The organism is Methylobacterium organophilum (assembly GCF_022179465.1).
Classification (GTDB): domain Bacteria; phylum Pseudomonadota; class Alphaproteobacteria; order Rhizobiales; family Beijerinckiaceae; genus Methylobacterium; species Methylobacterium organophilum.
In genome coordinates this window covers 1-110,948 of record NZ_BPQV01000012.1, presented here as the reverse complement: position 1 = coordinate 110,948, position 110,948 = coordinate 1, and the positions used below count along the sequence as shown (strand labels likewise).

Genomic DNA, 110,948 nt, shown 5'->3' with positions numbered 1-110,948 from the left:
CCTGGGCCCGGCGCCTCGGCCGCGACGATTGCGCGGGCGTGCTCCAGCAGAACCTCGACGAGGAGAAGGCCGCCGACCAGACGCTCACCGCGCTGGCCGAACGGCAGGTCAACCAGCACGCCGCCTGAGACGAGCCGATCAACGGGAGCAGAAGGGACCGGGCGATCGAGGTGCGGCCCTGCGGCATCGTCTCGGTACCCGGCCTCGATGGCGGCCCGATCCGGTCAACATGGACCTGATCGTCCAGAAAGACCCGACCTCGACAAGACCGCACGCGCCAAGAAGGACGGTTGCGTGAAGGTGGTGTCCCGTCCCGGCTGACCGGGGACGCCGCCGCAGCCCGGGCCGGCGCGGGCCGCTCAGGCGGCGGCGAAGATCATCCTGGCCTGGCGGTCCGGATCGAAGGGCTTCTCCCAGCGCGGCACCCCCCGATAGGCCCGCGGGATCGCCGCCGTGCCGTAGCCGGTCGCGAAGATGAGGCGCACGCCGCGACGGCGCAGAATGTCGGCGACGGGATAGATCTCCTGCCCGTGCAGATTGATGTCGAGGATCGCCGCATCGACGGCTTCGGTGCGGGCGAGGAGAAGGGCCTCGGGGACCTCGGCCACCGGTCCGACCACATCGATCGCCAGGGCCCTGAGGGCGCGGACGAGATCCCGGGCGATGAAATATTCGTCTTCCGCAACGAGTACGCGGTGCGGTTTCCGGACCTCAAGCATCGCCGATGATGTTCCATGATCAAGGGGCATCGCCTGAAAGCAGATTGATGAGCGTAGACAGGGCGAACAACAACATGGGTAAGTTCGCGAATTTTACCTTGGGTTAGGGTGCCGAACGTGGTCGGAGAGGCGCCGTGACCAATCCTTTTATCCGCAAGCTGGAGAATTTCTGCGCGCTGAACGATGAGGAACGTTACCTCATCGAGGTTCTCTGCCGCCATGTCCGGCGCGTGGAGGCCCGCACCGACATCGTCCAGCAGGGCGACGAGCCCCGTTGCGTCAACCTCGTCCTGGCCGGCTGGGCCTGCCGCTACAAGCAGTTCGCGGATGGGCGACGGCAGATCATCTCCCTGTTCGTGCCGGGCGACCTCTGCGACCCGCACATCTTCGTGATGCGCTCGATGGACCATTCGCTGGCGACGATCACCCCGATCTCCATCGTGCGCCTGTCCGAGGAAGCGATCGACACGATCACGCGGAGCCCACGGCTCCAGGCGGCCCTGTGGTGGGACAGCCTCGTCACCAGCGCGATCCACCGGGAAGGCATCGTCAGCCTCGGCCAGCGCTCGGCAGCGGAGCGGCTGGCGCATTTCTTCTGCGAGCTGTCCCTGCGCCTGCAAGCGGTCGGGCTCGGGACGGAAGCCGGATACGAGCTGCCGCTGACGCAGCAGGACATCGCGGAGATGCTCGGCATCACGAATGTCCACGTCAACCGGACCTTGCGGGACATGCGCGATTCCGGGCTTGTCACCCTCCGGGGCCGGCAATTGACCATTCACGATTTCACAGCCTTGAAAAGGCTGGCCATCTTCGATCCTTCCTACCTTCACCAGGGTCGCGAAAGCGTGCAACTGGACTCGAACGTGTTGATGCGCGCGAATTGAGCTTCGGCAGCGGCGAGGGCGTGGCGGCATGACAGAGCGGTTCCAGCGCTCGCGCTTGGTCGAGCTTGAGGCGGAGAACGCAACGCTGCGCGGCCGGCTCGCCGCGGTGGAGGCGGATCTCGCCGCCTCGGAGGGGGAGGCGGTGTCGGTCGCCGAGTCGGAACGGGCGTTCCGCAACACGCTGGCGGTGATCCGCGCCATCATCCGGCACTCCCTCGTCACGAGCCGCTCAGCGGACGACTTCGCGACGCATCTCATCGGCCGGGTCGATGCCGTGGCCCGCGTCCATCAGCTGGCCTCCAATGCCGGCAGCGACCAGCACGACCTCCACAGCCTGATCGCCGACGAGCTGCTCGTGCATCTGGTGCGCGAGGGCGAGCGGCTGCATCTCTCGGGGCCGCGTATCCTGCTCCAGCCGAAATCTGCGGAGCTTCTGGCGCTCGCGATCCACGAACTGGCGGCGAATGCCGTCGAGCACGGCGCCTTGGGATCGCCCGAAGGCGAGGCGCGGGTGACCTGGTCCGTCTCGCCCCCCGACGGGCAGGGCGTGCCCACGCTCGCGATCCAATGGCGGGAGCGGGGGCCGGGCGGCCTGCCGCGGCCGTGCCATCACGGCTTCGGCACGGAGGTCCTGAAGCAGACGCTGGCCTATGCCCTGCAGGCGCGTGCCCAGCTCGAATGGGAGGAGACCGGCCTGAGCTGCCTGATCCAGATCCCCCTGACGAGCCGCATCGGGCGGCTCACCCCCTGAGGGAGAGCCCGCCGGTGCCCGCTCACAGGAACGGCCGGCCGCCCGTGACCGGAACGGTGGCGCCGGTGACGTAGCTCGCCTCGTCGGAGGCGAGCATGACATAGACCGGGGCGAGTTCCCGCGGCTGGCCGGGCCGCCCCATCGGCGTGTTGCCGCCGAAGCTCTTCACCTTCTCCGGGGGCATGGTCGCGGGGATCAGCGGCGTCCAGATCGGCCCCGGCGCGACGGCGTTCACGCGGATGCCCTTGTCCGCCAGGATCTGGGCGAGCCCGGCGGTGTAGGTGTGGATCGCCCCCTTCGTGGTCGCGTAGGCCAGGAGCTGCGGGCTCGGCTGATCGGCGTTGATCGAGGTGGTGTTGATGATCGCGCTCCCCGCCCGCAGATGCAGGAGCGCCGCTTTCGTCAGGTAGAACATCGCGTGGATGTTGGTCGCGAAGGTGACCTCCCACTCCTCGTCGCTGATCTCCTCCGGGCCGGCGAAGGTCGCCTGATGGGCCGCGTTGTTGACGAGGATGTCGAGGCGCCCGAACGCCTCGACCGCCTGGGTGACGACGGCGCGGCAATGCTTGGGATCCTTGAGGTCGCCCGGTGCCAGCACGGCCTTGCGCCCGGCCTTCTCGACCCAGTCGGCGGTGTCCTGGGCGTCCCCGTGCTCGTCGAGATAGGAAATCAGCACGTCGGCGCCCTCCCGGGCGAAGGCGATGGCGACCGCCCGCCCGATGCCGCTGTCGCCGCCGGTGATGACCGCCGCCTTGCCCGCGAGCCGGCCGGAGCCGCGATAGCTCTCCTCCCCGTGGTCCGGTCTCGGCTGCATGGCCGCGGTGGAGCCCGGCATGGGCTGCTGCTGCTCGCGGAAGGGCGGCTTCGGATCGTCCCGCATCGCGGTCTCCTGCTCGGCCGCGCCGCGCGGCTCGATGCCCGGGAAACCTGCGAGCCGGGGGAAGGTCACCGCGCCACGCCGCGAAACGCCCGGCCCGGGCCTCCAGCCGGGAGGGCTTTGCATCGAGGCGCAGGTGATTGAGCAATCGTAGAACGATTCCATCCGAGAGACGAAGAAAAGCAGCGCCCCGGCCTTCAGGGGCAGCCCCGAGCATTCCGAAGGTCATGCCTCATCGTCTCGATCACGGCATTATGAGGAGCTTCTTTGAATACGGCGTGACCTGCTATCATTCCTGTCGGGTTTTGATACATTCCGATCGAAGCGTGCTGTGCGATGCGATCAACCATCGCTGATCGTAGCAGCTCTAGGTCATGAGCCGGCACGTCACTTCAACACTTCGTAGGGGCTTCTCGGATAGGACGGGAGCGCCTCATATCCGAGGCCGACTATCCAGGCTCGTTCGCCATGCGCCTTATCCGAAGCGTCGGGCCACAGCTCGAAAGGCTGATCCGGCGCGACCAGCTCGAAGCCGTGCGCATGAGCGTGCAGCATGCGATCCCGGTCAACATGCTGCTCGGACTGACGGGCGCCCTGGTGGCGCTGCATGCCAGCCATGGCCTGGCGGGGGGCCTCTGGTTCGGGGCCTCCACCCTGGTCAATCTCGTCCGGATCGGGCTCTGCCGCGCCCCGAATCCCGGCCTGGGCCTCACCCCGGAGACCCCGGCGGAGCAGGCGGACGAAGCCGCCCAGGCCATCGACCGGCATCTGCGGCTCGCCTGCCTCGCGGCGCTCGCCTCCGGGCTGGTCTGGGCCTGCGTGCCGGTCCTGTGCGAAGCCTATACCTCCGCCCAGACGCTGTTCTACCTCACCGTGGTGTGCGGCATCACCGCGGGCGCCGTGACCCACGGCATCGCCTATGCCCGGATCCCGATCAGCTTCATCACGCCGCCGCTCCTCTCCGTGGCGGCCTGCCTGTTCTATGCCGGCGGCTTCGACCGGGACTGCTTGGCCGCGACGGTCCTCCTCTACCTCGTCGCCCTGATCCGCAGCACCCTCGCGACCGAGCAGGGATTTCGCGAGACGAGCCGCCTCAAGAACGAGGCGACCACGCTGGCGGACGCCCATGCGGCGGCCCATACCAAGGCGAGCGCCCTCGCCGAGGAGATGCGCGGCCGGGCCACGCACGACGCCCTGACCGGCCTGCTCAACCGGGCCGGCCTCACCCAGAAGGCCGAGGAGTTGCTCGCCGCGCGCGCCAAGCTCTGCCTGATGCTGCTCGACCTCGACGGCTTCAAGTCGGTCAACGACGTCTACGGCCACACGACGGGGGACCGCGTCCTCGTCGAGGTGGCGCGGCGCCTGGGGGCGAGCCTGCCGCCGGCCTGCCACCTGGCCCGCCTGGGGGGCGACGAATTCGCCGTCGTGTTCGACCGCGCTCCTGTGCCGGAGGCGCCGGAGGCGCTGGCGGCGCGCCTGATCGGGACCATCGCCCACCCCTTCGAGGGCTTCGACGCGGGCCGGCTCGGCATGTGCGTGGGCATCTGCGACGCCCCGGCGCAGGAGAGCCTGACGCATCTGCTGAGCTGCGCCGACGAGGCGCTCTACGCGGCCAAGCATGCCGGCCGCAACCATGTCCGCCTGTTCGACGAGGGGCTGAGCACGCGCCTCGAGATCCGGCGCGACTGCGAGCGCGACCTCTCCCACGCCCTGGCCGAGGGCGACATCGAGGTCTGGTTCCAGCCGATCCTCGGCCAGGGCGGCCGGGTGGTGACGAGCCTGGAGGCGCTGGTGCGCTGGCGCCACCCCAGCCATGGCTGGATCCCGCCGAACGAACTGGTCGCGACCGCGGCGATGGCCGGCCTGACCGAATCCCTGCTCCGCTTCATCCTGGAGGCGGTCTGCCGCATGCTGGCCACGCTGCGGGCCCAGGGCCTGGAACGGCTCTCCGTCGCCCTGAACGTCTCGCCGCGGGAGATGGCGCAGGTGGCCGTCGACGAGATCGTCCTGGAGCGGCTTCGCATCCTCCAGCTGCCGGCGGATAGGCTGGAGATCGAGATCACCGAGGAGACCGCCCTCGACATCGAGGCCGTCCACGACAAGCCGCTCGCCCTGTCCCGGGCCGGCATCAAGGTGGCGCTCGACGATTTCGGGATCGGCTATTCCTCGCTCGCCTCCCTGCGCCAGCTGCGCGCGAACCGGCTCAAGATCGACCGGAGCCTCGTGACCGGCCTGTCGACCGACGAGGACAAGCGGGGGCTCGTCCAGGCGGTGCTGGGCCTCGGCCGGGCCCTCGGGCTGGAGGTGGTCGCCGAGGGGGTCGAGACCGCCGACGACCTGGTCACGCTCCAGGCCCTCGGCTGCCTGTTCATGCAGGGCTATCACCTCGTCCGCCCGGCGCCCGCGGGCGAGATCCTCGCCTATCTGAGCGCGGGCAGCCCGCGGACCTCCCGCGCCTCGTGCCAGTGACGCGTCAGGGCGTGGGCAGCGGCGGCGCGATCTCCGGCGGCGTCTCGCGCACGCAGCGCAGCTCGTACCAGAGGGCGTTGAGCACGCCCACGGCGGCGGCGAGGCCGAGGCCGAGGACCCAAGCGAAGTACCACATCGTCATCTCCTCAAAGCTTGGGGGGAGGGAGCCCCGTCGGGCGGGGCTCCGGGAAGGCCTCAATAGGCGGGGGAGCCGGGGGCGGTGACGTCCTGGGCGGTGATGCGGCCCCGCAGCACCCGGTAGACCCAGGCGGTGTAGGCCAGCACCAGCGGCAGGAAGATCACCGTCGCCACCAGCATGTTGCGCAGGGTGGCCCGGCTGGAGGAGGCGTCGAACACGGTGAGCGCGTGGCCCGGATGCGTGCTCGAGGGCAGGATGATCGGGAACATCGACAGGCCCACCGTCGCGATGATGCCGGCGAGGCCGAGGCTCGAGGCGAGCAGCGTCGCGCCTTCCCGGCGGGCCCGGAAGCCCGCGGCGGCGAGCAGCGGCCCGGCGATGCCGAGGAGCGGCACCAGGAGCAGCGCCGGGCGGGCCCGGAAATTCGCGAGCCAGGCGCCGGAGGCGGCGACCACCTCCTTGGCCAGCGGGTTCGAGGGGCCGTCCCCGGCGAGCGGGCTCACGACCTGATAGCCGCCGAAGGCGCCCGCCGCGACCAGGATGCCCCCCAGGGCGAACAGGCCCGCGGTGGCGAGCGCGCTCTTGGCGCCGATGGCGTTGGCGCGCGCGGCGACGGGGCCTTCCGCCTTGACGGCGAGCCAGGCGGCACCGTGCATGACGAGCATCGCCACCGAGACGAGGCCGCAGAACAGGGCGAGCGGATTGAGGAGGCCGAACAGCGTGCCCTCGTAGATCGGGCGCAGATCCCCCGTGAAGTGGAAGGGCACGCCCTGGAGGACGTTGCCGACCGCGACGCCGAAGATCAGGCTCGGCACGGCACCGCCGACGAAGAGCGCCGCGTCCCAGCGCGCCCGCCAGGCCGCCCCCTCGCGCTTGGAGCGGTACTTGAACGCCACCGGCCGCAGGATCAGGGCGAACAGAACCAGGAACATGGCGAGGTAGAAGCCGGAGAAGCTGAGGGCGTAGAGCGCCGGCCAGGCGGCGAAGATCGCGCCGCCGCCCAGCACCAGCCAGACCTGGTTGCCTTCCCAGGTCGCCGCGATCGTGTTGATCGCGATCCGCCGCTCGACATCGGTGCGGGCGACGAAGGGCAGGAGGGCACCGACGCCGAGATCGAAGCCGTCCGTGAGCGCGAAGCCGATCAGCAGCACGCCGAGGAGCACCCACCAGATCAGGCGGAGCGTCTCGTAATCCGAAAGCAAGGTGAGCATCGAGGGAGATCCTTGGCTGCGGCGGCCCTCAGCGAGCGGGGCCGCCGGACGGAGGGGGTGGCGGAGGCGTTCACGCGGCCGGGACGAGGCGTGGGCCGCCGTGGCCGGCGCCCTGGTCGGTGCCGAGGCCGGGGACGAGGGCGGCCGGATCCTCGACGAGGGTGACGGGCCCCTTGGCGATGGCCCGCAGCATCAGCTGCACCTCGATCACCGCCAGCACGCCGTAGACGAGGGTGAAGCCGGCGAGGGTGAGGAGCAGGGAGGTCACGCCGAGTTCGGAGGTGGCGAGGGCCGTCGGCAGCACGCCCTCGATGATCCAGGGCTGGCGGCCGAATTCGGCGACGAACCAGCCGAACTCGATGGCGATCCAGGGGAGCGGCAGGGCCAGCAGCGCGGCCCGGAACAGCCAGCGGGGCGCCTCGACCTCCCGCGCCGTGTACCAGAGCGCGGCGCCGAACAGGGCGATCAGCAGGAAGCCGCAGGCCACCATCGCCCGGAAGGTGAAGAAGATCGAGGGCACGTGCGGCACCGTCGACCAGGCCGCCCGGTCGATCTCCGCATCGCTCGCCATGAGCGGGTCGCCGACGATCGGCTTCAGGAGCTGCGCGTAGCCGAGATCGGCCTGCGTCCGGGCGAAGGTGGCGCGGGCCTCCTCGTCCTTGCGGTTCGCCTTGATCCGCTCCAGCGCCGCGTAGGCCACCAGCCCGTTGCGGATGCGCGCCTTGGCGTGGGCGACCAGCTCCGTGATGCCGGGGATCTCCTTGTCGAAGGAGCGCGTGCCGATGAGCCCCATCGCCCACGGGATGTGGAGGGCGTGGCGGGTGGTGCGGGTCTCGAGGTCGGGGATGCCGAACGCCGTGAAGGCGGCGGGGGCCTCCTCGGTGTGCCACATCGCCTCCATGGCGGCGAGCTTCATCTTCTGGTGGTCGGTGACGGCGTAGCCGCTCTCGTCGCCGAGCACGACGACGCTGAGCGCCGAGGCGAGGCCGAAGGCCGCCGCGATGGCGAAGGAGCGCTTGGCCAGTTCCAGGTGCCGCCGGCGCAGGATGTAGAAGGCCGAGACGCCGAGCACGAAGACGGCGCCGCAGACATAGCCGGCCGAGACCGTGTGGACGAACTTCGCCTGGGCGACGGGATTGAAGATCACCGCGGCGAAATCCGTCACCTCCATGCGCATCGTGTCGGGGTTGAAGACGGCGCCCACCGGGTTCTGCATCCAGCCATTGGCGATCAGGATCCAGAGCGCGGAGAAGTTGGTGCCCAGCGCCATCAGCCAGGTGACGACGCAGTGGGCGAGCGGCTTCAGCCTGTCCCAGCCGAAGAAGAACAGCCCGACGAAGGTCGCCTCCAGGAAGAAGGCCATCAGGCCCTCGATGGCGAGCGGGGCCCCGAACACGTCGCCGACGTAGTGGGAGTAGTAGGCCCAGTTCATGCCGAACTGGAATTCCATCGTCAGGCCGGTGGCGACGCCCAGCGCGAAGTTGATCCCGAACAGGAGACCCCAGAACTTCGTCATGTCGCGCCAGACCTTGCGGCGCGTCATGACGTAGACGGTCTCCATCATGGCGACGAGGATCGAGAGCCCCAATGTCAGGGGCACGAACAGGAAGTGGTACATCGCCGTCAGCGCGAATTGCAGGCGCGACAGATCGACGAGCAGCGGGTCAGTCATCGAGGGCCTCCTGGAGCGCTCCGCACCACGGCGGCTGCCGGTCCGGCGAGAGAGCGCGTCAAAGCAAAGGCTGAGAGGCGCCCCCGGCCGGGCAGGCCGGGTACGACGCTCTCGTCCCGGCTCGTGTTTCGTCCCGCCGGCCCCGGGGGGCCTTGACGCAAATCAAGGCTCGTCCGGCCCCGCACCCGCACAAAGGGGCATGATCCGCCGCAGAACGAAGCCCGGCTCCGCCAAGTCCGCCCCCGCGCCGGAAGCCCTGGCCGTCGCCCGCGGCGCGGCCGGGCCCGGCCTGCGGCCCCTCCTCGCGCTCCAGGTGCTGCGCCACGCGGCGGGCCTCGCCGGCGCCGTGGCGCTCGCCCAGCTGGCGGGCCCGCTCATCGAGGAGGGCCGCCTCGATCCCCTGGCCCTCGGCCTCGCCGCGGCCTCGGCGCTGGCCGTCGCCGGGCTCGGCGGCCTGGTCGAGACGCGGAGCGCCGCCCTGGAGGCGAAGGTGGCGACAGACCTGCTGGAGGCGGCCGAGGCGCGGCTCGCCGCCATGCCGGCCCGCGCCGCCGCCGAGTTGCCGCAGGGGGCGGTGATCTGCGGGCTGCAGCGCCATCCGGGGGCGCTCGCCCGGCTCGTCGTCGGCCATGCCGCGGCGCGGCGGATGATGGCGCTCGGGCCGTTCCTGACCGCCGGCGCGGTCGCCCTGGTCTCCTGGCAGGCGGCGCTCGCCCTGCTGCTCGCCACCCCGGCGATGATCCTGTTCTTCGCCCTGGTCGGCGGCCTGATCCGCGACCGGGCCGCCGCGCAGGAGGCGGCGCTCGGGTGCCTCGCCACCCAGTTCGCGGACCGGGTGCGGACGCTGCCGACCATCCTCGCCGGGCACGGGCTCGCCCGGGAGCGCGAGAAGCTCGACCGCCGGCTCGCGGCCTATGCCGAGGGCACCATGGGCGTGCTGTCGGTCGCCTTCCTCAATGCGGGGGTGCTCGACTTCTTCTCCTCCCTCGCCATCGCGATCCTGGCGGTGTTCCTCGGGCTCGGCCATCTCGGCCTCGTCGCGCTGCCGGGCTTCGCGCAGCTCGCGCTCTGGCAGAGCCTGCTGATCCTGCTGCTCGCCCCGGACTATTTCGCGCCGTTCCGCCGCTACGCCGAGCTCTACCACGCCAAGGCGGAGGGAGAGGCGGCGGCGGTCGCGCTCGCCTGGGCGTTTTCGGGCGGGACGGGGGCGAAGGCCGTCCCCGCGCGGGCCATCCCGGCGCAGCCCGGCGCCCGCGGCCTCGTCCTGCCCCATGTCGGCGCCATCCCCGATTTCGACCTGCCGGAGACCGGGCTCGTCGCCATCACCGGGCCGAGCGGCATCGGCAAGTCGACCCTGCTGCGGGTGCTCGCCGGGGTCGAGGCGCCGCTGGCGGGCGGCGTGCGGCTGCCGGACGAGGCCGGGCGCAGCTGGGTCTCCCTCGACGCGCCCATCCCCGCCGGCACCCTGGGCCGGGCGATCACGGAGGGCACGGACGGCGCGACGCCCGAGAGGGTCCAGCAGGCCGCCGCGCTCCTCGGCCTGCTGGACGATCCGCACTGGCCCGGCGGCCTCGAGGCGCCCGTGCGGGCCGGGGCCGAGAACCTGTCCGGCGGCCAGCGCGTGCGGATCGCCCTGGCGCGGCTGCTCGTGCGGCCGGGCATCGGCTTCTGCGACGAGCCGACGGCGAAGCTCGATCCCGTCAACGCCGCCTGGGTGTGCGGCACCCTGCAGGTGGCGGCCCGCCGCCGGCTGATCCTCGTGGCGACGCACGATCCGGCGCTGGTGGCCCTCGCCGACCGGCACATCGCCCTCGGGCTTCCCCCCTCCGAAAGGCAGGCCGCATGATGCGCGCGCGATCGATCGGCCTAGCCCTCCCGCTTCCGCGCGGCGGGGGAAAGGGCGAGGGGATGGGCAACAGAGCGTGGCGCCTCGCCTTCCTCCTCGCCGCCCTGGCGCTCGCGGCGAACCTGCTCCTCGCCGGCACCGCCGTGAGCTTCCTCGCGGGTGTGGCCCTCGCCGGAGCCGGGCCGGCGGCACTCGCGTTCAACTTCCATCACCCGGCCGCCCTGGTGCGGCTCTTCGCGCTGCTGCGCACGGGCGCGCGCTACGGCGAGCGCATGGCCGGCCACCGCGCCGCCCTGGCCGATCAGGTTCGCCGGCGGGCCGGCCTGTTCGCCGCCCTCGCGCGGGCGCCGGAGAGCCGGGGCGCCGGCTGGCAGCTCGGCCGCCCGGAGCGGCTGGCCGACTACATCGACGACGTCGCGGATGTGGACTACGCCCGGCTGCGCGCGAACTTCCCGCTGGCGACGGCCGGCGCGGCGCTGCTCGCCCTGCTGGCCCTGACCGCATTCCTCACGCCCCTCGCGCTGCCCGCCCTCGCCGCCCTGGCGCTCGCCTCCGTGCCGCTCGCCCGGCGCGTGGCGGCGCGCCTCGCCGCCACCGAGACGCGGATGCGGGCCCTGCGCCGCGCCGGGGCGGCGGAGCTCGGGGCTGCGCTCGCCGGCCTCGTCCCCCTGGCGGCGGAGGGCCGGCGCCGCCCGGCGCTGCGGGCCGCCCTCGACTCACTGCGGGAGGCGGAGCAGGCGGCCGCCGCCGGGCGGCGGGCCCTGGCCGGGCTCGAAGCCCTGCCGGCGCTGGCCGGCCCCCTGGCCGCCCTCGCGGTGCTCCTTTCGGCCTGGAGCGCGGGGGCGCGGGGCACGGCGCTCCTGCCCGCCGCCTTCCTGGCCTTCGCCTGGATCGCTCTGGCCGAGCCGATGCTGGGCCTCGCCCGCGCGCTCCTCGGCGCGACCCGGGCCCGGCTCGCCCGCGACAACCTCGCCGCCGCGGCGGGGGGCGGGGAGGAGGCTGACCCGGAGGCGCGCAGCCTGCGTGCCGCGGGGCCCCTCGCCCTGCAGAACCTGCGGCTGCGGGCCCCGGACGGGCGCGATCTCGGCGCCCTGCCGGATCTCGTCGTGACGCCGGGCACGCCCCTGATGCTGGTCGGCGCCAGCGGCTGCGGCAAGACCTCCCTGCTCAAGACCCTCGCGGGCTGGGGCGAGGACCGGCCCGGCGAGGTGATCCGCCTCGACGGCCTCGGCGTCCCGGCGGCGGAGCGGCAGGCCTGCACCCATCTCGGCCTGCACGACGCCGCCATCCTCGCCGACACCGTGCGCGAGAACCTGTTCGCCCCCGGCGCCTCCGACCGGGAGATCTGGGCCGCGCTGGCGCGGGTCGAGCTCGACGACCGCATCCGCGCCGCCGGCGGCCTCGAGGCCTGGATCACGGAGGGCGTCCTGTCGCTCGGGGAGGCGCAACGCCTCGCCCTGGCCCGCGCCGCCCTGAGCCCCGCCCCGGTGATCCTCCTCGACGAGCCGGCCGAGCATCTCGGCGCGGATCAGGCCGTGCGCATCCTCGGCCGCCTGCTGGCGCAATGGCAGACCCGCGTGGTCGTGCTGACGAGCCACCGCCCGGACCTCGCCATCCCGGCCCGCCGGATGCCGATGGACCGGCTCCGGGCCTGAGCGGCCTTGCGCTGAATCAAGGCGTCGCCGCGGGGCGGGGCGCACCCTGCGGCCCATGAACGACGAGCTTCTCGCCCGCTACGACGGGCTGCGCCTGCCCCGCTACACCAGCTACCCCACCGCCCCGCATTTCACGGAGGCCGTGGACGGCGCCACGCGGATCGCCTGGCTCGCCGCGCTGCCGGAGGAGACGGACCTCTCCCTCTACCTTCACGTCCCCTTCTGCGCGGCGCTGTGCCTCTATTGCGGCTGCCACACCACCGTGGTGCGCCGCTACGACCCCGTGGCCGCCTATGCCGATCTCCTCGTGCGGGAGATCGCGATGACCGCGGCGGCGGGCGCGCCGCGCGGCCCGGTCACCCACCTGCACTGGGGGGGCGGCACCCCGACCCTGCTGAGCGGCGACGACCTGCGGCGCGTCATGCGGGCGATCGGCCGCCATTTCAGGCTGGCCGACGCCGCGGAGATCGCCGTGGAGATCGATCCGCGCAGCCCCGGCGACGTGGACGCGCTCGCGGCGATCGGCGTCAACCGGGCGAGCCTCGGGGTGCAGAGCTTCGATCCGAAGGTCCAGGCCGCGATCGGCCGGGAGCAGTCCTTCGCGCAGACGCGTGCGGCGGCGGAGCGCCTGCGGGCGGCGGCCATCGCCCGCCTCAACCTCGACCTGATGTACGGCCTGCCCCACCAGAGCGCGGAGAGCCTGGCCGAGACCACGACCCGGGCGCTCGCCCTCGATCCCGACCGGGTCTCGCTGTTCGGCTACGCCCATGTCCCGGCGATGAAGCGGCATCAGGCCCTGCTGCCGGCCGAGGCCCTGCCGGACGGGCCGGCCCGGCTCGCGCAGTTCGAGGCCGCCGCGGCCTGCCTGTCCGCGGCCGGCTACGTCCGGGTCGGGCTCGACCATTTCGCCAAGGCCGCCGACCCGCTCGCGGCGGCGCTGGAGGCCGGCGCGCTCCGGCGCAATTTCCAGGGCTACACCACCGATGCGGCCCCGGCCCTGCTCGGCTTCGGGGCCTCCGCGATCTCGGCCCTGCCGCAGGGCTACGCGCAGAACGCCGCCACGGTGCCGGCCTATGCCCGCCTGATCGAGGCCGGACGGGTGCCGACCGTGCGCGGCCTCGCCCTCACCGCGGAGGACCGCCTGCGCCGCGCCGTGATCGAGCGGCTGATGTGCGATTTCGCGGTCGATCTCGACGCTGTCTGCGCGGAGCATGGCGTCGCCACCGACCTGTTCGCAACGGAGCTCGCCCGGCTCGACGCCCTCTGCGGCGACGGGCTGGCGCACCGCGACCGAAAGCGGATCGCCGTGACGGAGGCGGGGCGCCCCCTGGTGCGGGTCGTCGCCGCCGTGTTCGACGCGCGCCTCGCCCGGGCCCCCGCGACGCATGCGCCCGCCCTCTGACGGCGGACCGTCACGATCCTTGCGCTGGATCAAGGTACCCGCACCCCGCGGCGGCGAGGATGCCGCATCGTTCGACAGGCACGGCTGCGGGAGGCAATCATGAGCTACGCCAACATCCTGGTCTCGGTCGATCTCGACGGGGCGACGGCCGACCGGATCCGGCTCGCCGCGGGGCTCGCGCGGCGCTTCGCGGCGACGCTGACCGGCGCCGCCGCCGAGAAGGTGCCGGCCCCGACCCTGGTGCGGGACGTCCAGGACGCGGAACGGCAGGAGCGCGAGAACGAGGACGAGGTGCGGGCGGTGCTGGAACAGGCCCAGGCCCTGTTCGCCCGCTGCGTCGAGGAGGGGACCCGGACCGACTGGCGGCCGGCCTTCGCGGGGCCGATCACGCATCTCGTCGAGCAGGCGCGGGCGGCCGACCTCGTCGTGGTGGGCCGCCGGGGGCCCATGGACGAACCGCCCGGCGCGCTCGGGGTGCCCCCCGGCCCGATCCTGATGGAGGCCGGCCGCCCGGTGCTGGTGGTGCCGCCCTGCATCGAGCATCTCAGGGGCGCGCGCATCGTCGTGGCCTGGAAGGACGGCCTCGAGGCGCGCCGGGCCGTCTCCGCGGCGCTGCCCTTCATCCGCGAGGCGGATCAGGTCTTCGTCGCCAGCACGGGCGAGGGCGCCCGCTACGAGGGCGCGGAGGACGTGGCCGCCCATCTCGCCCGGCACGGCGCGCCCGTCACGACCCATCTCCTGCGCACGATCGTGAGCGACGGCGACGAATTGCTGCGCTTCGCCCAGAAGCAGGACGCCGACCTCATCGTGATGGGCGCCTACGGCCATGCGCGCCTGCGCGAATGGCTGTTCGGGGGCGTCACCCGCGACATCCTCCAGCGCAGCCCGATCCCCTGCCTGATGTGCCACTGAGGGGGGCGGCCCCCTCGGCACGGGGGCGTCAGGCGGCGGCGAGGCTTTCCAGCCGGCCGCCGTCGAGCAGGCGCACGCCGCCGGGCACGATGAGGATCGCCTTCTCCCGGTCGAGGCGGGTCAGCATGCGGCTGACCGTTTCGATGGTGAGGCCCAGATGGTCGGCGATGTCCTGGCGCCCCATCGGCAGTTCCAGGGTCACGGATGTCTGGCCGATACGGCCGTAGCGCTCGCGCAGGCTCAGAAGGAAGCTCGCCACCTTCTCCTCGGCGGTGCGGCGGCCGAGCAGCATCATGTGATCCTGCGCGAGGGTGAGTTCGTAGCCCGCCCGCTCGTGCAGGCGCTGCAGCAGATGCGGCTTGTCCGCGACCAGGGCCGCGAAGGCGCGCTTCTCGAACCGGCAGAGGCGCACCGGGCCGAGGGCTTCCGCGGTGACGGTGAAGCGCGCGGGGAGGGCGAGGCCGAGAAAGTCTCCGACCATCGCGAAGCCCATGACGTGCCGTCGCCCGTCCGGCAGCAGCCGCGACAGGCGCAGCATGCCCTCGGTCACGTTGTAGACCGCGTTCGCGTCGTCGCCCTGGCGGAACAGCGCGTGCCGCGGATCGAGGTGGATCTGCTGGCTCAGCGCTTCCAGCAGGCCGAGCTCCTCGCCGGTGAGGGCGGCGCAGACGCTCACCAGGCGGACCTGACACTCGGCACAGCTCGCCTCCGAGCGGTGATGCGTGCAGACATGCCCGGCACCGGGCGGCTCGCCTGTCGTCTGCATCGGAAGGATCCTGCCCGCGCGGGCCCGGTCGGCCACGAGAACCGATAGCTGATCGGCTGTGGCGCAGATCGCAAGCGAAAACTCGCGACGGGATCGGCGCGGGACATCGAAGAACGCCCGACAGGCCGGATCGCGCGGGACGATGGGCGATCGGAGAACCGCTCCAAGCCGGCGCTCGCCACGCTCCTGCACCGCGGGGAGACGAAAGATCGGTAGTGGGTCAGTTTGAAATTCCATCCGCTTGACCCGCCCTTGGTCCCGGCGGGTGCACGTGGCATGGTAAAAGGATGACTGAACACGATCTCAAGCCGGGCGACCGCATCACCTGTACGCACTGCGGTGCAATTCACGAAGCTTTTGCGGAGGGGATGATCGAGACTCGCGAAGACGCTCGCTGTCGGGTCTGCCGCACCAATCTTACGAAATGGCGGCAGTACATCGGCCTTCGGCTTGTCGAGACGACGGACGAGGCTTCGACGTGACCCGCACTCTCAAGCGCCCCCGCGGTCCCAATCAGCTCGCCAAGTTCATCGTGGATGCGGCAACTGGTGTAACTGATCCCGATAGACAACCTAAGCTTGATCGGACAAGCTCGCCCGCAAGGGAATTTGCACGAAGAGGCGGCTTGAAGGGAGGGCGGGCGCGGGCCGACAAGCTGTCGGCTGAGTAGCGTTCCGCGATTGCCCCCGCTGCCGCCGCAAAACGGTGGTCACGCGATGACAGCAGAGATAACGATAATTAATCGCAACGGTGTTGCTCTTGCTGCCGACAGCGCTGTCACAATAGGACGGCAACGTGTTTGGAAAACAGCGAATAAATTATTTTCTCTTTCGCCGTTCAACGATATTGCAATCATGGCCTATGGAGCCGGAGACTTTGCCGGCGTTCCATGGGAAATTGTTATCAAGACGTTTCGAGCAAACATTGGAAGCAAAAGATATGATACGGTTGAGGAATGCGCCAACGACCTTGTGCAATATTTGAAATCTCTTGAGATTACACAGGAATCTGAGGAGCGAGCAAGTATTTTACTTTTATTCATAAAGATATTTGAACGAATGAAGAAGAGAATTGGCGAGTGTGCTACCGCAGCTGAATTCAAGCAGAAAATTGCAAAGCAAATCTCAGCGGAACAAGCTGTCGCAGATCGTCAAGCCCCCATTGATCTGCAAATAAATCTCAAAGATTTTACGGATAAGTATGGCGACACGATATTTGAGCTAGAGAAAGATGTATTCAAAACGCATATCACGAAAAAAATTCATAATGAATTAATGAAGTTGTGCCATAATTGTTTTGGCAGAGCCTCGTCCTCTACATATGAGACGGGACTGGTAGTGGCGGGATTTGGAAAAAACCAAATATTTCCTTGCCAAATTGCATATATAATCGATGGAAAACATAAAGACATACTACGTTATTGGTCCATCGAGGAAAAGAACGCCGATCTCAATAAGGCCGGGACTAGCAATTCGATCATTACGCCATTCGGACAAGGCGACATAGCAATTTTGTTTTTGGAGGGCATAGCGCGACAGCACCTCGACTATATAAGAAAATCACTCAAGATACTTCTGGACGAAAAGTCCGATAGTCTTGTGAAAGCGTATGTTCAAGATGAAGACGAAAAAAAGGTCGAAAGCGCACTACAAAAGAGAGAAAATGATAAAACTATTAGCAAACTAGGTAAAGAATTTTTAGATTACAGAGATAAAGGGTTGGTGCAGCCAATAATGCGGGTTATTGCCACTCTACCAAAAGAAGAAATGGCAGCGATGGCCGAGGCGCTGGTTGAGATCACGTCCCTTCGTCGTCGCGTTGACTCTCCGCTTGAGTCTGTTGGCGGCCCCACAGACGTAGCTGTGATTTCCAAAGGCGATGGACTTGTATGGATGAAGCGAAAGCACTATTTTGATCCGATTTTGAACGGCGACTTCGCTCGACGCAAGCAGCTGCAGTTTGAGGAGAGGCGCGATGAAACAAGACAAAAATGAATATCTGATGGATGTCCAGGCGTTGAGGCGCAAAGATACCTTGGATCATCTGCGCGCAGAGCCTGAGCTTGGTTCTCCTGAAGAAGAAGGCGAAGCTGCTGCTCACCGCATCATAGCAAGTCTTCGGGAAGATCGAGAGAAAACGCGATTGAAACAAAACCATCATGCTTGACTGACAAGCAAAAGGTTCATATCTTCGGATGATCATTAAGCCTCTCCGAGGCTAACCGCGCTCACATCCTTCACCTGCTGTGCGAGAGTAGTTCAATCCGCGGTGTGGTACATCTAAAGGGGCCAGCAAAAACACCATTGCCAAGTTGCTCGCGGACGCTGGCCGGGCGTGCGCCGACTACCACGATCGCCATGTTCGCGGCGTCGAGGCCAAGCGCGTGCAGGTGAATGAGATCTGGTCCTTCACACACTGCAAGCATAAGAACGTCGCCACTGCCAAGGCCGCGCTAGACTGCGCGGGCGGCGTGGGGATCTGGACCGCGATTGACACCGACACCAAGCTCATACTGGCCTACCTCGTAGGCGAGTGGGACGCAGAGTACACCAACGCCTTCATGCTCGACGTGGCTGAACGGCCAAGTGCAGCTCACTTCGGACAGGCACAAGCCATACCTTGAAGCCGTCGAAGGCGCGTTCGGCGCGGACATGGAATACGCCATCCTACAGAAATGTACGGCACGGCTCCCGAGGCCGCCAAGAGCCGCTACAGCCTGCCCATGCGCACCGGGGCGCACAAGCACAGCAGATCGAGGGCAAACCTGACGACGCGCATGTCTCCACGTCCTACTTCGAGCGCCAGAACCTCACGATGCGGATTCACATGCGCCGGTTCACACGGCTCACGAACACGTTTTCTAAGAAGGTCGAGAACCACGCCTACGCGGTGGCACTGCACTTCATGTATCATAAATTTATCCGATTGCACGGGAAGCTGTGGGTCACGCCCGCAATGACAGCCGGCGTGACAGATCGGCTATGGGAGATTGCAGATATTGTGGCTTTGGTGGAAGCATGCCGACATGCAACCCACGAAGCGCGGACCACATCGGAAGCACATCAGTGACAGCCCTACCGCCGATTGGTCCAGGTTCTCAACTTTCTGCTGAATACTTTGACCCGCATCTTAAAAATACACCGATCTTCGTGATGTCCTCCGCGAAGGAGTGGCCGAGACTGCTTGGCGATTGAAACAGAATTTTAATAAAGACACTTATCTAGCACAGATCGCAGCGCACTTTCATTCTAAAATGCTCATCTTATATCTGGCATGTGAATAAATATTAGAATCGAAGCTATCGTCGCAGCGAATTACAAATGCATATACTGCTGCAAGCATACTCGGAAAGTTTATCACTGAGACTATCGACCTCGGGCACTCCGGGGCGAGGATCGAAGCGCCCTCGTTGTGATTTGCCGCGACTGCCACGGTGCGGTCCACGCGTTTTGTGAGTATGCGTCGCGCCCGAGTGGGGATGAAACCGAACGGCGACTGGCAGAGATGACCTCTCGAAAGCGTCGACGGCGGAAAAGAAATTCAAACCGACCCGCTACCGGAAAATCTCGCGGGAAGCGCGCTGTTACCCCATTGGGTAAGCAGGCCGCTCCCCTTTGAGGACGGCCTCCGACCCGCCACCCCGCTTGAACTCTCCCCGACCCGGCGGTATCGCCACCCGCCCCTCGCATCGCAACCGTCAGGCGTGACATCCCGAGGGACGCGCCATCCAGGGCGCCGCCCGGCGGCCCCGGCGCCCGACACGCCGCCCAGGGCCGGAACGCCGCCATGACCACCTACAAGCTCCTGCTCCTCCCCGGCGACGGCATCGGCCCCGAGGTGATGGCCGAGGTCGAGAAGGTCCTTGGCTGGCTGTCCCGGCGCGGGCTCGCCACCTTCGAGACCGAGACCGACCTCGTCGGCGGCAGCGCCATCGACGTGCACGGCAAGCCGCTGGCCGACGCGACCCTGGCCAAGGCCGATGCGGCCGACGCGATCCTGCTCGGCGCCGTCGGCGGCCCGAAATGGAACGGCGTCGCCTACGACATCCGCCCGGAGGCGGGCCTGCTGCGCCTGCGCAAGGATCTCGGCCTGTTCGCCAATCTCCGCCCGGCGATCTGCTACCCGGCGCTGGCCGAGGCCTCCGCGCTCAAGCGCGACCTCGTCGAGGGCCTCGACATCATGATCGTGCGCGAGCTCACCGGCGGCGTCTATTTCGGCGAGCCGAAGGAGATCACCACGCTGCCGGACGGCTCGAAGCGCGCCGTCGACACCCAGGTCTACACCACCGCCGAGATCGAGCGCATCGCGCATGTCGCCTTCGACCTCGCCAAGAAGCGCTCCGGCCGCGTCGCCTCCGCGGAGAAGCACAACGTGATGAAGTCCGGCGTCCTCTGGAAGGAGGTCGTCACCAAGGTCCATGCCGACCATTACCCGGAGGTCGCGCTGGAGCACGTGCTCGCCGACAACTGCGCCATGCAGCTCGTGCGCCGGCCCAAACAGTTCGACGTGCTGGTGACCGACAACCTGTTCGGCGACGTGCTCTCGGACGTCGCGGCCATGCTTACCGGCTCCCTGGGCATGCTGCCCTCCGCCTCCCTGGGCGCGGTCGACGCCAAGGGCACCCGCAAGGCGCTCTACGAGCCCGTGCACGGCTCCGCCCCGGACATCGCCGGCAAGGGCTTCGCCAACCCGATCGCGATGATCGGCTCGCTGGCCATGTGCCTGCGCTATTCCTTCGGCCTCGGCGAGGCCGCCGATCTCGTGGAGCGGGCCATCACCCGCACCCTGGCCGCGGGCGTCCGCACCCGCGACATCGCGGGGGAGGGAGCGACTCCGGTGAGCACCGGGCAGATGGGCGACGCCATCCTGCGCGAGCTGGAGACGGCCGCGGGCTGAACGGAGCGGGCGGAGGACGCGGCAGGGAGGCGGCGGGCGCCGGGGCGCCCGCTTGACTTCCCGCGCCCCCGCCGTCACGCCATCGGCACCACGACCGGTCGCCGCCTCCCCCTCGGAAGCACGGCAGGGTCCGGCGGCCCGGCGCGCGGCAACGAACGAATGTCCAACGTCCTCGTCATCGACAACTACGATTCCTTCACCTGGAATCTCGTCCATCTGATCGGGCCCCTCGCCGGCGCGATCACGGTGGAGCGCAACGACGCGATCACGATCGACGGCATCCGGGAGCGGGCGCCGGACGCCATCGTGCTCTCGCCCGGCCCCTGCACGCCGACGGAAGCCGGGATCTGCCTCGACGTGGTGAAGGAGCTCGGATCCGAGATCCCGATCTTCGGCGTCTGCCTCGGCCTCCAGACCATCGGCCAGGCCTTCGGCGGCGACGTGGTGCGCGCCCCCGCGCCCATGCACGGCAAGATCTCGACGATCGCGCACGAGGCCAAGGGCATCTTCCGCGGCATCAACGGCGGCTTCGAGGCGACGCGCTACCATTCCCTCGTGGTGGACCGCGCCACCTGCCCGGAGGTGCTGCAGGTCACCGCGGAAGCCGACGGGCTGATCATGGGGCTGCAGCACGCCACGCTGCCGGTGCACGGGGTCCAGTTCCACCCCGAGAGCATCCTGTCGCGCCACGGCGGCCAGATTCTGAAGAACTTCCTCGACATCGCCGCCGCCTGGCGGGCCACCCGTGACAAGGGCGCCCCCGGCGTGCATTGAGGACGCCTCCGTCTCCTCCCCCGCGGGAGGGGAACACGCGGTTGATCCTGATCCGATGGATTCCTTCAAGCCCCATCTCGCCAAGGTCGCGACCGGCGCCGCCCTCAGCCGCGCGGAAGCCCGGGCCGCCTTCGACGACCTGCTCTCCGGCGAGGTCACCCCGGTCCAGGCCGGCGCCTTCCTCACGGCCTTGAAGGTGCGCGGCGAGGGCGTGGAGGAGATCGTCGGCGCGGTCTCGGCCATGCGGGCGCGGATGCTGCCGGTCGCGGCGCCGGAGGAGGCCATCGACATCGTCGGCACCGGCGGGGACCATTCGGGCAGCTACAACGTCTCGACGCTCGCCGCGATCGTCACCGCTGCCTGCGGCGTGCCGGTGGCCAAGCACGGCAACCGCGCCGCCACCTCCCGCTCCGGCGCGGCGGACGTGCTCGCCGCCCTGGGCGTGAAGATCGGCCTGCCGCCGCCGGCGCTCGCGCGCTGCCTCGCCCAGGCGGGCCTGTGCTTCATGTTCGCGCAGACGCATCACGGCGCCATGCGCCATGTCCAGCCGGTGCGGCTGGAACTGCCCTTCCGCACGATCTTCAACATGCTGGGCCCGCTCTCGAACCCGGCCGGCGTGCGGGCGCAGGTCTTCGGCGTGTCGCTGGCCGCCTGGGCCGAGCCGCTGACGCAGGTCCTGTCCGAGCTCGGCAGCCGGCGGGTCTGGACCGTGCACGGCTCGGACGGGCTCGACGAGATCACCACCACCGGCCCCACCGCCGTGGTCGCCCTGGAGGACGGGCGCCTCTCCCGCTTCAGCATCGACCCGCGGGAGGTCGGCCTGCGCCTCGCCACCCTCGACGACCTGCGCGGGGGCGATCCCGCGCACAACGCCGCCGCCCTCGGCCAGGTGCTGGAAGGCGCGCGCAACGCCTATCGCGACATCGCCGTTCTCAATGCGGGCGCGGGCCTCGTGGTGGCGGGCGCCGCCGGCACCCTCGCCGAGGGCGTGGCGCGGGCGGAAGCCGCCCTCGATTCCGGCGCCGCCCGGGCCACGCTGGCGCGGCTCGTCGAAGTCTCCAACGACGCCTCGGACGCCTGAAGGGAATCCCATGGACGATATCGTCGCCGACGTGACCGCCCAGGCCCCGGAGCGGGCGAGCGTGCTGGCCCGCATCGAGGCCTACAAGCGCCGCGAGATCGCCGAGGCGAAGCTGCGCGTGCCGCTGGCCAAGCTCGAGAAGAAGGTCGCGGAGGCCGATCCGCCCCGCGGCTTCGCCGATGCCATCGCCCGCACCATCGCGGGCGACCGCCCGGCCCTGATCGCCGAGGTGAAGAAGGCCTCGCCCTCCAAGGGGCTGATCCGCGCGGATTTCGACCCCGCCGCACTGGCGAGGGCCTACGAGAAGGGGGGCGCCACCTGCCTCTCGGTGCTCACCGACGCCCCGTCCTTCCAGGGGGCGCCGGAATACCTGATGGCGGCGCGCGCCGCCTGTGCCCTGCCGGTCCTGCGCAAGGACTTCATGTTCGAGCCCTACCAAGTGTTCGAGGCCCGGGCCTGGGGCGCCGACTGCATCCTCGTCATCATGGCCTGCCTCGACGACGACGAGGCCGCGGCCCTGGTCGAGACCGCCCACGACCTCGGCATGGACGTGCTGGCCGAGGTGCACGACGCGGAGGAGCTGGAGCGGGCCATTCCCCTCGAGACCCGGCTCGTCGGCGTGAACAACCGCAACCTCAAGACCTTCGAGGTCTCCTTCGAGACCGCGATCCGCCTGAAGCCCGGCATCCCCTCCGACCGCATCGCGGTGGCCGAGAGCGGCATCGGCTCGCATGCGGAGGTCAAGCGCCTGCGCGCGGCCGGGCTCGACACCATCCTCGTCGGCGAGAGCCTGATGCGGCAGGCCAACGTCACCGCCGCCACCCGGACCCTGCTCTTCGGGGACGAGGCGCGCTGATGGGCGAGCTGACCCATCTCGACGCGGCCGGCGCCGCCAACATGGTCGACGTCTCGGAGAAGGCGGCGACCACCCGCACCGCCCGGGCCGAGGGCCTTGTGCTGATGCGGCCGGAGACCCTGCGGCTGATCCGCGAGGGCGACGCCAAGAAGGGCGACGTGATCGGCACGGCCCGGCTCGCCGGCATCATGGCCGCCAAGCGCACCCACGAGCTGATCCCACTCTGCCACCCCCTGCTCCTCACCAAGGTCCGGGTCGAGTGCGAGCCGGACGAGGCACTCCCCGGCCTGCGCGTGGCGGCGGAGGTGAAGGTGACCGGCCAGACCGGCGTCGAGATGGAGGCGCTCACCGCGGTCTCGGTGGCCTGCCTGACCATCTACGACATGGTGAAGGCCGCCGACCGGGGCATGCGCATCGAGGGCATCCACCTCGTCTCCAAGGAGGGCGGCAAATCCGGCACCTGGCGGGTCGGAGAGGCGGAGTGACGCCCCTGCGCCTGCGGTCCGGCACCGCTCCGGGAGCCCATCCATGAGCCTGCTCCCCGTCGCGGAGGCCCTGGCCCGCATCCTCGCCGCCGTCCCCGGCCCGGTGGAGGCGGAGACGGTGAAGCTCGCGGACGCCGCCGGCCGCACGCTGGCCGCGGACGTCCCGGCGCTCCGCACGCAGCCGCCCTTCCTCACCTCCGCCATGGACGGCTACGCCGTGCGCGCGGCGGATGCGGGGCAGGTTCCGGCCCGGCTGAGGCTGATCGGCACCAGCGCCGCCGGCCACGGCTTCGCGGGCAGGCTCGGCCCGGGCGAAGCCGTGCGCATCTTCACCGGCGCGCCGGTGCCGGAAGGCGCGGACGCGATCCTGATCCAGGAGAACGCCACCGCCGCGGGCGAGCATGTCGTGGCCGACGAGCCGGTGGCGGCGGGCCGTTTCCTGCGCCCGGCCGGCCTCGATTTCCGCGAGGGCGACACGCTCCTGACCGCGGGCGACGCCCTGAGCGCCCGCAAGCTGGCGCTCGCCGCCGCGGGCGGCCATCCGACCCTGTCCCTGCGCCGCCGCCCCCGGGTCGCGGTGCTCGCCACCGGCGACGAGCTGGTGCGGCCGGGCGAGCCCGCACGCTGGGACCAGATCGTCGCCTCGAACAGCCTCGCGGTCGCCGCGCTCGCCCGCGAGGCGGGGGCGGAGATCATCGACCTCGACATCGCCGGCGACTCGATGGAGGCCCTCGACGGCGCCATCGGCCGGGCGGTCGCGGCGCAGGCCGACCTGCTGGTGACCCTGGGGGGCGCCTCGGTCGGCGACCACGACCTCGTCCAGGCGGCCCTGCGCAAGGCGGGGATGGAGCTCGGCTTCTGGAAAGTGGCCCTGCGCCCTGGCAAGCCGCTCATGCATGGCCGCCTCGGCCGCATGCTGGTGGTCGGCCTGCCCGGCAATCCCGTCTCCGCCATCGTCTGCGGCCTGCTCTTCGTGGTGCCAGCGATCCGCGCCCTGCTCGGCGACCCGCGCGCCGGAGCCGACCGCTCCGAGCCGGCGCTGCTCGGCCGCGACATGCCGGCGAACGACCAGCGGCAGGACTACCTGCGCGCCCGCCTCGACACGGCGCCGGACCGGCTGCCCGTGGCCACGGCGGAGAACCGGCAGGATTCGTCCATGCTCGCGGTGCTCGGCCAGTCCGAGGCCCTGCTGATCCGCCCGCCCCACGCGCCGGCCGCCCAGACGGGCGAGCCCTGCCGCATCATCCGCCTCGACCGCCGGCTGCTCTGAGCGGCCGGGTCCTCCCCCGGGAGGGGCAGCCCGGCGCGGGCTCGCCTTCCGCTCGCGCCGCCCATGCCGTAAGGCCCCGGTCCAGACCTCCCGGGACAATGCGGACGCATGATACGCCTCGAAAAGATCGGCAAGCAGAACGGCCGGCAGCTCGTCTTCGTCGAGGCCACCGCGTCCCTGCAGAAGGGCGAGAAGGCCGGGCTCGTCGGCCCCAACGGCGCCGGCAAGACCACCCTGTTCCGGATGATGACGGGCCAGGAGCAGCCCGACGAGGGCCAGGTCGCCAGCGATCGCGGCATCACCATCGGCTATTTCAGCCAGGATGTCGGCGAGATGTCCGGCCGCTCCGTGGTCGCGGAGGTGATGGACGGCGCCGGCCCCGTCAGCGTGGTCGCGGCCGAGCTCAAGGAGATCGAGCAGGCGCTCGCCGATCCCGACCGGGCCGACGAGATGGAGGCGCTGATCGAGCGCTACGGCGAGGTCCAGGCCCGCTTCGAGGAGCTCGGCGGCTACGCCCTCGAAGGCCGCGCCTACGAGGTGCTCGCCGGCCTCGGCTTCTCCCAGGAGATGATGGACGGCGATGTCGGCCGCCTCTCGGGCGGCTGGAAGATGCGCGTGGCGCTCGCCCGCATCCTGCTGATGCGCCCCGACGTGATGCTGCTCGACGAGCCGTCGAACCATCTCGACCTCGAGAGCCTGATCTGGCTGGAAGACTTCCTCAAGGGCTATGACGGCGCGTTGATGATGACCTCGCACGACCGCGAGTTCATGAACCGCATCGTCACCAAGATCATCGAGATCGATAGCGGCCAGCTCACCACCTATTCGGGCGACTACGCCTTCTACGAGCAGCAGCGGGCGCTCGCGGACACGCAGCAGCAGGCGCAGTTCGAGCGCCAGCAGGCGATGCTGGCCAAGGAGATCAAGTTCATCGAGCGCTTCAAGGCGCGCGCCTCCCACGCGGCGCAGGTTCAGAGCCGGGTGAAGAAGCTCGACAAGATCGAGCGGGTCGAGCCGCCCCGCCGCCGGCAGACGGTCGCCTTCGAGTTCCAGCCCGCGCCGCGCTCCGGCGACGACGTCGCCATGCTGAAGGGCGTGCACAAACGCTACGGCAGCCGCGTGATCTACGAGGGGCTCGATTTCTCGATCCGGCGCAAGGAGCGCTGGTGCGTGATGGGCGTGAACGGCGCCGGCAAGTCGACCCTGCTCAAGCTCGTCACCGGCACGGCCGAACCCGATACCGGCAGCGTGACGATCGGGGGCAGCGTGAAGCTCGGCTATTTCGCCCAGCACGCCATGGACCTGCTCGACGGCGACCTGACCATCTTCGAGGACCTGGAATCGAGCTTCCCCCAGGCCGGGCAGGGCTCGCTGCGGGCGCTCGCCGGCTGCTTCGGCTTCTCCGGCGACGACGTGGAGAAACGCTGCCGCGTGCTCTCCGGCGGCGAGAAGGCGCGCCTGGTGATGGCCAAGATGCTGTTCGACCCGCCGAACTTTCTCGTGCTCGACGAGCCGACCAACCACCTCGACATCGTCACGAAGCAGATGCTGATCGGGGCGCTGGCGCAGTTCGAGGGGACGATGCTGTTCGTCTCCCACGACCGGCACTTCCTGGCCGCGCTCTCGAACCGCCTGCTGGAGCTGACGCCCGACGGCATCCACCAGTATGGCGGCGGCTACACCGAATACGTCGCCCGCACCGGCCAGGAGGCCCCGGGGCTCAGGAGCTGAGGCCCGAGGCCGGCGTCGCGCGGAAGCGGAGGGCGCCTATTCCTCGTCCTGCGGGTCAGCGGCGTCGTGATCCGGCGCCTCCTCCTCTTCATCGCCCGGCGCGTCGGGGGCGATCGGCCCCTTGCGGGCGGTGTAGAAGTCGCCGTTGCGAACGGCCTCGCCGCCGGACACCATCATGCTGAGATAGGTGTTGAGCGTGGCCGGCGCGACGTCGTGAAGCCGCCGCTGGATGTCGGCCTGCGAATATCCCTGCGGGCCGGCCTCCTCGAGCAGGACCTTGAGGCGGCCCTTCGCGGAATTGGCCCGCGGGCCGCGGCTGCCGCGGCCGGAGGAGGCCCGGGCAGCCGGCGCCCGGCCGGGCGCGGGCGCGCCGTCGAAGCCTCCGGCGAAGCTCACATCACCCTCGGCAACGCCCTCGACCAGAGCAGCCAGGGACTTTTCCGCCTGACGCAGCTTGCCGAGTTCGGTCGCGACGCGGTCATACTCGCTCTGCAACTCGTTCAGGCGCTGCCGGACATCGGCGAGAGCGCGCGCGAGCGTATCGTCTTGCATCATTCCTCAGCGAAACCGTGGCAGCGACGGGAAGAGGCTTGAGCCACAACAAGTCTGGCCCGTCAACGGCGATCGCCTGGTCCTGTTTCGTGTCGAGGCGGCCCGCGGCTCACTCTGGTTTTTCCGGCTTTCTCTCGTCGTCAGCGTCACGAGGTCATCCGAGCACGAGGCCGTTTTCAGTCTTCTGCGGGCCGATGAGGCGGGCCACGTGACCCAGCTTGTCCGGATTGCGGGTGATCAGCACGAGGCGGATCACGCCGTCCTCGACCACGAGGGCCGTGGTCTGGAGCACGCCGTCGCGCTCCTCCGAGATGTAGCCCGGCCATCCGTCGATACGGGCGGGCCGCAGGAAGCGGCCGGGCGTCTTCAATTTGCGGTGCAGCCCCGCATAGAGCCGGAGGGTGCGCTCGCGCCCCACGATCGGGTTGAGGAAGGCCAGGACCTTGCCGCCGCCATCCGCGCGCAGGACGACGTCCTTCGCCAGCATCGCCCGCAGGGTCGCGACGTCGCCGCTGCTCGTCGCCGCGAAGAAGGCCCGGGCGAGCCGCTCGCCCTCCTCGGGGGCCAGGGCGTAGCGGGGACGACCGGCCCGGACATGCTTGCGCGCCCGCGCAGCGAGCTGGCGGACCGCCACCCCGTCGCGCTCCAGGGTGACGGCCACCTCAGCGAGCGGCACACCGAACACGTCGTGCAACAGGAAGGCCGCCCGCTCCAGCGGCGAGAGCCGCTCGAGCGCCAGCATCAGGGGCAAGGTCAGGTCCTCCGCCGGATCCTCGGGCGACTCCTCGATCAACGGCTCCGGCAACCAGGCGCCGACATAGGTCTCCCGCCGCGCTCGGGCGGACTTCATCACGTCGAGGCAGAGCCGGGTGACGATGCGCGTCAGGTAGGCCATGGGCGCGGCGACGGCGTCGCGGTCGGCCTGCCGCCAGCGCAGCCAGGCATTCTGGACCACGTCCTCGGCCTCGGCGAGGGAGCCGAGCATGCGATAGGCGAGGCGGATCAGCCGCGGCCGCTCCGCCTCGAAGATCGCCGTTCCGGCGTCAGGCGGCATGGCGCGAGAGGTCGTGGGCGTGTTCCGCCCGCAGGCCGACCTGCAACCGGTTCCACAGATTGATCGCCCCGATCTGCAGGGTGAGCTGCACCAGCTCCGCCTCCGTGAACTGGGCCTTCGCCAGGGCGAAATCCGCGTCCGGCGCACCGGTCTCGGTGAGACGCGTGAGCGCCTCCGTCCAGGCGAGGGCGGCGCGCTCCCGCTCCGAATAGAGCGTGGAGTCCCGCCAGGCGTCGAGGAGATAGAGGCGGAGCTCGCTCTCGCCGTGCTTGCGGGCATCGGTGGCGTGCATGGCGATGCAGAAGGCACAGCCGTTGATCTGCGAGGCGCGCAGCTTGACGAGCTCGAGCAGGGCCGTCTCCAGGCCGCCCGCGCGGATGGCGGCCTCCACTTGCATCATGGCCTTCAGGGGATCGGGGGCGAGGGCGAACGGGTCGGCGATGCGGGCAGTGGTCATGGTGTCTCTCCGGGTTGTCCTGTCGGATCCGCCGGAAAGACGAGGGGGAGCGGCCGGATGTGACATGGGCGGAGAAAAAACGTCGTCCTGCCGCCGGTGGCGGCGCAGGACGACGCCTCGGCGCTAGGCGCCGGCCCGCGGCCCGACCACGGCGAAGTTCGCGCCCTGCGGGTCGGCGGCCTGGACGATCCACATGCCCCCGGGCACCTCCATCGGGCCGTTGAGGATGGCGCCGCCATGCGCGCGGATCCGCCCGGCCGCGGCCTCGATCTCCTCGGCGACGATGTAATAGAGCCAGAACGGCGCGGGCGGGCTCGACAGGCTCATCATGCCGCCGGTGGCCATGCCCTCGGCGGGCGCGTCCGGCGCATGGAAGAGCTGGTAGATGCCCATCGGGCCGATCGCGATGGCCTGCCCCTTGGTCCAGCCGAACAGGGCCTCGTAGAAGGCGAAGGCCGCCGGCCAATCCGTCGCGTAGAGCTCGTGCCAGCCGAACAGGCCCGGCGTGCCGGGCACGGGCCTGGGCGGCGGGGCGCCGTTCCCGCGAAAGAGCACCAGCGTGGCGCCCTGCGGATCGGCGATCACCGCGAAGCGGCCGATCTCGGGGATGTCGTCGGGCGCGCGCACCACCTGCCCGCCGAGGCGCTCGGCCTCCGCGGCCTTGGCATCGACATCGGCCACGGCGACGTAGCCGATCCAGCCGGGGCGGCAACCTTCCGCCTGCATCGCCTCGGGCATCGCCATGATCCCGGCGAGGCGGTGCTCGCCGAGGCAGGCGAGGGTGTAGCGCATGGCCGGATGGCCGGCATCGACCAGGCTCCAGCCCGCGACCTTGCCGTAGAAGACCTCCGCCGCCTTCGGGTCGGGGGTCATCAGCTCGTACCAGACGAAGCTGCCTTCACGGTTCGCCATCGCATCCTCCCCGCGCCGTGGCCATCCGGGGAGGCAGTCTAGCCGAGGACGGAGCGCGCTACTGCCCCCGCTTCGCCCGGCTCGCGAACTGCACCGCATCCTCGGCCGCGCGGAACAGGGCCTTGGCCTTGTTCACGCATTCCTGCTGCTCGGAATGCGGATCGGAATCGTAGACGATGCCGGCACCCGCCTGCACATGCATGCGGCCATCCTTCACCAGGGCCGTGCGCAGCACGATGCAGGTGTCCATCTCACCCCGGGCGCCGAAATAGCCGATGCAGCCGCCATAGGGGCCGCGCTTCTCGCGCTCCAGCTCGTCGATGATCTCCATGGCCCGCACCTTCGGCGCGCCGGAGACGGTGCCTGCGGGAAAGCCGGCGGCAAGCGCCGAAAGGTTGTCCTGGGCCGGATCCAGATCGCCCTCGACGTTCGAGACGATGTGCATGACCTGGGAATAGTATTCGAGGAAGAAGGAATCCGTGACGCGCACGCTGCCGATCCGCGAGACGCGGCCGACATCGTTGCGGCCGAGATCGAGCAGCATCAGGTGCTCGGAGCGCTCCTTCGGATCGGCGAGCAGCTCGTCGGCCAGCGCCCGGTCCTCGGCCGGCGTGGCGCCGCGGCGGCGCGTCCCGGCGATCGGACGGATCGTGACCTTGCCGTCGCGGACGCGGACGAGGATTTCGGGGGAGGAGCAGACGAGCTGGAAGGCTTCGAAGTCGAGGTAGCAGAGGAAGGGGGCCGGATTGGTCCGCCGGAGGGAGCGGTAGAGCGCGAGGGCGGGCAGCGGGAAGGGCGCCTCGAAGCGCTGGGACAGCACGACCTGGAAGATATCCCCCGCGACGATATACTCTTTTGCCCGCGCGACCATGTCGAGGAAGGCGGCCGGATCGGTGTTCGAGACCGGCGCCGGCATGGTCAGGCCGCTGGCCTCGATCCGCGCCTCGATGGGCAACGGCCCCTCCAGCGCCTCGGAGGCTTTCTCCAGGCGCTCCGAAGCCGCCTCGTAGGCGGCTCTGGCGGAGACGCCCTCCATCGGGCGGACCGGCGTGACCACGGTGAGCACATCCGCCACCGCGTCGAACACCACCATCACCCGAGGACGCACCAGGATCGCGTCCGGCACGCCGAGGGGATCCGGGTTCGGCGCCCCCAGGCGCTCCATGGCCCGGACCATGTCGTAGCCGAGATAACCGAACAGGCCCGCGGCCATGGGCGGCAGGTCGGCGGCGGCCCCCTCCGCGCCGACCGCGCTCTCGGCGATCAGCGCCCGCAGGGACTCGAGCGGCGCCCGCGCGTCGGGCACGAAATCGGACAGGCCGGGATCGCGGGCGATCTCCGGCTGGCCGTCCCGACAGCGCCAGACGAGGTCGGGATCGAGGCCGATCATCGAGTAGCGGCCGCGCACGGCCCCGCCCTCGACGGATTCGAGCAGGAAGGCCGGCCCGGCATGGCCCGCCTTCAGCTTGAGGAAGGCGGCGACCGGCGTCTCCAGGTCCGCGACCAGGGTGAGGCTGAGGAGGCTCGCCCGGCCATCCGCGTAGGCGCCGGCGAAGGCGTCGAAATCCGGCTCGCGCATCGGTCCCGGGTCAGTATTCGCCGCCGAGCGCGCGGCGCAGGGCGGTCTGGTTCACGTTGACGCCGGCGCTCTTCTGAACGGCGGCGATGTACTCGTTGAGCACGTCGTCCTGCAGGGCGGTGCGGAAGTTCTTGGTGACCTGCCCGTCGGAGGGCGAGCCCGCCGTGAAGGCCGGCACCGTCGCCGCGCTCACCTTGAACACGGCGCGGTTGTCGCCGGAGGGGGCGGAGGCGGCCTTGCCCACGGGGGTGGCGAAGATGCGCTCGATCACGTCGTTGCCGAGCTCGTCCCGCGGCTGGTTGCGGGCGAGGTCGGAGACGGTCTTGGGCTGCGCGCCGGTGCCCTCGGCCACGGCCTCGATGGTCTCGCCCTTGTCGAGCCGCTCGGTCAGCTCCCGGCCCTTGGCCGCGAGGCGCTTGGTCACCTCCGCCGCCTTCCAGGCCGCGACCACCTCGTCGCGCACCGCGTCGAGGGGCTTGTCGTGGGCTGGCTCGATCTTGGCGACGTCGTACCAGACGTAGCCGCCGTTCTTGGTGCGCAGGGCCTCGCTGTCGCTGCCCATCTCGGAGCGGAAGGCCGCCTGCAGGGTGGTGTCCCTGTCCGGGATGCCCTCGACCGCCTTGCCGGACGGATCCTTGCCCGTGGCGTCGACCGCGGGGATCTCGACGAGGGGGAGGGTCTGCTCCTTGGCGATGTCGGCGAGCGACTTGGCGCCGGCCCGGGCATCCTCGATCGCGTCGTGCACGGTCTCGACGCTGTCGCGGGCGCGCTGCAGGGCGAGGGTCTTGCGGATCTCGTCCTTCGTCTCCTCGAAGGGCTTCACCGTCTCGGGCTGGATCGCGGTGACGCGCAGCAGCACGGTGCCGAAGCGGCCCTTCACCGGCTGGCTCACCGCGTTCTCCGGCAGCGCGAAGGCGGCCTCGGCGACGGCCGGGTCGAACAGCTCGGCCTTGGTCATGGTGCCGAGCGTCAGCTCCTTCGGGTCGATGCCGCGGGCGCCGGCCACCGCCTCGAAGGGCTGCTCGCCGCTCTCGATCTTGCGCCGCGCCTCCTGGGCGGCGGCCTCGTCCGGGAAGGTGATCTGCTGGATCGTGCGGCGCTCCGGGCTGCCGTAGCGGGTGCGGTTCGCGTCGTAGGCCTTGCGCAGCTCCTCGTCGGTAATCGCCTCCGCCTTGGTCTTGGCCAGGGCATCGGGATCGAGCACGAGCAGGGTCAGCGCCCGGGTCTCGGGGGCGCGGTAATCGGCCTTGGCGCCCTCGTAGTAGCTCTTGACCTCGTCCTCGGAGGGGGCGGGGATCTCGCCGGCGGCGGAGGGCGGCAGCACCAGCACGGCGGCGGCGCGGCGCTCGGTCGCGTAGCGGTGCACCGCCTCGCGCAGGGCCTGGGGCACGGGCATCTCCGCCACCACCGCGTCGGCGAGCTGGAGGCGGGCGCCGACCGCGCGCTGCTCGCGCACGAACATCGCCTCGTTGATGCCGGCCCGCTGCAGCGCCTGGTAGAAGGTCAGGGCGTCGAACTCGCCGTTGGCGCCCTTGAAGGCCTGCTCCTCCTTGATCGCCCGCAGCACCGCCGCATCCGACACGGCAAGGCCGAGATCGGAGGTCTTCTGGTCGAGGGCGGCCTCCGTGATGAGCTGGGTGAGCACCTGCCGCTCGATGCCGAGCGCCCGGGCCTGGTCGGGGGTCAGCGCGCGCTTGAGCTGCTGCTGGTAGCGGTTGACCTGCTGCTGATAGGCGGTGCGCACGGCCTCGGCCGAGATCGGCGTCTTGCCGACGGTGGCCACCGCCGTGCTGGAGCCGCCGCGGAAGAACTCCTCCACGCCGAAGATCGCCACGCCCGCGATGAGGAACGTGAAGATCACGGTGAGCACGATCTTGCCGAGCCAGTGCTGGCTGGCGGTGCGCATGGATTGGAGCATCGGGGGCCCGGTTCGTTGCCTCTTGCGAGCCCCCGCGCACCATGGGCGCGCCGAGGGCGTCGTCTTTTGCGACCCGCGATAGACCATCCGGCCTGCCGCGGAAAGCCTGCCGCCCCGCTCCGCCCCGGCGACTGACGATTAGGGCCCAAGTGTCTGCACGGGCTGGCCCTCCGGCCAGGGGGGCGTTTGCGCGCCCAAGCTCGCTCTGTTACCTCGGCCGGGCAAAAACAGCAGGTCCGGGAGACGGAAACACGATGGCGAGCGAGGGACGGCGTCCGCTGGTAGCCGGCAACTGGAAGATGAACGGCCTGCGTTCCTCGGTCGCGACGGTGGAAGCCCTGCGCGCGGGCCTGTCCCCGGCGCTGCTCGACCGGATCGACGTGCTGATCTGCCCGCCCTCGACCCTGATCGCCTCCTGCGTCGCCGCCGCCTACGGCTCGCCCATCGCCATCGGCGGCCAGAACCTGCATGCCAAGCCGAGCGGCGCCTTCACCGGCTCGATCTCGGCGGAGATGCTGGCCGATCTTGGGGCGCGCTACGTCATCGTCGGCCATTCCGAGCGGCGCGCCTATCATTACGAGACCGATGACGGCGTGCATGCCAAGGCGCTCGCCGCCCGCCGGGCCGGCCTGTGCGGCATCATCTGCGTCGGCGAGACCATGGAGGAGCGCCAGCAGGGCCGGGCGCTCGACATCGTGCGGGCACAGCTCGCCATCGGCATCCCGAAGGGCGCCACCGCCGCGGATACGGTGATCGCCTACGAGCCGGTCTGGGCGATCGGCTCCGGCCGCACCCCGACCCCGAGCGAGATCGCCGAGGTCCACGCCTCGTTGCGTGAGATGCTCGACAAGATGGTGGGAGCCGAGGCGCACAAGATGCGCATCCTCTACGGCGGCTCGGTGAAGCCCTCCAACGCCCGCGAGCTGATGGCGGTGGCCAATGTCGACGGCGCCCTGGTGGGCGGCGCGAGCCTCGTCGCCGAGGATTTCCTGGGGATCTGCAACGCCTACGCGTGAGGGCTGAGGGTTTCCGAGGCGGAGCGGGTCGTTCGCCGCCTTTCCTCCCCACCGGGGGAGGGGGCCCGCGAAGCGGACGGAAGGGGCGGCGCCGGGATCCCCGACCCAAGTGCCGTGCCGCCCCCGCCACCGCGCGACCCGCGGCCCCCTCGCCCCGAGGCGAGGAGAGCCCGACTCGAACCGCAACGATCGTCCCGACGCCGCGCCGGGCCTCGCGAAAGAATCAGACCACGGCGGTGAAGCCCGCGCCGTTCGTGCCGGGGCCGAGGGCGCTGGGTTCGGGCTCGTCGGCGGTGAAGCCGGCCAGCCAGTCCGCGCTGTCCTGCGACCCGGCGCGGTAGGGGTCGTCCTGATAGGTCAGGCCCGCCGCCTTGGCGGCGCGGCCCTCCTCGAACTTTTCCTGTGAGATCACGGCACTCATGGGCGTTGCCTCCGGTTGCCCCGCGCCGAACCAACGCCGCGAGGCGGCGTTGCGTGCCCGGCACGCAGGCACGAGACGCGATCACGGCTGCGTGCCCGGGACGGGACCCGCGATCGGCAGGCCCCGGGAACCGGCGGCGCGGCGCGCGCGCCGGCCGCGCACTGGCGCCGGTTGGCGTAGGCCCCCATTTGCTGTAGGAGCCCGCCCATCGTGCGGTGGATGTTCGCGAGCATCTGCCGCCTCACGCGTTTCTCGAAGGCCAAGGCCGCGCCCCCGCGGAGCGGCCGCCCGGATCACCGATGCAGACCGTCCTGATCGTCGTCCACCTGATCATCGTGCTGGCGCTGATCGCCGTCGTGCTGCTTCAGCGCTCCGAGGGCGGCCTCGGCCTCGGCGGTGGCGGTGGCGGCGTCTCGGGCTTCATGACCGGCCGCGGCCAGGCCAACGCGCTCACCCGCGCCACGGCCATCCTCGCCGCCCTGTTCTTCGCCACCAGCATCACGCTGGCGATCCTGGCCCATCGCAGCGGCCAGCCGCGCTCGATCCTCGACGGCGCCGGCACGACGCAGCCCGCCCCGCAGCAGCCCCAAGACGCCAATTCGCTCCTCGACACCCTGCGCAAGCAGGGCGGCGGCGAGGGCGCCCCGGCGAGCCCGGCCCCGCAGGCGCCCGCAGCCCCGCCGCAGAGCGCGCCGGCCCCGGCGACCCCGGCCGTGCCCGACGCGCCGCAGTCGCGCTGATCCCGCACGCCGATCCCGGCGACCGGCTTTCCGGCCGCCGGTCCCTTCGGGGGCCCTCTGCGCCCGGCGCATGCCGGTGCGGACCGGCCCCGAAACCTTGAGACAGCCCCGCGGCTTGGCCCCGCATCGCCGCTCGCGACGCGGGGGCCTTCGCGGTTTGTCGAATCGCTCAACCCCCTTTATGGACGAAGGCCCATGACGCGGTACGTCTTCATCACCGGCGGCGTGGTTTCCTCGCTGGGCAAGGGCCTGGCTGCGGCGGCGCTGGCCGCCCTCCTGCAGGCCCGGGGCTACAAGGTCCGCCTGCGCAAGCTCGACCCCTATCTGAACGTCGATCCGGGCACGATGAGCCCGACCCAGCACGGCGAGGTCTTCGTCACCGACGACGGCGCCGAGACCGACCTCGACCTCGGCCATTACGAGCGCTTCACCGGCGTGCCGGCGAGCAAGTCCGACAACATCACCACCGGCCGGATCTACCAGGACATCATCACCAAGGAGCGGCGCGGCGACTATCTCGGCGCCACCATCCAGGTGATCCCGCACGTCACCAACGCCATCAAGGCCTTCGTGCTCGACGGCAACGAGGGCTTCGACTTCGTGCTGGTCGAGATCGGCGGCACGGTGGGCGATATCGAGGGCCTGCCCTTCTTCGAGGCGATCCGCCAGATCGGCCAGGAGAGCCCGCGGGGCACCTGCGCCTACCTGCACCTGACGCTGCTGCCCTACATCCCCTCCGCGGGCGAACTGAAGACCAAGCCGACCCAGCATTCCGTGAAGGAGCTGCGCTCCATCGGCATCCAGCCCGACCTCCTGCTCTGCCGCTGCGACCGGCCGATCCCGGCCGACGAGCGGCGCAAGCTCGGCCTGTTCTGCAACGTGCGGGAGAGCGCGGTGATCGAGGCCCTGGACGTCGCCTCGATCTACGACGTGCCGCTCTCCTACCGGGAGGCGGGGCTCGACCGCGAGGTGCTCGACCATTTCGGCCTGGCCCCCAACGCGGAGCCGGAGCTCGGCCGCTGGCGGACCATCTCCGAGCGGGTGAAGAACCCCGAGGGCGAGGTCACCATCGCCATCGTCGGCAAGTACACGGGGCTGAAGGACGCCTACAAGTCGCTCACCGAGGCGCTGACCCATGGCGGCATCGCCAACAACGTGCGCGTCAAGCTCGAATGGATCGAGTCCGAGGTGTTCGAGCGCGAGGACCCGGCCCCGTTCCTCGAGGGCCTGCACGGCATCCTCGTGCCCGGCGGCTTCGGCCAGCGCGGCGCCGAGGGCAAGATCCGGGCGGCTCGCTACGCCCGCGAGCGCAACATCCCCTATTTCGGCATCTGCTTCGGCATGCAGATGGCGGTGATCGAGGCGGCGCGCTCGCTGGCCGGGATCGAGGCGGCCAATTCCACCGAATTCGGCGACACGCCCGAGCCGGTGGTCGGCCTGCTCACCGAGTGGATGAAGGGCAACGAGCTGGAGCGGCGCGCGGCGGAGGGCGATCTCGGCGGCACCATGCGGCTCGGCGCCTACCGCGCGAGCCTCAAGGAGGGCACGAAGATCGCCCAGATCTACGGCGGCACCGAGATCTCCGAGCGGCACCGCCACCGCTACGAGGTCAACATGGCCTATCGCGAATGCCTGGAGGCCAAGGGCCTGCGCTTCTCCGGCACCTCGCCGGACGGGCTCCTGCCGGAGACGGTGGAGCACGAGAACCATCCCTGGTTCATCGGCGTGCAGTTCCATCCGGAGCTGAAGTCGCGCCCCTTCGAGCCGCACCCGCTCTTCAAGAGCTTCATCGCCGCGGCGGTGGTCCAGAGCCGGCTGGTCTGAGGGGGATCACGCCCCGACGCGCGGGATCCCGGGCCGGCCGGGCCTCCGACCGCGCCGGAGGTCTCAGGCCCGGTACTTGCCGTTGCGCTTGATCAACACGCGGGTGCCCACGGGGACGCGCTCGTAGAGGTCGACGATGTCCTCGTTGAGCATGCGCACGCAGCCCGAGGACATCTGCTCGCCGATGCTCCAGGGCTCGTTGGTGCCGTGGATGCGGAACAGGATGTCCCGGTTGCCCTGGTAGAGGTAGAGCGCGCGGGCGCCGAGGGGGTTGTCGATGCCGCCCTTGCGGGCGCGGTCGATGCCCGGGTTCAGGGAAACCATGGTGGTGGTCGGGTGCCAGTCGGGCCAGACGCCCTTGCGGCCGACCCGGGCCTCGCCCTTCCAGGAGAAGCCGAGCTTGCCCACGCCGACGCCGTACTGCACCGCCGTGCCGTCCTCCTGCACCAGGGCGAGCTGGCGGGCATCGATGTCGACCACGATGGTGCCGGGCTTCTCCGGCCCCGTGTAGCGCACGACCTGGCGGCGGTATTTCGGGTCGAGGCGCGACGTGTCGACGAGGGGCACGTCGTAGGGCTTGTCGGGCATGCTGCCGACATACCAGGCGGCCTCGTCATCCGCGGCGACGTTCACGGGCCCGCGCGACTGGCAGGCCGCGAGCGGTGCCAGGGCAGCGAGAACGAGAAGGGTCCGGCGGGCGAGCATGCGGTTCTCCGCGAGTGGCACGCGCCGATTCGGAGACCGGCGCCGCCCCTGAGTAGCCTCGGGCGACGCCCGGTTGTGTGTCCTCCAGGACGCAACGGCCGAGGAAGCGCCGCCTCGCCGCCCGGGCGCGGCGACCTATCTCGGGCAGGCCACACCGGCCCAACCCCGCAGGGAGCCTTGCCGAAGCGCGATGCCGGAGACCGAAACCCTGCCGGAGGATGCGGGCGGCGCCGAGACGCTCCACCTCAGCCCGGCGATCCATCTCGACCATTGCGTGATCCACGTCTCCGACTGGGCGCGCGCGACCGCCTTCTACCGCGACGTCATGGGCGCCGAGGTGATCCCGTTCCGGAAGGGCGTGGTGTTCCGCTTCGGCGGCGTGCAGCTCAACGTCCACGGGCCGGGCCAGATCGGGGATCCCCTGGCGGCGAAACCCGTCGCGCCGGGGGGCAGCGACCTCTGCTTCCGCTGGTCGGGCACCGTGGAGGAGGCCATGGACCATCTCGCCCGCCACGGCGTCCCGGTGGAGCTCGGGCCGGTGGAGCGCAACGGCGCCGCGGGAAAGGGGATCAGCGTCTATTTCCGCGATCCGGACGGCTCGCTGATGGAGTTCATCACCTATCCGACGGCGTGAGCGCCCGGCCGCTGCAACCGGGCGCGCGGCGTCCGTGTTGTCGGGGCAAGACTGTCGGAGAGCTTTCCATGGGACGGACGATCCTGAGCGCGGCGACCGGCGCCGCGCTCCTCACCCTGGCCGGCACGGGCGCGGCCCTGGCCTTCGGCAGCGCCGGCGGCAGCTCGGGGGAGGGCGACGGCGCCCTGCGCCAGGAACTGCAGAACCCGAGCTATATCGAGCCGAGCCCCTACGCCTATCGCAACGGCTATCGCCGCCACGATCCGGGCGCGGAGTACGAGGCCTATCGCCGGGGCTACCCGATCTACGGGCCGTGGGGCTGGAAATACCGCTGAGCGCGTCGGCGGGTCAGTCCCGCGGGCTCAGGCGCGCGAGCTGGCGATTGGTGTGCTCGAGGCGCTGGGCGAGGTCGCGCATCACGGCGATGGCGATCTGCGGGAATTGCGCGAGCAGCTCCAGGAAGACCGCCCGGTCGATGCGCAGCGCCGTCATCGGCTCCTCCGCCGTCACCCCCGCCGAGCGCGGCTGCTCGGCCAGGATGCCCATCTCGCCGACCAGGGCATTGGCCGAGAGCAGGGCGAGGCGCACGGGCCCCTGCGGCCCGTCGATCGAGACCGAGGCCGAGCCCTCCAGGATGACATAGGCGCAATCCGAGGCGTCGCCCTGTGCGAAGACCGGCTGGGCCGCCTCGAAATGCACGCGCTCGCTCGTGAAGGCGAGGAGTTTGAGGCGGGCGGGCTCGACCTCGCGGAAGAGCGGCACCTGTCTGAGGGAGGCGACCTCGGTGTCGAGGGTCATGGAACGGCTCCGCGGGGCCAAACCGGCCCGGATCGGGTGCCGCCCGTAGACGCGTCGGCGCCCCCTGTCAAAAACAGGCGACGCCCGGACGCGAAAAGCCGCCCCCGTTGGGCGGGGACGGCTCCGGCGGAATGAGTCCGCCTCAGTACCAGTGGCGGCGGTGGTGGCCCCAGCCATGGTGATGGTGGTGGCGATGGCCCCAATGGCGGTGGCCCCAGCCGTGGTGGTGGCCCCAATGGCGGCGGTGATGGCCCCAGCCGTGATGATGGTGATGATGGTGGCGGTGCCAGCCGTACTGGACGGTCGAGACGCCCGGATTCTCGGCGATCGCCCCGGCCGGGGCGGGGGCGAGGGGCGCGGCCATGGCGGGGGCCGCGAAGAGCCCGCCCGTCGCGATCGCCGCCGCAAGGACAGCACCGCGCCACAGCGTGATCGGCTTGGTCGTCATCGTAAGTGACCTCCCTTTCATCGATCTCTGGGACAACCAGAAGATGTCCGAAGGTAGGTCGCGCCGGATGAACGTCGACTGAGACCGACGTTCAGAAGATCCCTGTCAGGGGCGGCGATAAACCCAGACCCGGGCCGGGGGCAGATTCAGCCAGACCTTGTTGGAGCGGCTCGCCGTGTAGCTGCCCGCCTCGCATTTGGCCGGGATCGGCGGCGCCAGGGCGTAGGTGAACTGCACGAAGGGCGCGTTCGGGTGCATCACATCATGCGCCGTCTGGAGCAGGTCGAGGCGCTGCTCCAGGGGCTTGGTGAAGAGCGGCAGGCTGGAGATCGTCGCCGCGCAGGGCTCGGCGAGCAGGCTGCCGAGGGAATCGCGGATGCGGTAGGCGTCGCCCCGCACCACCGTGACACCGGGAAAGCGGCGGCGCAGCAGCTCGCAGAAATCGGGATTGAACTCGACGAGGATGAGCCGCTCGGGCTCGACGCCCCGGCGGATCAGCGCCTCCGTCACCGGGCCGGTGCCGGGCCCGAGCTCGATCACCGGACCGGGCACCCGCGGATCGACATAGGAGGCCATGGTGCGCGCGAGCATGCGGCCCGACGGCGTCACCGCGCCGGTGACGAGCGGGCGCTCGAACCAGGAGCGCAGGAAGCGGGCCTCATCCTCCAGCGGATCCCGCCGGACACGGAGATCTTGCGTGGCGGCGACGACTTTGGCGCTGGATCGGCGTAACGGCGGCAAGACCGAAGACCCTCGGATCACAGTGGAACGGTAAGGCTAGACGACGAAAGCCTTGCAACAGTCAAGCTTGGCCGATGCAGATCGCCTGCGCCGACAGCACAACCGCGCGAGCGGCGCCGCGGATCCCCGCACCGCTCAGGCGCGCGAGGCCCCGCTGACGAAGAAGTCGCGCACCTTCGAGAAGAAGCCCGCGCTTTCCGGGTGGTTCTCCTCCGAGGCCTCCCGCTCGAATTCCTGCAGCAATTCGCGCTGGCGCTTGGTCAGGTTCTGCGGCGTCTCCACCGAGACCTGGATGTAGAGGTCACCCACGTCGCGGGAGCGGAGCACGGGCATGCCCTTGCCCTTGATGCGGAACTGCTTGGCCGTCTGCGTGCCGGCGGGGATGCGCACCTGCGTCTGCGAGCCGTCGATCACCGGCACGGTGATCTCGCCCGAGAGCGCCGCCGTCACCATGGAGATCGGCACGCGGCAGAACAGGTCCGCCCCGTCCCGCTGGAAGAAGGGATGCGGCTTGATCGAGAGGAAGACGTAGAGATCGCCCGCCGGGCCGCCGCGCAGGCCGCTCTCGCCCTCGCCCGCGAGCCGGATGCGCAGGCCGTCATCGACGCCCGCCGGCACGTTGATCGAGAGGGTGCGCTCGCGCTCGACCCGGCCGGCACCGGCGCAGGAGGGGCAGGGATCGTCGATCACCTCGCCGCGGCCGTGGCAGTTCGGGCAGGTCCGCTCGATGGCGAAGAAGCCCTGCGCCGCCCGCACGCGGCCGTAGCCGCCGCAGGTGGGGCAGGCGCGCGGCTTCGAGCCGGGCTTGGCGCCGGAGCCGGCGCAGGCCTCGCAGGCGATGGAGGTCGGGATGCGGATCGTCTCGGTCTTGCCGGTGAAGGCTTCCTCCAGGCTGATCTCGAGATTGTAGCGCAGGTCCGCCCCGCGCTCCCGGCCCGGCGCGCCGCCGCGGCCCCGCGCCCCGCCGCCGCGACCGTCGCCGAAGAAGTTCTCGAAAATGTCCGACATGAAGTCGCCGAACTCGTTGCCGAATCCGGGGCCGCCCCCGCCCTGGCTGAAGGCGGCGTGGCCGAAGCGGTCATAGGCCGCCCGCTTCTCGCCGTCGGAGAGGCACTGATAGGCCTCGTTGATCTCCTTGAACTTGATCTCGGCTTCCTTGTCGCCAGGATTGCGGTCCGGGTGGTGGAGCATGGCGAGCTTGCGGAAGGCGACCTTCAGTTCGCTTTCCGACGCCGTCTTGGCGACGCCCAGGATCTCGTAATAGTCCCGCTTCGACATTCACGGCCTCTGGGCATTCCGGCACGGGTGGGCGAGCCGCCGGCCGTGCACGGGATGCGGATCGAGCATCGTTCCCGTCAGGACGGCGGCCCCGCTCGTGGGCGCCCTCCTGAGATCTGTCATGCTTGATCCCCGAGGCAGCCCCGGGGATCAAGGGTCGTTACGCGATTCCGATTGCGCGAAAGCGATCGGGGACCGGATTTTCCGGTCCCCGAGGCTTCCGCGCGACGGATCAGGCGCGCTTCTTCTGGTCGTTGTCGTCGACTTCCTGGAAGTCGGCGTCGATGACGTCGTCCTTCTTCTCCGAGCCCGCGCCCTGGGCGGCGCCGGCCCCCGGAGCCCCCTCGGCCTGCGAGGCGGCATACATTGCCTCGCCGAGCTTCATCGAAGCCTGCATCAGGTCGTTGGTCTTGGCCTTGATCGCCTCGACATCCGTGGCCTCGAGGGCCGTCCGCAGGGCGGCGATGGCCGATTCGATCGCGCCCTTCTCCGCCGCGCCGACCTTGTCGCCGTGCTCGGCCAGCGACTTCTCGGTGGTGTGGATCAGGCTCTCGCCCTGGTTCTTGGCCTCGACCAGCTCGCGGCGCTTCTTGTCGGCCTCGGCATTGGCCTCGGCCTCCTTGACCATGCGGTCGATATCGGCGTCCGAGAGACCGCCCGAGGCCTGGATGCGGATCTGGTGCTCCTTGTTCGTCGCCTTGTCCTTGGCCGTCACGTTGACGATGCCGTTGGCGTCGATGTCGAAGGTCACCTCGATCTGCGGCATGCCGCGGGGCGCCGGCGGGATGCCGACGAGGTCGAACTGGCCGAGCAGCTTGTTGTCGGCCGCCATCTCGCGCTCGCCCTGGAAGACCCGGATCGTGACCGCGTTCTGGTTGTCCTCGGCGGTCGAGAAGGTCTGGGACTTTTTGGTCGGGATCGTGGTGTTGCGGTCGATGAGCCGGGTGAACACGCCGCCCAGCGTCTCGATGCCCAGCGACAGCGGGGTCACGTCGAGGAGCAGCACGTCCTTCACGTCGCCCTGGAGCACGCCGGCCTGGACCGCGGCGCCGATGGCGACGACCTCGTCCGGGTTGACGCCCTTGTGGGGCTCCTTGCCGAAGAAGGACTTCACCACCTCCTGCACCTTGGGCATGCGGGTCTGACCGCCGACGAGGACGACCTCGTCGATCTCGGAGGCCGAGACGCCGGCATCCTTGAGCGCCTTGCGGCAGGGCTCGATCGTGCGCTGCACCAAGTCGTCGACGAGCGACTCGAACTTGGCGCGGCTGAGCTTCAGCGCGAGGTGCTTCGGGCCCGTGGCATCGGCGGTGATGTAGGGCAGGTTGATCTCGGTCTGGGTCGCCGAGGATAGCTCGATCTTGGCCTTCTCGGCGGCCTCCTTGAGGCGCTGGAGGGCGAGCTTGTCCTTGGTCAGGTCGATGCCCTGCTCCTTCTTGAACTCGGCCGTCAGGTACTCGACGACGCGGTTGTCGAAGTCCTCGCCGCCGAGGAAGGTGTCGCCGTTGGTCGACTTCACCTCGAACACGCCGTCGCCGATCTCCAGGATCGACACGTCGAAGGTGCCGCCGCCGAGGTCGTAGACCGCGATGGTGCCGGACTTCTTCTTGTCGAGGCCGTAGGCCAGCGCCGCCGCGGTCGGCTCGTTGATGATGCGCAGCACCTCGAGACCGGCGATCTTGCCGGCATCCTTGGTGGCCTGACGCTGGGCGTCGTTGAAGTAGGCGGGGACCGTGATGACGGCCTGCGTCACCGGCTGGCCGAGATGCGACTCGGCGGTCTCCTTCATCTTCTGCAGGGTGAAGGCGGAGATCTGGGAGGGCGAGTAGCGCTTGCCGTCGGCCTCGACCCAGGCGTCGCCGTTGTCGCCCTTGACGATCTTGTAGGGCACGAGGCCCTTGTCCTTCTGCGTCATCGGATCGTCGTAGGTGCGGCCGATGAGACGCTTGATGGCGAAGAAGGTGCGCTCTGGATTCGTCACGGCCTGCCGCTTGGCGGGCTGGCCGACGAGCCGCTCGCCGTCGTCGGTGAAGGCGACGATGGACGGGGTGGTGCGGGCGCCTTCCGCATTCTCGATGACCTTCGGCTGCGTGCCTTCCATCACGGCCACGCAGGAATTGGTGGTGCCGAGGTCGATACCGATCACTTTACCCATGGTGGGATCCCTCTGTTGTTCTGTTCAAGCAGACCGCCGAGCCCCGAAGCAGCTCGGCCCATGGCTAGGCTTTACTGGCGGTGCAATCAGAAAAATTGCGGGAACGGGTCGGGCTTGGAGCCGGGGCCGGAACGGCCCGCCCCAGGTCTTCATCCCGTGCCTTCGCGCATATAAGAAGGTCACCGCAGACCCGCAAGGCGAACGGCCGCGCATCCGGGCGGTCAACCTATCCCGTTCCCTGGGCTTGCGGTTTTCCCACGGATGCGGAGGCGCTTCCGCGGGCCCTGCCCGGGAAATGTTGCGCCTCTGCCACGTCCCTGCCACGGGTGGCATGCTAGATCCTGCTGATCCCGTCCCCGAAGGCTCTTCCGCCAAGGTGCCGCCGTCCTGATGCCGTCGCCGAACCCGCCCCGGCCGAGCGCCGTCCGCCCCGGCTCTTTCCGAGATGCGGGAAGCACGCTTCGGGCCCATGCCTTCGCCCGCGCCCTTCTGCTGCTGCCGGCGCTCCTGCTGCCCGCCGGGCCGGCCGCCGCGCAGAACTTCTTCGAGGAGCTGTTCGGGATCGGCCGGGCGGCCAGGCCCCCGGTGCCGCGCCAGAACGTGCCGCCGCCCGCGCCCCCCGCGCCGCTTCCGGGCGAACCGCTCCCGCCCGGCGACGCCCCGCAGGGCGAGGCGCGGCCGGCCACCCCCGCGCCGCCCCGGCAGCCCGTGGTGCTGAAGGCGCCGTCCGAGGACAACGTGTTCGGCCAGGAGCTGCTGGAGAACGGGCTCGCCGGCTCCCTGAAGCTCGACCGCGCCGGCGCCGGGGTCGCCGCCCTCGTCACGCTCGCCGGCACCAAGGTCTCGCAGCCGACCGAGAGCTGCAGCGTGAAGCTCAACGGCGGCAAGCCCCTCGCCCTGGCCACCGCCGGCAAGCCGGAGGGCGTGGCCCGCTACGAGCTCGCCGCGCCGGAATGCCCCCTGCGCCTCGACGTGCTGGAAGGCGGCGTGCTCGTCACGCCGACGGCGGGCAATCTCTGCACCTTCACCGCCGCCGATTGCGCGGTGACGCCCAAGGGCCTGTGGGGGCCGGGCGCCGCGACCCTGATGCCGCGGGCGCAGGAATTCGACACGGCCCGCGGCGTCGCCGACAAGGCGGTGCGCGACAATTACAAGGTCATGAGCCAGCGCCTGCGCGGCCCGGACCTGCGGCCGGTGGTGCAGGAGCAGGCCGCCTTCTCCTCCGACCGCGAGGAGGTCTGCCGCACCTATGCCCGCGAGGGCGCGCACGGCTTCTGCCACCTGCGCTTCACGGAGGCCCGCGCCCTGGCGCTGGCGGTGCGGCTCGGCGCCAACACCGCGACCCCGACGGCGAGCGCGACGCCGCGTCCCCGCCGCAAGCCGGCGGTGGACGGCCTGAACCCGGATGCCCAGGATGCCGGGGCGCCCGCCTTCGCCGACCAGTAGGACGTCCGCACCGCGCGCGGCGCCCCCTCAGGCGCGGCCCGCCTCGGCCGAGAGCATCACGGGGTCGATGCCGATGCGGCGCAGGGCCTCGTCGTAGCGGGCCTCGAGCCGGGCGTTGAAGATCAGGTCCGCATCGGCCGGGCAGTTGAGCCAGCCATTGGCCATGATCTCCCGCTCCAGCTGCCCCGCCTGCCAGCCGGCATAGCCCAGGGCCAGCACGGCGCTGGCCGGCCCGTCGCCCCCGGCGATGGCCCGCAGGATCTCGACGGTCGCGGTCAGGCAGATGCCGTCGTCGATCACGAGGGTCGATTGCTCGATGTGGAAGTCGGCGCTGTGCAGCACGAAGCCGCGCTTGGCGTCGACCGGGCCGCCCATCAGCACCGGCATGTGGCCGACCTGTTCGCGCAGGCGGATGGCGTCGGTCTCGGGGGCGATGTCGAGCTGGATCAGCAGATCGGGCATGCTCAGATCCGCCACCGGCTTGTTGACGATGATGCCCATCGCCCCGTCGGCGGAATGCGCGCAGAGATAGATCACCGTGCGCGCGAAGCGCTCGTCGCCCATCCCCGGCATCGCCACCAGGAACTGGCCGTCGAGGTAACCCGGTTCGGTGAGAAGACCCGCCTGCATGCCATCATGCTAATCCAGGCGCGGAGGTTGTCCAGAAGCGGATGGCCGCTTTCACGCGCAAAGGCACCGATCCGGCCCCCAGCCGAAGCAGGCCCCGACCTCGACAGGCGCGGGAGGCACAGCTAGACCGGCGCGGAACCCGGACTGCCGCTTTCGCACGGCCCGAGGGAGGAGAAGTTCCATGACGATCCAGGTTGGCGATCACCTGCCGCAGGCGACCTTCCGCGTCACCGGCCCCGAAGGCCCGCAGGCCAAGACCACGGACGACATCTTCAAGGGCCGCCGCGTGGTGCTCGTCGGCGTGCCCGGCGCCTTCACCCCGGCCTGCCACCGCAACCACCTGCCGGGCTTCGTCGCCAAGCGCGACGAGATCCTAGCCCGCGGCATCGACGCGATCGCGGTGACCGCCGTGAACGACATCTTCGTGCTCAATGCCTGGCAGCAGCAGAGCGGGGCCGACGGCATCGAGTTCCTGGCCGACGGCAACGGCGAGTTCGTGAAGGCGATCGGCCTGGAGATGGACGGCACGGGCTTCGGCCTCGGCGTGCGTTCGCAGCGCTACGCCATGCTCGTCGAGGACGGCGTGGTGCGCATCCTCAACATCGAGGACACCCCCTCCAAGGCCGAGGCCTCCGGCGCCGAGGCGATGCTGCGGGTGCTGTGAGCGCCGCTCACGGAGTTTGAAACGGGAAAGGCCGGCGCAACGCCGGCCTTTTTCGTTCTGCGCGGGGACCGCACGCCTTCGCCTTAGGGGAGGGCGGCGGAACGGACCGTCGCCCCCCGATCCCGGTCGTCCCGTCAGCCGACCTTCACGTTCCAGATCTCCTCGGCATATTCGCGCATGGAGCGGTCGGAGGAGAACCAGGCCATCCGGGCGGTGTTGAGGATGGCCGAGCGCCACCAGGCGGCCGGGCGCTTCCAGGCGGCGTCGATCTCCCGCTGCACCCGCCAGTAATCATCGAAATCGACCGTGGTCAGGTAGTGGTCGCGGTGGCGCAGCTCGTCGGTGAGGGGCCGGAAGCGCCCCGGATCGTCGGGGGAGAACAGGCCCGATTCGATCGCCGCCAGCGCCGCGGCGAGGCGGGGGGAGCCCTCGATCGCCCGGGTCATGTAGCCCGGCTCGGCCGCGCGGGCCTGCACGCCGGCCGCGTCGAGGCCGAAGATGAAGATGTTCTCCGCCCCGACATGGTCCTTGATCTCGATATTGGCGCCGTCGAGCGTGCCCACGGTGAGCGCGCCGTTGAGGGCGAGCTTCATGTTACCGGTGCCGGAGGCCTCCATGCCGGCCGTCGAGATCTGCTCGGACAGGTCCGCCGCCGGGATGATCTTCTCCGCCAGGCTCACCGAGTAATTGGGCAGGAACACCACCTTGAGCCGGCCGGCCACGTCCGGATCGTCGTTGACGACCTTGGCCACGTCGCTCGCGAGCTTGATGATCAGCTTGGCCTGGACGTAGCTCGGCGCGGCCTTGCCGGCGAAGATCTTGACCCGCGGGGTCCAGTCCTTCAGCGGCGCCATCTTGATCGCCTGGTAGAGCGCCACCGTCTCGATGATGTTCAGGAGCTGGCGCTTGTATTCGTGGATGCGCTTGATCTGCACGTCGAACAGGGCGGCCGGATCGACCGCGATGCCCGTGCGCTCGGCGATGACGCGGGCGAGCTCCTTCTTGCGGGCCTTGCGCATGGCCGCGTAGCGCGTGCGGAACTCGGGATCCTCGGCCACCGCCTCCAGCCCCCGCAGGGCGGACGGATCGTCGAGCACGCGCTCGCCCACCGTCTCGACGGCGAGCGCCGTCAGCTCCGGATTGGCGTTGTGCAGCCAACGGCGGAAGGTGATGCCGTTGGTCTTGTTGACGATGCGCTCCGGATCGAGCGCATGCAGGTCCTTGAACACCGTCGTCTTCAGGAGCGCGCTGTGCAGCGCCGAGACGCCGTTGACCCGGTGCGAGCCGTGGAAGGCCAGGGGTCCCATGCGCACCCGGCGGCCGTGGGACTCGTCGATCAGAGAGACCGCGGCGACATGCTCCGCCTCGTTGCGGCCGAGCTTGGCCTGCTCCTCGAGGTGGATCCAGTTGATCAGGTAGATGATCTGCATGTGGCGCGGCAGCAGCCGCTCCATCAGCTCGACGGGCCAGGTCTCCAGCGCCTCGGGCAGCAGGGTGTGGTTGGTGTAGTTCAGGGTGCTCGTGGTGATGTGCCAGGCATCCTCCCAGGAGAAGTCGTGCTCCTCCATCAGGAGCCGCATCAGCTCGGGCACCGCGATGGCGGGATGGGTGTCGTTGAGCTGGATCGCGGCATGGTCCGGCAGGGAGCGGAGCGACCCGCGCTCTGCGACGTGCCGGCGCAGCAGGTCCTGCAGCGAGGCCGAGGTGAAGAAGTATTCCTGGCGCAGGCGCAGCTCCTGGCCCTCGGCCGAGGAATCGCTCGGATAGAGCACGCGGGAGATCGCCTCCGCCCGGGCGCGGCCGGCCACGGCGCCGATATGGTCACCGGCATTGAAGCGGGCGAGCTCGACGGGGGCGTCGGATTCCGCCTTCCACAGGCGCAGGGTGTTCACGTGGCGGCCCCGCCAGCCGACCACGGGCAGGTCGTAGGCGACCGCGTTCACGGTCTCGGCCGGGTGCCAGTGGCGCCGGATATGGTGCTCGCCATGGGCCGACATGGTGACGTGGCCGCCGAAGCCGATCGTGTAGGTCGCCTCGGGACGGGCGAATTCCCAGGGATTGCCCTCGGCGAGCCAGGTCTCCGGCGCCTCGCGCTGCCAGCCGTCTTCCAGCGACTGCCGGAAGATGCCGTGATCGTAGCGGATGCCGTAGCCCATGGCCGGGATCGAGAGGCTCGCCATGCTCTCCATGAAGCAGGCAGCGAGCCGCCCGAGGCCCCCATTGCCGAGCGCGGCGTCCGGCTCCGCCTCCTCGACCTCGCCGAGATCAACGCCGAGGTCGCGCAGGGCGGCGCGGGTGGCCTCGACCAGACCGAGATTGTTCAGGGCGTCGGAGAGCAGGCGGCCGATGAGGAATTCGAGGGAGAGGTAATAGACCCGCTTCTCCGGAACCTGGGCGCCGGTGCCGCCGCGGGCGGCATCCACGATCCGGTCGCGCAGGGCCAGCGCCGTGGCGGCGAACCAGTCGCGCTCGCGGGCGGCCTCGACGCTCTTGCCGAGGGCGTAGATCAGCTTGGCGCGGATGTCCTCGCGCAAGGCCACCACGAGCTCGGGGGAGGGGGCGGCCTTCGGCACGGCGCTTGCCTGAGGCTTGGGAGCCGGCGTGGCCTTCTCGGGGGCAGGCTTCGCTGGAGCCTGGGCGGGCGTGGCGGATGCATCCGCCTCTCCGGTCCGCCGAGACGCGGACAGAGTCTCGTTCAGCATCGTCGGGTCCCCCTTCAAGGCAGCCGACCTTCGGTCGGTTGTCGGCCGGGACCCCGCGCGCTTCTCCTGGCGATCATCGGTTCCGGCTCTCGGCTTCGGCATCGTGTGTTCCGGACTTCTGGTTGTCGAGACACAGGGACGGAGCGGCGGCGCCGGGGAGCGCCTTCCCCGTCCCAGTGTATCCCGACCGACACAGGCCCATCTAGGCGCGTCCGGCAACGGATCGACCCTGCCGGGGCATGCTTGAAACTTTCCTGAACGCCCTATCTTGCCGCCGCCGGGCCGGGATGACGGACCCGCATCCTGTCGTGTCGCGCGCTCCGCGAAGCGGCGCCTCGCTCGCCTTGGGGGGCGCGCGGGGCTAGCATCGCGCGGGTCCGATCCCCCGGTTCCGGCGGGCGCGGGCGGCAGGCCACTGGAGGGCACCGCATGGCCGAAACGATCTGGTGGAAGAGCGGCACGGTCTACCAGGTCTATCCGCGCTCGTTCCAGGATTCGAACGGCGACGGGGTCGGCGATCTCAAGGGCATCACGGACAGGCTCGACTATCTCGCCTGGCTCGGCGTCGACGCGGTCTGGATCTCGCCCTTCTACCCGTCCCCGATGGCGGATTTCGGTTACGACGTCTCCGACTATTGCGGGGTCGACCCGCTCTTCGGCAGCCTCGCGGATTTCGACCTGCTCGTCGCGGAGGCCCACCGGCGCAAGCTCAAGGTCATCCTCGACTTCGTGCCCAACCACTCCTCGATCGAACATCCCTGGTTCGCGCAGAGCCGGGCGAGCCGGGAGAATCCGAAACGCGACTGGTACATCTGGCGCGAGCCCGGCCCCGATGGCGGCCCGCCCAACAACTGGCTCTCGAATTTCGGCGGCCCCGCCTGGACTCGGGACCCGGCCACCGGCCAGTACTATTATCACGCCTTCCTGCCCGAGCAGCCGGACCTGAACTGGCGCAACCCGGCGGTGCGGGAGGCCATGCACGAGGCCTTGCGCTTCTGGCTGGAGCGGGGCGTCGACGGCTTCCGCGTCGACGTGATCTGGCACCTGATCAAGGACGAGGGCCTGCGCGACAACCCGCCGAATCCCGGTTTTCTGCCAGACCAGGCCGGGGTCAACCGCTTCGAGCAGGTCTATTCCTGCGACCGGCCGGAGGTGCTCGACGTCATCGCCGGCATCCGCGGCGTGCTCAAGGGATACGGCGAGCGCGTGCTGATCGGCGAGATCTACCTGCCGATCGAGCGGCTCGTGGCCTATTACGGGCCGGAGCTGAACGGCGCGGACCTGCCCTTCAATTTCCAGCTGATCCAGACGCCCTGGAAGGCCGACGCCGTCGCGACCCTCGTGGACGAGTACGAGGCGGCCCTGCCGGAGGGCGGCTGGCCGAACTGGGTGCTCGGCAACCACGACCAGCCCCGCATCGCCGACCGCGTCGGGGAGGCCCAGGCCCGCATCGCGGCGATGCTACTGCTGACGCTCCGCGGCACGCCGACCCTCTATTACGGCGACGAGATCGGCCTCGCCCATGTGCCGATCTCGCCGGACCGGGTGCGGGACCCCTGGGAGCGCAACGAGCCGGGCCATGGCCGCGACCCCGAGCGCACCCCGATGCAATGGAGCGACGCGCCCCAGGCCGGCTTCTCCACCGCCGATCCCTGGCTGCCGCTGAGCGCGGATTGGGTGCGGCGCAACGTCGACGAGATGCGGGACGATCCCGGCTCCATCCTCACGCTCTACCGCCGCCTGCTCGGCCTGCGCCGCGACCACGCCGCCCTGTCGATCGGGGGCTACCGGCGGCTCGACCTGCCCGAGGGGCTGGCCGGCTCCGTCTTCGCCTATGAGCGCGTCGAGGGCGACGATACCGTGCGCATCCTGCTCAATTTCGAGGCTGAAGCCCGCGCCGTCCCCCTGGAGCCGGGCCGGCTCTGGTCCGTCGCGCTCTCGACCCATGCCGGACGCACCGGCGCCCGGGAGAAGGGCACCCTCCGGCTGGCCCCGAATGAGGGCGTCCTGCTGCTGCCGATCTCGGCCTGAGGCGGCGCACATTCTTTTTTGACCCTAGGGCCGATTTTTCTGCCTCGGGAGGCTTCTGAACGTGGCCTGAATTGTGCGATGCAACGGAACATCGGGCACGCAGGAGCGTTGTCATGCCAACGTCGGGTGTGGGCGAGGTCGTCCGCAGCAAAGCGCAAAGAGCGCGGCGTGGGGATGGATTGATGGCTTATGCGGCTCTGGCGGGGTCTGCCCCGAGTGGCCTTTCGAGCCGGGCGGACTTTCCCTTCCCAGCAGAGCCGACACCCTCCCCCCAAGGGGGCATGCTGCCGCGGATTCTCTACGCGACCCCGGAAATGGCGGATTTCGTGAAGACCGGCGGTCTCGGCGAGGTGGCTGGCGCGCTGCCGCGGGCCCTGCGCCGGCACTATGACGTCCGCGTCCTCATCCCGGGCTATCCCCGCGTCCTCGACCGCCTGCGCGACATCACCTATGTCGCCCGCCTGCCCGCCTTCGCGGGCGTCCCGGCCTGCGATCTCGGCTATGCGGAGACCGCGGACGGGCTCGGCCTCTACGTGCTCTTGAACCGCGAGCTCTACGAGCGCGGCGGCTCGCCCTACGGCGATGCCAACGGCGATTTCGGGGACAACGACCTGCGCTTCGCCCGGCTGAGCAGCGCCGCCGCGGAGATCGCCCGCGGGGTCGACGCGGGCTGGAGCGCCGACCTCCTGCATCTCAACGACTGGCAGACGGCGCTGGCCCCGGCCTACATGGCCTGGCGCGGCATCCGGCTGCCGAGCGTGCTCACCATTCACAACCTCGCCTATCAGGGCCTATTCCCCCGCGAGGAGATGGGCCGCATCGGCGTGCCCGAGCACGCCTTCCAGATGGACGGCGTGGAGTTCTACGGTCAGCTCTCCTTCCTGAAGGCGGGGCTCTACTACGCCTCTCAGGTCACGACGGTGAGCGAGACCTATGCCCGCGAGATCACCACGCCGGAGCATGGCTGCGGCCTCGACGGGCTTCTGCGCACCCGCGCCGCGCAGGGGCGGCTCTCGGGCATCCTCAACGGCATCGACGAGAGCTGGGACCCGCGCACCTGCCAGCACCTCGCCATCCGCTTCGAGCCGGAGGACTGGAAGGGCAAGACCGCCAATGCCGACGAGGTGCGCAAGCAGTTCGGCCTCGCCGTCTCCCGCGGCCCGCTCTTCGCCATCGTCTCCCGCCTCGTCCACCAGAAGGGCATCGACCTGAGCATCGGCGCGGCCGAGACCATCGTCGCCGAGGGCGGCCAGCTCGTGGTGATCGGCCAGGGCGAGAGCCGGTTCGAGGGCGCGCTCAAGGAGCTTGCCGGGCGCCATCCCGAGCATGTCGGCGTGCATGTCGGCTTCTGCGAGACGGAAGCGCGGCGCATGTTCGCGGGCAGCGACTTCCTGCTGATGCCCTCGCGCTTCGAGCCCTGCGGCCTCGCCCAGATGTACGCGCAGCGCTTCGGCTCCCTGCCGATCGTGCGCCGCACCGGCGGCCTCAACGACACCGTGGAGGACGGGGTCACGGGCTTCACCTTCGCCGACCCCTCGCCCCGGGGCTTCCTCGGCGCGGTCCGCCGGGCGCTCGACACCTTCGGCCAGAAGAAGCGCCTGAACACGATGCGGCGCAGCGCTATGGCGCGCTCCTTCAGCTGGGAAGGCGCGGCCCAGAACTACTGCAACCTCTACGCCCGCGCCTTCGGCAACAACGCCGCCCGGCGCTGGCAATCGGCCTGAGCGGCGCTCCGGACTCGAGGCGCCCGGGCCGGCGCGGGGCTTGATCGCCCCGCGGGGCTCGCTCATCTCAGCGCATGCTGTTCGGCCGGATTCGCCCCCTCTCTCCCGCCGCCCGCACGGGGGAGGCCGCGCCGGGGCCCACCGCGGCCGGCCGCTTCGTCTCGGGCTCGATCCTGCGCCACGTCGTCGTGATGAGCGGCACGGGCTCGATCGGCCTGATGGCGATCTTCCTCGTCGACCTGCTCTCCCTCCTCTACGTGTCGAAGCTCGGCGACCCGCACCTCACCGCGGGGGTGGGCTTCGCCGCCGTCGTCCAGTTCTTCGCGATCTCGATCAATATCGGCCTGATGATCGCCGCCGGCGCCCTGGTCTCCCGGGCGATCGGGGCCAGCGACGAGGTCGGGGCGCGGCGCATCGCGACCTCCGTCAGCATCCTCGGCCTCATCGCCTCCGGGCTGCTCGTCCTCCTCCTGCTCGCCGTGCTCGATCCGCTGCTGCGCATGATCGGCGCGGACGAGGCGACCCTGCCCGTCGCCCGGCGCTTCCTCTGGATCGCCCTGCCCTCGAACCTGCTGATGGGGCCGGGGATGCTGTTCTCCGGCCTGCTGCGGGCCATCGGCGCGGCGCGAGAGGCCATGGCGGTCACCCTCGGCGGCGCCATCGTCACCGCCGCGGTCGATCCGCTCCTGATCTTCGGCCTGGGCCTCGGGGTCGACGGGGCGGCGATCACCACCTGCCTCGCCCGGGCGACCTTCCTCGCCGTGGGCTGGCGCGGCGTCGCCCGCTACCGCATGCTCGGACCGGCGCGCCTCCACGCGGTCCTCGACGATGCCGGCCTGATCGCCCGCATCGCCGCCCCCGCCATCCTGACGAACCTGGCGCCCGCCGTGGCGGGCGCCTTCGTGGCCCATGCGGTCTCCCGCTTCGGCACGGCGGCGGTGGCGGCCAACGTGGTGATCGACCGGCTCGCCCCGGTCGCCTTCTGCGGCCTCTTCGCCATGTCGGGGGCGATCGGGCCGATCCTCGGCCAGAACTGGGGCGCCCGGCGCTTCGACCGGATGCGCGGCGTGCTGCGGGCCGGCATCGGCGTCACCGGCCTCTACGTCCTCGTCGTGTGGCTGGCGCTGGTGCTCGGCCGGGGACCCCTGGCCCAGCTGTTCGAGCTGCAGGGGGTCGCCGCCGACCTGTTCCGCTTCTTCTGCCTCGTCAGCGGGGCGATCTGGCTGTTCAACGGTCTCCTGTTCCTGGGCAATGCCTCGTTCAACAATCTCGGATTCCCCCTGACCTCGACCGGCCTCAACTGGGGGCGGGCGACGATCGGGACCATGCCGCCCGCCCTGATCGGGGCCGCCTGGTTCGGGCCGGAGGGCGTGATCGCGGGCACCGGCTTCGGCTCCCTGGCCTTCGGGCTGACGGCCCTCGTCCTCGCCTTCCGGACCGTCGCCCGGCTGGAGGCCAGCAGCCTCGGGCCGGCGCCCGCGGTTGCCCCGGCCGGCGGCGTGACCGCCGGCGTGGCGTCGGGAGAGGCGGCCTGAGAGACGCCGGAGAAGGATGTCCCGGGCAAAATCGCCCGGCGCGATCACCACCGCTGGTCACGGGCGACCCGATGGGACAGACTTGGCACAGTGTCAGGAGCCGCGTTCCGGGCTTCCGGACCGTTCTCGGAGAGGCGGGCCGCCCATGTTCAATCCGTTCGAGTTGATGCAGGCCCAGAGCCCCGCCGCGATTCAAGCGTTCGGCCAGCAATTCGGTCTCTCACCGGACCAGACCCGGCGGGCGATGGAAGCCCTGCTGCCCGCCCTGACCATGGGCCTCCAGGCCACCCCGGGAAACGACCCGACCGGCATGGCCCGGATGTTCGGCCTGGGCGGCGGAGCGGGCAGCACCGGCCCGCGGAAGGCGGAATTTCCCTTCGGCGCGATGTTCGGGCCGCCCCAGCTGGTTCAGGCCATCCTGCAGCAGGCGGCGGCGAGCAGCGGCGTCGGCACCCAGGCCCTGCGGCAGATGATGCCGGTGATGGCCGGCATGCTGGTCGCGACCCTCGTCCATCTGATGCTCAACAGCGAGACGGGCACACGGGCCGCCCCCCCGCCGGAGCCCGCGCCGCTGTTCCCGCCGGGCAATCCCTGGGCCGCCTGGTTCGGCGGCCTGATGGACGCGCCCGCCCCCGCGCCGCCCCCCGGCCGCAAGCCCGCCCCGAAGCCCGCGGCCAAGGCCGCGCAGCCGGGCCCTCGGGCCCAGGCGGGGAAAGGACCGGGGGAGAGGGGCGCGTCGGAGGCCTCCCTCGAGGTGTTCCAGCAGATGATGCAGACCGGAGCGGAGGTGCAGGAGCAGAACGTCAAGGCGATGCGGGAGATCTTCGACGCCTTCTGGACACGCCCCCCCGTGGACAAGGCCGTCCCCGCCGCCACGGCGCCGGAGGAGGGCAGGTCGGACAAGGGGGCGCCACCGGCGGAGCCCAGGTCCGACAAGCCGCGTGCGGCCAAAACCCCGCGCGGCGCGGCGCCGACGGAGGATTGATCGCGGCCAGCCTGCCTTCAGCGTGCGGCGTCGAAGGAGGTGTTGACGGTGTTGAACAGGGTGTTCACCGCGCTGGTGAGCCCGCTCATCGAGCCGAACACGGCAAGCGCCAGCACCACGGCGATCAGGGTGTACTCGATCGCGGTGGCGCCGGCCTGATCCTGGCGGAAGCGGGCCGAGAGCGTTCTTAGCGCCGGGCCGTACCGGGCCAGGGGCGGGATGCGTGACGGAACCATGCGCCGATCCCCCCGAGGCGTCGATCTTCCTATGCTTCTAGGAACGGCGCATTGAAGAAGCCTTAAGACTTGCGCCGAAACCGGAGGCCAAACCTGTGCTTTTCTGCACAGCGGCCGCGGTTCAGGACAGGCCAGCCTTCTCTCGCAAGGCGTCGATGCGCTTCGACGCCTCCGCCTTGTCGAGATCGGGCGCGTAGGCCTTCGGCTCCCCGGCCTGCTCCGACAGGGTCTTGAGGTACGAGGCCTGGGCGCCGGTCATCGGCTCGCCGCCGGTGGTCCAGGCATCCGGATCCTTGATCCGGTTCGAGTCGTCGCTCGGGTCGATCTTGGGGTTATCGGCTTCCGGCTTGTGCTGGGTCATGACGGCTCCCGATAGGCGCTTTCGTTCACGGATTGTTCCATAAACGCGACGCGCCCGGGGCGGTTCCGGAGCCCGACCCAGGCTGGGCCGGGCTCCGGACGATTCAGGCCGCCACGGCGCGGGGCTGCACCTCGGCGAGGTAGTCGTCCATCAGCGTCTTGGTCAGCGCGGCGGGCGTGAAGCGGTAGGGGCCGATCTCGGCGACCGGGGTCACTTCGGCGGCCGAGCCCGTGATGAAGCACTCGGAGAAGCCGGTCATCTCCTCCGGGCGGATGCGGCGCTCGATCACCTCGATGCCGCGGCGGCGGGCGAGCTCGATCACGGTCTGCCGGGTGAGGCCGTTGAGGAAGCGATCGGCCTGGGGCGTGTGCAGCACGCCGTCCTTGACGAAGAAGACGTTCGCGCCGGTGCACTCGGCGACGTTGTCCTCCCAGTCGAGCATCAGGGCATCGGCATAGCCCTTGTTCTCGGCCCGGTGCTTCGAGATCGTGCAGATCATGTACAGGCCCGCCGCCTTCGAGGTGGAGGGCGCCGTGCGCGGATCCGGCCGCCGGTAATCGGCGATGTCGAGGCGGATGCCCTTCATCTTGGTGGCCGGGTCGAAGTAGCTCGGCCATTCCCAGGCGGCGATGGCGAGGTGGATGGTGTTCTTCTGGGCGGCGACGCCCATCATCTCCGAGCCGCGCCAGGCGACCGGGCGCAGATAGGCGTCCTGCAGGCCGCTCGTCTTGAGCACGAGGGCCTTGGCCGCCTCGATCTCGTCGACGGAGAAGGGGATCTCGAAGTCGAGGAGCTGGGCCGAGCGGCGCAGGCGCTCGGAATGCTCGCGGCTCTTGAAGATGCGACCGCCATAGGCCCGCTCGCCCTCGAAGACGGAGGATCCGTAGTGCAAGCCGTGGCTGAGCACGTGGATCTTCGCCTCCCGCCACGGCACCATGGCGCCATCGAACCAGATGGTACCGTCGCGCTCGTCGAACGGAATCATGGACATGCCCGGCTCCTTCGCCGCGGATTTGAATTCGGGGTGGATCCTCGCAGCGCGGGCGTCGCGACGGGACCGTCGGCGCGGGTGCTAGCAGGAGGGTTGACGGGTATCAACGAGGCTGAGATATGTCAACAACGCTGACTTATCTCCGGGCCCGGCCCGGGACGGCGGTTCTCCCGCCCTTCCTCGCCCCTGACAGCATCGAGGCAGCCGAAGACGTGACACGCCACGTGACGATGAGCGCCGCGGCGGCGCAGAGCTTCGACGACCGCGCCTTCGACCGACACGACGCGCTCCCCGCCTGCGAAGGGCCGGCCGAGGGGTCCCGGGCGAGCGACGACCTGATCGAGCTGTTCTTCTTCGCCTATCGCGACTTCGTGAGCGACCCGGACCGGATCCTGGCGCAATACGGCTTCGGCCGGGCGCATCACCGGGTGCTGCACTTCGTGGACCGCTATCCGGGCCTGACCATCGCCGAGCTCCTCGACATCCTGAAGATCACCAAGCAGAGCCTCAACCGGGTCCTGAAGGACCTGATCGAGCAGGGCTATGTCGAGCAGAAGACCGGCGTGAACGACCGGCGCCAGCGGCTCCTGTTCTGCACGCGGGCCGGGCGGGACCTCGCGGCGGATCTGAGCCGGGTGCAGACGAAGCGCGTGGTGCAGGCGCTCGCCGGCCAGGCCGAAGCCGAGGGGACGGATGCGCGCACCTCGGCGCAGGATTTCCTCCTCGGCATGATCGAGCCCGACGAGCGCGCGGCCGTGCGCCGCCTGATGGCGCGCCGCGCGGGAGAGGCGGCATGAGCGGCGGGCTGGCCGTGCGGGCCCGGGCCGAGCTGCCCGACCATGCGCCGCATATCCTCGTCGTCGACGACGACCGCCGGGTGCGGGAGCTGCTCTCGCGCTTCCTGTGCGAGCACGGCTTCCGCGTCACCGCGGCGGCCAATGTCGACGAGGCGCGCGCGCGCAGCCAGTGCTTCGTGTTCGACGCCCTCGTCCTCGACGTGATGATGCCCGGCGAGAACGGCTTCGACTACGCCCGCTCCGTGCGTGAGACCTCCCAGGTCCCGATCCTGATGCTCACCGCCCGCTCCAACCCCAACGACCGGGTGATGGGGCTGGAGATCGGGGCCGACGACTACCTGCCCAAGCCCTTCGAGCCCCGGGAGCTGATCCTGCGGCTCAACAACATCCTGCGCCGCAACGCCGAGGGGCCATCGCCCCGCGGGGGCGGCGTCGCCGTCACCTTCGGCCCCTTCAGCTTCCGCACCGACCGGGGCGAGCTGAAGCGGGGCGAGGAGGTGATCCGCATCACCGACCGCGAGCGCGAGATCCTGACCATGCTCGCCCAGGCCCGGGGCGCCAGCGTGGAGCGGGAGGTGCTGGCGGGCAGCGGTGGCCTCGCCGCCGAGCGTACCATCGACGTGCAGATCAACCGCCTGCGCCGCAAGACGGAGCCGGATCCGGCCAATCCGAGCTTCCTGCAGACCGTGCGCGGGGTCGGCTACCGTCTCGTGATCGATTAGGGGCCGCGCGATGCCCGATCCGGGCACTACCCTCGCCGCGCTGCCGGAACAGGCAAGGCGGGCCGTCGCGCAACCGCGCAGGCTGTGGCGGCGCATCGCCCGGGCGATCGGCGACGCCCTGCCGAAGGGGCTCTATGCCCGCTCGCTCATCATCATCATCGCCCCCGTCGTCCTGCTCCAGTCGGTGATCGCCTACACCTTCATGGAGCGGCACTGGCAGTTGGTGACGCGGCGGCTCTCCGCGGCGGTGACGGCCGACATCGCCGCGCTGATCGACATCTACGAGAGCTACCCCCAGGACAAGGACGTCGAGACCCTCTCCCGGATCGCCGGGGAGCGGCTCAACCTCGACCTCGACGTGCTGAAGGGCGCCAAGCTGCCCCCGCCCGCGCCGCGGCCCTTCTTCTCGATCCTCGACGAGGCCCTCTCCGACGAGCTCAAGCGCCAGATCCGGCGCCCCTTCTGGATCGACACGGTCGGCCGCTCGAACCTGATCGAGATCCGGGTCGCGATCCCCGACGGGGTTTTGCGCGTCACGGCGCGGCGCAGCCAGGCCTATGCCTCGAACTCGCACATCTTCCTGGTCTGGATGACCGGCTCGTCCCTGGTGCTGCTCGGCGTCGCGATCCTGTTCCTGCGCAACCAGATCAAGCCGATCCTGCGCCTCGCCGCGGTGGCGGAGGGCTTCGGCAAGGGCCGGGAGATCGAGTTCAAGCCCCGGGGCGCCCGGGAGGTCCGGCAGGCGGGCCACGCCTTCATCGAGATGAAGCGGCGCATCGAGCGGGCGATGGAGCAGCGCACGATGATGCTCAACGGCGTGAGTCACGACCTGCGCACCATCATCACCCGCTTCAAGCTTTCCCTCGCTTTGGTCGAGCAGAGCTCGGACGTGGAGGACCTGCAGCGGGACGTGGACGAGATGAGCCGCATGCTCGAGGCCTATCTCGCCTTCGCCAAGGGCGATTCGGCGGAGACCGCGGCCCCCACCGACATGCGGGCGCTGCTCGAGGACCTGCGCACCGACGTGGAGCGGCTGGGCGCCCATGTGGAGGCGGTCGACCTTGAGGGGCGGCCGGTGGTGACGGTGCGGCCCGACGCCTTCCGGCGCTGCCTGTTCAACCTCGCCGCCAATGCCGCGCGCTACGGCGAGACCGTGGCGATCAGCGGCAAGGCCGAGCACCGCTCCTTCCTCGTCTCCATCGACGACGACGGCCCCGGCATTCCGCCGGAAAGCCGGGAGGAGGTGTTCAAGCCGTTCCTGCGCCTCGACGACGCCCGGCAGGATGCCGGCGGCTCCGGCCTCGGCCTCGCCATCGCCCGGGACATCGCCCGCGCCCATGGCGGCGACATCCTGCTGCACGACAGCCCCCTCGGCGGCCTACGGGCGACGGTGCGGATCCCGGCCTGAACGGGCCCTACTGCACCAGCATCAGCCTGGACTTGCCGTCGCTGGCAGCAGGCCGACTCCAGGGCTCGACATGGCCGGCATAGAAATCCTCGACGAGGTCGCGGACCACCTCGGCGATCTCGCCGCTGCGCTCCTCCTCGAAATGGATCTCGTTGCCCACCGAGCGGCCGAGGCTCGGCGCGGCGCTCTTCAGCTCGGGCAAGAGCTTCTCGCTGTATTCCTTGCTGAGCCCCGAGACGCAGATGTAGTTGCGGCCGCCAAGGACCGGACCGTACTTGATGCCGATCTTGTGCTCGGAACCGGCGCTGTTGTGCAGGTTCGCGGTCAGGCAGACGAAGTCTTCCTTGTCCACGTCGACGGTCAGGCCCGAGATGGTGCCGGCAGCGTTGCGGTCCTCGTCCAGCACCTCCGCCATGAGGCTGAGCACGCTGATGATCGGCTGCAGCGCCTTGGTGCCGTCCTCCAGCAGCTTGCGGCGCAGCTGATTCTTGCGGGCATCGGCCGCCTGCAGGCGACGACGGAAGCGATTTTTGATTTCGTACGGATCGGTCATCGCGCATCCCCACGAGCGAAAATCGATTATTCTGCTCTGCGGAGAAACTAAGAAACGCCTATTATTCGGTCAAGCAGTTGCACAGTATTCGCGCGTGCAAATACGATGAGCGCCTGCCCAGTTTCATGACTTGCCCAAAATTTGGGCAGCGATGACCGTTCACGACCGGATGCGGGATCGGTCGCGCGAAACGGCGATGATCCGCCCGTTGCGGCCTGCCGCACCCGGCCAAAATCCGATGGGCCGGGAGTTTCCCTCGGCCGAACGGCGGTGCTAAGACCGCTGCGCTTTCTGTAAGATCCGGGCCCGCGTGAAGGCCCGCACAACGCGAGGGAACGCAATGAACCCGCTGGTGCCGCTTCTGGTCCTCCTGCTCCTGCCGATCGGCGCCATCTCCGCGGTGCTGTTCACGGATACGGGCATCGACCCGGCCCTGCTCACCGCCACGATCAAGACCTTCGCGATCCTGTTCGTCGTCGGCGGCGCCCTGTCCTTTGCCGCGAGCCGCCTCGCCGCGCGCTCGAACTGACGGCCCGCACGATCCCCGGCGGCAGGGTGGCGAGGCGCCTGCTTCCGCCGAGAACATCGCCCGGGCGCTGGAGCGGATGGGACGGTTCCTGTCGGAGCGCGCCCCGGCCTGACGGCCCTCAGGCCGGCCTGAGGGCCGGCGCCTTCGGCCGCGGTGCTCCCGCGATGTGGAACAGGGCAGGGCGCTCGAACAGGGCATTCAGGGGCGTCCTGCGGATCAGGCGCTCGAACAGGAGCGGCGTCACCACCGCCACCGCCGTCACGATCAGGCTGACCAGACCGATATCGGCGATCAGCCCGGACTTGACGATCAGGGTGCGGCTCAGCGCCATCGGCAGGAAGAAGGCGAGGTAGATCACGATCGAGCGCCGGCCGCAGGCCCGGAACGCGGCCGTGACCGGCCCTCCGGCCCGGGTCAGGAGGGCGGCCACCGCGACGATCGCCAGCGCGCCGATGCTGCCGAGAACGAGGCTCACACCGGGCAGGCTCGCCAGCGTCGGGTAGGCGGGAAACCCGCTCGGGCTGAAGGCGAAGAAAGTCTCGACCAAGGCCCATACGGCAAGCCCTGCCAGTGCCATGGCGGGCCGTCCGCGCACTCCGGTCGCGAAGGCGAAGATCCGCTCGGCGAAGAGATAGCCGCCGACGAAATAGACGTAGCGGCCGCAGAACTCCTCCAGCAGGTAGGGCATGCCGTGGCCCGGCAGCATCTGCAGCAGGGCCGCTCCGGCGAGCAGGAGAGGCGGGGGCACCCGCCCATGGGCGAGCTTGGTCACCACGGAGAAGACGGCGAGCAGATAGATGAACCAGAGGGTCGAGTAGGGCTCGACCAGGGCCCAGGCGAGGTGCAGCCCGAAGGCGGCGAGGGCCCCGTCCAGCCCCTGCGCGCCCGCGACGATCGGACCGGCCTTCACCGCCGACTGGATCACCACCCAGAGGACGTAGAAATAGGCGAAGTGGACGACGCGCCGGTCGGCGAAGAGGCGCCAGTCGCGGTCGATCACCCGGCCGAGGAACAGCCCCGAGAGCAGGAAGAAATCCGGGATCCGGAAGGGCTTGGCAAAGACGACGACCGTGTGCAGAAAGCCCTCGCCCCCCATCGCCTCACCGGTGCCGAGGGTGGAATGCATCATCACCACGAGGACGATGCAGAGCCCCTTGGCGACATCGACCCAGGCGAGCCGCATCGCGTCCTCGGGCCGGGCCGGACGGACGGGCAGGGGGATCACGGTCACGGGCGCCTCGCCGGTCGGTCTGTTCGAGCTAGAGGCGAGCCTGACGGGCAATCGTAAAGCGGGGGCTACTCCAGGCGCCCGGCGGCCGGGGAACCCGCCGGCATTCGCAACATTCGGTGAATCAACCGTGCGGCATTCGCGACGCCTTGCGCGCCCGCGTCAGGCGGGTGGGCGCGTGGAAGTCGTCGGGCTTCGTGCGCACCCAGGCCAGGAACCGGGCGATCTCCGGATCGGCGCGCAGGGAATCCACGTCAGCGAGCCGCCGGGCGATCTCGGCCTCGCTGTAGCGGGCATGGATCGCCGAATGGCAGATCTGGTGCAGGCGCACGGTCTCCCCGTGCCGGCCGCCCTTCAGTTTCGGGGTGAGGTGGTGGAGGCTCTGCCGCGCCCCCGGCGGGATCGGCCGTTCGCAGAGCGGGCAGACGGGCAAAACCGCCGGTGCGGCCGCGCCCGCCTCCTCCTCGCGCCAACGCCGTGCCCGCCGACCGACCATGCCGCCGCCTCCGTGGATCAGCGATGGGAGAGGGCGGCCGGTTCCGGGACGCAGGCCGCGCCGATTCGCCCGCGGAAGAAGGCTTCCACCGCCTGGTCGCGCATCCCGAGGATGGAAACGTGATCGCCCGGGATCACCTCCAGCCGCGCGCGGGCCCCGGCCGCCCGGGCGAGCCCCGCCGCGAGCTTGGCCGGCACCACCGGATCCGCATCCCCCTGCACGATCCAGACCGGCGCCTCGCCCCGGGCGATGCGCAGGTCCGAGCGCCAGGGATCGCGCAGGAGCAGACCGGCGGGCAGGAGGGGGAAGCGCAGCCGCACGAGATGGAGCAGGGAATCGAAGGGCGCGTCGAGGAACAGCCCGACCGGCGTGGCCTGCCCGGCCACGGCCACGGCCACGCCCGTGCCGAGGGAATGGCCGTGGAGCAGGACCGGCGCGCCCGGCGCCCGGCTCTCGACCGTGCGGAGGGCGGCGCGCCCATCCTCGATCAGCCCCTCCTCGCTCGGCTGGCCGGTGGAGCCGGGATAGCCGCGATAGGCCAGGGTGAGCAGGCCCCAGCCCGCCGCGCGCCAGGGGCCTTGCGAGAACCGCTCCGCATGCGGCTCCGGGCGGGAGCCGTTGCCGTGGAAGCTCAGCACCACGCCGCAGCCCGGCCGCGGCGCCCGCCAGAGCCCATGCAGCCGCTCGCCATCGGCGGTCCCGATGGTGATCGCCTCGACATCCGCGGGCTGCGCGCTCCAGGGCGGCGGGATACTCGCGCCCGGATAGATCAGCTGGCGCTGGTTGAAGACGAGGGCGCCGATCATCGCGCCCGCGAGCAGAAGCAGGACGAGGGCGAGAATTCCGAGGACGCGCATGCTCTCCTGGTCGCTCCCGAGGCGGCGACAGCAACGTCGCCCCTTAAACAGGGGAATGGAGAGAAGAACAGGCGCCCCGGTGACGCGCCGTTGACAAAGACGGCCCACGGCCCGAATCTGGAACCGTTCCGAGGGGGGCCCCGATCCGGGGGCTGAGAGTGGGCGAGGCGCCCTGACCCTTGAACCTGATCCGGCTCGTACCGGCGGAGGGACGGGAACCTGCTGCGCGCGGCGAGAGGCCGCGTGTTTGTGAAAGCCCAAACCGTTCGTCGTCTGCGGGTCGCCTCCAACGCCAGGAGTGACACCCGATGAACGCACCCGTCCGTCCCAAGGATCTTCCCAACGGCGCTCCGTCCAGCGTCACCACCGGCCCCGTGGCCGGCTCGCGCAAGGTCTACGCGCAGGCGCCCGGCCGGCCGGACATCACGGTGCCCTTTCGCGAGATTGCGCTGACCGATCCGAACGAGCCGGCGGTGCGGGTCTACGACCCCTCCGGTCCCTATACCGAGACCGATGCCCGGATCGATCTCGAGAAGGGCCTGCCGACCGCCCGCGAACCCTGGATCGTCAAGCGCGGCTACGAGACGGTGGTGCCCCGCGCCGTGAAGCCCGAGGACAACGGCTTCGCGGCCGACGACAAGCTGGTCGCCCCGTGCCCGGCCGAGCGGACCATCCGCAAGGCGGCCCCCGGCCAGATGGTCACGCAATACGAGTTCGCCCGGGCCGGGATCGTCACCGAGGAGATGATCTACGTCGCCCACCGCGAGAATGCCTGCCGCGAGCAGATGCTGGAGCGGGCCGCCGACGCGCTGAAGGACGGCGAGAGCTTCGGCGCTGCGATCCCGCCCTTCATCACGCCGGATTTCGTGCGCGAGGAGGTGGCCCGGGGCCGCGCCATCATCCCGGCCAACATCAATCACACCGAGCTCGAGCCGATGGCGATCGGCCGCAACTTCCTCGTGAAGATCAACGCCAATATCGGCAATTCCGCCGTCACCTCCTCCGCGGCCGACGAGGTCGAGAAGCTGGTCTGGTCGATCCGCTGGGGCGCGGACACCGTCATGGACCTGTCGACGGGCCGCAACATCCACAACATCCGCTCCTGGATCGTGCGCAACTCCCCCGTGCCGATCGGGACGGTGCCGATCTACCAGGCCCTGGAGAAGGTCGGCGGCGATCCGCTCAAGCTCGACTGGGAGGTCTTCAAGGACACCCTCATCGAGCAGGCCGAGCAGGGCATCGACTACTTCACGATCCATGCCGGCGTGCGGCTCGCCTACGTGCCGCTCACCGCGCGCCGCACCACGGGCATCGTCTCCCGCGGCGGCTCGATCATGGCGCGCTGGTGCCTCGCCGGGCACCGGGAATCGTTCCTCTACGAGCGGTTCGACGAGATCTGCGACATCATGCGGGCCTATGACGTGTCGTTCTCCCTGGGCGACGGCCTGCGCCCCGGCTCCATCGCCGATGCCAACGACGCCGCGCAGTTCGCGGAGCTGGAGACGCTGGGCGAGCTCACCAAGATCGCCTGGGACAAGGGCTGCCAGGTGATGATCGAGGGCCCCGGCCACGTGCCGATGCACAAGATCAAGGTGAACATGGACAAGCAGCTGCGCGAATGCGGCGAGGCGCCGTTCTACACCCTCGGCCCGCTGACGACCGACATCGCGCCCGGCTACGACCACATCACCTCCGGCATCGGCGCGGCGATGATCGGCTGGTTCGGCACGGCGATGCTCTGCTACGTCACGCCCAAGGAGCATCTCGGCCTGCCGAACCGCGACGACGTGAAGACCGGCGTGATCACCTACAAGATCGCCGCCCACGCCGCCGACCTCGCCAAGGGCCACCCCGCCGCGCAGCTGCGCGACGACGCGCTCTCCCGCGCCCGCTTCGATTTCCGCTGGGAGGACCAGTTCAACCTCTCCCTGGATCCGGACACGGCGCGGAGCTTCCACGACGAGACCCTGCCCAAGGATGCGCACAAGGTGGCGCATTTCTGCTCGATGTGCGGGCCGAAATTCTGCTCGATGAAGATCACGCAGGATCTGCGCGCCGATGTGCTCGCCATGGAGGAGGCCGGAATCGTCATCGGGCAATCCGCCCCGATGAGCGAGGAAGAGCGCCGGGCCGGGATGCAGGCGAAGTCGGAGGAGTTCCTCTCCGAGGGCGGCAAGCTCTACGTCGAGGCCGCCGAGTAGCGCCGAGGCGCGGGCCGGGAGGCCAGGGGCCGCCGCTTCCGAGCGGCGGCCCTTTCTCGTTGTGCTCGCATCACGGACTGCAACCGAGCTGCCACAAGAGAGAATTTCCCGACAATTCGCCTCGGTACGTTTACGCTTTCGCAACCGAGACCTGAGCGCGGCGCGGAAAACGCGACGATCTTAAGATTCCGCTTATCGCCTCGGGGCTTCAATCGGGGCACAGTCCTCGATGAGGATGGAGCAATCCCATGGATGCCATAAGGCCGATCTCGACGCCCGCACCGACCCCTTCGGTCGCTTCGGCCGCGGAGTCGCGCCCCACGGCGCAGGTCACGTCCGACACGCCGAACACCAGCCGGCAACTCGCCCCGGCGGTCTCGATCGAGATCAATCCCGAGAACACCCCGGCCGCCAATCCCGCTCCCGCGGCGTCCACGGAGAAGCGCGGCTTCGAGCGTGATCCCGAGAGCCAGGCCATCGTCTACCGCGTGACCGACGCCGCGACCGGCGACGTGCTGGTGCAGATCCCCGACGAGGTCGTTCTCCGGGCGCGTGCCTATGCCCGCGACGGCGCGGCGCAGCTCGGCCAGCGCATCGCGAAATTCGCCTAGCTTCTCCTTCGCTCTTCCGGGGATTCAGGGCCGCTCCACCGGGGCGGCCCTTCGCATGTCCGGGACTGTACCGATGCGGTCAGGCGGCCACCGGACCGGGATCGCCCTGCAGGCCGGCGGCGAGGTGATGATTGAGGGTGACGAGCGTCTCGAGCTTGCGGGCGCTCGGCTCGATCATCGCGTCGATGATCGTGCGGAAGACGTAGACGGCGAGATTGCTGACGTTCTGGCGCAGATCGTCGGGCAGGGGATTGGCCGGATCGGCCACGGCGGAGGCGAGAACAGTCCAGACCTTCTGGTTGAAGATCAGGGCCTCGTTCAGCGCCACAGAGCCGGGCTCGACATTGCCCTGCAGGGCCTGGAGCCGGCCAGCGGCCTTGAGAAGTACGGCGGCCTCGGCTTCTCGGGGAGAGAGTGCGCTGCGCGAGACCTTCGCGTAGGCATTGGCCGCATACGACATCGATTTGGTGTCCCCGCCGTTCGGGCAGCGCAGAGGCCCGCTCGTCGATCTTTCTGGCACGCGCCTGTTAAAAGAAGGTGAGCGAGGATCCGCCACGATGGCGCCCTCTTGAAGGGCGAGAGATTTGCTGCACTGCGTGCGACGCAGATTGCGATCCGGACCCGCCGTTCATGACGAACTTCTTCCTTGGCATGCTTGCCGGCGGCATCATCGCTTGCGTGGCGACGATCGCGGCCGCGCGCCATCCGGAGGTTCAGTCGCGTCTCGGCCTGGTCCCGCCGGCCCAAGCGGCCAAGGCACCGGCGCCGGTCGTGGCGCCCCGCTGCCCGCCTCCGCCGCCCCAGGCCGCCCCGACTGCCCGGGTGGGCAATCCGGAGATGCTGTTCGCCCGGGGGCGCTTCTGGAACGTCGCCCCCTGAAAGACGCGCGACGCTCGGCCTTCGGGCGCTTCAGACGCTGCTGAGCAGGAACATCACCATCGTGGTAGCGAGGGTGCTGCCGAGGAAGCCGCAGAGCGCAGCGGTGAAGGAGGGGCCGACGGAGGCGGTGTCGACCTGGGCTTGAGCGTTGGTGTTCATCGTGAGCCCCTGAGGAATCGGCGTTGCGTCGTTGGTCGAGTGATGCGCCCGAACGCCGCGGATCGGCGTGTGGCGGCGCACCCGGTCAGTCGCAGCGGTTAACCCGCTTGGCGACGCGCAACGCCCGCAATTCGCTCCGCAGATCGATGGAGACGATGTCCTGGCCGCAATCCTCGAAATCGCCCTGGGCGTCGTGGTAGCGGTCGCCGACCTCGTCGAGGGTGTCGCAGACGCGGTCGTGGTTACCCAGGCGGGCCTCCTGGCGGGCCTGGAAGCGCAGCGCACTGGCCTCCTGGAGGCGGCGCTGTCCCTCGACACAGCTCGGCAGGGCCTGGGCAGGGAGCATCGTCCCGAGAAGTCCCGCAGCCGTGGCGGCGGTGAGAATCGCGTGACGCAGAGTTGAGCCGGACATGGGCAACCCGGAAGCTATCGTGTGAAAGGTACGGCGCAAGACCGGCCAAGATTTCTGGCCCCGATCATCGCCCGTTCATGTGCCGTTGAACGGCGAAGCTGCTTCTATGGTTCCGCGTTTTTGCCCGGCGCGGAGGGCATGCCCCGGCGTCCCCGGCGCGAGACGAGGATCTCGGCGAGGGTCACCGGCCTGAGCCCCTGCGGATCGACGCCGACATCGTATTGGCGCGGGATCGGGGTCAGCCGGCCATGGGAATGGCCATGCAGGTTCAGGGCGCCGCGCCCCGTCCCGTTCCAGGTGCGGAAGGCATAGTGGCAGAGCACGAAGCGGCGGCCGTCCACGGTGATCTCCGCATAGTGGCCGACGCTGTCCCAGCCCGGCGCCTCCAGGGTCGCCGGGCCGTCATTGTTGCCCACGATCAGGTGCTTGCGCCCGTTCAGCGCGGCGAGGATCGCGCGGACGCGCTCCGGCGGCGGCCCGAGGGCGAAGTCGCCGAGATGCCAGATCTCGTCCGCCGCCCCGACCCGCTCGTTCCAGTTGGCGATCAGCACCGCATCGTGCTCGGCGAGGCTCGCGAAGGGGCGCTTGTCGATGCGCAACGCGCGGGTGTCGCCGAAATGCGTGTCGCTCGTGAAGAAGACCGTCACGGGCCGCGCGTCACCGCCCCGGGCTGAACCGGAGCGGAACCGTGACGGAGAGGCTCGACTGGGTCACGCCGGGGGGGGCCGGCGGCAGTGCGCCGCGCACGGCGGCGAGCGCCGCGCTGTCGATGGCTCCGATGCCGCTGCTGCCCGCCAGCCCAGCCCCGCTCACGGAACCAGACCGGCTCACGGTGAAGCGCACGGTGGCGACGCCGCCGGAGGTGCCGGACGCCGCCTCGCGGTTCATGCGGCCGCGGATGGTGGCCGCCATCGAGGCCTTCCATTGCGCCATGGCGTTCGGATCGCTGCCGGCTGAGGCCGCGCCACCCGAACTCTGGCGCGAGGCGGAAGCGGAGTTGCGCTGCGACTGCCCGGCGCTGGCGGCAGCGGCCTTGCGAGCCGCCTCGCGCTCACGCTTCTGCGCTTCGCGCTTCTCGCGGATCGCCTCGAGGCGACGCTCCTCGCGTTCCTTCTCGCGCTTGGCTTCGAGGGCGGCCTTGCGACGGGCCTCCCGCTCCGCGGCGATCTTGGCGGGATCGGGCTGTTTGGGCTTCGCCGGCTCGATCGGCTTCGGAGGCTCCGGCGGCTTGGCCACGGTCTCCGGCGGCGGAGGCGCCAGAGCCTCCGCCTCCGGGGCCTGGGAGGTGATGATCCGCTCCTCGGGCGGGGGCGGCGCGGTCTCCGGCGGCTTCTCGGCCAGCACCTCGGGCGGGGGCGGAGGCTTCACCTCCTGCGGCTGCTCGGCGATCGCCTCCTCCGGCACCACCTCGGCAGTCTCGGGCGGAGGCGGCTCGGCGGCCTCCATCGGATCGCCGATCGGCTTGGTGGTCTCGGGCGCGGCCTCGGACTGGGCCTGCTCGGCGGGCGCCTGCGTCTCGGCCTCCGTCATCTGCGGCGCGAGATCGATCGTGATCTCCTGCTCGCCGGGGGGCGCCGGCGGCGTGAAATGCAGGAAGGTGATCGCGAGCAGGGCGAGCGCGTGCAGCAGGAGCGCGACGACGAAGGCCGCGAACAGCCCCGACGGCCCCCGGCCCGGGCTCTGCGACGAAACCAGAGCGGTCATGGCGTTAGGGCGCGGGCGCGTTGGAAGGGGCGGGAGCGGGGGCAGGCGCCGCGCCGCCGCCGGGCGACTGCGCGATCAGCGAGACCTTGGTGAAGCCGGCCTGACCGACGAGGCCCATCACCTCCATGATCTTGCCGTAGGGCACGTCCCGGTCGCCGCGGACCAGCACGACCTGGTCCGGGTTCTCCGCCTTGAGCGCCCGCAGGCGCGGCATCAGCGTCTCGGGGGTGAAGGCGTCCTTGGCGATGTAGGGATGGCCGTCCTTGTCGATGGAGACTTCCAGGGGCTTCTGCGCCTGGGCGACCTTGGCCGCCGTGGTCTTCGGCAGCTGCACCGGCACGCCCGTCGTCATCAGCGGGGCCGCGACCATGAAGATGATCAGCAGCACGAGCATCACGTCGACCATCGGCGTGACGTTGATGTCCGACATCGGGGTGGCGTCGAGGCCGTCCTCGTCGCTGCCGCCCTCCTGGCGGATCGAACCCATTGCCATCGTCGGCCCTCCCGGGCGGTTGGTGTCGGGCTGCGCGCCGTCCTGACGGGCGCGGCCCCGCGAAAATCTCAGGTCTCGATCGAGCCCCTAGGGGCCTCGCGCGGGCGGCGCGGCCTATTCGGCGGCGGCGCGGGCGTGGCTGGCGCCCCGGTCGCGGGCGAGCCGGTTGCCGAGCACCGCGATGCAGGAGACGAAATTCGACTGGATGCGGGCGACGTCGCCCGAGAGCTTGTTGTAGGCCATGACCGCAGGGATCGCGACGACGAGGCCGATCGCGGTGGCGAAGAGGGCCTCGGCGATGCCCGGCGCCACCACGGCGAGGCTGGTGTCCTGGCTGCGGGCGATCGACGAGAACGAGTTCATGATGCCCCAGACCGTGCCGAACAGGCCGATGAAGGGCGCCGTCGAGCCGGAGGTGGCAAGCAGCGGCAGGCCGGTCTGGAGGCGCTTCACCTCGAGGCTCAGCGCCCCGCGCATGGCGCGCTCGATGCGCTCGCGCCGCTCGGCCCGGCTCTCGGTCGGATCCTGATCGCGCCAGGCTTCCAGCCCGGCCTGGACGAGGCGGCTGGCGATGCCCGCCTTGTCCGTCTCCAGGGGACCGCCGCTCGCGATCAGCGTCTCGAAGCGCTTGGCCTCGCGCCGGGCGCCGGCGAAGCGCACGATCTTCTCGAAGACCACGGTCCAGCAGGCGATCGAGGCGACCACGAGCAGGATCATCACGCCCTTCACGATCGGATCGGCCTGCAGGAACAGACCGAGGAACGAGAAATCGTGCGCCGCAGCGGCGGGGGCGGATGTCGGATCCATGGGCGAACTCCTCGAATCGATCCTGTGGCGAAGCCCGGGGCGGTCAGCTGCCCGCCCGGACCCTCAACGGTTGAAGGCGGCGGAGGTCTTGCTGTCGGTCTCGATGCGCTCCAGGCAGCTCTCGCGGCTGGCCTCGCCGCCCTCGCAGGCAAGCACATCGTTCAGAAGGACGCGGCCGATCTTGGGGCAGGCGAGACCGGGGAAGTCGAACAGCCGCACCACGGTCTTCTTGTCCTGGATCGGCCCGAGTTCGACGGCGAGGCGCTTCTGCGCGACGCCCTCGGTGTCGAAGGCGAAGAGGTCGACCTTGAGCGACTTGAGGGCCGGACCGGCGCCATTGTCGACGACCAGATAGGTCCGGCAGGCCTCGCCGGCGGGCTCGAGGCGGTTGAGCTGAATCTTCAGGGCGGGACCGGCCGCGGCCTTGGTGTCCGAAGACTTGGCGTCCTGGGCGAGAGCCGGGCCGACGAGAGCCAGCGCGAGGGCCGCGCCCGCGACCAGAGACCGCTTTCCCTTCCCAACCGAACGCATGCCGCGCACGACCACCTCCAACGCCTGCCTCACGTCCATCCTCCCGGTGAGCGACCGGCCTCCATCGGGCCCGCCTGTCCCGCTTGCCGCCGCGCCACGGGCACGACCCGATCGGGAGCGCGGCCGAGAAAACCGGCCGGCCGGCAATCCACGATCGAAAAAGGCAAGGCCGCACGACGCCGCGATCTCCCGAGGCGTCATCTCGTCGTGCCGGCTGAAGTATCCGACGCAGGAAGGTCAATCAAGGCGCCGGCCGAATTATAGAGGAATTCCAAACTGTTATTCGGCGGAGCGCTGGAGCCGAACATTGCCACTTTATCCCAAACCTGTCCTTCTGCACCGGTATTCGCGCCGCCATCCCACTGAGGAAGCCGCGCTTTTCGAGACCTGGCGGCAAAGCTTCGGCATTCACAGGCCCTCCGCGGATCCGGGAACGCCCGTGGGCGAGAGGAGAGACCAGAACAGGAGCAAAGGACGGGCGAGAGGGACGGGGACGGCCGGCGCCGCGCCCTTGATGGCGCGGAGGGCGGCGGCCATATCTCTTAGACGGAGGGGGTGCCGCATCGCGCGGGCTTCCCGATCCGCGAAGTGCCTTCAGGGGCGTGCGCCACGCCGGCCCGCGCCTCGCGGGCTTCGGAAACACGAGTTGCGCACCCGATGACGCGGCCTTCCCCGTTCGGTCACCCGTTCCTCCTCGGCTTCGACGAGATCGAGCAGGCGCTCGACCGCGTGTCGAAAGCCGCCAGCGACGGCTATCCCCCCTACAACATCGAGCGGATCCCCCGGGCCGGCGACGCGCCGGAGCGGCTGCGAATCACCCTCGCCGTCGCGGGCTTCACCCTCGATCAGCTGGACGTGACCCTGGAGGAGAGCCAGCTCGTCGTGCGCGGCCGGCAGGTCGACGACAAGGCGCGTCAGTTCCTGCACCGGGGCATCGCGGCGCGCCAGTTCCAACGCACCTTCCTGCTCGCCGACGGGATGGAGGTGCTGGGCGCCGACCTCTCGAACGGCCTGCTCTCGATCGACCTGGTCCGTCCGGAGCCGGAGCGGATCGTCCGCAAGATCGCGATCGCCGCGCGGGACTGACCGGCGCATGAACGCCTGCGACATCGGCGGTGGCCCGCCCCCTCGCAATCCCTCAGCCGGCCACCCATCTCATCGGTCGAGGCCCGCTGCCGCATCCGCGGGGCGGTGACCGAGACTGGCTCTGCCTTGAAGGAGGGCACGACATGACGAACAACGCACAGACCAACCCGCCCGTCGAATTCGGGCCCGCCGATCTCGCCGCCCTGGGCGAGGGCCACATCGCCTATGTGCGCCCGGTCCGCTCGGACGAGGTGAAGCGCCTGTTCCCCCAGGCGCCCGAGCTCAGCCCCGGCCTCGACCTCTTCGCCCTGCTCTCGGCGAGCGGCGCCCCGATCATGCTCGCGGATTCCCGCGACGTGGTGCTGGCCAACGCCGTGGCGCAGGATCTCTATCCGGTCAGCCTGCACTGATCCGGCCTGCGAGGCGCTCCACCGCCTCGCAGATCAGCGCGATGTCCTGCGGGCGCGACAGACGGTGATCGCCATCGGCGATCAGCGTCAGCAGCGTACCCGCCCCGGGCAGGCGCTCGACCGTCCGAAGAGCGTGCCGCCAGGGGACGTCGGGATCCTGCATCCCCTGAAGAAGATGGACCGGACAGCCCGGATCGAGGGGGGCGCCGAGCAGCAGGTGCCGGCGCCCGTCCTCGATCAGCGCCATGCGGATCGGGTCGGGCTCCGGCGCATAGGCCGTCGCGCGGTACCAGACGCCCTCGGTCTCGAGCTGCCGGCGCACCTCCGGCGGGAACGCCTCCCACATCAGCGCTTCCGTGAAATCGAGGGCCGGGGCGATCAGCACAATGCCGGAAGCGGGGCGGCCCGCCCGCGCGCGCGCCAGGGCAGCGAGGCAGGCGATCCAGCCGCCCATCGAGGAGCCGACGAGGAGGGGGCGCTCCGGCGCGAAGCGGTCGAGCACCGCCACGGCGTCGGCGAGCCAATCCGAGATCGTCCCCTCCGCGAAGCGGCCGCCGGATTCGCCGTGGCCGGAATAGTCGAAACGGACGAGGGGGCGGCCCTGCGAAGCGGCCCAGGCATCGAGCGCCCGCGCCTTGGTGGCGCGCATGTCCGAGCGGAAGCCGCCGAGCCAGACGACCGGCGCCCCCGCTCCCGGCCGGACCCGCACGGCGATGTCCCGCGTGCCCCGCGAGCCTTCGACCTTCAGAATCTCGACGGGGATCTCGTCCCGGGCGCCGCTCTCTGCCATCGCCTGCTCGCTGCTCTCGATTCGCCGCCATGACGCAACCGCGTCGAGGCTTCGTTTACCGAACCGTAAAGCGCGGAGCCGATCCTCGCGCAACCTGTCCCTTCCACACCGTGCCCGCCCCGGCGGCCGCGACGACCCCGGTTCCAGGGAAGATGGCCAGCCACACAAGCACGGACGATCGATGGCGATGAACGGCGAGACCCGGCCTGCCGGTGCCTTCCCGAGCGAGGGCCTGCCGCTCGCCGGCGTGAGCGTGCTCCAGATCATCCCGGCCCTCGAAGCCGGCGGGGCGGAGCGCACCACGGTCGACGTCGCCGCGGCCCTCAGCGCGGCGGGCGCCCGTGCGCTCGTCGCCACCGAGGGCGGGCGGCTCGTGGGCGAGCTCCAGACCCGGGGCGGCGTCTGGCTGCCGTTCCCGGCCAATTCCAAGAACCCCCTCGCCATGGCCTGGAACGTGCGCCGGCTGATGCGCCTGTGCCGGCGGGAGGGGGTGCAGTTGATCCATGCCCGCTCACGGGCCCCGGCCTGGGTCGCCCTGGGCGCCGCCCGGCGCCTTGGGCTGCCCTTCGTGACGACCTATCACGGCGCCTATTCCGGCCGGACCGGGGTGAAGGTGCTCTACAACTCGGTCATGGCCCGGGGCGACGTGGTCATCGCCAATTCCCACTACACCGCCGACCTGATCCGGCGCTTCCATCCCGAACAGGCCGGCGACCGGATCGCGGTGATCCATCGCGGCACCGATCTCTCGCTCTTCACGCCCTCCGCCGTCGAGCCGGCCCGGGTCGAGGCCCTGCGGCGGCACTGGGGCGTGCCCCCGCACGAGCGCGTGGTGCTGCTCGCCGCCCGGCTCACCGCCTGGAAGGGACAGCGGGTGCTGATCGAGGCGGCGGCCCGGATGCGCGCGCAGGGCGTGCCCGACTTCACCGTGGTGCTGGCCGGCGACCCGCAGGGACGCGAGGCTTATGTTCGCGAGCTCGACGCCCTGGTGGCGGCCCGCGGCCTCGACGGCGTGGTGCGCCGGGTCGGCCATTGCCTCGACATGCCGGCGGCCTTCCGCGCCGCCGCCGTGGTGGCGGTGCCCTCCGTCGAGCCGGAGGCCTTCGGCCGCTCCGCGGTCGAAGCGCAGGCGTTGGGCGTACCGGTGGTGGTGTCCGATCTCGGGGCCGTGCCGGAAACGGTGCTCGCCCCCCCCGACGTCGAGCCCGGCCTGCGCACGGGCTGGCGCGTGCCCGCGGGCGACCCGGCGGCCCTGGCCGAGGCGCTCGCGGAAGCCTTGTCCCTGCGCGCCAGCGCCCGGGACGCGATGGCCCGGCGCGCCCGCGCGCATGTGGAGGCGAACTTCTCCCTCGAGACCATGACCGCCGCGACCCTCGCCATCTATTCCCATCTGCTCGGCCAGGGCCGGCCGGCAGGTTTCGCGAGTCCGCACGAGCCCGCATGATTCGTGACGATTTCGCCTGACCTTCCCGGAGACCGTCGCAGAACCGGCTTTTCGTGAACCGAAAGTGGTGCTGCCGAGTTGACTTGCGGAGAGGTTTTGCCAAGGTGCGATCGCCCGGCATTGGCCGGGCCGTACGGTGGCCGGGGTTTGCCGAGGTAGGCAGCTCCAAAGGCTGCCGTTTCGTCGTTATTTCAGGAGAACATAGCCATTCGTAGACCTATGAGAGCCATGCCGGCCCCGCAGAAGGACGGGCCGCGCGCCAACCGGGACATTCGCGGTGTCCGCGAGGTTCAGCTGATCGATCAGGACGGGCAGAACCGTGGGATCGTGCCGTTCTTCGACGCCCTCGCCATGGCCGAAGAGGTCGGACTCGACCTCGTCGAGATCGCACCGAATTCCGCACCGCCGGTGTGCAAGTTCCTCGATTACGGGCGCTTCCGCTTCAACGAGCAGAAGAAGCAGAACGAGGCGCGCAAGCGGCAGAAGACCGTCGAGGTCAAGGAGATCAAGCTCCGGCCCGGCATCGACAAGCACGACTACGACGTGAAGATGAAGGCCATGCAGCGGTTCTTCGAGGAAGGCGACAAGGTCAAGGTGACCCTGCGCTTCCGCGGCCGAGAGATGGCGCATCAGGATCTCGGCCTGAGGCTTCTCGAGCGCGTCAAGGGCGAGACCCAGGAGGTCGCCAAGGTCGAGAGCGAGCCGATGCTGGAAGGCCGCCAGATGATCATGATCCTCGCCCCGCGCTGAGCGCCGGGCGAGTCTTCCTCACTCCGCCGCGGACAGGTTGAGCGCCAGGAGCCGTGCCGTGCGCGCGCGGGCGTCGGCGGCTGTCTCGACGGCCGGGCTGCCCAGCGTCCGGCGCCCGTCGTCGAGCGCGCCGTTCACCGCGTCGATCGCGAGGATCAGCGCACCGACCAGGCGGATGTCGATCGAGCGTTCCCGGGCCTGACGCACCACATCCGCGATCAGCGTATCCGTCTCGCGGGTCAGGGCGTCGAGCTGCGCCACGCTGGTGGCCGCGCGCGCCTCGCCGAGGATGTCGAGCAGGCGGTCGAGCACCACGTCGATCCGCTCCCGCCGCTTGCGGGCGAGGCGCTGGCCGAGCCAGGCGAAGCCGGAGCCGATGGTGCCGCCGAAGAAGGCAATCAGGTAGATCCAGTCCTCGTAGCGTTCGAGCAGGGTCTGCTGCTCGCGCTCGAAATAGTCGACCGCGCCCGGATGGTTCGGCAGCCGCGCGCTCGTCGCAGTGACGGTGGTCTCGTAGTCCGGCGCCTTCATCAGATTGGCGACGGGGGCGGTCGCCGCGAGGCGCGAACGCCACTCGAACAGGTGCTGCACCACCGAGGCCACGGCCATGCGGCTCACCGAGCCCCGGGCCATCAGGCGGTAGGACACGCCCACGGTCTCGACATCCTCCTCCGGCCGCTTCGGCCAGCCGCCGAAGGTGCCAGCGGGGATGGTGACCGATTGCAGCTCCGGCAGGCGCTGGATGATCGCCTTGCCGTCCGGCACGCTCACCAGGGTCACCGCCTTGTCGGGGGAGGCGGCCTCGACCGCGCGCACCGTGGAGATCGCCGCCTTGGAGGCCGGGGCGGCGACGACCGCGACGGCATCGACGCGCTTGGTGGAGAGGGCCTCGCTCACCTCGGCGGCCTTGAGCGGCACCAGGCCGACATGGGCGGCGGGCGGCGTCCGGCCCTCGGCGAGCTCGGCGGGGCTCGCCGGCTTGAAATCGTAGAAATCGAGAAGGTTCGTCAGGAACGGGATGTCGGCGGCGTGGCGCACCACCACGCCCAGGCGCCGCTTCGACAGATCGGCCATGTTCTCGATGCCGCTCGCCTCCGGCGCGGCCACGATCAGCGCCTCGTCGTGCAGCACCGCGAGAGTCAGGCCGTTCTCCGGCAGAAGCACGTCCGGACGGACGACGGCCAGATCCGCCTTGTTCTCCTGCAGGGCGGCGCCGCTGTCGCGGACGTCGTCGAAATGATGGACCTGGAGGCGCACGTCCTCGTGGTTGCGCGCCAGCGTCTTGGCATAGACCTCCATCAGCGCCGCCTCCGCCCCGTCGCGCGGGCCGACGGCCACGGCGAGGGTAGTGGGACGCGAGAGATAGGCGATTCCGGCCGCCACGGCGCCAAAGATGAGCGCCAGCAGGACGAGCACCCACTCGCGCCGCATCAGGACGGAGCCCAGCCGGGTTCGGGTCCGGCGAACCTGCGTGCTAACCATATTCTCGTCATGGATCGGAAACCTGTCCAGATCGTGAAGAACTGATGACCTCACGGAATGTTGCATCGGAGCCCCAGGCAAGGACCGCGCCGCCGGTGACGGCGCAGTGGCTGGAGCGGGCCGCCCTGCACTACCTCGAGCGCTACGGCGCCTCCTCCGAGATGCTCCGTCGCACCCTGCGCCGGCGGGTCGACAAGCGCGCCCGGGCCCGGGGCGAGGAGGCGGAGCCCTATCTGCCGCTGATCGAGGAGACGGTGGCCCGGGCCGTGCGGGCCGGGCTCGTGGACGATGCGCGCTTCGCCGCCGCCCGCCTCGCGACTCTGCGCCGCCGGGGCACCTCCACCCGGGGCGCCGGCGCCAAGCTCGCCGCCAAGGGCATCGACCGCACCCTGATCGCGGCGACGCTGGCGGCGGAGGAGGAGGAAGCGGGCGAGAGCCGCGACCACGAGCTCGAGGCGGCCCGGGCCTATGCACGGCGGCGGCGGCTCGGCCCCTTCCGGCCGGCGGCGGACCGGGCGGAGCGCCGCGCGCGCGACCTCGCCGCCATGGCCCGAGCGGGATTCTCCATCGGCCTCGCGCGCGACGTCATCGAGGCCGACCCCGAGTCGGAAAGCTGAGACGGCCCCTCGACTTCGTCTCCCCGCGCGCCAGCTTGCGCACGATCGAACCCCGATGTTCAGGAGACCGCCCATGACCGACCGCCACGCGAGCGCCCATTGGGAGGGCGACGGCAAGACCGGCAAAGGCAAGATCACGACCCAGTCCGGCGTGCTCTCGGACAACCCCTACGGCTTCAACACCCGCTTCGAGAACGAGCCCGGCACCAACCCGGAGGAGCTGATCGCCGCCGCGCATGCGGGCTGCTTCACCATGGCGCTCGCCTTCCAGCTCCAGGAAGCCGGTCTCACGGCGACGTCGCTCGACACCAAGGCGGTCGTCACGCTGGTCCAAGACGGCAAGGGCTTCAAGGTGACGAAGTCGGCCCTAACCCTCACGGCGGCGATCCCCGGCATCGATCAGGCCAAGTTCGACGAACTGGCCGGCAATGCCGAGAAGGGCTGCCCGATCTCGAAGCTGCTCACTGCCGAGATCACCCTCGACAAGACCCTCGTCCAGGGCTGAGGCCCGCGCGTCCTCCCGGCTTCGCGCCGGGAGGACGCATTTTCCGGTGACGAGGGCATCGCGCCGCATTGCCTGAGCGGCCACCTCGTTCATGGTCCGTTCCATGGACGAAAAGCTCGCGCGCAAGCTGCGCATCCTCGCGGATGCCGCCAAATACGACGCTTCCTGTGCCTCGTCGGGGGCGCCGAAGCGCGCGGCCGGCAAGGACGGGCTCGGCTCGACCATGGGGGCGGGCATCTGCCACGCCTATACCCCGGACGGCCGCTGCATCTCGCTCCTGAAGATCCTGCTCACGAATTACTGCCTGTTCGACTGCGCCTATTGCATCAACCGGCGCTCCTCGAACGTCGCCCGCGCCCGCTTCAGCGTGGACGAGGTCGTGACGCTCACGGTGGAATTCTACAAGCGCAACTACATCGAGGGGCTGTTCCTCTCCTCCGGCATCATCCGCTCGCCGGACCACACCATGGAGATGCTGACCCTGGTCGCGAAGAGACTGCGCCGGCAGCACGGCTTCCGCGGCTATATCCACCTGAAGTCGATTCCCGAGGCGAGCCCGTGGCTGATCGAGGAGGCGGGCCTCTATGCCGACCGGCTCTCGATCAATGTCGAGCTGCCGACGGAGGAGAGCCTGACCCGCCTCGCCCCGGAGAAGGACGGCGCCGCCATCCAGGGCGCCATGGCCCAGATCGGCGAGCGGATCGTGCAGGCCAAGGCGGAGAAGCGGCGCTTCTCGCCGGCCGGGCAATCGACCCAGGTGATCGTCGGCGCCGATGCGACCACGGACGCCGCATTTATCGGCCGCAGCGCCCAGCTCTACGACCAGCTCGGCCTGAAGCGGGTCTACTACTCCGCCTTCAGCCCGATCCCGGCGGGCTCCGCGATCCTGCCCCTGAAGGCGCCCCCGCTGCAACGGGAGCACCGGCTCTATCAGGCGGATTGGCTGATCCGGTACTATGCCTTCTCGGCAGGCGAGGTGGCGGAAGCCTCCGAGAACGGGATGCTCGCCCTCGACATCGACCCGAAGCTCGCCTGGGCGCTCAAGAACCGGCACCGCTTCCCCGTCGACGTGAACCGGGCCGATCGGGAGATGCTGCTGCGGGTGCCGGGCCTCGGGGCGCGGGCGGTCGACGCCATCCTGAAGGCGCGCCGGCACGCGACCCTGCGCCTCGACGACGTCGCCCGGCTCAGCTCCGGCCTGAAGCGCGCGCGTCCGTTCCTCGTCGCCGCCGACCACCGCCCCACCGCCCTGACCGACCGCCTCGATCTGCGGGCCCGCCTCGCCGAGCCGGCCGAGCAGCTGAGCCTGTTCTGATGGGGGCGCATGGGAACGGGGCCGTCGCCTCCCTTCCCCTCAGCGGAGGAGGGAAGGGCGGCAGCGGCAGCCCCCTTCACGCCGTCGCCCTGTCCCCCGGCGCGGATCTCACCGGCTTCCGGGCCAGCGCGCGGAGCCTGATCGCCGCCGCAGTGCCGCCGGAGCGGGTCGTCTGGCAGGAAACGGCCGCACCCGGCCTGTTCGCCTCGGACGCCGTCGCCGGGGAGGGGGCGCCCCTGCGCCTGCCCCGGGCCGTGGCCGACCTGATCCCGATGGTGGTGCCCCACCGCGATCCCGAGCGCTACGCGCTGCTCTACAGCCTGATCTGGCGCGTCAGCCGCGGCGAGTGGGCGCTGATGGAGGTGGCGAGCGACCCCCTGATCCATCGCCTCCACCTGATGCGGAAGGCGATCGGCCGCGACCTGCACAAGATGCACGCCTTCCTGCGCTTCCGCCGGGTGGAGGAGAGCACCCGCGAGCGCTTCGTCGCCTGGTTCGAGCCGGAGCATCACATCCTGGAGACCGCCGCTCCCTTCTTCGTCGACCGCTTCCGCGCCCTCGACTGGGCGATCCTGACGCCGGAGGGCTCGGCGCATTGGGACGGCACGGCGCTCCGCTTCGGGCCGCCGGGGCGACGCGAGGATGCACCCGCCTCCGACCCCTTCGAAGCGGGCTGGCGCGATTACTACGAGAGCACCTTCAACCCGGCCCGCACGAACCTGCGCGCCATGCGCGCGGAGATGCCGAGGAAGTACTGGCGGAACATGCCCGAGACCGCGGCGATTCCCGAACTGGTTCGGCAGGCCGGCCGCCGCACCGTGGAGATGATCGAGAGGGAGCCGCAGATGTCCGTGAAGCGCGAGCCCGCCCGGGCCGTGGCGGCGATGGCCGGGCAGGAACCGGATTCGCTGGAGGCCCTGAACGCGATCATCAAGCGCTCGGAGCCCCTGGTGCCCGGCGCGACCCAGGCCGTGCTCGGGGAAGGCCCGATCGGCGCGCCCATCGCCTTCGTCGGCGAGCAGCCGGGCGACCAGGAGGACCGGCAGGGCCGGCCCTTCGTCGGGCCGGCGGGTCAGCTCCTGTCACGGGCGCTGGAGGAGGCGGGGATCGACCGGGACGCCTGCTATCTCACGAATGCGGTCAAGCACTTCAAGTTCACCCTGCGCGGCAGGCGGCGCATCCACGAGAAGCCGACGGCGGGGGAGGTGAGCCATTATCGCTGGTGGCTCGACCGGGAACTCGATTTCGTCGCCCCGAAGCTGGTGGTGGCCCTCGGCGCGACGGCGGTGCTGGCTCTGGCCGGCAAGCAGATCCCGATTACCCGGGCGCGCGGGCCGGCCCGGTTCGGCAAGCCCTACGAGGGCTATATCACCGTGCACCCCTCCTACCTGCTGCGCCTGCCCGACGAGGAGGCGAAGGCCATGGCCTACGCGACCTTCGTCGAGGATTTGCGGCGGGCCGCCTCCCTGGCGGCGTGAGAGCGGCAGGCTGCCGTCAGCGTGCCGCGTTCCACACATTGATCACCCGCGCGCCTGACTCGTTGCGGGCCTGGCGTTCCAGCGGGGCGATGTCCTCCGCCGGGGCGAGCTTGCGGGCCTTGGCGAGGTATTTCCGTGCCTCGGCCGCCGGCATGGCGCCATGGGGCACCATCATCGCCAGCAGCAGCGCCCGCGTCTTCTTGTCGACGGAGCGAGACTGGCGGACATCCTCGAAATCCGCGGCCCGGTGGCGCTTGCCCGTGGAAGCCGCCCCCGTGAACACTTTCGGCCCGGTGGGCAGGACGACGATGTCGCCCGGGCGCAGGGTCTCGTCCTTCATGATCGCCGCGGTCGGGTTGGCGGCGATCGCCTTCGAATCCACCGGCTGCTTGCCGAGGATCTTGTCGGGATCGGCGGGCAGGGCGACGTAGCGCGCCCGCGGGCGCTCGCTCGACCGGATGTGGCGGCGCGCCCGGTAGCTCTGCGGCGCGGCGGCACGCGGATCCCAGGCGGGCTGGACCGGGGCGACCGGCTGCGGCGCCGGGCGCACGCCGAAGAGCTGCTCGAGAAAGCCGCCCTCCTGGGCGTGCACGGCGGCGACCGTCGAGACCACGGTGGCGCCGGAGAGGATGACCAGGGCGAGACGGCGGAGGCGGGTCTGGGTCGGCATCGTCCCCTCCCGAAGCTTGAGCGATGGTGTGATCGATGCGCCTTCAACGGGAGGCGAAGCGGATCCGTTCCGCGCCGCACTGCATCAATTCGTTGATTTTACGTTGACGCCCGGGGAACAATTCATGGCGGGCTGCCGCGAGATCTGCTGAAGGGGATCGATCGCGCTCAAAATTATCCTGCGATAAAGAAATCGCTCCGCCGAAGTCTTGGTCGCTGGTGTCGATCGCCCCTCTCGTGGCCGGGCAGAGCGCGCCTGGACGACGGTGCGGCGGCTCCGGCTTCGCCGCAAACGAAAACGGCGGAGCCGAGGCTCCGCCGTTTCGCCGATGGTTCGGGGAAGGGGTTCAGCGCAGGGGGCCGCCGCTCACCCGGCCGTATTGCGGCACCGGGCGGTCGAGCTGCTCGGCATTGCCGGCACGGGCCGAATAGTCGGTGTAGCCGTTGCGCGGGCCGCCGATCGAGCCGGTCACGATGTCGTCCGCAGCGCCCACCGTGCCGCCGACGATGGTGCCGGCCGCGCCGACCGTCCCGCCCACGATGCCGCCGACGGCACCGACCGTCCCGCCGACCACGTTGCCGACACCGCCGAGCACGCCGCCGCGGGGGGAGACAGGGTCGATATGGGCGCCCCAGACATTGAGCGTGCCGTCACGGTTATAGCTGGCGCTGTCGGAATAGAGGGACTGGGCGAGGCTCGGCGTGGCGGCGAGGCCGAGGGCCAGGGCGAGCGCGGTGGTGATCTTGGTGCGGTTGGTCATCCAGGAATTCCTCATCTGATGCGCGGAGCGGGAAAAACAGAGAAATCTCCGTCCGACGCCTCCGCATGCTCTTCGATGACCATGATCTGGGATCCACTGATCTGGAGACAACGCACGTTTTGTCGCAGCGCAATATAGATATACTTCAAGACATCCGGAAATCCGTGTGAAATTTCATGCAGGATTGCAGAATCCGGGCCGATTTATGCTGCTCTTTCAGCGGGTTCCCTTGGCCGGTCCAGTTTGCGCGCGGGCGGTGCACCATCGCACGTCGGGGCATGGGGTGGCGCGATCCCTCTCCGGATCTGGTGGGGAAGGGCCCTGGCGCGGCGCGGCGGCACGATTGGCGGATGGGGGTCGGGAGCTTTAGAGAGGGGCGTCCCCGCGCATGAGCCCCTGGATGACCGTCGAGACCCAGCCTGCCCACGACCCTGTCGGGGCGAATGACCGCGTGATCCTGGTGGACGGCTCGTCCTTCATCTTCCGCGCCTATTTCCAGTCGATCAACCAGGACCAGAAGTACAACACCCGCCCCTCGGACGGCCTGCCGACCGGCGCCGTGCGGCTGTTCTGCACCAAGATCGCCCAGTTCCTGCAGGACGGCGCCGCGGGGGTGAAGCCGACCCATCTCGGCATCGTCTTCGACAAGTCCGAGGGCTCGTTCCGCAAGGAGCTTTTCCCCGACTACAAGGGCCACCGCCCGGACGCGCCCGACGATCTCAAGCGGCAGATGCCCCTGATGCGCGACGCGGTGCGCGCCTTCGGCCTGCACGCGGTGGAATTGGAGCGCTACGAGGCCGACGACCTGATCGCGACCTATGCCCGGCAGGCGGAAGCCCGGGGCGCCGAGGTGATCATCGTGTCCTCCGACAAGGACCTGATGCAGCTCGTCTCGGACCGGATCCGGTTCTACGACTTCGAATCCGGCGCCAAGGGCAAGCCCGGCTACCGCCCCGAGCGCAACCTCGACCGCGAGGCGATCATCGCCAAGTGGGAGGGGCTGAGCCCAGAGCAGATCGGCGACGCCCTGGCGCTGATCGGCGACACCTCGGACAACGTGCCCGGCGTGCCCGGCATCGGGCTCAAGACTGCCGCCGCCCTCATCAAGGAATATGGCAGCCTGGAGCAGTTGCTGGAGCGGGCCGGCGAGATCAAGCAGCCCAAGCGCCGCGAAACCCTGCTCGCCAATCTCGACCAGGCCCGGCTCTCGCGGAAGCTCGTGGCCCTGGAGGAGGGCGTGCCGGTGCCGGTGCCCCTCGACGATCTCGGCGTGCCGGAGCCCGACCCCGAGAAGCTCGTCGGCTTCCTCAAGGCGATGGAGTTCAACACCCTGACGCGGCGCATCGCCCAGATGCTGCATGTCGACCCCGAGGCGGTGAAGCCCGACCCGGCGCTGCTGCCCGGCGCCCGGCCCCACGGCTACGAGAACACCGCCGGCGGCAGCGACGCCGTGCCCTTCTTCGGGGATTCCGTGCCGGTCGATCCCGAGACCGCGGCGGCGCCGGAGCGCGGGGCCAGCGCCAGGCCCCCGGAGGCCGGAGAGGTCGATCCCTTCGCCGATCTCGGCCTGCCGGATGCGGCGCCGAAGCCCCGCGCCACCGAGCCGACGCCGGCCGGCTTGGTCGCGGCCCGGGCGGCGGAGGCGGTCAAGCCCTTCGACACCAGCGCCTACGAGACGATCACGACCCTGGCGCAACTCGAAGCCTGGATCGCGGAGGCCTTCGAGGCGGGCGTCGTCGCGGTCGATACCGAGACGGACGCCCTCGACGCCAACCGCGCCGGCCTCGTCGGCGTCTCCCTCGCGACCGCTCCGGGCCGCGCGGCCTATATCCCCCTCGCCCACGTGAAGCCCGACACGAAGGACGGGGACCTGTTCGGCGAGGCGGCCCAGGACGGCGAGGCCGCGGACCAGACGATCACCCAGATCCCCCTCGATCAGGCGATCGCCACTCTCAAGCCGCTGCTGGAGGATCCGGGCACCCTGAAGATCGGCCAGAACATCAAGTACGACTGGCTGGTGCTGAAGCGCCACGGCATCGAGGTCGGACCCTTCGACGACACCATGCTGATCTCCTACGTGCTCGATGCCGGAAAGGGCGGGCACGGCATGGACGAGCTCGCCCGCCGGCATCTCGGCCACCAGCCGATCACCTTCACCGACGTGACCGGCACCGGGCGCAACAAGCTCACCTTCGACCGTGTGCCCCTCGACAAGGCGACCGCCTACGCCGCCGAGGATGCCGACGTGACCCTGCGCCTGTGGCGCATGATGAAGCCGCGCCTCGTCGCGGAGAAGCGCGTCGCGGTCTACGAGACCCTGGAGCGGCCCCTCGTGCCCGTGCTCGCCCGCATGGAGGCCAACGGCATCCGCATCGACCGCGACATGCTGAGCCGCCTCTCGGGCGACTTCTCGCAGATCCTGGCGCGGCTCGAGGAGGAGATCCAGGAGGATGCCGGCGAGCGCTTCCAGGTCTCCTCGCCCAAGCAGATCGGCGACGTGCTCTTCGGCAAGATGGGCCTGCCCGGCGCCAAGAAGACGCCCTCGGGCCAGTGGGCCACACCGGCGACGCTTCTGGAGGAGCTCGCCCAGGCCGGGCACGCACTGCCCCGGAAGATCCTGGAATGGCGCCAGCTCTCGAAGCTGAAATCGACCTATACCGACACGCTGCAGGAGCATGCCGACCGGCAGACGAACCGCGTCCACACCTCCTTCGCGCTGGCTGCCACCACCACCGGCCGGCTCTCCTCCTCGGACCCGAACCTGCAGAACATCCCGATCCGCACGGAGGAGGGGCGGCGCATCCGCCGGGCCTTCGTGGCGCCCGAGGGCACCAAGCTGATCTCGGCGGACTACTCGCAGATCGAATTGCGCATCCTCGCCCACATCGCCGACATCCCGCAGTTGCGCCAGGCCTTCGAGGACGGCATCGACATCCACGCGGCGACCGCCTCGGCCATGTTCGGCGTGCCCCTCGCCGAGATGACGCCGGACCTGCGCCGGCGGGCCAAGACCATCAATTTCGGCATCATCTACGGCATCTCGGCCTTCGGCCTCGCCGACCGCCTCGGCATCGGCCGGGAGGAGGCCTCGGCCTTCATCCGGCAGTATTTCGAGCGCTTCCCCGGCATCCGCGACTATATCGAGGGCACGAAGAAGCTCTGCCGCGACAAGGGCTACGTCACCACCCTGTTCGGCCGGGTCTGCCACTATCCCCAGATCCGCTCCAACAACCCGAGCGAGCGGGCGAGCGTGGAGCGTCAGGCGATCAACGCCCCGATCCAGGGCACCGCGGCCGACATCATCCGCCGGGCCATGACCCGGATGGAGGACGCCCTGCGCAAGGAGCATCTCAACCTGCGCATGCTCCTGCAGGTGCATGACGAACTCGTCTTCGAGGCGCCCGAGGAGGAGATCGAGGCGGCGCTGCCGGTGATCGCCCGGGTGATGGAGCAGGCGCCGGCGCCGGCCCTGACCCTGCGCGTGCCCCTGGTGGTGGAGGCCAAGGCCGCCGGAAACTGGCAGGAAGCGCATTGAGACGCGCGGAGGAGCAGGCGGGCCCTCGCGCGCGCGCATCTGGCGTCCTATCCTCGCCGCCGTGACCGAGATCCTGTTCTACCACCTGCAGCGCCAGCCCCTGGAGAAGGTGCTGCCGAGCCTGATCGAGAAGTCGCTGGAGCGCGGCTGGCAGGCGGCCATCCAGGCCGTGAGCGAGGAGCGGCTGCAGGCCCTCGACGACGGCCTCTGGACCTATTCCGACGACAGCTTCCTGCCCCACGGCACCGACCGCGAGCCGGATTCCGGGAGCCAGCCCGTGGTACTGACCCTGCGGGACGTCAATCCCAACGGCGCGTCGATCCGTTTCCTGGTGGAGGGGGCGGACCTGCCGGCGGATGCGGAATCCTATGCCCGCATCTGCATCCTGTTCGACGGCAACGACCAGGACGCGCTGCTGCGTGCCCGGGAGCAGTGGCGGGCGGCCAAGGAGCAGGGCCACGCGGTCGCCTATTGGCAGCAGGACGAGGACGGGCGCTGGAACAAGAAGGCGTAAAGGCGTCCTTCGCGGCCTTGTCGCCGAACGAGAACAAAAGTAGAACTTACGGGCTGCCGGTTGTCCCCGTGGATTCGCCGTTTGGACCCGTTGCCGGTGGCCCCGGGAAGGCTCATGAGTCGGCCTCCGGGCGGCAGCCCCTGTGAGATCGGATCGCGAGGAGAGAGTGCGATGGCGGGCAGCGTGAACAAGGTGATCCTGGTGGGCAATCTCGGGCGCGATCCCGAGACGCGGCGCCTCGCCTCCGGCGATCCCGTGGTGAACCTGCGGCTGGCGACGTCCGAGTCCTGGAAGGACAAGATGTCGGGCGAGCGCAAGGAGAAGACCGAGTGGCACTCGGTCGTGATCTACAACGAGAACCTCGCCCGCGTGGCAGAGCAGTATCTGCGCAAGGGGTCGAAGGTCTATATCGAGGGCCAGCTCCAGACCCGGAAATGGACCGACAATTCCGGTGTCGAGAAGTACACGACCGAGGTCGTGCTGCAGCGCTTCCGCGGCGAGATGACGATCCTCGACGGCCGCGGCGGCGGCGGCGACTTCGCCGGCGAGGAAGAGAGCGGCGGCCAGATCAGCCGCGGCGGCTCCCGCGACGAGTACGGCGGCGGCCGGGGCGGGGACCGCGGGGGCGATTACGGCGGGGGCGGCGGCAGTGGTCGCTCCTCGGGCGGCGGCTCCCGCCCGTCCGGCGGGGGCGGCGGCAAGCCGAACTACGACCTCGACGACGACATCCCGTTCTAGGCTTAGGCTTACAACGAGCGTCTACGGCAGCAGGACCAGGGCTTCGGCCCTGGTCCTTTTGTTTTGCCTGAACCGCCAGCGCCGACAGCCCTCACCGGGATCGCCGTCCCCGCCGAGGAGCGGCTCAGTTTGCGGCATTCACAGCAGCGGCGAGGCTCTCCACGAGCTTGTTCATGGCGGCGTCATGGGTCCGGTCGCCTTCCGGGGAGGCCCAGTAGCTCATCATCAGCCGGCGCTTGGCCTTGTCGTCCGGCTCGACCAAGATGTAGCGCAGCACCGTCGGCTTGCCCTTCCAGATCGCCGGCAGATCGAGGAAAGCGAGACCGTAGCCCGCGTAGCGCCGGGGCTCGATCTTCGGCTCGCCGGTGACGGTGACGCCCTGGCCCTCGAAATAGCGGCCATGTTCGGCCTTGATGGTCTCGTAATTCGCCTCGGTGTAGGTCTCGATCCAGAGAAAGACCTCCTCGTCGTCGCTCTTGATCTCGAGACCGCGCTTGACGGTGCTGGCGGTCCACGCGCCGGGAATCTCCACGGCCATCGGCGGGGTGGTGGCCGGGATCTTCACGGTTTTCGCCCAGCCCGGCGTGGCCCCCACAGAGGCGGCGAGGCCAGCCAGCAAGACCAAGCGCAGGAAGAGACGAGTCTTCATTGGAAAAGTCCTCATCGCCCGCCCGCTCCGCGGAATCGGACGCTGTCGTTGACGGGCGGCGCGGGCATTCGAGCGCAGCGCGGTCGAACGTCAATTGGCCAGAGTACGGGCAGGCGGCAGAGGCTGCGGGCTTTCAGCCCCCGGAAAAACTCCGCCGGGCGAGCCCTGGAAAGGCGAGGGCCTGCCCGAGGCCGCGGGCGGCGAGGAAGACCAGGAAGGCGAGCCAGAGGCCGCCATTGCCGAGCCCGAGCGCCTGGAAGGCGAAGAGCGCGACGAGATAGACCACCAATGCGGCGAGCATCAGGTTGCGCATCGCCCGGGTCCAGGTCGCGCCGATATAGATGCCGTCATAGGCGAAGGGCAGGGCGGCCACGAGGGGCGCGAGACCGGCGGCGAGGAGATGCGAGCGGGCATCGGCCCGCACCGGCTCGCTCGTCGTCACCACGTCGATGAAGGCGCCGCCCCCGCCGAGCGCCAGGGTGCTGACGGCCACGCCGAAGGCGAGGCACCAGAGGAGGCAGAGCCGGGACGCGGCGGCGAAGGCCTCGCGGTCCCGGGCCCCCACGGCCCGGCCGCACAAAGCCTCGGCGGCGGTGGCGAAGCCGTCGAGGAAGAAGCCCCCGATCAGGAAGAGATTCCAGAGCACGGCATTGGCGGCGAGCGTCACGTCGCCGAGCCGCGCGCCCATGGCCGAGAACAGGGTGATGCCGGCGACGAGCGCCAGGGTCCGGATCAGCACGTCCGCATTCACCTTGAGCGTGCGTGTCAGGGCGGCCCGGCCGAACACCTCCGCCATGGGCACCCGGAAGGGGCGGGCGCCGAGGCGATGCAGGACGGCGAGCCCGAGCGCCGTGCCCCCGGCCTCCGCCAGGAAAGTGGCCCCGGCCGCCCCGGCGATGCCGAAGCCGAGGCCGAGCACCAGGAGCAGCGTCAGGACGATGTTGGCGAGGTTGATGCCGACCTGGATGGCGAGGCCGAGATCGGTGCGGCCGCGCCCCAGCACCGAGCCGAGCACGGCGTAGTTCGCCAGGGTGAAGGGCGCGGCGAAGATGCGGATGTGGAAATAGACCGCGAGCCCCGCCGTCACCGCCGCGCTCGCCCCGGCGATGCGGAAGGCGAGAACCGCGAGCGGGATCTGACCCATGACGAGGACGAGCCCGCAGCAAACGCCGACCGCGAGCGCCCGGGCCAGCGCCCGGTCGATCTCGGCCGGATTCCGGGCGCCCACCGCCTGCGCGGTCAGGCCGGCGGTGGCCATGCGCAGGAAGCCGAAGCTCCAGAAGATCGCGTCGAAGATCACCGCGCCGAGGGCCACCGCCCCGAGGAGCGCGGCATCCCCCAGCCGCCCGATCGCCGCCGCCCCGACGAAGCCGAGGAGCGGCGTCGTCACGTTGGCGAGCGTGGCGGGAAGCGCCAGCAGCAGCACCTGGCGGCTGGTCGGGCGGAGGGCGCCGTCCCGCGGCAGGTCGGCGGGGAGGGCAGGCGCTTCGGGATTCGCGGTCATGGCCCGGGCTTATCGCGCCGGACCGCCGGCGTCCCGTCCGCAAAAGAAGACGGCCCCTGCACCCGCAGGGGCCGTTTCCGATACGCGGCCCGGACGAGGACCCGGCCCCGGTCTCAGCCGGCGGTCTCCTCGCCGTCCTCCTCGTCGCCCTCGATATGCTCGACGGAGACGACGCGCTCGGCCTTGTCGGTGTTGAACACCGTTACGCCCTGCGAGGCGCGGCCGACGATGCGGATGTCGTCCACCGGCACGCGGATGAGCTGGCCGGCATTGGTGACGAGCATGATCTGGTCGCTCGGCTCCACCGGGAAGGAGGCGACCAGGCTGCCGTTGCGGGCGTTCACCCGCATGGCCGTGATGCCCTTTCCGCCGCGGCCCGAGGTCCGGTACTCGTAGGACGAGGTGCGCTTGCCGAAGCCGCGCTCGGACAGGGTGAGCACGAACTGCTCGGCGGCGCTCATCTCGGTGTAGCGCTCCGGCGAGATCGCGGCGGCGCTCGCCTCCTCCGCCTCGCCGTTCTCCGCGGCCTCGCCTTCGATACCGTCGCCGATCACGGCGCGCCGCATCTTCAGGTAGCCCGCGCGCTCCTCCGGCGTCGCCTCGAAGTGATTGAGGATCGTCATGGAGATGACGCGGTCGTCGCTGCCGAGGTTGATGCCGCGCACGCCGGTGGAATCACGGCCCTTGAAGACGCGCACGTCCTCCACGGGGAAGCGGATGCACTGGCCGTTGGCGGTGGTGAGCAGCACGTTCTGCTCCGGCCGGCAGATCTCGACATGGACGATGTGGTCGCCCGGATCGAGCTTCATCGCGATCTTGCCGTTGCGGTTCACCTGCACGAAGTCGGACAGCTTGTTGCGCCGGACATTGCCCGACGCGGTCGCGAACATCACGTCGAGGGTCTCCCAGGAGGCCTCGTCCTCCGGCAGCGGCATGATCGTGGTGATGCGCTCGCCCTGGTGCTGGAGCTGCAGGATGTTGACCAGCGCCTTGCCGCGGGCGTTCGGGGCCGCGATCGGCAGGCGCCAGACCTTCTCCTTGTAGGCCTGGCCCTGGTCGGAGAAGAACAGCACCGGCGTGTGGGTCGAGGCCACGAAGAGGCGGGTGACGAAATCCTCCTCGCGGGTCGCCATGCCGGAGCGGCCCTTGCCGCCGCGGCGCTGCGCCCGATAGGTCGAGAGCGGCACGCGCTTGACGTAGCCGGCATGGGACACGGTGACGACCATGTCCTCGCGCTGGATCAGGTCCTCGTCGTCGACATTCGCATCGTAGTCGAGGATCATGGTCTTGCGCGGGGTGGCGTAGGCGTCGCGCACCTCGATCAGCTCGTCGCGCACGATGCCCTGGATGCGGGCGCGGGAGCGCAGGATGTCGAGATAGTCGGCGATCTCCTCGGCGAGCTTCTTCAGCTCGTCGCCGATCTCGTCGCGGCCCAGGGCCGTCAGGCGCTGCAGGCGCAGGTCGAGGATGGCGCGGGCCTGCACCTCGGAGAGGCGGTAGGTGCCGTCATCGGCCACGCGGTGGCGGGGATCGTCCACCAGCGCGATCAGCGGGGCGATGTCGGCCGCCGGCCAGTCGCGGCCCATCAGCGCCTCGCGGGCGCTGTTCGGATCCGGCGAGGTCCGGATCAGGCGGATCACCTCGTCGATATTGGCCACCGCGATGGCGAGGCCGCAGAGGACGTGGGCGCGCTCGCGGGCCTTGCCGAGCAGGAACTTGGTCCGGCGGGAGACGACCTCCTCGCGGAAATCCACGAAGGCCTGGAGCAGGTCCTTCAGGGTCATCAGCTCGGGGCGGCCGCCGTTCAGCGCCACCATGTTGCAGCCGAAGGAGGTCTGCAGGGGCGTGAACCGGTAGAGCTGGTTGAGCACCACGTCGGCCATGGCGTCGCGCTTCAGCTCGACCACGATGCGCATGCCGTCGCGGTCCGATTCGTCGCGCAGATCCGCGATGCCCTCGAGACGCTTGTCCTTCACCAGCTCGGCGATCTTCTCGATCAGCGTCGCCTTGTTCACCTGATACGGGATCTCGGTGAAGATCAGCGCCTCGCGCTCCTTGCGCAGCTCCTCCACATGGGACTTCGCCCGCATGATGATGGAGCCGCGGCCGGTGGCGTAGGCCTGGCGGGTGCCGGCACGGCCGAGGATCGAGCCGCCGGTGGGGAAGTCGGGGCCGGGCACGATCTCGAGGAGGGCGTCGAGGCCGAGACCCGGATCCTCGATCAGGGCGAGGCAAGCCTCGACCAATTCGCCGAGATTGTGCGGGGGGATGTTCGTGGCCATGCCGACGGCGATGCCGCCGGCGCCGTTGACGAGGAGGTTCGGGAAGCGGGCCGGAAGGACGGTCGGCTCCTCGCGCGATTCGTCGTAGTTGGGCCCGAAATCGACGGTGTTCTTGTCGATGTCGGCGAGCAAGGCCGTCGCCGGCTTGGCCAGGCGCGATTCGGTGTAGCGCATGGCGGCGGGCGGATCGCCGTCGACCGAGCCGAAATTGCCCTGCCCGTCGATGAGCATGAGGCGCATGGAGAAGTCCTGCGCCATCCGCACCAAGGCATCGTAGATCGATTGGTCGCCATGCGGGTGGTACTGACCGATCACGTCGCCGACGATGCGGGCCGACTTGACATATTTGCGGTCCGGCAGGTGCCCGGATTCGAAGGCCGAGTAGAGGATGCGCCGATGGACGGGCTTCAGGCCGTCGCGGGCATCGGGGAGCGCGCGACTCACGATCACGCTCATCGCGTAATCGAGATAGGAGCGGCGCATCTCGTCGGTGATGGAGACGGGCTTGATGTCGGTGGCGGGCGGCGGCGCGCCCGTGCCGTTTTCTTCGTTGTCTGCCAAGGTCTTCTTTCCGTCTCGCATGCCCTGGGGAAGGGCGCGGCTCGTCGGGGGCGGGAGCGGCGTCTGCCGAAGGCTGCAGACCCCCTTAGAAGACGAGCTATATCAGACGGTTAATATATGCCCGCATGGGCTCCGCGCAAGGCGCGCGGAGCTTCCGGAAGCGGCCGCGCGGGCAGCGCGCGACGCGGCTTCCCGGAGCGTCAGTTCCGCGCCGCCATCATGTCGTGAGCGAGCACCGTCAGCTTGCCGATCAGGCTCGCGACGTCGCCGGTGGTGCAGGACCATTGCGTGCCGATGGCGCTGCCGTCGTTGGAGACGGAGACCACGGCCACCGAGCGCAGCTTGCCCTCGCGGGCGAGCTGAAGCTGGTCTTGGAGCACCTGGATCACGGACGCCACGTTCTCGTCGGCGACAGCCTCGGAGGCGACGGCGGGGAAGGCGACGACGTTGGCCTGGGACACTCTATCGACCTTTGACATTCAGGCGACTCGACGATGCTTGAGGGGCGTTTGGCCGAGCGGGCCTGCCTGCAGGCGCTCGACGAGGATGGCGAGGGAGTCCGGGAGAGGCGCCTCCCGATCGACGGCGATGCTCTTGCCGAGCGCGGTGCCGACCCCCTTCGTGACCCGCCCGAGGGCGAGGCCGGGCCGGCCGCCCTGATCAGCGGAAACGGCATAGGCGGCGGAGGGCTGGCGGCGGGCGTCGGAGTCGGCCATGGCAACCTCGGTTCGCTGTCGCTCACATGAGGTGATCCTGCGCGCCTCAATCCGTCCTGAAAATGGCACCGTGTCCGTGTCGCGACGTGATTCCCGCCAGTGTGACCTTCCGGCGACAGGTTGTGCAGGCCCCGTCGTCCCCCATGCCCGGTCGCGCGCTCAGCGGGGATCCTGCCAACCCTGGCGTGTGCTGACCTCGGTGGCCGGGCCGCCCTGCGGACGCGCGGCGGGAGCGGCGGCGGGGGCCGCCTGGGCGACGCGCGGACCGCCGAATCGCTCGGCGCCCTGGGCGCGTCGGGCATAGCGCGGGCGACGATGCCGGCGCGGGCGCGCCCCGTCGGAGCGGGAGCCGATCACGCCGCCGGCCACGGCCCCGACCACCGCACCGATCGGACCGCCGACCAGCGCACCCGCCACCGCCCCCGTGCCGACGCCGACCGCCGTGCCGTCGGCGGCGCGGGCGGAGCCTGGAACGGTCAGGGTGAGGCCGGCGACCAACGCCAGAACGGGCCAAGCTTTGCGCATCGAGGAACTCTCCGCAGGATCGATGGATCACGCGGCTGTGACGGCCGAATTCGACGAAACATTGACCGGGACCGGAGGAAAGACACGGCTATAGTTGTCGCTCAGGCCAGGACATCGCCCTTCGAGGGACACGCATCCGGGCGGCAATTGCCGGAGGTCACGCGCTCCGGGCAGGGCAGCGCGGTTCGGCATGGTCGCGCGGGCGACAGATCCGGGTGGACGAACGCTGCGGCCTGGCCATGCCCCGCTCCCCGCCCCGGATCAGGCCGGACAGGGCCATCGTCTCGGTGGTCGAGGCCAGCCGCGCCGACGCCCGGCCAGCGACGACCGTGCTGTTCGCGGAGCGCCTCGCCGAGACGTGACGGGCCGCGTGACCGCGACGTGAGTCTCGACACGCGGCGGTGCGCGCCGCGGTGAAAAGCGCGGCAAAAACGCATGCTTGAGGGGCGCGCCTTCCGCGAGGCCTGTGCTAGATAGGCCCCCATGCGATGCTCCCTGACGGTCACTTCCAAGCGACGCATCCTCTGCGTCTTCCCCGCCTATACGCCGTCCTTCGGCACCTTCTCCCACGCCTACCCGCTGATGGGGGGCGTCAAGGCCTTCATGCCGCCCCAGGGCCTGCTGGTGATCGCGGCCTACATGCCGGAGGCCTGGGAGTGCCGGTTCATCGACGAGAACATCAAGCGCGCCACGCCTGAGGACTTCGCCTGGGCCGACGCGGTGTTCGTCTCCGGCATGCACATCCAGGAAGGCCAGATCCACGACATCGGCAAGCGCGCCCATGCCGCCGGCAAGGTCGCCGTGCTCGGCGGTCCCTCGGTCTCCGGCGCGCAGGAGAAGTATCCGGACTTCGACTACCTGCATGTCGGCGAGATCGGCGACGCCACCGACCGACTGGTCGAGATCCTCGACCGCGACCTCTCCCGCCCGGCCCGGCAGGTGGTGCTCGACACCAAGGAGCGGCTGGGGCTCTCGGACTTTCCCGCCCCCGCCTACGCGGCGGTGCCGCTCAAGCGCTACCTGATCGGCTCGCTGCAATTCTCCTCGGGCTGCCCCTATCGCTGCGAGTTCTGTGACATCCCCCAGCTCTACGGGCGGCAGCCGCGGCTGAAGACACCGGAGCAGCTCTGCGCCGAGCTCGACGCCATCGTCAGCCAGCCGGGCCACCCGGCGGTGGTCTACTTCGTCGACGACAACTTCATCGGCAACCGCAAGGCGACGCGGGAGATGCTGCCGGTGCTGGTCGAGTGGCAGAAGAAGAACAACTACCCGCTCCAGTTCGCCTGCGAGGCGACGCTGAACATGGCCAAGCAGCCCGAGATCCTCGAGCTGATGCGCCAAGCCAATTTCATGACCGTCTTCGTCGGCATCGAGACGCCGGAGGCCGACGCGCTCAAGGGCATCGACAAGACCCACAACGCCGCCGTGCCGATGTACGAGGCGATCGAGACCCTCAACAGCTACGGCCTCGAGGTGACCTCGGGCATCATCCTCGGCCTCGACACCGACACCGACCGCTCCGAGCAGAATCTGATCGACTTCATCGACCGCTCCGCGATCCCGGTGCTGACGATCAACCTGCTCCAGGCCCTGCCCAAGACCCCGCTCTGGGACCGGCTGGAAAAGGAGGGCCGACTCGTGCACGACGCGAGCCTCGAATCCAACGTGCTGTTCAAGCGCCCCCACGACACCGTGGTAGCGAGCTGGCGCCGGGCCATCGCCCACGCCTACGCCCCGGAGAAGATCTTCGAGCGCTTCAAGCACCAGTGCGACGTGACCTATCCGCACCGGATCGTCACGCCGACGGCGGGCAAGCTCACCGTCACCAACCTGCGCCGCGGCCTGATCCTCGGCTTCAACATCGTCACCCGGGTCGGCCTGTTCTCCGATTACCGCAAGCCGTTCTGGCGGGCGGCGGCCTACGCCCTCAAGCGCGGGCAGATCGAGGCGGTGTTCAACATGGGCTTCGTCGCCCACCACCTGATCCGCTTCACCCGTGAGGCCCTGCGCGGCGAGCACAACGCCTCCTTCTACGCGGCCAAGGCGGCGGAGGCGGAGGCGCAACGCGAGCGGAGCTGGTGGGAGAACACCCGTCGCCGGTTCACGCCGGAGCGGGAAGCCGCCTGAGCCGGCCTCTCCCCTCTGCCGCGGCAGGCCGATCGCCGGGGCGGGCGCTCTGCGCCGAAGGGGCGACCCATTCGGCGAAAGGGCGTGCGTCAAAACAAGCCTCTCGCGCCGTGCCCGATTGCCATGCGATCGGGCACGGCTCTAGGCTCCGGGTGATGCCGCCCGCGACCATCGCCATCGTGATCGCCACACCCCGGGGCCTGCGCCACGTGGCGAGCGCCTGCGAGCGCGGCGCCGCCGGGCCGGCCGAGGACATCCTGCGCAATCTCGGCGCCGAGGTCGCGGGCTCGAGCTTCTGGGTCCAGTGCGCCGATGCGCAGGTCGCCCGGCGGCTGACCGGCTATCTCCAGGACGTGCGGGCCGAGATGATGGCCGACAGGGCGCGGCCGATCGGATGAGCGGCGCATCGGTCGGGGTCGCGGGCGTTTGCCTGGGAAGATGAGCCCGTTCGACTTCGCCGGGATTCCGGTCCATGATGGCGAGAATCACCCCGCCGAAACCGGGGAGGGCACGCGGATCGTCGGAACGCTGCGCTTCCTCCGGGCGGATCGAGGCTCGACCCAACTGCCCTCCCGCGTGCGATCCCTGTTGCCTGCGGCGGAAAAGTCGCGAAACGGGACTTGGCAGGGGGCTTGCTAGCCTCTATACACCGCGCTCCACGCATTCACCCATTGGAAAGGGATCGGCCGATCGGTCGGTTTCCGTTCGAGATTCCGCCTGGGCGACCAGGCGGTTTTGGCCGGAAGGGTCTCGAAGCACCCGCTTCGAGCGCCGTTTCCGGCCATGTCCTGTCCGAGACTGCAGGCGCCGGGCAACCGGCTTAATCCGCCAGCCTGCACAGACGGGGAAGACCGAATTCTCGCAACCTCGCTTCGGGGCTCACGCACCGGGGAGAGGCATCGGTTTGAACCATCTCACCCGCGATGCCGCGTCAGCGGCGCCCGGGGACAGGGCCGAGAGACGTCGTCCAGGACGTTTTCGGCTTCTACGCCGAGATCCGTTCCGGGCGGCAAGTGCAACCGGCGGACCTGTCCAAGGTTCCGCCAACCGGAGAGAGCCCAGTGGACCGGACAGCAAAAGCTGATCTCGTCTCGACGCTCAACGGCGTGTTCACCACGAACGCCGTCGTCGTCGTGGCCCACTACAAGGGCCTCACGGTGGCCGACATGCAGAAGCTGCGCGCGCAGATGAAGCAGGCCGGCGCCACCGTGAAGGTCGCGAAGAACCGCCTCGCCAGCATCGCTCTCGATGGCACGGACGTCGCCTCCATCAAGCCCCTCCTGAAGGGTCCGACCCTGCTCGCTTATTCGAGCGACCCGGTCGCGGCCGCCAAGGTGGCGGTGGATTTCGCCAAGACCAACGACAAGCTCGTGATTCTTGGCGGCGCCATGGGAACGACCGCCCTGAACCCGGACGGCGTGAAGGCCCTCGCCTCGCTCCCGTCCCTCGACGAACTGCGCGCCAAGCTCGTGGGCCTCATCCAGGCTCCCGCGACCAAGGTCGCCCAGGTCGTCAACGCGCCGGCGGCCAAGCTCGCCCGCGTGTTCGGGGCCTATGCCAAGAAGGACGAAGCGGCCTGAGCCGTTTCCCCCTTACAAACCCATCCGTTCAAACCGATATATCCAAGGAAGTGAAACATGGCTGATCTCGCCAAGATCGTCGAGGATCTCTCCTCCCTGACCGTTCTCGAGGCCGCCGAGCTCGCGAAGCTCCTCGAGGAGAAGTGGGGCGTTTCCGCCGCTGCCGCCGTCGCCGTCGCCGCTGGCCCGGCCGCGGGTGGTGGCGCTGCCGCCGCCGCCGAGGAGCAGACCGAGTTCACCGTTGTCCTGGCTTCGGCCGGCGACAAGAAGATCGAGGTCATCAAGGAGGTCCGCGCGATCACCGGCCTCGGCCTCAAGGAGGCCAAGGACCTCGTCGAGGGCGCCCCGAAGCCGATCAAGGAGTCGGTGGCCAAGGACGAGGCCGAGAAGATCAAGGCCCAGCTCGAGAAGGCCGGCGCCAAGGTCGAGCTCAAGTAAGACAGAGATGGGCCGCTTCCGGCCCATCGCCGCGCGGAAGGCTCTTTAGGGCCTTCCGCGACCGGAGCCCGCGGGTGCCTCGCCCGCGGGCTAAGGTCGCTTAAAGAGGGCGGCCTCGCGGATCCCGGTTCGGTCCGCAGACGAGGGCAGGATTTTGAGACGGGGAAGGCGGCCCGGCGGGGCGCGCCTTCCAGTCCGGTGCGGGAGGCGTCAGAGCCTTCCCCGGGCAACCAGGACGCGGGATGGTGGAGCGAGGTCACATGGCCAACACGCTGGTCGGTCGCAAGCGCATTCGCAAGTTCTTCGGCAAGATCCGCGAAGTCGCGGAAATGCCGAACCTGATCGAGGTCCAGAAGGCGTCCTACGACCAGTTCCTGATGGTAGACGAGCCCGAGGGTGGCCGCGCCGACGAGGGCCTGCAGAGCGTCTTCAAGTCCGTCTTCCCGATCTCGGACTTCTCCTCGACCGCGCTCCTCGAATTCGTCCGCTATACCTTCGAGGCGCCCAAATACGACGTCGACGAGTGCCGCCAGCGCGGCATCACCTTCGCGGCCCCGCTCAAGGTGACGCTGCGCCTGATCGTGTTCGACGTCGACCCGGATACCGGCGCCAAGTCCGTCAAGGACATCAAGGAGCAGGACGTCTACATGGGCGACATGCCGCTCATGACGGACAACGGCACCTTCATCGTCAACGGCACCGAGCGCGTCATCGTCTCGCAGATGCACCGCTCCCCGGGCGTGTTCTTCGACCACGACAAGGGCAAGACGCACTCCTCCGGCAAGCTGCTCTTCGCCGCCCGCATCATCCCCTACCGGGGCTCCTGGCTCGACGTCGAATTCGACGCCAAGGACATCGTCTACGTGCGCATCGACCGGAAGCGGAAGCTGCCGGTCACCTCGCTGCTGTTCGCGCTGGGCCTCGACGGCGAGGAGATCCTCTCGACCTTCTACAACCGCGTCCTCTACACCCGGGACGGGGCGGATTGGCGCGTGCCGTTCGATGCCGAGCGCCTGAAGGGCTTCAAGGCCAGCGTCGACCTCGTCGACGCCGATTCCGGCGAGGTCGTGCTCGAGGCGGGCAAGAAGCTCAACGCCCGCAACGCGCGCCTCATCGGCGAGAAGGGCACCAAGTTCCTCAAGGCGACCGACGAGGATCTCGTCGGCCAGTACATCGCCGAGGACCTGGTCAACATGCAGACCGGCGAGATCTGGGCCGAGGCCGGCGACGAGATCTCCGAGAAGCTGCTCAAGGCGCTCGACGATGTCGGCGTCACCGAGCTGCCGGTGCTCGACATCGACCACGTCAATGTCGGCCCCTACATCCGCAACACCCTCAACGTGGACAAGAACTCGGGCCGCGAGGGCGCGCTGTTCGACATCTACCGGGTCATGCGCCCGGGCGAGCCGCCGACCCTCGATACCGCCGAGGCGATGTTCCACTCGCTGTTCTTCGACGCCGAGCGCTACGACCTCTCCGCGGTCGGCCGCGTGAAGATGAACATGCGCCTCGACCTCGACGCGCCCGACACCATGCGCACCCTGCGCAAGGAGGACATGCTCGCCGTCGTCAAGGCGCTCGTGGACCTGCGCGACGGCAAGGGCGAGATCGACGACATCGACCACCTCGGCAACCGCCGCGTGCGCTCGGTCGGCGAGCTGATGGAGAACCAGTACCGCCTGGGCCTCCTGCGCATGGAGCGCGCCATCAAGGAGCGGATGTCGTCCGTCGACATCGACACCGTGATGCCGCAGGACCTGATCAACGCGAAGCCCGCCGCCGCGGCGGTGCGCGAGTTCTTCGGCTCGTCGCAGCTCTCGCAGTTCATGGACCAGACCAACCCGCTCTCGGAGGTCACCCACAAGCGCCGCCTCTCGGCGCTCGGCCCGGGCGGTCTCACCCGTGAGCGCGCCGGCTTCGAGGTGCGCGACGTGCACCCGACCCATTACGGCCGCATCTGCCCGATCGAGACGCCGGAAGGCCCGAATATCGGCCTGATCAACTCGCTGGCGACCTTCGCCCGCGTGAACAAGTACGGCTTCATCGAGACGCCGTTCCGCCGGGTGAAGGACGGGGTCGTGACCGACGAGGTCGCCTACCTCTCCGCCATGGAGGAGCAGAAGTACTACGTCGCCCAGGCCAATGCCGGCATGGACGCGGATCGCAAGCTGACGGACGACCTCGTGGTCTGCCGCCGCGCGGGCGAGGTGATCGTGGTCTCCCCCGACCGCGTCGACCTCATGGACGTGTCGCCCAAGCAGCTCGTCTCGGTCGCCGCGGCGCTGATCCCGTTCCTCGAGAACGACGACGCCAACCGCGCGCTGATGGGCTCGAACATGCAGCGCCAGGCGGTGCCGCTGGTTCGCGCCGATGCGCCCTTCGTCGGCACGGGCATGGAGGCCGTGGTCGCCCGGGATTCCGGCGCCGCCATCGCCGCCCGCCGCGCCGGCATCGTCGATCAGGTGGACGCCACCCGTATCGTCATCCGCGCCACGGAGGAGACCGACCCGACCAAGCCCGGCGTCGACATCTACCGCCTGCAGAAGTTCCAGCGCTCCAACCAGTCGACCTGCATCACGCAGAAGCCGCTGGTGCGCGTGGGCGAGCCCGTGAAGAAGGGCGAGATCATCGCCGACGGTCCCTCGACCGAGTTCGGCGAGCTGGCGCTCGGCCGCAACGTGCTCGTCGCGTTCATGCCGTGGAACGGCTACAACTTCGAGGACTCGATCCTGCTCTCCGAGCGGATCGTGAAGGATGACGTGTTCACCTCGATCCACATCGAGGAATTCGAGGTGATGGCCCGCGACACCAAGCTCGGGCCGGAGGAGATCACCCGCGACATCCCGAACGTCTCGGAAGAGGCGCTCAAGAACCTCGACGAGGCCGGCATCGTCTATATCGGCGCCGAGGTGCATGCGGGCGACATCCTCGTCGGCAAGATCACCCCGAAGGGCGAGAGCCCGATGACGCCGGAGGAGAAGCTGCTCCGCGCCATCTTCGGCGAGAAGGCCTCGGACGTGCGCGACACCTCCCTGCGGGTGCCGCCGGGCGTCACCGGCACGATCGTCGAGGTCCGGGTGTTCAACCGCCACGGCGTCGACAAGGACGAGCGCGCCCAGGCCATCGAGCGCGAGGAGATCGAGCGCCTCGCCAAGGACCGCGACGACGAGCAGGCGATCCTCGACCGCAACACCTATGCGCGTCTCTCCGAGCTGCTGATCGGCCAGGCGCCGATCGCCGGCCCGAAGGGCTTCAAGAAGGACACGACCCTCACCCGCGAGCTGATCAACGACTATCCGCGCTCGCAGTGGTGGCAGTTCGCCGTCGTCGACGACCGTCTCATGACCGAGATGGAGGCGATGCAGAAGCAGTACGACGAGTCGAAGAAGCGCCTCGAGCAGCGCTTCCTCGACAAGGTCGAGAAGCTGCAGCGCGGCGACGAGCTGCCTCCGGGCGTCATGAAGATGGTCAAGGTCTTCGTGGCGGTGAAGCGCAAGATCCAGCCCGGCGACAAGATGGCCGGCCGCCACGGCAACAAGGGCGTGGTCTCGCGCATCGTGCCGATCGAGGACATGCCGTTCCTGGAGGACGGGACGCATGCCGACATCGTGCTCAACCCGCTGGGCGTGCCCTCGCGCATGAATGTCGGCCAGATCCTGGAGACTCATCTGGGCTGGGCGGCTGCGGGCCTGGGTCGCAAGGTGTCGAAGGCCGTCGACGCCTATCTGAAGACCCAGGACATCGCGCCGCTGCGCCGGGAGATGGAGGCGATCTACTCGCCGGCCGAGCTCGACGGGCTGTCCGACGAGGATCTCGCGGAGGCCGGCAACAACGTCCGCCGCGGCGTTCCGATGGCCACCCCGGTGTTCAACGGCGCCAAGGAAGCCGACATCGAGACGATGCTGGAGATGGCCGGGCTCGACCGCTCGGCGCAGTCGACGCTCTATGACGGGCGCACCGGCGAGCCTTTCGACCGCAAGGTGACGATGGGCTACATCTACATGCTGAAGCTCCACCATCTCGTGGACGACAAGATCCACGCGCGCTCGATCGGCCCGTACTCGCTCGTCACCCAGCAGCCCCTGGGCGGCAAGGCGCAGTTCGGCGGCCAGCGCTTCGGCGAGATGGAGGTCTGGGCGCTGGAGGCCTACGGCGCGGCCTACACGCTGCAGGAGATGCTCACGGTGAAGTCGGACGACGTGGCCGGCCGCACCAAGGTCTACGAGGCGATCGTCCGCGGCGACGACACCTTCGAGGCCGGCATTCCGGAATCCTTCAACGTGCTCGTCAAGGAGATGCGCTCGCTCGGCCTCAACGTCGAGCTCACCTCCTCGAAGCAGCAGCAGGCGGCCAACGACCAGATCGAGCCGCCGGCCGACGCGGCCGAGTAAGGGCGACACACCTCCCGCGGCGGCATCCCCCGATGCCGCCGCGGTCGAGCGGGGAGGGGCGGAGCCTCCGGTGACGACGGCCAGCGGCGCTCGAGGAGAGCGCGGCGCCTTGAAGTTTCAGCACGGGGCCGCCCAGGCGCGGGGCGCTCCGTCAGCAAGGAGCGGATCATGAACCAAGAGGTCATGAACCTTTTCAATCAGCAGGCCCAGCCGCAGAGCTTCGACCAGATCAAGATCTCGATCTCCTCGCCGGAGAAGATCCTGTCCTGGTCCTACGGCGAGATCAAAAAGCCCGAGACGATCAACTACCGGACCTTCAAGCCCGAGCGCGACGGCCTGTTCTGCGCGCGCATCTTCGGGCCGATCAAGGACTACGAGTGCTTGTGCGGCAAGTACAAGCGCATGAAATACAAGGGCGTCATCTGCGAGAAGTGCGGCGTCGAGGTTACCCTCGCCCGCGTCCGGCGCGACCGCATGGGCCATATCGAGCTCGCGGCGCCCGTCGCCCATATCTGGTTCCTGAAGTCGCTGCCGAGCCGCATCGGCCTGCTGCTCGACATGGCGCTCAAGGATCTGGAGCGCATCCTCTATTTCGAGTCCTACTGCGTCATCGAGCCGGGCCTCACCCCCCTGAAGGAGCGTCAGCTCCTGTCGGAGGAGGAGTACCTGCGCGCGCAGGAGGAGTACGGCGAGGATTCGTTCACGGCGATGATCGGCGCCGAGGCGATCCGCCGAATCCTGCAGGAGCTGGATCTGGACGGCATCGCCAACGCGCTGCGTGAGGAGATCGCCACCACGACCTCCGAGCTGAAGCCCAAGAAGCTGATGAAGCGCCTCAAGATCATCGAGGCGTTCCAGCAGTCGGGCAACAAGCCGGAATGGATGATCCTCACGGTCGTGCCCGTCATCCCGCCGGACCTGCGCCCGCTGGTTCCGCTCGACGGCGGCCGCTTCGCCACGTCGGACCTCAACGACCTGTACCGCCGCGTCATCAACCGCAACAACCGCCTGAAGCGGCTGATCGAGCTGCGCGCGCCGGACATCATCATCCGCAACGAGAAGCGCATGCTTCAGGAGGCGGTGGACGCGCTGTTCGACAACGGCCGCCGCGGCCGCGTCATCACCGGCGCCAACAAGCGCCCGCTGAAGTCGCTCGCCGACATGCTGAAGGGCAAGCAGGGCCGCTTCCGCCAGAACCTGCTCGGCAAGCGCGTCGACTATTCCGGCCGTTCGGTCATCGTGGTCGGCCCGGAGCTGAAGCTGCACCAGTGCGGCCTGCCGAAGAAGATGGCGCTCGAGCTGTTCAAGCCGTTCATCTACGCGCGGCTGGACGCCAAGGGCTTCTCGGCCACGGTGAAGCAGGCCAAGAAGCTCGTGGAGAAGGAGAAGCCCGAGGTCTGGGACATCCTGGACGAGGTGATCCGCGAGCATCCGGTGATGCTCAACCGCGCGCCGACGCTCCACCGTCTGGGCATCCAGGCCTTCGAGCCGAAGCTGATCGAGGGCAAGGCGATCCAGCTGCACCCGCTGGTCTGCGCCGCCTTCAACGCGGATTTCGACGGCGACCAGATGGCCGTGCACGTCCCGCTGAGCCTCGAGGCGCAGCTGGAAGCGCGCGTCCTCATGATGTCGACCAACAACATCCTGCATCCCGCGAACGGCCAGCCGATCATCGTGCCGTCGCAGGACATCGTGCTGGGGCTCTACTACCTGTCGATCGTCGCCGACGGCGCGGTCGGCGCGTACAACCCCGACAACAAGCAGAACCCGATGCAGGGCGTGTTCGGCGATATCGGCGAGCTGGAGCATGCGCTCGCGGCCAAGACCGTGTCGCTGCACTCGAAGATCCGGTGGCGCTGGAAGGGCATCGGCCCGGACGGCGAGCCCATGGTCAAGATCTACGACACCACCCCGGGCCGGGTGATCCTGTCCGGCGTGCTGCCGCTGCACCCGAAGGTGCCCTTCGACGTCGTCAACAAGCTGATGACGAAGAAGGAGATCTCCGCGATGATCGACACCGTCTACCGCCACTGCGGTCAGAAGGAGTCGGTGATCTTCTGCGACCGCATCATGGCGCTCGGCTTCAGCCACGCCTTCCGTGCGGGCATCTCCTTCGGCAAGGACGACATGGTCGTGCCGGAGAACAAGTGGTCGATCGTGGACGCGACCCGCGCCCTCGTGAAGGACTACGAGCAGCAGTACAATGACGGCCTGATCACCCAGGGCGAGAAGTACAACAAGGTCGTCGACGCCTGGGCGAAGTGCTCCGACAAGCTCGCCCAGGAGATGATGGGCCGCATCTCCGCGGTCCAGAAGGACGAGAACGGCGCCGACAAGCAGGTCAACTCGATCTACATGATGAGCCACTCCGGTGCCCGTGGCTCGCCCGCCCAGATGAAGCAGCTCGCGGCCATGCGCGGCCTCATGGCCAAGCCGTCGGGCGAGATCATCGAGACGCCGATCATCTCGAACTTCAAGGAAGGCCTCGACGTTCTCGAGTACTTCAACTCGACCCACGGCGCCCGGAAGGGCCTCGCGGACACCGCGCTGAAGACCGCCAATTCCGGCTACCTGACCCGCCGCCTCGTCGACGTGGCCCAGGACGCGGTGATCCGCGAGAAGGATTGCGGGACGCAGAACGGCATCCGGATGCGCGCCATCGTGGACGCGGGCCAGGTCGTGGCCCCGCTCGCGACCCGCATCCTCGGCCGCGCCGCGGCGGAGGAGCTCGTCGCCCAGGACGGCAGCGTCATCGTCCAGATCGGCGAGACCATCGAGGAGAAGCATCTCCCGCTGATCACCGCTGCCGGCATCCAGGAGGTGAAGATCCGCTCGGTGCTCGTCTGCGCCACCAAGAGCGGCGTCTGCGCCACCTGCTACGGGCGCGACCTCGCCCGCGGCACGCCGGTCAACATGGGCGAGGCGGTCGGCGTCATCGCGGCGCAGTCCATCGGCGAGCCGGGCACCCAGCTCACCATGCGCACCTTCCACATCGGCGGCGCCGCCCAGATCGCGGATTCGTCCTTCATCGAGTCGAGCTTCGAAGGCACGGTGAAGATCCGCAACCGGGCGCTCGCGAAGAACTCCGACGGCGATCTCATCGCCACCGGCCGCAACGTGGCCGTGGTGATCGTCGGTCCCGACGGCGTCGAGCGGGCGGTGCACCGACTCCAGTACGGCGCCAAGGTGCGCGTGGACGAGGGCGACAAGATCAAGCGCGGCCAGCGCATCGCGGAGTGGGACCCCTATACCCGGCCGATCATCACCGAGGTCGACGGTATCGTGGCCTACGAGGATCTCTACGATGGCCAGTCCATCACGGAGACCACCGACGAATCGACCGGCATCGCCAAGCGCGTCGTCATCGACTGGCGCGGCTCGTCGCGGACCTCCGACCTGAAGCCGGCGATGCTCGTCGTCGACCAGGACGGCAAGCCCGTGAAGCTGCCGCGCGGCTCGGATGCCCGCTACTTCCTGCCCGTCGATGCCATCATCGGCTCCGACCCGGGCGGCAAGGTGAAGGCCGGCGACATCCTGGCCCGCGTCGCGACCGAATCGGCCAAGACCCGCGACATCACCGGCGGTCTGCCGCGGGTGGCGGAGCTGTTCGAGGCCCGGCGCCCGAAGGACGCGGCGATCATCGCCGAGAAGTCGGGCACGATCTCCTTCGGCCGCGACTACAAGAACAAGCGCCGGCTCACGCTGACGCCGCATGACGGGTCCGATCCGGTCGAGTACCTGATCCCGAAGGGCAAGCACATCCACCTTCAGGACGGGGACGTGGTCGAGCTCGGCGACTACATCGTCGACGGCAACCCGGCGCCGCACGACATCCTGGCGATCAAGGGCGTGGAGGAGCTCGCGGCCTACCTCGTCAACGAGATCCAGGAGGTCTACCGGCTCCAGGGCGTGCTCATCAACGACAAGCACATCGAGGTGATCGTCCGGCAGATGCTGCAGAAGGTCGAAGTGACCGACGGCGGCGATTCGGACATCCTGCCCGGCGACCAGATCGACCGCACCGAGCTCGCGGAATACAACGAGAAGCTCGAGGCGGAGGGCAAGAAGCCGATCCAGGGCGTCCCGGTCCTGCTCGGCATCACCAAGGCATCGCTGCAGACGAAGTCGTTCATCTCGGCGGCCTCGTTCCAGGAGACCACCCGCGTCCTCACCGAGGCGGCAGTCAACGGCAAGGTCGATACCCTGGAAGGCCTCAAGGAGAACGTGATCGTCGGCTCGCTGATCCCGGCGGGTACGGGCTCGCTCGCGGCGGACATCAAGGCGATCGCCCGCCGCCGCGACAATCTCATCCTCCAGCAGCGCGCCGCCAACAGCGAAGCGCAGCCGGTGGGCGAGCTGCCGCCGGCCGCCGAGTGAGCGCTCGAGCCTAGTCTTTGAACGAGAACGGGGAGGGCGGTCCGAGAGGGCCGCCCTTCTTCGTTTCGGGTCGGACTCGTCCCGCGAGGGGGACCCTTTGATTTTCATCCGCCTGAAAGAGGGACGTGCCTAGAAGATCCCGGGACGAATCGTCATCGGACACGAAGACGGGCCGGATTCGTCCGAGGGGTCATCAATGCGCGGAAAGATTCTCGTCGTCGCGGACGCCACCCGCGAAGGATTGATCTCGGGCCAGGACGGGCAACGCTACAGCTATCGCAGTTCGGATCTGCGATCCCCGGCGTCGTTCTCAGGTCAGGACGTCGATTTCACCTGCGACGGGACGGAAGCCCGCGAGATCTACGCCCTCGAAACGCCGCTCTCGACCCTGACCCGGCGGGACTGGGTGCAGTTCTACTTGAGCCCGAAGGGTCGACTCTCCCGTGGCGATTACTGGCTCTACGGTTTCCTGGTTCCGCTCATCGCCGGCGGCGTGCTCGGGTGGATCCCGATCCTCGGCCAGATCCTCGCCATCGTCTCCACCTGGTCCGCCATCGCCGTCGGCATCAAGCGCTGCCACGACCTCGACCGTTCGGGCTGGTGGATGTTCCTGCCGCTGCTTCCGCTTCTGTTCGCGGCGGTGAGCCTGGCCGTGGACACGACCCGGCCCGAGGGGCCCGTCGGTGGACTGACCCTCCTTCTGGCGAGCGTCTGGCTCGCCACCAGCCTCTGGCTCCTCGTGGTGGTCTTCCTGCGCCGCGGCCAGCAGGGCCCCAACCGCTTCGGTCCGGATCCGCTGGCCCGCAGCCATTAACCGGATCGAAAGCAGAACTTCCTGCTGCGAAACGGTTGACGTTGCGCACAAGGGCGCGTAGAAGCGCGCCACTTCGGTAGATCGCAGATCGCGGACGGTTCGAAGCGCCTCGCTTCATGCACCTCCGTCGTGACGATGCCGGGGCTCACAAGACTGACATCGCGTCAGATCGGTAGGTAAGAACGCGCTTGATTCAAGCGTGGTCCTCTGCCTCGTCACTCGCCAAAGGCCCTTCCGGCCTCTGGCGCTATTCGTTTTGCGATCGAGCCGGAGACGGACCGATCGGGCCGGGGCGCCCCGCAAGGGGCATCGATTTGGACACGGGACCGCCCAGAGCGGTTCGATGAAGAGGGCAGAGAATGCCGACGATCAACCAGCTGATCGCGCAGCCGCGCAAGGCTCAGAAGGCTCGCAACAAGGTGCCGGCGCTCAATGCCTGCCCCCAGAAGCGTGGCGTCTGCACCCGCGTCTACACCACGACCCCGAAGAAGCCGAACTCGGCGCTGCGTAAGGTCGCCAAGGTCCGTCTCACCAACGGCTTCGAGGTGATCGGCTACATCCCGGGCGAGGGTCACAACCTTCAGGAGCACTCCGTGGTCATGATCCGCGGCGGCCGCGTGAAGGACCTTCCGGGCGTGCGCTACCACATCCTGCGCGGCGTGCTCGACACCCAGGGCGTCAAGAACCGCAAGCAGCGTCGCTCCAAGTACGGCGCCAAGCGTCCGAAGTAAGGATCTGGCCCGAAGTTATTCTCTTCGGGCGGGCCGGACACGTTTCCACGGCCTCGCAAGGATGCTGCGGCCTCGATCGAGGAAAGGCAGCCTGCGCGGGGCGCTTAAGACCATACTTTTCGAGAGCCAGACAAAATGTCCCGTCGTCACTCTGCCGAGAAGCGCGAGATCATCCCGGATCCCAAGTACGGCGATGTCGTCCTGACCAAGTTCATGAATTCGATCATGTACGAGGGCAAGAAGTCGGTCGCCGAGCGGATCGTCTACGGCGCCTTCGACATCGTCGAGAACCGCGCCCGCGCCAACCCGATCGAGGTGTTCCGCGCCGCTCTCGACAACGTCGCCCCGGCGATCGAGGTCCGCTCCCGCCGCGTCGGCGGCGCGACCTACCAGGTCCCCGTCGAGGTGCGCGCCGAGCGCCGTCAGGCTCTGGCCATCCGCTGGCTGATCCAGGCCGCCCGCGCCCGCAACGACCGCACCATGGTCGAGCGTCTGTCGGCCGAGCTGCTCGATGCCGCCAATAACCGCGGCAACGCGGTCAAGAAGCGCGAAGACACTCACCGGATGGCCGAGGCCAACCGCGCCTTCTCGCACTACCGCTGGTAATTCGTCCGTCGAGCGCCGCCCCGGGCGGCGCTCCGTCCGCCCCTTTCCGGAGAGACCCCGATGCCCCGCACGCACGCGATCGAGGACTACCGTAACTTCGGCATCATGGCCCACATCGATGCCGGCAAGACCACGACGACCGAGCGGATCCTCTACTACACCGGCAAGTCGCATAAGATCGGTGAAGTCCATGAGGGCGCCGCCACCATGGACTGGATGGAGCAGGAGCAGGAGCGTGGCATCACGATCACCTCGGCTGCCACCACCTGCTTCTGGCGCGACAAGCGTCTGAACATCATCGACACCCCCGGCCACGTCGACTTCACCATCGAGGTGGAGCGTTCGCTCCGCGTGCTCGACGGCGCCGTCTGCGTGCTCGACGGCAACCAGGGCGTCGAGCCCCAGACCGAGACCGTGTGGCGCCAGGCCGACAAGTACGACGTGCCGCGCGTCGTGTTCGTCAACAAGATGGACAAGATCGGCGCCGACTTCTTCAAGTGCGTCGCCGACATCATCGGCCGCGTCGCCGGCAAGCCGGTCTGCCTGCAGCTGCCGATCGGCGCCGAGAGCTCCTTCAAGGGCGTCGTCGACCTCATCAAGATGAAGGCGATCGTCTGGTCGGGCGAGGCCCTCGGCGCGAACTTCTCCGAGGAGGAGATCCCGGCCGACCTCAAGGACCAGGCCGTCGAGTACCGCACCAAGCTGGTCGAGGCCTGCGTCGAGCTCGATGACGACGCCATGAGCGCCTATCTCGACGGCGTGGAGCCGGACGAGGACGGTCTGCGCAAGCTCGTCCGCAAGGCCGTGCAGCTGCGCGCCTTCCACCCGGTGCTCTGCGGCTCGGCCTTCAAGAACAAGGGCGTGCAGCCCCTCCTCGACGCCGTCGTGGACTACCTGCCGTCCCCGGTCGATCGCGGCGCGGTCGACGGCCTCGACTTCAAGACCGAGGAGCCCGTCCAGCGCCAACCGTCCGACGAGGACGCGTTCTCCATGCTCGCCTTCAAGATCATGGACGATCCCCATGTCGGCACGATCACCTTCTGCCGCGTCTATTCGGGCAAGGTGGAGTCAGGCTCGAGCGTGCTGAACTCCTCGCGCGACAAGCGCGAGCGCGTCGGCCGCATGCTGCTCATGCACGCCAACAACCGTGAGGACATCAAGGAAGCCTATGCGGGCGACATCGTCGCCCTCGCCGGCCTCAAGGACACCCGCACGGGCGACACCCTCTGCGACCCGAACAAGGCGGTGATCCTCGAGAAGATGGAGTTCCCCGAGCCCGTCATCGAGATCGCCGTCGAACCGAAGTCGAAGGCGGACCAGGAGAAGCTGGGCATCGCGCTGTCGAAGCTGGCGGCGGAGGATCCGTCCTTCCGGGTGTCGACGGACCAGGAGTCGGGCCAGACCATCCTCAAGGGGATGGGCGAGCTCCACCTGGACATCAAGGTCGACATCCTGCGCCGGACCTACAAGGTCGACGCCAATATCGGCCAGCCGCAGGTGGCCTACCGCGAGAAGCTGACCCGCCGTCAGGAGGTCGACTACACGCACAAGAAGCAGACCGGCGGCACCGGTCAGTTCGCCCGCGTGAAGTTCGTGGTCGAGCCGAACGAGCCGGGCGCGGGCTTCTCGTTCGAGTCGAAGATCGTCGGCGGCGCGGTGCCGAAGGAGTACATCCCCGGCGTCGAGAAGGGCCTGAACTCGGTCCTGACGGCGGGCGTGCTCGCGGGCTTCCCGGTGGTCGACATCAAGGTGGAGCTGGTGGACGGCGCCTATCACGACGTCGACTCCTCGGCGCTCGCCTTCGAGATCGCCTCCCGCGCGGCCCTGCGCGAGGCGCTTCAGAAGGGCGGCTCGGTGCTGCTGGAGCCGGTGATGAAGGTCGAGGTGGTCTCCCCCGAGGAGTATACCGGCTCGGTCATCGGCGACCTCAACTCCCGCCGCGGCCAGATCCAGGGCCAGGACATGCGCGGAAACGCCAATGTCATCAACGCCATGGTCCCCCTGGCCAACATGTTCGGCTACGTGAACCAGCTGCGCTCCTTCAGCCAGGGCCGCGCCAACTTCACGATGCAGTTCGATCACTACGAAGAGGTGCCGCGCGGCGAGGCCGACAAGGTCATCGCCAAGTACGCCTAAGCTCTTCGCTTAACACCCATTCTTTCGACTTCAGGAGGCTCTGATGGCCAAGGAAAAGTTCACCCGTTCGAAGCCGCACTGCAACATTGGGACGATT

103 protein-coding genes, 1 pseudogene and 1 riboswitch (1 of these 105 running past the window's edge) are annotated in these 110,948 nt (G+C 69.6%); of the genes and pseudogenes, 58 read left to right on the top strand and 46 right to left on the bottom strand.

Annotated features, from left to right (window positions below):
- Positions 1 to 128 carry the 3' portion of a YciE/YciF ferroxidase family protein gene (locus MFF21_RS18800; protein ID WP_238312903.1) on the top strand. It extends 376 nt beyond the left edge of the window, so the window shows 128 of its 504 coding nt (coding positions 377–504); its start codon lies off the left edge, out of view; it ends in the stop codon at positions 126 to 128.
- Between the two features lie 231 nt (positions 129 to 359).
- On the opposite strand, the gene MFF21_RS18795 is transcribed toward MFF21_RS18800, so the two are convergent.
- Entirely contained in the window at positions 360 to 719 is a 360-nt protein-coding gene (locus tag MFF21_RS18795) for a response regulator (RefSeq protein ID WP_238312901.1), read from the bottom strand.
- 134 nt (positions 720 to 853) lie between these two features.
- On the opposite strand from MFF21_RS18795, the gene MFF21_RS18790 reads away from it, so the two are divergent.
- Complete coding sequence (locus tag MFF21_RS18790) at positions 854 to 1,603, top strand: Crp/Fnr family transcriptional regulator (RefSeq protein ID WP_238312899.1); 750 nt, start codon at positions 854 to 856, stop codon at positions 1,601 to 1,603.
- A 28-nt stretch (positions 1,604 to 1,631) separates the two neighbouring features.
- Positions 1,632 to 2,354 carry a sensor histidine kinase gene (locus MFF21_RS18785; RefSeq protein WP_238312897.1) on the top strand — a complete coding sequence of 241 codons (723 nt, stop codon included), beginning with the start codon at positions 1,632 to 1,634 and terminating at the stop codon, positions 2,352 to 2,354.
- 22 nt (positions 2,355 to 2,376) lie between these two features.
- On the opposite strand, the gene MFF21_RS18780 is transcribed toward MFF21_RS18785, so the two are convergent.
- Positions 2,377 to 3,234, bottom strand: a complete 858-nt coding sequence (locus MFF21_RS18780; protein ID WP_238313030.1) for an SDR family oxidoreductase — start codon at positions 3,232 to 3,234, stop codon at positions 2,377 to 2,379.
- Positions 3,235 to 3,699: 465 nt separating this feature from the next.
- Here MFF21_RS18780 and MFF21_RS18775 point away from each other — a divergent pair, with 465 nt between their 5' ends.
- Entirely contained in the window at positions 3,700 to 5,700 is a 2,001-nt protein-coding gene (locus MFF21_RS18775) for a putative bifunctional diguanylate cyclase/phosphodiesterase (RefSeq protein ID WP_238312895.1), read from the top strand.
- 4 nt (positions 5,701 to 5,704) lie between these two features.
- Here the strand turns inward: MFF21_RS18775 and cydX are convergent, their stop codons facing one another.
- The 3 genes from cydX to MFF21_RS18760 all read right to left on the bottom strand — a co-directional run bounded on the left by cydX (position 5,705) and on the right by MFF21_RS18760 (position 8,722).
- The gene (cydX, locus tag MFF21_RS18770) at positions 5,705 to 5,836 is read right to left on the bottom strand and encodes a cytochrome bd-I oxidase subunit CydX (RefSeq protein WP_238312893.1); all 132 of its coding nucleotides are present in this window, start codon (positions 5,834 to 5,836) and stop codon (positions 5,705 to 5,707) included.
- 59 nt (positions 5,837 to 5,895) lie between these two features.
- Positions 5,896 to 7,050 (bottom strand): cytochrome d ubiquinol oxidase subunit II, encoded by a 1,155-nt coding sequence (gene cydB, locus MFF21_RS18765; RefSeq protein ID WP_238312892.1) that lies wholly within the window; start codon positions 7,048 to 7,050, stop codon positions 5,896 to 5,898.
- A 70-nt stretch (positions 7,051 to 7,120) separates the two neighbouring features.
- Positions 7,121 to 8,722 (bottom strand): cytochrome ubiquinol oxidase subunit I, encoded by a 1,602-nt coding sequence (locus tag MFF21_RS18760; RefSeq protein ID WP_238312890.1) that lies wholly within the window; start codon positions 8,720 to 8,722, stop codon positions 7,121 to 7,123.
- 199 nt (positions 8,723 to 8,921) lie between these two features.
- On the opposite strand from MFF21_RS18760, the gene MFF21_RS18755 reads away from it, so the two are divergent.
- From MFF21_RS18755 to MFF21_RS18740, 4 genes are all read left to right on the top strand, one after another.
- Positions 8,922 to 10,568 (top strand): ATP-binding cassette domain-containing protein, encoded by a 1,647-nt coding sequence (locus tag MFF21_RS18755; RefSeq protein WP_238312887.1) that lies wholly within the window; start codon positions 8,922 to 8,924, stop codon positions 10,566 to 10,568.
- Positions 10,565 to 12,223: an ATP-binding cassette domain-containing protein gene (locus MFF21_RS18750; RefSeq protein ID WP_373325052.1), complete on the top strand. Its 1,659-nt coding sequence runs from the start codon at positions 10,565 to 10,567 to the stop codon at positions 12,221 to 12,223. Before MFF21_RS18755 ends, MFF21_RS18750 begins: the two co-directional genes overlap by 4 nt.
- Positions 12,224 to 12,278: 55 nt before the next feature.
- Complete coding sequence (gene hemN, locus MFF21_RS18745; protein ID WP_238312883.1) at positions 12,279 to 13,625, top strand: oxygen-independent coproporphyrinogen III oxidase; 1,347 nt, start codon at positions 12,279 to 12,281, stop codon at positions 13,623 to 13,625.
- 99 nt (positions 13,626 to 13,724) lie between these two features.
- Entirely contained in the window at positions 13,725 to 14,537 is an 813-nt protein-coding gene (locus tag MFF21_RS18740; protein ID WP_238312881.1) for a universal stress protein, read from the top strand.
- Between the two features lie 28 nt (positions 14,538 to 14,565).
- Here MFF21_RS18740 and MFF21_RS18735 read toward each other — a convergent pair whose 3' ends face one another.
- The gene (locus tag MFF21_RS18735) at positions 14,566 to 15,303 is read right to left on the bottom strand and encodes a Crp/Fnr family transcriptional regulator (RefSeq protein WP_238312879.1); all 738 of its coding nucleotides are present in this window, start codon (positions 15,301 to 15,303) and stop codon (positions 14,566 to 14,568) included.
- Between the two features lie 716 nt (positions 15,304 to 16,019).
- Here MFF21_RS18735 and MFF21_RS18730 point away from each other — a divergent pair.
- The 10 genes and pseudogenes from MFF21_RS18730 (at position 16,020) to MFF21_RS18680 (ending at position 26,396) form a co-directional block, all read left to right on the top strand.
- Positions 16,020 to 17,297, top strand: coding sequence for a hypothetical protein (locus MFF21_RS18730; protein WP_238312877.1), 1,278 nt, complete (start codon positions 16,020 to 16,022; stop codon positions 17,295 to 17,297).
- Positions 17,278 to 17,469: a hypothetical protein gene (locus tag MFF21_RS18725; protein WP_238312876.1), complete on the top strand. Its 192-nt coding sequence runs from the start codon at positions 17,278 to 17,280 to the stop codon at positions 17,467 to 17,469. Before MFF21_RS18730 ends, MFF21_RS18725 begins: the two co-directional genes overlap by 20 nt.
- A gap of 65 nt (positions 17,470 to 17,534) precedes the next feature.
- Positions 17,535 to 18,415, top strand: a pseudogene (locus tag MFF21_RS24065) (IS1 family transposase).
- Positions 18,416 to 19,089: 674 nt separating this feature from the next.
- Positions 19,090 to 20,199 carry a 3-isopropylmalate dehydrogenase gene (gene leuB, locus MFF21_RS18710; RefSeq protein ID WP_238312869.1) on the top strand — a complete coding sequence of 370 codons (1,110 nt, stop codon included), beginning with the start codon at positions 19,090 to 19,092 and terminating at the stop codon, positions 20,197 to 20,199.
- Between the two features lie 159 nt (positions 20,200 to 20,358).
- Positions 20,359 to 20,973, top strand: a complete 615-nt coding sequence (locus MFF21_RS18705) for an anthranilate synthase component II (protein ID WP_238312867.1) — start codon at positions 20,359 to 20,361, stop codon at positions 20,971 to 20,973.
- Between the two features lie 55 nt (positions 20,974 to 21,028).
- The gene (gene trpD / locus MFF21_RS18700; RefSeq protein WP_238312866.1) at positions 21,029 to 22,054 is read left to right on the top strand and encodes an anthranilate phosphoribosyltransferase; all 1,026 of its coding nucleotides are present in this window, start codon (positions 21,029 to 21,031) and stop codon (positions 22,052 to 22,054) included.
- A 10-nt stretch (positions 22,055 to 22,064) separates the two neighbouring features.
- A complete protein-coding gene (trpC, locus tag MFF21_RS18695; protein ID WP_238312863.1) occupies positions 22,065 to 22,910 on the top strand; it encodes an indole-3-glycerol phosphate synthase TrpC in 846 nt (281 codons plus the stop codon).
- Complete coding sequence (gene moaC / locus MFF21_RS18690) at positions 22,910 to 23,395, top strand: cyclic pyranopterin monophosphate synthase MoaC (RefSeq protein ID WP_238312862.1); 486 nt, start codon at positions 22,910 to 22,912, stop codon at positions 23,393 to 23,395. Before trpC ends, moaC begins: the two co-directional genes overlap by 1 nt.
- Before the next feature lie 43 nt (positions 23,396 to 23,438).
- Positions 23,439 to 24,665, top strand: coding sequence for a molybdopterin molybdotransferase MoeA (locus MFF21_RS18685; RefSeq protein ID WP_238312859.1), 1,227 nt, complete (start codon positions 23,439 to 23,441; stop codon positions 24,663 to 24,665).
- Between the two features lie 108 nt (positions 24,666 to 24,773).
- Positions 24,774 to 26,396, top strand: a complete 1,623-nt coding sequence (locus MFF21_RS18680) for an ABC-F family ATP-binding cassette domain-containing protein (RefSeq protein WP_238312857.1) — start codon at positions 24,774 to 24,776, stop codon at positions 26,394 to 26,396.
- A gap of 36 nt (positions 26,397 to 26,432) precedes the next feature.
- Here the strand turns inward: MFF21_RS18680 and MFF21_RS18675 are convergent, their stop codons facing one another.
- The 6 genes from MFF21_RS18675 to MFF21_RS18650 all read right to left on the bottom strand — a co-directional run bounded on the left by MFF21_RS18675 (position 26,433) and on the right by MFF21_RS18650 (position 32,868).
- Complete coding sequence (locus MFF21_RS18675; protein WP_238312855.1) at positions 26,433 to 26,951, bottom strand: hypothetical protein; 519 nt, start codon at positions 26,949 to 26,951, stop codon at positions 26,433 to 26,435.
- 151 nt (positions 26,952 to 27,102) lie between these two features.
- Positions 27,103 to 28,002 (bottom strand): sigma-70 family RNA polymerase sigma factor, encoded by a 900-nt coding sequence (locus MFF21_RS18670; RefSeq protein ID WP_238312853.1) that lies wholly within the window; start codon positions 28,000 to 28,002, stop codon positions 27,103 to 27,105.
- Positions 27,992 to 28,459, bottom strand: coding sequence for a carboxymuconolactone decarboxylase family protein (locus MFF21_RS18665; protein ID WP_238312850.1), 468 nt, complete (start codon positions 28,457 to 28,459; stop codon positions 27,992 to 27,994). Before MFF21_RS18665 ends, MFF21_RS18670 begins: the two co-directional genes overlap by 11 nt.
- Before the next feature lie 123 nt (positions 28,460 to 28,582).
- The gene (locus MFF21_RS18660) at positions 28,583 to 29,371 is read right to left on the bottom strand and encodes a VOC family protein (protein WP_238312848.1); all 789 of its coding nucleotides are present in this window, start codon (positions 29,369 to 29,371) and stop codon (positions 28,583 to 28,585) included.
- Positions 29,372 to 29,429: 58 nt separating this feature from the next.
- Complete coding sequence (trpE, locus tag MFF21_RS18655; protein WP_238312846.1) at positions 29,430 to 30,950, bottom strand: anthranilate synthase component I; 1,521 nt, start codon at positions 30,948 to 30,950, stop codon at positions 29,430 to 29,432.
- Positions 30,951 to 30,960: 10 nt separating this feature from the next.
- On the bottom strand, positions 30,961 to 32,868 hold the full coding sequence (locus tag MFF21_RS18650; RefSeq protein ID WP_238312845.1) for a peptidylprolyl isomerase: 1,908 nt from the start codon (positions 32,866 to 32,868) through the stop codon (positions 30,961 to 30,963).
- Between the two features lie 254 nt (positions 32,869 to 33,122).
- Here MFF21_RS18650 and tpiA point away from each other — a divergent pair, with 254 nt between their 5' ends.
- A complete protein-coding gene (tpiA, locus tag MFF21_RS18645) occupies positions 33,123 to 33,884 on the top strand; it encodes a triose-phosphate isomerase (protein WP_238312843.1) in 762 nt (253 codons plus the stop codon).
- 223 nt (positions 33,885 to 34,107) lie between these two features.
- Here the strand turns inward: tpiA and MFF21_RS18640 are convergent, their stop codons facing one another.
- Entirely contained in the window at positions 34,108 to 34,305 is a 198-nt protein-coding gene (locus MFF21_RS18640; protein ID WP_238312841.1) for a hypothetical protein, read from the bottom strand.
- 299 nt (positions 34,306 to 34,604) lie between these two features.
- Here MFF21_RS18640 and secG point away from each other — a divergent pair, with 299 nt between their 5' ends.
- Positions 34,605 to 35,045, top strand: a complete 441-nt coding sequence (secG, locus tag MFF21_RS18635; protein WP_238312838.1) for a preprotein translocase subunit SecG — start codon at positions 34,605 to 34,607, stop codon at positions 35,043 to 35,045.
- 195 nt (positions 35,046 to 35,240) lie between these two features.
- On the top strand, positions 35,241 to 36,869 hold the full coding sequence (pyrG, locus tag MFF21_RS18630) for a CTP synthase (protein WP_238312836.1): 1,629 nt from the start codon (positions 35,241 to 35,243) through the stop codon (positions 36,867 to 36,869).
- A 63-nt stretch (positions 36,870 to 36,932) separates the two neighbouring features.
- On the opposite strand, the gene MFF21_RS18625 is transcribed toward pyrG, so the two are convergent.
- The gene (locus MFF21_RS18625; protein WP_238312835.1) at positions 36,933 to 37,574 is read right to left on the bottom strand and encodes a L,D-transpeptidase; all 642 of its coding nucleotides are present in this window, start codon (positions 37,572 to 37,574) and stop codon (positions 36,933 to 36,935) included.
- 190 nt (positions 37,575 to 37,764) lie between these two features.
- Between MFF21_RS18625 and MFF21_RS18620 the strand changes: the two genes are divergently transcribed.
- Complete coding sequence (locus MFF21_RS18620) at positions 37,765 to 38,208, top strand: VOC family protein (RefSeq protein WP_238312833.1); 444 nt, start codon at positions 37,765 to 37,767, stop codon at positions 38,206 to 38,208.
- Positions 38,209 to 38,276: 68 nt separating this feature from the next.
- Positions 38,277 to 38,543: a hypothetical protein gene (locus MFF21_RS18615; protein ID WP_238312830.1), complete on the top strand. Its 267-nt coding sequence runs from the start codon at positions 38,277 to 38,279 to the stop codon at positions 38,541 to 38,543.
- Between the two features lie 13 nt (positions 38,544 to 38,556).
- Here the strand turns inward: MFF21_RS18615 and MFF21_RS18610 are convergent, their stop codons facing one another.
- The 5 genes from MFF21_RS18610 to dnaK form a co-directional block, all read right to left on the bottom strand.
- Positions 38,557 to 39,006, bottom strand: a complete 450-nt coding sequence (locus MFF21_RS18610) for a Crp/Fnr family transcriptional regulator (RefSeq protein WP_238312828.1) — start codon at positions 39,004 to 39,006, stop codon at positions 38,557 to 38,559.
- A gap of 142 nt (positions 39,007 to 39,148) precedes the next feature.
- The gene (locus MFF21_RS18605; protein ID WP_238312827.1) at positions 39,149 to 39,454 is read right to left on the bottom strand and encodes a hypothetical protein; all 306 of its coding nucleotides are present in this window, start codon (positions 39,452 to 39,454) and stop codon (positions 39,149 to 39,151) included.
- A 105-nt stretch (positions 39,455 to 39,559) separates the two neighbouring features.
- Positions 39,560 to 40,195: a class I SAM-dependent methyltransferase gene (locus tag MFF21_RS18600; RefSeq protein ID WP_238312825.1), complete on the bottom strand. Its 636-nt coding sequence runs from the start codon at positions 40,193 to 40,195 to the stop codon at positions 39,560 to 39,562.
- A 135-nt stretch (positions 40,196 to 40,330) separates the two neighbouring features.
- The gene (dnaJ, locus tag MFF21_RS18595) at positions 40,331 to 41,473 is read right to left on the bottom strand and encodes a molecular chaperone DnaJ (protein WP_238312824.1); all 1,143 of its coding nucleotides are present in this window, start codon (positions 41,471 to 41,473) and stop codon (positions 40,331 to 40,333) included.
- A 232-nt stretch (positions 41,474 to 41,705) separates the two neighbouring features.
- Entirely contained in the window at positions 41,706 to 43,628 is a 1,923-nt protein-coding gene (gene dnaK / locus MFF21_RS18590; protein WP_238312822.1) for a molecular chaperone DnaK, read from the bottom strand.
- A gap of 390 nt (positions 43,629 to 44,018) precedes the next feature.
- On the opposite strand from dnaK, the gene MFF21_RS18585 reads away from it, so the two are divergent.
- Positions 44,019 to 45,074, top strand: coding sequence for a hypothetical protein (locus MFF21_RS18585; protein ID WP_238312820.1), 1,056 nt, complete (start codon positions 44,019 to 44,021; stop codon positions 45,072 to 45,074).
- 27 nt (positions 45,075 to 45,101) lie between these two features.
- Here the strand turns inward: MFF21_RS18585 and MFF21_RS18580 are convergent, their stop codons facing one another.
- Entirely contained in the window at positions 45,102 to 45,704 is a 603-nt protein-coding gene (locus tag MFF21_RS18580) for a YqgE/AlgH family protein (RefSeq protein ID WP_238312818.1), read from the bottom strand.
- A gap of 181 nt (positions 45,705 to 45,885) precedes the next feature.
- Between MFF21_RS18580 and MFF21_RS18575 the strand changes: the two genes are divergently transcribed.
- Positions 45,886 to 46,368, top strand: coding sequence for a peroxiredoxin (locus MFF21_RS18575; protein WP_238312816.1), 483 nt, complete (start codon positions 45,886 to 45,888; stop codon positions 46,366 to 46,368).
- A 134-nt stretch (positions 46,369 to 46,502) separates the two neighbouring features.
- Here the strand turns inward: MFF21_RS18575 and MFF21_RS18570 are convergent, their stop codons facing one another.
- Complete coding sequence (locus MFF21_RS18570; RefSeq protein ID WP_238312814.1) at positions 46,503 to 49,070, bottom strand: glycogen/starch/alpha-glucan phosphorylase; 2,568 nt, start codon at positions 49,068 to 49,070, stop codon at positions 46,503 to 46,505.
- A gap of 429 nt (positions 49,071 to 49,499) precedes the next feature.
- On the opposite strand from MFF21_RS18570, the gene MFF21_RS18565 reads away from it, so the two are divergent.
- The 4 genes from MFF21_RS18565 to MFF21_RS24010 all read left to right on the top strand — a co-directional run bounded on the left by MFF21_RS18565 (position 49,500) and on the right by MFF21_RS24010 (position 55,345).
- Complete coding sequence (locus MFF21_RS18565; protein ID WP_238312812.1) at positions 49,500 to 51,101, top strand: alpha-amylase family glycosyl hydrolase; 1,602 nt, start codon at positions 49,500 to 49,502, stop codon at positions 51,099 to 51,101.
- Positions 51,102 to 51,283: 182 nt separating this feature from the next.
- Positions 51,284 to 52,825, top strand: a complete 1,542-nt coding sequence (gene glgA / locus MFF21_RS18560; RefSeq protein ID WP_373325051.1) for a glycogen synthase GlgA — start codon at positions 51,284 to 51,286, stop codon at positions 52,823 to 52,825.
- Between the two features lie 74 nt (positions 52,826 to 52,899).
- Positions 52,900 to 54,360, top strand: coding sequence for an MATE family efflux transporter (locus MFF21_RS18555; protein ID WP_238312807.1), 1,461 nt, complete (start codon positions 52,900 to 52,902; stop codon positions 54,358 to 54,360).
- 145 nt (positions 54,361 to 54,505) lie between these two features.
- Complete coding sequence (locus MFF21_RS24010) at positions 54,506 to 55,345, top strand: DUF937 domain-containing protein (RefSeq protein WP_283206543.1); 840 nt, start codon at positions 54,506 to 54,508, stop codon at positions 55,343 to 55,345.
- 17 nt (positions 55,346 to 55,362) lie between these two features.
- Here the strand turns inward: MFF21_RS24010 and MFF21_RS18540 are convergent, their stop codons facing one another.
- The 3 genes from MFF21_RS18540 to MFF21_RS18530 all read right to left on the bottom strand — a co-directional run bounded on the left by MFF21_RS18540 (position 55,363) and on the right by MFF21_RS18530 (position 56,933).
- Complete coding sequence (locus MFF21_RS18540) at positions 55,363 to 55,581, bottom strand: Flp family type IVb pilin (RefSeq protein ID WP_238312805.1); 219 nt, start codon at positions 55,579 to 55,581, stop codon at positions 55,363 to 55,365.
- A 121-nt stretch (positions 55,582 to 55,702) separates the two neighbouring features.
- Positions 55,703 to 55,942, bottom strand: a complete 240-nt coding sequence (locus tag MFF21_RS18535; protein WP_238312802.1) for a DUF3072 domain-containing protein — start codon at positions 55,940 to 55,942, stop codon at positions 55,703 to 55,705.
- A gap of 103 nt (positions 55,943 to 56,045) precedes the next feature.
- Complete coding sequence (locus MFF21_RS18530; RefSeq protein ID WP_238312800.1) at positions 56,046 to 56,933, bottom strand: branched-chain amino acid aminotransferase; 888 nt, start codon at positions 56,931 to 56,933, stop codon at positions 56,046 to 56,048.
- Positions 56,934 to 57,163: 230 nt separating this feature from the next.
- On the opposite strand from MFF21_RS18530, the gene MFF21_RS18525 reads away from it, so the two are divergent.
- The 3 genes from MFF21_RS18525 to MFF21_RS18515 are packed head-to-tail and all read left to right on the top strand — an operon-like array spanning position 57,164 to position 59,860.
- A complete protein-coding gene (locus MFF21_RS18525) occupies positions 57,164 to 57,730 on the top strand; it encodes a MarR family winged helix-turn-helix transcriptional regulator (RefSeq protein ID WP_238313028.1) in 567 nt (188 codons plus the stop codon).
- Positions 57,727 to 58,452 (top strand): response regulator, encoded by a 726-nt coding sequence (locus MFF21_RS18520; protein WP_238312797.1) that lies wholly within the window; start codon positions 57,727 to 57,729, stop codon positions 58,450 to 58,452. The genes MFF21_RS18525 and MFF21_RS18520 overlap by 4 nt, the downstream gene beginning before the upstream one ends.
- A 10-nt stretch (positions 58,453 to 58,462) precedes the next feature.
- Entirely contained in the window at positions 58,463 to 59,860 is a 1,398-nt protein-coding gene (locus MFF21_RS18515; RefSeq protein ID WP_238312795.1) for an ATP-binding protein, read from the top strand.
- Positions 59,861 to 59,867: 7 nt separating this feature from the next.
- Here MFF21_RS18515 and MFF21_RS18510 read toward each other — a convergent pair whose 3' ends face one another.
- Complete coding sequence (locus MFF21_RS18510) at positions 59,868 to 60,413, bottom strand: hypothetical protein (protein ID WP_238312794.1); 546 nt, start codon at positions 60,411 to 60,413, stop codon at positions 59,868 to 59,870.
- 340 nt (positions 60,414 to 60,753) lie between these two features.
- Between MFF21_RS18510 and MFF21_RS18505 the strand changes: the two genes are divergently transcribed.
- Positions 60,754 to 60,942, top strand: coding sequence for a hypothetical protein (locus MFF21_RS18505; protein ID WP_238312792.1), 189 nt, complete (start codon positions 60,754 to 60,756; stop codon positions 60,940 to 60,942).
- A 118-nt stretch (positions 60,943 to 61,060) separates the two neighbouring features.
- Here MFF21_RS18505 and MFF21_RS18500 read toward each other — a convergent pair whose 3' ends face one another.
- The 3 genes from MFF21_RS18500 to MFF21_RS18490 form a co-directional block, all read right to left on the bottom strand.
- Positions 61,061 to 62,125 (bottom strand): acyltransferase family protein, encoded by a 1,065-nt coding sequence (locus tag MFF21_RS18500; RefSeq protein WP_238313026.1) that lies wholly within the window; start codon positions 62,123 to 62,125, stop codon positions 61,061 to 61,063.
- A 169-nt stretch (positions 62,126 to 62,294) separates the two neighbouring features.
- A complete protein-coding gene (locus MFF21_RS18495; RefSeq protein WP_238312790.1) occupies positions 62,295 to 62,666 on the bottom strand; it encodes an HNH endonuclease family protein in 372 nt (123 codons plus the stop codon).
- 17 nt (positions 62,667 to 62,683) lie between these two features.
- Entirely contained in the window at positions 62,684 to 63,523 is an 840-nt protein-coding gene (locus MFF21_RS18490; protein WP_238312789.1) for an alpha/beta hydrolase, read from the bottom strand.
- A gap of 121 nt (positions 63,524 to 63,644) precedes the next feature.
- A riboswitch (TPP riboswitch) is annotated at positions 63,645 to 63,752 on the top strand.
- Between the two features lie 79 nt (positions 63,753 to 63,831).
- Between MFF21_RS18490 and thiC the strand changes: the two genes are divergently transcribed.
- Both thiC and MFF21_RS18480 read left to right on the top strand, forming a co-directional pair.
- Complete coding sequence (gene thiC, locus MFF21_RS18485) at positions 63,832 to 65,724, top strand: phosphomethylpyrimidine synthase ThiC (RefSeq protein WP_238312788.1); 1,893 nt, start codon at positions 63,832 to 63,834, stop codon at positions 65,722 to 65,724.
- A 248-nt stretch (positions 65,725 to 65,972) separates the two neighbouring features.
- Positions 65,973 to 66,335, top strand: coding sequence for a flagellar protein FlaG (locus MFF21_RS18480; RefSeq protein WP_238312787.1), 363 nt, complete (start codon positions 65,973 to 65,975; stop codon positions 66,333 to 66,335).
- Positions 66,336 to 66,414: 79 nt separating this feature from the next.
- Here the strand turns inward: MFF21_RS18480 and flaF are convergent, their stop codons facing one another.
- Positions 66,415 to 66,795 carry a flagellar biosynthesis regulator FlaF gene (flaF, locus tag MFF21_RS18475; protein WP_238312786.1) on the bottom strand — a complete coding sequence of 127 codons (381 nt, stop codon included), beginning with the start codon at positions 66,793 to 66,795 and terminating at the stop codon, positions 66,415 to 66,417.
- 170 nt (positions 66,796 to 66,965) lie between these two features.
- Between flaF and MFF21_RS18470 the strand changes: the two genes are divergently transcribed.
- Positions 66,966 to 67,214, top strand: a complete 249-nt coding sequence (locus tag MFF21_RS18470; RefSeq protein ID WP_238312785.1) for a hypothetical protein — start codon at positions 66,966 to 66,968, stop codon at positions 67,212 to 67,214.
- A gap of 30 nt (positions 67,215 to 67,244) precedes the next feature.
- Here MFF21_RS18470 and MFF21_RS24005 read toward each other — a convergent pair whose 3' ends face one another.
- From MFF21_RS24005 to MFF21_RS18440, 7 genes are all read right to left on the bottom strand, one after another.
- Positions 67,245 to 67,373, bottom strand: coding sequence for a hypothetical protein (locus MFF21_RS24005; RefSeq protein WP_283206542.1), 129 nt, complete (start codon positions 67,371 to 67,373; stop codon positions 67,245 to 67,247).
- Between the two features lie 85 nt (positions 67,374 to 67,458).
- Complete coding sequence (locus MFF21_RS18465; RefSeq protein ID WP_373325050.1) at positions 67,459 to 67,785, bottom strand: hypothetical protein; 327 nt, start codon at positions 67,783 to 67,785, stop codon at positions 67,459 to 67,461.
- 104 nt (positions 67,786 to 67,889) lie between these two features.
- Entirely contained in the window at positions 67,890 to 68,432 is a 543-nt protein-coding gene (locus MFF21_RS18460; protein WP_238312783.1) for a metallophosphoesterase family protein, read from the bottom strand.
- A 10-nt stretch (positions 68,433 to 68,442) separates the two neighbouring features.
- Entirely contained in the window at positions 68,443 to 69,489 is a 1,047-nt protein-coding gene (locus MFF21_RS18455) for an energy transducer TonB family protein (protein WP_238312781.1), read from the bottom strand.
- Positions 69,490 to 69,493: 4 nt separating this feature from the next.
- Positions 69,494 to 69,982 carry a protein TolR gene (gene tolR, locus MFF21_RS18450; RefSeq protein ID WP_238312779.1) on the bottom strand — a complete coding sequence of 163 codons (489 nt, stop codon included), beginning with the start codon at positions 69,980 to 69,982 and terminating at the stop codon, positions 69,494 to 69,496.
- A gap of 114 nt (positions 69,983 to 70,096) precedes the next feature.
- Positions 70,097 to 70,789, bottom strand: a complete 693-nt coding sequence (locus MFF21_RS18445; protein ID WP_238312777.1) for a MotA/TolQ/ExbB proton channel family protein — start codon at positions 70,787 to 70,789, stop codon at positions 70,097 to 70,099.
- Positions 70,790 to 70,852: 63 nt separating this feature from the next.
- Positions 70,853 to 71,320 (bottom strand): Tat pathway signal protein, encoded by a 468-nt coding sequence (locus MFF21_RS18440; RefSeq protein WP_238313024.1) that lies wholly within the window; start codon positions 71,318 to 71,320, stop codon positions 70,853 to 70,855.
- A 657-nt stretch (positions 71,321 to 71,977) separates the two neighbouring features.
- Here MFF21_RS18440 and MFF21_RS18435 point away from each other — a divergent pair.
- Both MFF21_RS18435 and MFF21_RS18430 read left to right on the top strand, forming a co-directional pair.
- Positions 71,978 to 72,406 carry an Hsp20 family protein gene (locus MFF21_RS18435; protein WP_238312775.1) on the top strand — a complete coding sequence of 143 codons (429 nt, stop codon included), beginning with the start codon at positions 71,978 to 71,980 and terminating at the stop codon, positions 72,404 to 72,406.
- A gap of 143 nt (positions 72,407 to 72,549) precedes the next feature.
- Positions 72,550 to 72,816: a BQ00720 family protein gene (locus tag MFF21_RS18430; RefSeq protein ID WP_238312773.1), complete on the top strand. Its 267-nt coding sequence runs from the start codon at positions 72,550 to 72,552 to the stop codon at positions 72,814 to 72,816.
- Here the strand turns inward: MFF21_RS18430 and MFF21_RS18425 are convergent.
- Complete coding sequence (locus MFF21_RS18425; RefSeq protein WP_238312771.1) at positions 72,803 to 73,606, bottom strand: alpha/beta hydrolase; 804 nt, start codon at positions 73,604 to 73,606, stop codon at positions 72,803 to 72,805. The two genes, MFF21_RS18430 and MFF21_RS18425, sit on opposite strands and share 14 nt — an antisense overlap.
- 187 nt (positions 73,607 to 73,793) lie before the next feature.
- On the opposite strand from MFF21_RS18425, the gene MFF21_RS18420 reads away from it, so the two are divergent.
- Entirely contained in the window at positions 73,794 to 75,050 is a 1,257-nt protein-coding gene (locus MFF21_RS18420) for a glycosyltransferase family 4 protein (protein ID WP_238312768.1), read from the top strand.
- 228 nt (positions 75,051 to 75,278) lie between these two features.
- Positions 75,279 to 75,800 carry a translation initiation factor IF-3 gene (gene infC / locus MFF21_RS18415; RefSeq protein WP_238312766.1) on the top strand — a complete coding sequence of 174 codons (522 nt, stop codon included), beginning with the start codon at positions 75,279 to 75,281 and terminating at the stop codon, positions 75,798 to 75,800.
- An 18-nt stretch (positions 75,801 to 75,818) separates the two neighbouring features.
- Here infC and MFF21_RS18410 read toward each other — a convergent pair whose 3' ends face one another.
- Complete coding sequence (locus tag MFF21_RS18410; RefSeq protein WP_238312764.1) at positions 75,819 to 77,231, bottom strand: TAXI family TRAP transporter solute-binding subunit; 1,413 nt, start codon at positions 77,229 to 77,231, stop codon at positions 75,819 to 75,821.
- A gap of 95 nt (positions 77,232 to 77,326) precedes the next feature.
- On the opposite strand from MFF21_RS18410, the gene MFF21_RS18405 reads away from it, so the two are divergent.
- From MFF21_RS18405 to MFF21_RS18390, 4 genes are all read left to right on the top strand, one after another.
- On the top strand, positions 77,327 to 77,899 hold the full coding sequence (locus MFF21_RS18405; RefSeq protein ID WP_238312762.1) for a RecX family transcriptional regulator: 573 nt from the start codon (positions 77,327 to 77,329) through the stop codon (positions 77,897 to 77,899).
- Positions 77,900 to 77,972: 73 nt separating this feature from the next.
- Positions 77,973 to 78,404 carry an OsmC family protein gene (locus MFF21_RS18400; protein WP_238312760.1) on the top strand — a complete coding sequence of 144 codons (432 nt, stop codon included), beginning with the start codon at positions 77,973 to 77,975 and terminating at the stop codon, positions 78,402 to 78,404.
- Positions 78,405 to 78,507: 103 nt separating this feature from the next.
- Positions 78,508 to 79,719: a putative DNA modification/repair radical SAM protein gene (locus MFF21_RS18395; RefSeq protein WP_238312758.1), complete on the top strand. Its 1,212-nt coding sequence runs from the start codon at positions 78,508 to 78,510 to the stop codon at positions 79,717 to 79,719.
- Positions 79,719 to 81,197 (top strand): UdgX family uracil-DNA binding protein, encoded by a 1,479-nt coding sequence (locus tag MFF21_RS18390; protein ID WP_238312755.1) that lies wholly within the window; start codon positions 79,719 to 79,721, stop codon positions 81,195 to 81,197. Before MFF21_RS18395 ends, MFF21_RS18390 begins: the two co-directional genes overlap by 1 nt.
- 16 nt (positions 81,198 to 81,213) lie before the next feature.
- Here the strand turns inward: MFF21_RS18390 and MFF21_RS18385 are convergent, their stop codons facing one another.
- Together MFF21_RS18385 and MFF21_RS18380 are read right to left on the bottom strand one after the other, a co-directional pair.
- Positions 81,214 to 81,867 carry a hypothetical protein gene (locus MFF21_RS18385; RefSeq protein ID WP_238312753.1) on the bottom strand — a complete coding sequence of 218 codons (654 nt, stop codon included), beginning with the start codon at positions 81,865 to 81,867 and terminating at the stop codon, positions 81,214 to 81,216.
- A 346-nt stretch (positions 81,868 to 82,213) separates the two neighbouring features.
- Positions 82,214 to 82,627 (bottom strand): hypothetical protein, encoded by a 414-nt coding sequence (locus MFF21_RS18380; RefSeq protein ID WP_238312750.1) that lies wholly within the window; start codon positions 82,625 to 82,627, stop codon positions 82,214 to 82,216.
- A gap of 400 nt (positions 82,628 to 83,027) precedes the next feature.
- On the opposite strand from MFF21_RS18380, the gene polA reads away from it, so the two are divergent.
- From polA to ssb, 3 genes are all read left to right on the top strand, one after another.
- The gene (polA, locus tag MFF21_RS18375) at positions 83,028 to 86,162 is read left to right on the top strand and encodes a DNA polymerase I (protein ID WP_238312748.1); all 3,135 of its coding nucleotides are present in this window, start codon (positions 83,028 to 83,030) and stop codon (positions 86,160 to 86,162) included.
- 61 nt (positions 86,163 to 86,223) lie between these two features.
- On the top strand, positions 86,224 to 86,676 hold the full coding sequence (locus MFF21_RS18370; RefSeq protein WP_238312746.1) for a DNA polymerase III subunit chi: 453 nt from the start codon (positions 86,224 to 86,226) through the stop codon (positions 86,674 to 86,676).
- 171 nt (positions 86,677 to 86,847) lie between these two features.
- Positions 86,848 to 87,414: a single-stranded DNA-binding protein gene (ssb, locus tag MFF21_RS18365; protein ID WP_238312744.1), complete on the top strand. Its 567-nt coding sequence runs from the start codon at positions 86,848 to 86,850 to the stop codon at positions 87,412 to 87,414.
- A 124-nt stretch (positions 87,415 to 87,538) separates the two neighbouring features.
- On the opposite strand, the gene MFF21_RS18360 is transcribed toward ssb, so the two are convergent.
- The 6 genes from MFF21_RS18360 to MFF21_RS18335 form a co-directional block, all read right to left on the bottom strand.
- Positions 87,539 to 88,063, bottom strand: a complete 525-nt coding sequence (locus MFF21_RS18360; RefSeq protein ID WP_238312743.1) for a hypothetical protein — start codon at positions 88,061 to 88,063, stop codon at positions 87,539 to 87,541.
- Between the two features lie 133 nt (positions 88,064 to 88,196).
- Positions 88,197 to 89,567 carry an MATE family efflux transporter gene (locus MFF21_RS18355; RefSeq protein ID WP_238312740.1) on the bottom strand — a complete coding sequence of 457 codons (1,371 nt, stop codon included), beginning with the start codon at positions 89,565 to 89,567 and terminating at the stop codon, positions 88,197 to 88,199.
- A gap of 113 nt (positions 89,568 to 89,680) precedes the next feature.
- Complete coding sequence (gene gyrA / locus MFF21_RS18350; RefSeq protein ID WP_373325055.1) at positions 89,681 to 92,332, bottom strand: DNA gyrase subunit A; 2,652 nt, start codon at positions 92,330 to 92,332, stop codon at positions 89,681 to 89,683.
- 278 nt (positions 92,333 to 92,610) lie between these two features.
- The gene (locus MFF21_RS18345) at positions 92,611 to 92,889 is read right to left on the bottom strand and encodes a hypothetical protein (protein WP_238312737.1); all 279 of its coding nucleotides are present in this window, start codon (positions 92,887 to 92,889) and stop codon (positions 92,611 to 92,613) included.
- Complete coding sequence (locus tag MFF21_RS18340; RefSeq protein ID WP_238312735.1) at positions 92,890 to 93,126, bottom strand: hypothetical protein; 237 nt, start codon at positions 93,124 to 93,126, stop codon at positions 92,890 to 92,892.
- 159 nt (positions 93,127 to 93,285) lie between these two features.
- Positions 93,286 to 93,651 (bottom strand): hypothetical protein, encoded by a 366-nt coding sequence (locus tag MFF21_RS18335; RefSeq protein WP_238312734.1) that lies wholly within the window; start codon positions 93,649 to 93,651, stop codon positions 93,286 to 93,288.
- A gap of 215 nt (positions 93,652 to 93,866) precedes the next feature.
- Between MFF21_RS18335 and MFF21_RS18330 the strand changes: the two genes are divergently transcribed.
- From MFF21_RS18330 to fusA, 11 genes are all read left to right on the top strand, one after another.
- Positions 93,867 to 94,013 carry a hypothetical protein gene (locus MFF21_RS18330; protein ID WP_238312732.1) on the top strand — a complete coding sequence of 49 codons (147 nt, stop codon included), beginning with the start codon at positions 93,867 to 93,869 and terminating at the stop codon, positions 94,011 to 94,013.
- Between the two features lie 121 nt (positions 94,014 to 94,134).
- Complete coding sequence (locus MFF21_RS18325) at positions 94,135 to 95,778, top strand: B12-binding domain-containing radical SAM protein (RefSeq protein ID WP_238312730.1); 1,644 nt, start codon at positions 94,135 to 94,137, stop codon at positions 95,776 to 95,778.
- Between the two features lie 155 nt (positions 95,779 to 95,933).
- Positions 95,934 to 96,176, top strand: coding sequence for a hypothetical protein (locus tag MFF21_RS18320; protein WP_238312728.1), 243 nt, complete (start codon positions 95,934 to 95,936; stop codon positions 96,174 to 96,176).
- Positions 96,177 to 96,839: 663 nt separating this feature from the next.
- Positions 96,840 to 97,358, top strand: coding sequence for a 50S ribosomal protein L10 (rplJ, locus tag MFF21_RS18315; RefSeq protein WP_238312726.1), 519 nt, complete (start codon positions 96,840 to 96,842; stop codon positions 97,356 to 97,358).
- Between the two features lie 57 nt (positions 97,359 to 97,415).
- Positions 97,416 to 97,796 carry a 50S ribosomal protein L7/L12 gene (gene rplL / locus MFF21_RS18310; RefSeq protein WP_238312724.1) on the top strand — a complete coding sequence of 127 codons (381 nt, stop codon included), beginning with the start codon at positions 97,416 to 97,418 and terminating at the stop codon, positions 97,794 to 97,796.
- Positions 97,797 to 98,056: 260 nt separating this feature from the next.
- Positions 98,057 to 102,187 carry a DNA-directed RNA polymerase subunit beta gene (gene rpoB / locus MFF21_RS18305; protein WP_238312722.1) on the top strand — a complete coding sequence of 1,377 codons (4,131 nt, stop codon included), beginning with the start codon at positions 98,057 to 98,059 and terminating at the stop codon, positions 102,185 to 102,187.
- 168 nt (positions 102,188 to 102,355) lie between these two features.
- Positions 102,356 to 106,564 (top strand): DNA-directed RNA polymerase subunit beta', encoded by a 4,209-nt coding sequence (gene rpoC, locus MFF21_RS18300; protein ID WP_238312720.1) that lies wholly within the window; start codon positions 102,356 to 102,358, stop codon positions 106,562 to 106,564.
- A 196-nt stretch (positions 106,565 to 106,760) separates the two neighbouring features.
- Positions 106,761 to 107,378: a DUF805 domain-containing protein gene (locus MFF21_RS18295; protein WP_238312718.1), complete on the top strand. Its 618-nt coding sequence runs from the start codon at positions 106,761 to 106,763 to the stop codon at positions 107,376 to 107,378.
- Between the two features lie 359 nt (positions 107,379 to 107,737).
- Complete coding sequence (gene rpsL, locus MFF21_RS18290) at positions 107,738 to 108,109, top strand: 30S ribosomal protein S12 (RefSeq protein WP_004447775.1); 372 nt, start codon at positions 107,738 to 107,740, stop codon at positions 108,107 to 108,109.
- A 135-nt stretch (positions 108,110 to 108,244) separates the two neighbouring features.
- Positions 108,245 to 108,715 carry a 30S ribosomal protein S7 gene (gene rpsG / locus MFF21_RS18285; RefSeq protein WP_238312716.1) on the top strand — a complete coding sequence of 157 codons (471 nt, stop codon included), beginning with the start codon at positions 108,245 to 108,247 and terminating at the stop codon, positions 108,713 to 108,715.
- Between the two features lie 60 nt (positions 108,716 to 108,775).
- Positions 108,776 to 110,851: an elongation factor G gene (gene fusA, locus MFF21_RS18280; protein ID WP_238312714.1), complete on the top strand. Its 2,076-nt coding sequence runs from the start codon at positions 108,776 to 108,778 to the stop codon at positions 110,849 to 110,851.
- The last annotated feature ends 97 nt before the right edge of the window (positions 110,852 to 110,948 follow it).

What these genes read in the sequence shown, in the direction of transcription:
- MFF21_RS18795 (WP_238312901.1), bottom strand. Translation starts at nt 719, where the DNA reads ATGCTTGAGGTCCGGAAACCGCACCGCGTACTCGTTGCGGAAGACGAA.
- MFF21_RS18785 (WP_238312897.1), top strand. Translation starts at nt 1,632, where the DNA reads ATGACAGAGCGGTTCCAGCGCTCGCGCTTGGTCGAGCTTGAGGCGGAG.
- MFF21_RS18780 (WP_238313030.1), bottom strand. Translation starts at nt 3,234, where the DNA reads ATGCGGGACGATCCGAAGCCGCCCTTCCGCGAGCAGCAGCAGCCCATG.
- MFF21_RS18775 (WP_238312895.1), top strand. Translation starts at nt 3,700, where the DNA reads ATGCGCCTTATCCGAAGCGTCGGGCCACAGCTCGAAAGGCTGATCCGG.
- cydX (WP_238312893.1), bottom strand. Translation starts at nt 5,836, where the DNA reads ATGTGGTACTTCGCTTGGGTCCTCGGCCTCGGCCTCGCCGCCGCCGTG.
- cydB (WP_238312892.1), bottom strand. Translation starts at nt 7,050, where the DNA reads ATGCTCACCTTGCTTTCGGATTACGAGACGCTCCGCCTGATCTGGTGG.
- MFF21_RS18760 (WP_238312890.1), bottom strand. Translation starts at nt 8,722, where the DNA reads ATGACTGACCCGCTGCTCGTCGATCTGTCGCGCCTGCAATTCGCGCTG.
- MFF21_RS18755 (WP_238312887.1), top strand. Translation starts at nt 8,922, where the DNA reads ATGATCCGCCGCAGAACGAAGCCCGGCTCCGCCAAGTCCGCCCCCGCG.
- MFF21_RS18750 (WP_373325052.1), top strand. Translation starts at nt 10,565, where the DNA reads ATGATGCGCGCGCGATCGATCGGCCTAGCCCTCCCGCTTCCGCGCGGC.
- hemN (WP_238312883.1), top strand. Translation starts at nt 12,279, where the DNA reads ATGAACGACGAGCTTCTCGCCCGCTACGACGGGCTGCGCCTGCCCCGC.
- MFF21_RS18740 (WP_238312881.1), top strand. Translation starts at nt 13,725, where the DNA reads ATGAGCTACGCCAACATCCTGGTCTCGGTCGATCTCGACGGGGCGACG.
- MFF21_RS18735 (WP_238312879.1), bottom strand. Translation starts at nt 15,303, where the DNA reads ATGCAGACGACAGGCGAGCCGCCCGGTGCCGGGCATGTCTGCACGCAT.
- MFF21_RS18730 (WP_238312877.1), top strand. Translation starts at nt 16,020, where the DNA reads ATGACAGCAGAGATAACGATAATTAATCGCAACGGTGTTGCTCTTGCT.
- MFF21_RS18725 (WP_238312876.1), top strand. Translation starts at nt 17,278, where the DNA reads ATGAAACAAGACAAAAATGAATATCTGATGGATGTCCAGGCGTTGAGG.
- leuB (WP_238312869.1), top strand. Translation starts at nt 19,090, where the DNA reads ATGACCACCTACAAGCTCCTGCTCCTCCCCGGCGACGGCATCGGCCCC.
- MFF21_RS18705 (WP_238312867.1), top strand. Translation starts at nt 20,359, where the DNA reads ATGTCCAACGTCCTCGTCATCGACAACTACGATTCCTTCACCTGGAAT.
- trpD (WP_238312866.1), top strand. Translation starts at nt 21,029, where the DNA reads ATGGATTCCTTCAAGCCCCATCTCGCCAAGGTCGCGACCGGCGCCGCC.
- trpC (WP_238312863.1), top strand. Translation starts at nt 22,065, where the DNA reads ATGGACGATATCGTCGCCGACGTGACCGCCCAGGCCCCGGAGCGGGCG.
- moaC (WP_238312862.1), top strand. Translation starts at nt 22,910, where the DNA reads ATGGGCGAGCTGACCCATCTCGACGCGGCCGGCGCCGCCAACATGGTC.
- MFF21_RS18685 (WP_238312859.1), top strand. Translation starts at nt 23,439, where the DNA reads ATGAGCCTGCTCCCCGTCGCGGAGGCCCTGGCCCGCATCCTCGCCGCC.
- MFF21_RS18680 (WP_238312857.1), top strand. Translation starts at nt 24,774, where the DNA reads ATGATACGCCTCGAAAAGATCGGCAAGCAGAACGGCCGGCAGCTCGTC.
- MFF21_RS18675 (WP_238312855.1), bottom strand. Translation starts at nt 26,951, where the DNA reads ATGATGCAAGACGATACGCTCGCGCGCGCTCTCGCCGATGTCCGGCAG.
- MFF21_RS18670 (WP_238312853.1), bottom strand. Translation starts at nt 28,002, where the DNA reads ATGCCGCCTGACGCCGGAACGGCGATCTTCGAGGCGGAGCGGCCGCGG.
- MFF21_RS18665 (WP_238312850.1), bottom strand. Translation starts at nt 28,459, where the DNA reads ATGACCACTGCCCGCATCGCCGACCCGTTCGCCCTCGCCCCCGATCCC.
- MFF21_RS18660 (WP_238312848.1), bottom strand. Translation starts at nt 29,371, where the DNA reads ATGGCGAACCGTGAAGGCAGCTTCGTCTGGTACGAGCTGATGACCCCC.
- trpE (WP_238312846.1), bottom strand. Translation starts at nt 30,950, where the DNA reads ATGCGCGAGCCGGATTTCGACGCCTTCGCCGGCGCCTACGCGGATGGC.
- MFF21_RS18650 (WP_238312845.1), bottom strand. Translation starts at nt 32,868, where the DNA reads ATGCTCCAATCCATGCGCACCGCCAGCCAGCACTGGCTCGGCAAGATC.
- tpiA (WP_238312843.1), top strand. Translation starts at nt 33,123, where the DNA reads ATGGCGAGCGAGGGACGGCGTCCGCTGGTAGCCGGCAACTGGAAGATG.
- MFF21_RS18640 (WP_238312841.1), bottom strand. Translation starts at nt 34,305, where the DNA reads ATGAGTGCCGTGATCTCACAGGAAAAGTTCGAGGAGGGCCGCGCCGCC.
- secG (WP_238312838.1), top strand. Translation starts at nt 34,605, where the DNA reads ATGCAGACCGTCCTGATCGTCGTCCACCTGATCATCGTGCTGGCGCTG.
- pyrG (WP_238312836.1), top strand. Translation starts at nt 35,241, where the DNA reads ATGACGCGGTACGTCTTCATCACCGGCGGCGTGGTTTCCTCGCTGGGC.
- MFF21_RS18625 (WP_238312835.1), bottom strand. Translation starts at nt 37,574, where the DNA reads ATGCTCGCCCGCCGGACCCTTCTCGTTCTCGCTGCCCTGGCACCGCTC.
- MFF21_RS18620 (WP_238312833.1), top strand. Translation starts at nt 37,765, where the DNA reads ATGCCGGAGACCGAAACCCTGCCGGAGGATGCGGGCGGCGCCGAGACG.
- MFF21_RS18615 (WP_238312830.1), top strand. Translation starts at nt 38,277, where the DNA reads ATGGGACGGACGATCCTGAGCGCGGCGACCGGCGCCGCGCTCCTCACC.
- MFF21_RS18610 (WP_238312828.1), bottom strand. Translation starts at nt 39,006, where the DNA reads ATGACCCTCGACACCGAGGTCGCCTCCCTCAGACAGGTGCCGCTCTTC.
- MFF21_RS18605 (WP_238312827.1), bottom strand. Translation starts at nt 39,454, where the DNA reads ATGACGACCAAGCCGATCACGCTGTGGCGCGGTGCTGTCCTTGCGGCG.
- dnaJ (WP_238312824.1), bottom strand. Translation starts at nt 41,473, where the DNA reads ATGTCGAAGCGGGACTATTACGAGATCCTGGGCGTCGCCAAGACGGCG.
- dnaK (WP_238312822.1), bottom strand. Translation starts at nt 43,628, where the DNA reads ATGGGTAAAGTGATCGGTATCGACCTCGGCACCACCAATTCCTGCGTG.
- MFF21_RS18585 (WP_238312820.1), top strand. Translation starts at nt 44,019, where the DNA reads ATGCCGTCGCCGAACCCGCCCCGGCCGAGCGCCGTCCGCCCCGGCTCT.
- MFF21_RS18580 (WP_238312818.1), bottom strand. Translation starts at nt 45,704, where the DNA reads ATGCAGGCGGGTCTTCTCACCGAACCGGGTTACCTCGACGGCCAGTTC.
- MFF21_RS18575 (WP_238312816.1), top strand. Translation starts at nt 45,886, where the DNA reads ATGACGATCCAGGTTGGCGATCACCTGCCGCAGGCGACCTTCCGCGTC.
- MFF21_RS18570 (WP_238312814.1), bottom strand. Translation starts at nt 49,070, where the DNA reads ATGCTGAACGAGACTCTGTCCGCGTCTCGGCGGACCGGAGAGGCGGAT.
- MFF21_RS18565 (WP_238312812.1), top strand. Translation starts at nt 49,500, where the DNA reads ATGGCCGAAACGATCTGGTGGAAGAGCGGCACGGTCTACCAGGTCTAT.
- glgA (WP_373325051.1), top strand. Translation starts at nt 51,284, where the DNA reads ATGGCTTATGCGGCTCTGGCGGGGTCTGCCCCGAGTGGCCTTTCGAGC.
- MFF21_RS18555 (WP_238312807.1), top strand. Translation starts at nt 52,900, where the DNA reads ATGCTGTTCGGCCGGATTCGCCCCCTCTCTCCCGCCGCCCGCACGGGG.
- MFF21_RS24010 (WP_283206543.1), top strand. Translation starts at nt 54,506, where the DNA reads ATGTTCAATCCGTTCGAGTTGATGCAGGCCCAGAGCCCCGCCGCGATT.
- MFF21_RS18540 (WP_238312805.1), bottom strand. Translation starts at nt 55,581, where the DNA reads ATGGTTCCGTCACGCATCCCGCCCCTGGCCCGGTACGGCCCGGCGCTA.
- MFF21_RS18535 (WP_238312802.1), bottom strand. Translation starts at nt 55,942, where the DNA reads ATGACCCAGCACAAGCCGGAAGCCGATAACCCCAAGATCGACCCGAGC.
- MFF21_RS18530 (WP_238312800.1), bottom strand. Translation starts at nt 56,933, where the DNA reads ATGTCCATGATTCCGTTCGACGAGCGCGACGGTACCATCTGGTTCGAT.
- MFF21_RS18525 (WP_238313028.1), top strand. Translation starts at nt 57,164, where the DNA reads ATGAGCGCCGCGGCGGCGCAGAGCTTCGACGACCGCGCCTTCGACCGA.
- MFF21_RS18520 (WP_238312797.1), top strand. Translation starts at nt 57,727, where the DNA reads ATGAGCGGCGGGCTGGCCGTGCGGGCCCGGGCCGAGCTGCCCGACCAT.
- MFF21_RS18515 (WP_238312795.1), top strand. Translation starts at nt 58,463, where the DNA reads ATGCCCGATCCGGGCACTACCCTCGCCGCGCTGCCGGAACAGGCAAGG.
- MFF21_RS18510 (WP_238312794.1), bottom strand. Translation starts at nt 60,413, where the DNA reads ATGACCGATCCGTACGAAATCAAAAATCGCTTCCGTCGTCGCCTGCAG.
- MFF21_RS18505 (WP_238312792.1), top strand. Translation starts at nt 60,754, where the DNA reads ATGAACCCGCTGGTGCCGCTTCTGGTCCTCCTGCTCCTGCCGATCGGC.
- MFF21_RS18500 (WP_238313026.1), bottom strand. Translation starts at nt 62,125, where the DNA reads ATGCGGCTCGCCTGGGTCGATGTCGCCAAGGGGCTCTGCATCGTCCTC.
- MFF21_RS18495 (WP_238312790.1), bottom strand. Translation starts at nt 62,666, where the DNA reads ATGGTCGGTCGGCGGGCACGGCGTTGGCGCGAGGAGGAGGCGGGCGCG.
- MFF21_RS18490 (WP_238312789.1), bottom strand. Translation starts at nt 63,523, where the DNA reads ATGCGCGTCCTCGGAATTCTCGCCCTCGTCCTGCTTCTGCTCGCGGGC.
- thiC (WP_238312788.1), top strand. Translation starts at nt 63,832, where the DNA reads ATGAACGCACCCGTCCGTCCCAAGGATCTTCCCAACGGCGCTCCGTCC.
- MFF21_RS18480 (WP_238312787.1), top strand. Translation starts at nt 65,973, where the DNA reads ATGGATGCCATAAGGCCGATCTCGACGCCCGCACCGACCCCTTCGGTC.
- flaF (WP_238312786.1), bottom strand. Translation starts at nt 66,795, where the DNA reads ATGTCGTATGCGGCCAATGCCTACGCGAAGGTCTCGCGCAGCGCACTC.
- MFF21_RS18470 (WP_238312785.1), top strand. Translation starts at nt 66,966, where the DNA reads ATGACGAACTTCTTCCTTGGCATGCTTGCCGGCGGCATCATCGCTTGC.
- MFF21_RS24005 (WP_283206542.1), bottom strand. Translation starts at nt 67,373, where the DNA reads ATGAACACCAACGCTCAAGCCCAGGTCGACACCGCCTCCGTCGGCCCC.
- MFF21_RS18465 (WP_373325050.1), bottom strand. Translation starts at nt 67,785, where the DNA reads ATGTCCGGCTCAACTCTGCGTCACGCGATTCTCACCGCCGCCACGGCT.
- MFF21_RS18455 (WP_238312781.1), bottom strand. Translation starts at nt 69,489, where the DNA reads ATGACCGCTCTGGTTTCGTCGCAGAGCCCGGGCCGGGGGCCGTCGGGG.
- tolR (WP_238312779.1), bottom strand. Translation starts at nt 69,982, where the DNA reads ATGGCAATGGGTTCGATCCGCCAGGAGGGCGGCAGCGACGAGGACGGC.
- MFF21_RS18445 (WP_238312777.1), bottom strand. Translation starts at nt 70,789, where the DNA reads ATGGATCCGACATCCGCCCCCGCCGCTGCGGCGCACGATTTCTCGTTC.
- MFF21_RS18440 (WP_238313024.1), bottom strand. Translation starts at nt 71,320, where the DNA reads ATGCGTTCGGTTGGGAAGGGAAAGCGGTCTCTGGTCGCGGGCGCGGCC.
- MFF21_RS18435 (WP_238312775.1), top strand. Translation starts at nt 71,978, where the DNA reads ATGACGCGGCCTTCCCCGTTCGGTCACCCGTTCCTCCTCGGCTTCGAC.
- MFF21_RS18430 (WP_238312773.1), top strand. Translation starts at nt 72,550, where the DNA reads ATGACGAACAACGCACAGACCAACCCGCCCGTCGAATTCGGGCCCGCC.
- MFF21_RS18425 (WP_238312771.1), bottom strand. Translation starts at nt 73,606, where the DNA reads ATGGCAGAGAGCGGCGCCCGGGACGAGATCCCCGTCGAGATTCTGAAG.
- MFF21_RS18420 (WP_238312768.1), top strand. Translation starts at nt 73,794, where the DNA reads ATGAACGGCGAGACCCGGCCTGCCGGTGCCTTCCCGAGCGAGGGCCTG.
- infC (WP_238312766.1), top strand. Translation starts at nt 75,279, where the DNA reads ATGCCGGCCCCGCAGAAGGACGGGCCGCGCGCCAACCGGGACATTCGC.
- MFF21_RS18410 (WP_238312764.1), bottom strand. Translation starts at nt 77,231, where the DNA reads ATGCGGCGCGAGTGGGTGCTCGTCCTGCTGGCGCTCATCTTTGGCGCC.
- MFF21_RS18405 (WP_238312762.1), top strand. Translation starts at nt 77,327, where the DNA reads ATGACCTCACGGAATGTTGCATCGGAGCCCCAGGCAAGGACCGCGCCG.
- MFF21_RS18400 (WP_238312760.1), top strand. Translation starts at nt 77,973, where the DNA reads ATGACCGACCGCCACGCGAGCGCCCATTGGGAGGGCGACGGCAAGACC.
- MFF21_RS18395 (WP_238312758.1), top strand. Translation starts at nt 78,508, where the DNA reads ATGGACGAAAAGCTCGCGCGCAAGCTGCGCATCCTCGCGGATGCCGCC.
- MFF21_RS18390 (WP_238312755.1), top strand. Translation starts at nt 79,719, where the DNA reads ATGGGGGCGCATGGGAACGGGGCCGTCGCCTCCCTTCCCCTCAGCGGA.
- MFF21_RS18385 (WP_238312753.1), bottom strand. Translation starts at nt 81,867, where the DNA reads ATGCCGACCCAGACCCGCCTCCGCCGTCTCGCCCTGGTCATCCTCTCC.
- MFF21_RS18380 (WP_238312750.1), bottom strand. Translation starts at nt 82,627, where the DNA reads ATGACCAACCGCACCAAGATCACCACCGCGCTCGCCCTGGCCCTCGGC.
- polA (WP_238312748.1), top strand. Translation starts at nt 83,028, where the DNA reads ATGACCGTCGAGACCCAGCCTGCCCACGACCCTGTCGGGGCGAATGAC.
- ssb (WP_238312744.1), top strand. Translation starts at nt 86,848, where the DNA reads ATGGCGGGCAGCGTGAACAAGGTGATCCTGGTGGGCAATCTCGGGCGC.
- MFF21_RS18360 (WP_238312743.1), bottom strand. Translation starts at nt 88,063, where the DNA reads ATGAAGACTCGTCTCTTCCTGCGCTTGGTCTTGCTGGCTGGCCTCGCC.
- MFF21_RS18355 (WP_238312740.1), bottom strand. Translation starts at nt 89,567, where the DNA reads ATGACCGCGAATCCCGAAGCGCCTGCCCTCCCCGCCGACCTGCCGCGG.
- gyrA (WP_373325055.1), bottom strand. Translation starts at nt 92,332, where the DNA reads ATGCGCCGCTCCTATCTCGATTACGCGATGAGCGTGATCGTGAGTCGC.
- MFF21_RS18345 (WP_238312737.1), bottom strand. Translation starts at nt 92,889, where the DNA reads ATGTCAAAGGTCGATAGAGTGTCCCAGGCCAACGTCGTCGCCTTCCCC.
- MFF21_RS18340 (WP_238312735.1), bottom strand. Translation starts at nt 93,126, where the DNA reads ATGGCCGACTCCGACGCCCGCCGCCAGCCCTCCGCCGCCTATGCCGTT.
- MFF21_RS18335 (WP_238312734.1), bottom strand. Translation starts at nt 93,651, where the DNA reads ATGCGCAAAGCTTGGCCCGTTCTGGCGTTGGTCGCCGGCCTCACCCTG.
- MFF21_RS18325 (WP_238312730.1), top strand. Translation starts at nt 94,135, where the DNA reads ATGCGATGCTCCCTGACGGTCACTTCCAAGCGACGCATCCTCTGCGTC.
- MFF21_RS18320 (WP_238312728.1), top strand. Translation starts at nt 95,934, where the DNA reads ATGCCGCCCGCGACCATCGCCATCGTGATCGCCACACCCCGGGGCCTG.
- rplL (WP_238312724.1), top strand. Translation starts at nt 97,416, where the DNA reads ATGGCTGATCTCGCCAAGATCGTCGAGGATCTCTCCTCCCTGACCGTT.
- rpoB (WP_238312722.1), top strand. Translation starts at nt 98,057, where the DNA reads ATGGCCAACACGCTGGTCGGTCGCAAGCGCATTCGCAAGTTCTTCGGC.
- rpoC (WP_238312720.1), top strand. Translation starts at nt 102,356, where the DNA reads ATGAACCAAGAGGTCATGAACCTTTTCAATCAGCAGGCCCAGCCGCAG.
- MFF21_RS18295 (WP_238312718.1), top strand. Translation starts at nt 106,761, where the DNA reads ATGCGCGGAAAGATTCTCGTCGTCGCGGACGCCACCCGCGAAGGATTG.
- rpsL (WP_004447775.1), top strand. Translation starts at nt 107,738, where the DNA reads ATGCCGACGATCAACCAGCTGATCGCGCAGCCGCGCAAGGCTCAGAAG.
- rpsG (WP_238312716.1), top strand. Translation starts at nt 108,245, where the DNA reads ATGTCCCGTCGTCACTCTGCCGAGAAGCGCGAGATCATCCCGGATCCC.
- fusA (WP_238312714.1), top strand. Translation starts at nt 108,776, where the DNA reads ATGCCCCGCACGCACGCGATCGAGGACTACCGTAACTTCGGCATCATG.